This is a genomic window from Moheibacter sp., from assembly GCF_049672845.1.
Classification (GTDB): domain Bacteria; phylum Bacteroidota; class Bacteroidia; order Flavobacteriales; family Weeksellaceae; genus Moheibacter.
This window is the reverse complement of the sequence record NZ_JBATWT010000005.1, coordinates 173,014-288,356: the sequence shown is the minus strand read 5'-3', so window position 1 is coordinate 288,356 and position 115,343 is coordinate 173,014. Positions and strand designations below refer to the sequence as shown.

Below are 115,343 nucleotides of genomic sequence, written 5' to 3'. Positions count from 1 at the left end.
TGAGCGACTTTGGGTTGCTCATCGACTTTTGAAGCTTCCAATTGAACAATTGAGGCTAATGTAAAAACCTGTAAAGGCGTGAAATTCATCGCTTCGGCTTTTTGCTGTCGCTCCTCAGTCCAGACTTTTTCGAATTCATTCATCATTTTTTCCACGAATTTCTCTCCGTTCGTCGGCCAGAAATAATTATAAGTATTCGGAACAAAATACATCTTCACAGTTTCGGCGTTGAGATTCGGATCTTTTTCTTTTGCCCAACTGATGATAGCTTCCACGATTTGTGTTGAATCGGCTTCAATTTTTTTCGAAACCGAACCTGCCAGATGAAAAATAGTCGGTTCATTGCGAATCATCAGACTGACCTCTTCCTGAGTTCCCGAAATCAGACGATTCAACAATTCTTTATTGGTTTCACCCTGAATGAGTTTAAATTTTCCGGCTTTGATTTTTTCTGGAAAATCTTTGGTTTCTGCATAATTTGCAAAACTTTCAGGACTCTCAAGTTTACCTTGTAAAGAATCCAGAACTTCCCGGAAATCTGCGCCGGTTCTGACATAGAGAAAACCGTTTTCTTTCACATTGCTTTTCATCCCGTCAAAAAACGTACATCCGACAATGAAAAGTCCGGATACCAAAATCACAAAAATTCGGGTGATAAATTTCAAATTATATCTCATTTCAAACGCTTCCTTAACAATATTTATTCCACATCGATTCTTCCTTCAAAAACGAATTCAGCCGGGCCACTCAGCCATACATCTTCATATCCGCCCGATTCGTTTTTCCGAAAACGAACTTTTAATTTCCCACCCAAGGCTTCGATATTTATTTCGTTTGAAAGAATTTTTTCCGATTCGTAAGCTGCAATGGCCGCCGCGGTAATTCCGGTTCCGCAGGCAAGGGTTTCGGCTTCGACTCCACGTTCGTAGGTTCTTATTCTCAACGAATTATCTGAAATGATTTCAGCGAAATTCACATTGGAACCTTCTTCAAAATAAGGGGCACCATACCGGATTTCCCGACCTCTATTTTGCACATCCAAATCTGAAATATCGCTTAGAAATTCTATATGATGAGGCGAACCTGTATTCAAAAAAAGATGATTTGAGAATTTTTGAACCGATGAAACATTGGACATTTTCAGGTGAATGATTTCATTTTCAATAATAGCTTCGTGTTCGCCATCAACTGCCTGAAAATTGGTTTTATTTTCAATAATTCCAAGCTCCGCTGCAAAACGCACAATACAGCGTCCGCCGTTTCCACACATACTGCTGGGACGCCCGTCCGAATTAAAGTAAATCATTTTGAAATCGGAATTTTCATCGCTTTCCAATAAAATAAGTCCGTCTGCGCCAATGCCAAAACGACGGTCACAAAGTTTTTCAATCAAGGATTTTTCAGGCACAAAGTTTGCTGTTCTGTTATCAATCATCACAAAATCGTTACCTGCTCCCTGGTATTTATAAAAATGGATTATCAATGCTTGAATTTTTAACAAATTTAGGAATTTTAGAATTGAGGGATATGATAAAAATATAGGAAACTACAGATAGACTTTAAAGTATTGATAATTTTTGTTAAATCCACGTTAAACCACTTGTAGAGCCGATTTTAAAGATGGAAATTTGAATCGTTTTGAAAGAAAATGTAATTAAAAAAAGATTTAATTAAGCGTATGAAAAAATATATTGGATATCTGATGGTTGGCCTTTTTAGTGCAACTTTTTCGATAGTAGGAATGAAGTATTTTAGCAATGAAACGGATGGTAGCATTGTGACATCTGCCGCTGATCGCGATAACGGTGCTTTTTCGTTTGTGGATTACAAAGGAAATTACTCAATGATGGCACCTGATTTTGTGGAAGCTTCCCAAAAGACAGTCAATGCGGTAGTGAGTATCAATAATTTCTCTAATCAAAAACAAAACCAGCGTTACAATGATCCTTTTGAATTCTTCTTCGGATTTCCACAACAGCAAAGAGATCCCGATTTGCCAACCGGACAAGGATCGGGTGTAATTATTTCTGAAGACGGATATGTCGTAACGAATAATCACGTCATCAAAGGTTCAGACAAAATTGAAGTTGTTTTGAACAATCAAAAATCTTATGTGGCCGACTTAATCGGAACGGATCCGAATACTGATATTGCCCTTCTGAAAATTGAAGAACAAGGACTTCCGTTTATCAAATTTGTTGATTCAGATGCCATTAACGTAGGAGATTGGGTTCTGGCAGTCGGAAATCCGTTTGGTCTGAATTCAACTGTGACTGCAGGAATTGTTTCGGCAAAAGGAAGAAGTATTGATATTCTGAGAAGAAATGCAACAAGTCCGATTGAATCTTTTATTCAGACCGATGCTGCAATTAATCCAGGAAATAGTGGAGGCGCTTTGGTTAATCCAAACGGAGATTTAGTCGGAATTAATACAGCAATTTCTTCGCCAACAGGTTCTTATTCGGGATATGGATTTGCCGTTCCGTCCAATTTGGTTAAAAAAGTAGTAGAAGACATCAAGAAATATGGATTGGTGCAACGCGGATATCTGGGCGTTCAGGGAATGGACTTGAACGATGAGTATTTGGTAAGACAATACAACCGTGAAAATAAAACCGAACTGAAAAGCCAACAAGGGATTTTGGTTCAGAGCGTGACCGACAACGGTGGTGCGCAGGATGCCGGATTGAGGAAAGGCGATATCATTACGGAAATTGACGGAAAAAAAGTAACAAGTTTCAGCAAACTGACCTTTGCAGTAGGAAGTAAATATCCTGGAGATAAAGTGACTTTAAAAGTTTTGCGTGATGGAAAAGAAAGAGAATATACCGTTACACTTCGTGACCAAAAAGGAAATGCTTCTACCAGATCTTTGGCCGACCTGACAGTGAGCGAAAAACTCGGAGCAGAATTTGAACCTCTGACAGACCGACAAAAAGTTAGCTTCGGTATCGACCACGGTGTGATGGTGAAAAATATGGAGCAAACCGGAAAACTGAAAGGTATAGGAATCGGTGAAGGATTCATCATACTGAAAGTAAATGATAAAGAAGTTAGTAGCCAGAACGATATTGAAAAAATCCTTAAAAACCATAAAGGCAGAGTTTCTGTCAGCTATGTGGATCCGTATGGAAGAATCTATACGCGAGGATTTACCATGGACTAAACCGGTTTATGTTTTCATAGTTTTAGGTTCGGCACAACTCAAAAGGTTGTGCCGTTTTTTATATCTTTGATTCGATGAAAAAATTATTCGGAATTCTGTTTTTATTCCTGATCGGGTTTGGGCAGGCACAGGAAAAAGGAGGTTTGATGAGTCATTTGTTGATCAATGTAGGTTATACAAATCTCAACGGAAATTATTTCAAATTAGGACCGGAAGTTTATTTGACCCAGCCAAATGGAAATCTAATCGACCTGAGTGCAACCGCTAATATGGCTTATTTCAGTGATAAATTCGTGGTGGTACCCGAACTCGGAATCGGCTATCAGTTCAACGCCAAAAAAGTTAAAAACCGGATTGATCCTTACCGCGAATATGTCAACAGTACGTTTTATTTGGCTCGTGTAAATGTTTCGCCTTGGAATGTCACGCCCGAAATCGGGATTGCGCTGGCGGGAATTCTGGAAGCAAATATTGGATATTCCTTCCAGTTTTCCGATCACAAATACACCTCTTTTGATGGAATTAAATTTGGGCTGACAATTCATATTCCCACGATTTATTTCGTTAGTGAAGCTGGGTTGTATTAAGCTCTTACCGGATTATATTGTCTGATTTCCTCAATAATTTCTCCTTCAGAAGAATTAACAAACTCCAAAATCCTTTTGATAATTGCCACCAACTGATCTGGATAATCAACTTTTACATAATGCTCGGCATCCACCCATTCCTGGATTTTCCGTAAATTCAATTCCGAACAACTATCCACTCCTAAATTCTGCAAAGCCGTCGCATTGCACTCTTGTTCGTATTGTTTTTTAATGGGAATGACGAAAAGTTTTTTATTCAGAAACAAAGCTTCTGCCGGCAATTCAAATCCGGCGTTGCAAAGTACGCCTTCCGATTTCCCTAAAGAACGTAAAAATTCAGTCTGATCAATCGGATAAACCAAAACATTTCCTTTCACATAAATTTCTTTTGCTGATTTGGAAAAAACCCGCCAATCGACGTGGGTTTCATTTAATCTCTCGATTAAATATTCATCCGAAAAACTCGGCAAATACGTCATGTAAAAACCTTCGTTTTGGGGTTTGAGATTTCGGACTGCTTGTCGGACAATCGGTCTAAAAATCCTCGGATGATAGGACTCAAAATGAAATCCAAAGTTCTCTTTCGTTGGTGCATAATGTTTCAAAACCATTTCACCTAGAAAATCCTTTCGTTCAGGTTTGGGCGTTTCGGGAAAAAGCATCGAAGCTTGGTGGCTGATCCCTAATATATTCTGATAATTCTTCAGTTTTGCTGCCCAGGCTGAAATCGGCTCAAAATCGTTTATCACCAAATCATACTCCTCCAAAGGCACTTTTTTTACGTCCTTGATGGCTCGGAAAAAATTGTTCTGAACCGCCGTTTTCCAATAAGATAATCCGCCTCTAGCGTCGTACAAAAGCGAAATCCCATCAAAACGAAATTTCGGTTCCTGCGGCAATTCGATTTGGGATTGATGACCGCTTGTCAGCAAATCTACTTCTGCATATTTTTTCAATTCTGGTATCAATTCCTGTGCGCGGGCAATATGTCCGTTTCCGGTACACTGAAGTGCATATAAAATTTTCATCGCATTAATTTTGAGAGCAAAAACTCTGATTTCTAATTAACTACACAAATTTCTTACCTAAAACTCAATTCAAACTCGTAACCGATGAAATTAATTCTTCGAGCGTCATATCCGCCGTCTCTTCTTCCTTTCTCAAAGCGAGTTTCTCTTTGTTTTCTTCGTAAGAAAAAATTGTCCAATTTCCATTGTGATATTCCAAAGCCGTCAGATTTTCAATCCAATCACCCGAATTCATATACATACACTCGCCTTTTTTATTCTTGATTTTTCGCATTTGCGGCTGATGAATATGCCCACAAATCACATAATCAAATCCTTTTTCAATTGCCAATTCCGAAGCTGTATTTTCAAAATCCGAAATGTATTTCACCGCTTTTTTTACACTGTTTTTAATTTTTTTCGAAAGGGAATATTTCTCACGCCCCATTTTCATCAAACACCAGTTGATAACATTGTTCAAACGTATCAGCAAATCATATCCGACTCCGCCCAAACGCGCTATCCATTTGGAATGCTGAACCGAAGCATCAAAAACATCACCGTGGAAAATCCAGGCATGTTTCCCATCGAGCTGAAGGATTTCTTTATTGGTTAATTTGATTTTGCCAAGTCGTAAATCACTAAATTTCCTCAGCATTTCATCATGATTTCCTGTTATATAAATTAGCTCAGTTCCTTTGACCGCAAAATCGATGAATTTCTTCAGAATGCTCAAATGCTTTTTCGGAAAATAAGATTTCTTAAACTGCCAGATATCGATGATATCACCGTTTAGAATAAGCATTTTGGGTTGAACCGAATTCAAATATTGAAGCAATTCTTTGGCTCGGCAGCCATAAGTTCCCAGATGAACATCGGAAAGAATGATTAAATCTACCTTTCTTTTCATGAAGTGTTTCTGCAAAATAACCACACAGATTTAAACTGAACCTTACTGAAAGGTTAGGTTTGTATTATATTATTTCAATTCAATCCCATTTTATTTTTCTAATTATTAAGCTTATTTTAGCTCCATGATTTCGGCAAAGAACATTCACAAAAATTTTGGTAGTCTTGAAGTATTAAAAGGCGTTTCTCTCGATGTAAGCATGGGGGAAATAGTTTCAATTGTTGGCGCATCGGGAGCAGGAAAAACGACATTGCTTCAGATTTTGAGTAGTTTGGAAAAAAGTTCTGAACCGGAAAAATATTACACCCAAATCCTCATCAAAAAAGAAGACATTACCAAAATGTCGGATGCAAAACTTTCGCGTTTCCGAAATGAAAACATTGGATTTATTTTCCAGTTTCACCAACTTTTACCTGAATTTTCGGCCATCGAAAACGTCTGCATTCCGGGATACATCGGTAATTCAAAAAGCAGTGCGGTTCAGGCCAAAGCCAAAGAACTGTTGGAATTTCTCGGACTTGGAAATCGCCTCGAACATAAACCTTCGCAGCTTTCCGGCGGCGAACAACAACGTGTGGCAGTGGCGCGTGCACTTATCAATCAGCCTGCGGTAATTTTTGCAGACGAACCTTCCGGAAATCTCGACTCCAAAAACGCCGAAGAACTACACCAACTTTTTTTCCGTTTGCGCGACGAGTTCGGTCAGACTTTTGTAATTGTGACGCACAACGAAGAACTCGCCAACATGGCCGACCGAAAGCTCGTAATGAGCGATGGCCGTTTTGAGATGTAATTTAAATTATGCTTTATATACTCCTTAACTGGATTTATATTTTCCTGATTTGCCTGGGAATGGGCGCGATTTTGAATTCAATTTTGCGCACAAAAACCAGACTTTTCTATACACTTTTGCTCGGAATTTTTGCCGAAATGATCCTCATTCATTTCTATGCAATCGGCTTTCCTATCAATGAGTTTTTTTATGGATTTAATTTTATTTTGGCATCCTTCGGAATAATTTTTCACAAAAAAATCCTTTCCCAACAAATTAAATCGGCCATTTCTGATTGGAAAACCTGGAAAAAACCCATTCAAATTCTCGGCATTCTGCTGACGATTTTGATATTAATGCAAAGCGCAACCCAACCTTTCATTGTTGATAACGAAACTTACTACATTCAGACGCTCAAATGGTTAAACGAATTCGGACTAATTAAAGGTTTGACCAATCTTCATATTTTCTTCGGGCAGATGTCGGGCTGGCATCTTTTGCAAAGCGGATTTAATTTTGGCTTCGTTTCTAATTCTTTGAATGATGTGAACGGATTTCTGATGTTGATTTTTACCGGGTTTTCGCTCTATCACCTCAACCGATTTTTCCAAACCAGAATTACGATGGATTTGTTTTTAGGCTTAATTCCTGTGGGAAATTTATTTTTGTTTCAATTCCTGAGCGCGCCTTCGCCCGATTTGCCGGTCTTCCTGATTTCACAGCTCATTTTTTATCTATTTTATCGAAATTATGTGGAATATCAAGGCGATTTCAAAATGCTTTTCATTCTGACTTTGCTCTTAATTCTAACCAAAATCACGGTCGTTCCTTTATTGATTTTACCTTTGGTTTTAATCATCCGGCATCAACTTTTCAAATCCGAATGGAAATATGCCTTCGGAATTTCTTTGATAACCTTGAGCGGATTTCTGCTCAAAAACTACATCATTTCGGGTTATCTTTTTTATCCGACGGAAATTTTAAGTTCCTTTCTAAATCCGGATTGGAAAGCCGCTCCTGAAATGCTTCGATTGTTCTTTGAAGAACGACCCGAATATGAAATTATTCCCAATCAGCTTTCAGAAATCAACCAGGAAAACTTCTTTCAGCTTTTCAAAAACTGGTTGCTGGAACCGGGATTGCGAAGTATTTTCAACAAACTCATCATCGTCCTTTTATTGATTTTCCCGCTTTATATCCGAAAAAACAAAACCCTTTTCTGGCTATATATTTATGCCTTGGTTCAATTCGGACTTTTGTATTTCACCTCGCCACAATATCGTTTTTTTATGCCGTTGATCATTGGGATGAGTTTGTATATTTTGGCAAAATTACTTTTACATTCTCCTAAAAAAGTCATTCCGGTTTTTGCCTTTTTCAGTTTAATTGTGGTCGTTCCGCTGATTTTTTCCTTCAATGTTTCAAATCTAAAAAACAGCGAATTTATGCCCGATAAACTCGAAGCTTATCGGATTGAAAACATCATCAAACCTGCAAAAAACTCACTGCATAATTTTGAGTATGAATTAATAGAAGAAGGAAATTTAAAATACAATTCTCCCATCGGGCAGGAAGAGTTTTTCTGGATTACGGGCGATGGTGATTTGCCAACAGTAAACCGCCGAATGGTTGAATATTTTAAGAAATGGTATAAAATCCGGCCGCAAATGCGTAGCGAAAGCTTAAAAGAAGGATTTCATGCAGAAAAATTGAAAGAATGAAATTGGAAGAATTAAAGGATTTTTTAGACGAAAAAGTGATTTTATACAATCGATTAGACTTTATTGAAACGGATCCCATTCAAATTCCGCATCGTTTTCAGTCAAAGGAAGATATCGAAATCTCCGGTTTTCTTGCCGCGACTATGGCTTGGGGAAACCGTAAAATGATCATCAATAAATTAAATGATTTGATGGATCGGATGGGCAATTCGCCGTATGATTTTGTAATGAGTTATTCCGAAGGAAATTTCCCAAAAATCGAAACCTTCAAACACCGGACTTTAAATTCCATTGATTTGGATTTTTATATGAAATCACTTCGAAATCTTTATGAAAACCACGGCGGATTGGAGTCTGCCTTTCAATTTAAAAAAACCGATACCGATAGTTTTCATGCCATTGAGAATTTCCGGCAAAAATTTCTGGAAATTCCGCATCAGAAACGTTCCGAAAAACACCTTTCAAGTCCGGCCAACAACTCCGCTGCGAAACGGTTGAATATGTATCTCCGCTGGATGGTTCGCGATGATAATCAAGGAGTTGATTTCGGGATTTGGAAAAGCATTTCAAGTTCGCAATTGGTTTGTCCGCTCGATGTTCATTCGGGAAATGTCGCAAGAAAATTAGGGCTTTTAACTCGAAAGCAAAATGATTGGAAAGCCGCTTCTGAACTGCATTTAAACCTCAAAAAATTCGATCCTGATGATCCCGTCAAATACGATTTCGCACTTTTTGGACTGGGCGTTTTTGAAGGTTTTTCAAAACTTTGATTACATTTGAAACCCTATGACGATTTTCCAACTTTTCAAAAACCTTTGGCCCTATGTCAAGCCTTATCGATGGCTTGTTTTCGGCGCATTGTTTTTAACCTTGATTGGCTCCTTTACCGCTCAGGTAAACGCTTTGACGCTTCAATATACCGTCGATGAAGTAAACCGATTGGTCGAAAACGGTCAAGGTTTGAAAGCCGGAATGAATATTTTGGTGACGATTACACTGATTTTATTGGGAAAAGAAATCCTGAACGTCATCATCACATTTGGACAAAAATTTTACGGCGAAAAACTCAGGATTTATGTTTCGCGCGATTTGGCACAAGCCATTGTGGACAAAATCCTGACCTATCGGATGGCTTTTTATACAGCGAATGATAATGAGTCTGGAAAGCTTCAAACCCGTATTGACCGCGGGATTGAAAGTTTGACAAGATTGGTTCAGAATTTTTTCATCAATATTTTACCGCTTTTTGCGAACTCATTTATCGCATTGATTTTAATGTTCAACGCTAATTTTTGGGTGGGATTTGTCGGGCTGATGATCGTTCCGGTTTATATTTTCATCACCATCAAACAAGCGCGAACACTTAGCGGATGGCGAAGAAATATGCGGAACTTCCGCGAAAGCAAAAGCCAGGGAATTGTCAATATCATTCAGTCGATTACAGTCATTAAATCATTTAATCGGGAAAAAATCGAGTCCGACAAACAAAATCAAATCCAATACGATCTGACGGAAAATCAGCTAAAAACTCAAAAAACCGGATTTTTGTTCAACGGTGCCAAAACATTCATCGAACAAATCGGTGTGGTGATCATCATTATCTTGACTGCTTATTTGGTTTTGGACGGACAAATGAGCATCGGGATGATTATGTTTCACATTTTATTATTCAACAACGTAACTGCGCCCATCGGGCAACTGCACCGGATTTTTGATGAAATGAACGATGCGATGATTTATTCCGAAAGTTTCTTCGATATTCTAAATGCGGATGAGGAAACCGAGAATTCAGGAACTTATAAACCGGAAAAATTGATCGGAAAATTCGAACTAAAAAATGTGGATTTCGTTTATCCGAACGGAACTCAAGCACTTTACAACGTGAATATGGAAATTCTTCCCAATAAAATCACGGCTTTGGTGGGTCTGAGCGGTGCGGGAAAAAGTACGATTGTCAATCTCCTCGATAAATTTTACGAGCCCAGTTCGGGGGAAATTCTTTTGGATGGCATTCCTCTGAAGGATTATGATACGCAGTTTCTGCGAAATAACATCGGATTGGTGCTTCAAAAAAACCATATTTTCAGCGGAACGATTGAAGAAAACATCCGATACGGAAATCCGAATGCAACGACTGAGGAAGTTCACGAAGCTGCCAAACAGGCCTATATTTTTGATCAGGTAATGGATTTACCTCAGAAATTTGAAAGTAATGCGCTTTTACTTTCGGGCGGACAACAACAACGAATTGCAATTGCGCGGATGTTCCTAAAAAATCCACCGATTATCTTTTTGGATGAACCCACGGCAAGCCTCGATGCCATTGCGACGGAGCAAATCAAAAACAGTCTGGATGCTATCAAGAAAAACCGGACGGTTGTGATTATTTCGCACAGTATTTCGCAAATCATCGACTCCGACCGGATTTATGCGATGGAACTCGGAAAAGTCGTTGAATCAGGTTCGCACGAGGAAATTTATGAGCAACAAGGTGTTTACAAAGGCATTTTTGATGCGATGGCAAGAAGTCTGAACATTGAAAAAATCGCCAAAACTTATGACGATGATGAGGAAGAAAATTTTTAATGTATTATTTATTCTAAATTTGCCCTTATGAGGGATTTATTTTCCAATTTCAATTCCAAATATTTTGATAAATTCATCGATCTGAGCATCGGATTTCTGGAAGCGATTGCCATTTTCGTCATCGGTTTCTGGCTTTCACGCATCATCAGCAAATACGCGAATTTCGGTATGCTGAAACGCGGAATTGAAGACTCCGTACGACTTTTCCTGAAAGACATTATTCAAATCACGCTCAACATTCTGGTCATCGTGGTTGCGATTAATACGGCAGGCGTGAAAGTAACTTCTATTCTGGCATTGATTGGAGGTGCGGCTGTCGGTGTGGGATTGGGTTTGCAAGGAAGTTTTTCCAATTTGGCAAGTGGCGTGATGATCATTCTGACCAATCCTTTTCGGGTCGGCGATTTGATTAAATCCGATGAATTCGAAGGAATTGTGGAGAAAATTAATTTGTTGAATACGACCATTCGAGGTCAGAGAAATGAGCTAATTGTTTTGCCGAATTCGCCTTTGTTTAATACCAATCTTCAGAATTTCTCCGCCAAAGATGCGTATCGGATCGACATAACCGTGGGTGTTGAATATCGGTCGGACGTTCACAGACTTCGACCTTTGTTGAAAACCGCCATTTCCGAAAATAAAATGTTTCTGGACTACAGACCGATTGTAATTGAAATTGAAGAATTTACCCAAGACCGAATCAATCTGACGGTTCGTGCTTTTTCCAAACCGAGGAATTATTGGGATGCGCCGTTGATTTTACGCGGAATTTGCAAGGATGTAATGGAAGCCAACGGATTTAAAATTCCGGTGGCGCCAAGAGAAATAAAAATTATCAATTCTAATGATGAAAGAACTGAAGGGAATTAGTTACCTGGAACGAAAACCGGGAATTCAACTGGAAAAAAATCCATTGCTTTTATTGATCCACGGATACGGGAGCAACGAAGCCGATTTGTTCAGTTTTGCGGAAGATTTACCGCCGGAATTTCACGTAATCAGCGTTCGTGGAATTCACACACTCACGCCTGGAATGTACGCTTGGTACGAAATCGATTTTATAAATATGGAGAAATTCACCAATGTGCCACAGGGAATTGCGTCCCGAAATAAATTGGTGGAATTCATTGATGAAATTACAGTTCAGGAAAATTTAGACAAAGAAAATGTCTGGATTTGTGGATTTAGTCAAGGAGCGATTTTGAGTTATGCAATCGCACTGAATTTTCCCGAAAAAGTAAAAAATGTGATTTGCCTGAGTGGTTATCCCGAAATGGATTTTATTGGAGAAATTTCTCCCGAAAAAGATTATTCGCATCTGGATTTCTTTGTTTCGCACGGAACGGACGATGCGGTCATTCCGGTGGAATGGGCAAGAAAAGCCCAACCTTTTTTGGATCAGTTGGGAATTAAAAATCTGTACCGGGAATACCGAAGCGGACACGGAATTGTTCCGCAAAATTATTGGGATTTGATGGCCTGGTTGAAGAAATAAAAATTTAGAATCTTAACTTTGTGGAAATTTAATTCGGACATTCCGATTTCTACACTAAATAATAGTTTAAAAAAATGAATTTGCAGGAATATAAACCCAAAGTAGCCATTTCGGTTGGCGATATCAACGGAATCGGATGTGAAGTCATCGTAAAGGCTTTGGCCGACAAGAATATACTGGATTTTTTCACGCCCGTTATTTTTGGTTCGACCAAACATTTGAATTTCTATAAAAATCAATTGAAAGATGAGTCCATTCAGTTTTTTGGGATAAATTCTCCCGACAAAGCGGTGGAAAGAAAAATCAATGTGGTGAACTTGTGGAAAGAACCTGCACAAATGGAATTTGGAAATGCCACCGAACTTTCGGGTAGGCTTGCATTTGAATCGCTTAAAGCCGCCGCTGAATCCGTGAAAAATGGTGAATGCGATGTCTTAGTAACCGCACCGATTAATAAGAAAAACATTCAGTCCGAAGCATTTAATTTTCCTGGTCATACCGAATATTTAGGTGAAGTTTGGGGCGGAAAGCCTTTGATGTTTTTGGTAACTGAAATGCTTAAAGTGAGTTTGGTTACCCAACACATTCCGCTGAAAGACGTGGCTTCAAAAATCAGTAAAGAAAACATTACGGAAAAAGTTTTGGCTTTGCACGAATCCTTAAAAATGGATTTTGGCGTTCGCAAACCGAAAATTGCCGTTTTGGGACTCAATCCGCATTCGGGCGATAACGGACTTTTGGGACAAGAAGAACAGGAAATCATCATTCCGGCCATTCAATCGCTTTACGAAAAGGGAATGTTGGTTTTTGGTCCTTATGCGGCAGATAGCTTTTTTTCCCCCACCAATATTGAAACTTTTGATGCGGTTTTGGGAATGTATCACGACCAAGCGCTCATACCTTTCAAAACTTTGTGTTTTGAAGATGGCGTGAATTATACGGCTTCGCTTCCTTTTGTACGTACTTCGCCCGATCACGGCGTGGCTTATGACATTGCCGGCAAAGGAATCGCAGATGAAACTTCCTTCCGCGAAGCGATTTATACGGCGGTGACCATTTTTCAGAAACGCGCCGAATACAAAGAACTCACAAGCAATGTGCTGAAACACCGTGAATTGAAGCCGGAGAGAGAAAGGTGATTTTTTATTGTATGACTGTAGGATTGTATAATGTAGATGCGTAACTTTGAATAAATCAAAAAAATGAAAACTTTCAGTGTAAAAATACCGGACGATAAAACTTCCTTTTTTCTGGAATTTCTGGAATTAATTGGTGGAAGTTTTGATAAACAGGAGTTTGAATTGACCGCTGAGATGAAACAAGTCTTGGATGAACGCTTAAAAACAGATAAGAGCGAATATTTACCGGCAAGAGAATCGATTGACAAAATCAAATCCAAATATGGATTTATGAATTGAGAATATCGCCACAGGCTTTGGAGGAAATTGATCAGGCATTTGATTATTATTCCAAAATATCTGAGCAAGTAGCGTTTAATTTTCATGAAGAATTGGGAAAAAGTTCTGAATACATTAGAATTCAGTCCGCATTTTCAGATAAGATACAGGGAAATACGTGCGATTCCTTTTCCAGCTTTTCCTTATTTGGTTTTCTATTCGGTTGAAAATAAAATCGTTTCCATTCATTCCGTCTTCCACACATCTCAAAATCCGGATAAATATCCCGGTCAATAAAATTTAATCAAAACCTTCTTGTTTTTCAGCAAGATGTATTATCTTTGCCACCCGTTTGAGTTATGGAGAAGTTTAGTTATTATGACGTTTCCTTTGCAGGTTTGAGTTTAGGGCAGCATGACTTTGAATTTCAGATAGCTCAATCGTTCTTTGATTTGTTTGAATTTGATCAGGATTTTCGTGATCCCGATTTGAAACTCCAATTGATTTTGGACAAAAAGAACAATTTTCTGGAATTGTTTTTTCATTTATCGGGAAATATTGAAGTGGATTGCGACTTAACGAGCGATGCTTATAGAGAAGAAATTCATGGAAAATCGGGATTGATTGTTAAATTTGGTGATGAATTTGATGATTCCGATGATGAAGTTTGGGTGATTCCGTCTGGGGAGCATTTTATAAATGCGGCTCAATTGATTTATGAATTGGCTCTTTTGTCAATTCCGTACAAGCGAATTCATCCCGATGTGTTGACCGGAAAAAGTGATTCTGAAATGCTGGATTTAATTGAAAAGTACAGTATTCAGGAAAAAGCAGAAGATGCAAAGGATTCAAACGAAGAAATAGACCCACGTTGGGAAGCTTTGAAAAAATTAAGAAAATAAAAATAACGGATTATTAAAACATAAGTTATGGCACATCCTAAGAGACGTCAATCGACAACAAGAAGAGATAAACGCAGAACCCATTACAAAATTGAAGCGCCTCAGTTGGCTGTAGATAAAACAACCGGCGAATCACATCTTTACCACCGTGCATACTGGCTAGACGGTAAAATGTACTACAGAGGAAAAGTAGTAATGGAGAAAGTTCAGGAAGAAGAAGCAGAATAATTCGGATTCCACGACAAATAAAAAGCTGTTTCTAAAAATATTAGAAGCAGCTTTTTCAATTTTTTTATACATTTGAAGTTCACTACCCATATTTACAAATAAATTCTATACATTATGGATATTAAAGAAATACAAAATCTGATTAAATTCGTTTCCAAATCAGAGGTTGCAGAAGTTAATCTGAAATTAAAAGATTTTGAAATAAAAATCAAAAACATTGGCGGACAAACCGTTAGCTATGCACCACAGCAAGTAATTCCAGCTCAGATGCCGATGGCTCCACAAGCTGCTCCTGCTGCGCCGGTTGCTCCTGCTGCCGATAAGCCAGCTGCCGAAGAAGACAATTCAAAATATATTACCGTGAAATCTCCAATGATTGGGACATTCTACCGTGCTTCAGGCCCAGGAAAAGATCCTTTCGTTTCTGTGGGAGACAATGTTTCGCCGGGTTCCGTACTTTGTATTGTGGAAGCCATGAAATTATTCAACGAAATCGAATCAGAAGTTTCAGGTAAAATCGTGAAAATTTTGGTAGATGATGCATCTCCGATTGAATATGACCAACCTTTGTTTTTGGTTGACCCATCTTAATAAATTATGAATTCAAAATGAAGAGTTTGAAATTTCAAGTTCCGATTTACTTAATTCATAAATAATTATCAATTCATAATTTAAAAACGATGTTTAAAAAAATATTAATTGCCAACCGGGGAGAAATTGCAATGCGCGTGATCCGAACCGCAAAAGAAATGGGAATTAAAACCGTTGCGGTTTATTCAACTGCTGATCGTGACAGCCTTCATGTAAGGTTTGCAGACGAAGCTGTTTGCATCGGCCCCGCTGCCAGTTCTGAATCCTATCTGAAAATTGCAAACATCATCGCTGCAGCCGAAATCACCGATGCAGACGCAATTCATCCTGGATATGGTTTCCTTTCCGAAAACGCTAAATTTTCCAAAACCTGTAAAGACAACGGAATTAAATTTATCGGAGCATCGCCTGAACACATCGACAAAATGGGCGACAAAGCCACGGCAAAAGCTACGATGATCGAAGCAGGAGTTCCGGTTGTTCCCGGTTCAGAAGGAATTCTGAAAGACTATGCAGAAGCCAAAAAAATCGCTAAAAAAATCGGGTATCCTGTGATGATCAAAGCCACAGCAGGTGGCGGAGGTAAAGGTATGCGCGCGGTTTGGAGCGAAAAAGACTTGGAGAAACATTGGGAATCTGCCGTTCAGGAAGCAACCGCTGCTTTTGGAAACGGTGGAATGTACATGGAAAAATTGATTGAAGAACCACGTCACATCGAAATCCAAATTGCAGGTGACTCAACGGGAAAAGCTTGTCATTTGTCAGAAAGAGACTGCTCGGTTCAGCGACGTCACCAAAAACTGGTAGAAGAAACGCCTTCGCCATTTATGACACCGGAATTACGTGAAAAAATGGGTGATGCTGCGGTTCGTGCTGCAGAATTCATTGGATACGAAGGGGTCGGAACCATCGAATTCCTAGTGGACAAAAACGGTGATTTTTATTTCATGGAAATGAACACTAGAATCCAAGTTGAACACCCGATCACAGAGCAGGTTATTGATTACGACCTAATTAAAGAGCAAATTTTATTGGCAGCCGGACAACCAATTTCCGGGAAAAACTATTTCCCGAAATTACATTCGATCGAATGCCGAATCAATGCGGAAGATCCTTACAACGGTTTCCGTCCTTCGCCGGGAATTATTTCCAATATCAATATTCCGGGCGGCCACGGAGTTAGAGTAGACACGCATGTGTATGCCGGATACCAAATTCCGCCGTTTTATGATTCCATGATCGCAAAGTTGATCGTGACTTCTCAATCACGCGAAGAATCTTTGGCCAAAATGAAAAGAGCTTTGGATGAATTCTATATCGAAGGAATCAAAACTACCGTGCCTTTCCACAGACAATTGATGGATGATCCTGAATTTATCAAAGGAAATTATACGACGAAATTTATGGAGACTTTTGAATTGGATCCGAGTTATGCCGATTCGTTTTCATAATTCAAATTCTAAATGAGTATAAAGCCGGATGATCTGATCGTCCGGCTTTCTTATTTTGATTTTAACTTATTCTAAATATAAATAATTGAAATTCAGCTATTTAAAATTATTCTATCCAAGTTTAATTGTAATTTTGAATCAACCAAAATCAAAACGTCATGAAAGTAAAATTAGCACAATGTTGCGGAAACTGTGAACATTTCATCAATGGACAGATTTGCGCTATTCAGGAAATTGTAGTAAGTGAAAATCAAGTATGCGAGGCCTATACTTTCAAGCCTGTTTTGCATCGTGATGATGATTGTCTTAAATGTTCGAAATTTCAAACAATAACTTGTGCACATCCTTCGAAAGCGAGCGAAGGAATCATGTGTACGGTTTGGTTCCCAAGAATGGGACAATTATAAACTTTTTTTATTTGCAGGAAAGGGAAAATCCGAGAGGTTTTTCCCTTTTGTAGTTCTACTTACTAATCTACACAGAAAAAAACAAAAAAAGATTCCCATTTGCGGGAATCTTTTCTATTGTATCATTTCAACTTATTTTCCTTTATAAGGGCTTGCGTTGTAATATTCCATTGCTTTGGGCATGATTGCTTGAATTTGCGCAATTCTATTTCCCGGATTTGGATGCGTACTTAAAAATTCCGGAGGAGTTTGCTGCCCTGCAGAAGCTTGTTGCATTCTTTCCCAAAAAGCAGTTGCTTCCTGAGGGTTATATCCGGCCATGGCCATCAAATAAAGTCCTGCTTCATCCGCATCCAATTCCATGCTTCTTCCATATTTTAGCATTCCTAACTGGGCGCCAATCGGATACAATTGATTGAAAGTATTACGCCACTGTTCGTTGGAGATCGCCACGTTTCCTCCAACCATGATTCCTTGAGCGACCATTGCATTGGAAACTTGTTCAGCACTATGTCCGGCAAGTGCATGTGCAACTTCATGTCCCATCACTACTGCAACACCGGTTTCATTTTTACAAACAGGTAGAATTCCACTGTAAAAAGCCACTTTTCCTCCGGGCATACACCAGGCATTTAAAGCATCATTTTTGATAAGTGTAAATTCCCACTCATATCCTTGTAGCGCACTTCCTTGACCAATTTGAGAATAGAATTTTTCTGCTGCATATTTAATTCGTTGCCCTACATTGTTTATCATTTTCGCATCGGCAGAGGTTTTATCAATCTGACTTTCTTGCAATACTTGGTCATATTGTGCAAAAGCCTGTGGAAAAAGCTGTGCATTTGAAACCAGTGACAAAGATTGTCTTCCGGTCAGTGGATTGGTCGAACATGACCAAAACATTAATACCACGAAGGGTAAGGCTATAAATTTTTTCATTTTTGATAGGTTTTATTTCGTTAGATGAATTTACAATTTTTATTCCAAAACTATTTACCAAGTTTCCGTTTGATTTCATTCAGTTTCATCAAAGCTTCAACAGGTGTAAGTGTATTGATATCCAAGCCCATTAATTCTTCCCGAATGGATTCCAAAATCGGATCATCCAATTGGAAGAAACTCAACTGCATATTTTCTTCGGTAAGTTTTTTGGTTTTATCGGCTATTTTTTCATTTACTTGCGAACTTTCCAGTGTTTTTAAAACTTCATTGGCACGTTTCAAAACCCAATGCGGCATTCCCGCCATTTTGGCTACATGAATCCCGAAACTGTGTTCGCTTCCGCCCGGGACCAGTTTTCGCATAAACAAAATGGTATCATTTGCCTCTTTGACGCTGACATTGAAATTTTTAATCCGAGGGAAGGATTTGGTCATTTCATTTAATTCATGGTAATGCGTGGCGAATAATGTTTTTGGATGAATTTTCCCTTCGTGCAAAAACTCCGAAATTGCCCAGGCGATGGAAATTCCGTCATAAGTGCTGGTTCCACGCCCGATTTCGTCCAGAAGAATCAGACTTCTTTCCGATAAATTATTCAGAATGCTTGCGGTTTCATTCATTTCGACCATGAAAGTGGATTCACCCGAAGAAATATTGTCCGAAGCACCCACGCGCGTAAAGATTTTGTCGACAATCCCGATTTCGGCAGATTTCGCTGGTACAAAACTTCCGATTTGTGCCATCAACACTATCAAAGCGGTTTGTCTCAACAATGCTGATTTTCCCGACATATTCGGCCCGGTAATCATGATGATTTGTTGTTCTTTCGGAACCAATGAAACACTGTTGGCGATATAATTTTCGCCGGGTTTCAATTGTTTTTCGATGACCGGATGGCGACCGTCTTCGATCAATAAATCCAGTTTTTCCGTCATTTTCGGACGGACATAATGATTCTGAATCGCTAGTTCAGCAAAAGTAGAAAGCACATCCAATTGTGCAATCGTTCGTGCCGATTTCTGGATTTCATTCAGATCTTCCAATAAACTTTCAATTAAACTTTGGAATAAATCCGTTTCCAAAGCCAGAATCCGTTCTTCCGCACCTAAAATCTGATTTTCGTATTCCTTGAGTTCTTCCGTGATGTATCGTTCGGCATTGACCAAAGTCTGTTTACGGATCCAATCATCGGGAACCTTGTCTTTATGCGTATTTCGGACTTCTATATAATATCCGAATACATTGTTAAACGAAACTTTTATACTCGGGATTCCCGTTCGCTCGGTTTCGCGGATGCGCAATTCTTCCAGATAATCTTTTCCTTTGGTTTGTAATCCTCTCAAATGATCCAAATCCTCTGAAATTCCTTCGGCAATTACATTTCCCTTTACCAATTGATGTGGAGGTTCATCTGAAAGGGTTTGGATTAAATTCGAATAAACTTCCGTCCAATTGGTTAATTCATTTATCAAAAACTGAATGGATTTATCTTTGGCTAATTTTGCTTTGATTTCGGTAATAATTTCCAGACTTTGGGCAACCGAAAGCAATTGTTTCGGGGTAATTTTTCCGGTTGAAATCTTTCCAACCATTCGTTCCAAATCACTTAGATTTTCAATTTTTTCACGCAGAAAAATTCGCTTTTCATCATTTTTTAAAAAGAAATCTACGATTTCGTGTCGGGCTTTGATTTTGTCGGCATCTTTTAAAGCCATCACAATCCATCGGCTCAAAAGCCGTGCGCCCATTGCAGAACGGGTTTTATCCAAAATATGGAGCAATGTTACGGCTTCCGGATGAGGCGAATAAATCAGCTCCAAATTGCGGATGGTAAATGGATCCATCCAAACAAAACTGTTTTCGTCCAATCTTTGAATTTGGGTAATGTGTTGAATATCAAAATGATGTGTTTCGTCCAGATATGAAAATGCAGCACCTGCCGCAATGGTTCCCAATCGAAGTTCTTCAATTCCGAAACCTTTCAAGGATTTGACTTTGAAATGTTGGGTCAATTTATCTGTGGCATAATCGTATTGAAAAGCCCAGTCTTCTATCTGAAAAGAGCTTTTGATTTCCGGTAAATCGATTTTTTTCCGTTTCTGATAAATCAGTTCACTTGGGCGGAAGGATTGCACTAATTTGTGAAAATGTTCTTTGTTTCCTTCGGAAACCAAAAATTCGCCCGTAGAAATATCCAATAAAGCCATGCCGAATTGTCCTTCATTTTCATGAACTGCCATCAGGAAATTATTGGTTTTGGCAGAAAGAACTTCGTCGTTGAGTGCAACACCGGGTGTAACCAATTCCGTAACGCCGCGTTTGACGATGGTTTTGGTCATTTTCGGATCTTCCAATTGATCACAAATCGCTACACGCAAACCCGCCCGAACCAATTTCGGTAAATAAGTATCCAAAGAATGATGTGGAAACCCGGCGAGTTCTTTTTGCTCCGATCCGTTGTTTCGTTTGGTCAGAACGATGTCCAAAATCCGGGAAGCCTTAATGGCGTCATCTCCAAAGGTTTCATAAAAATCACCCACCCGAAACAGGAGCAAAGCATCGGGATATTTAGCTTTGATGCTATTGTACTGCTGCATTAAGGGTGTTTCTTTCTTTGCCAATTTCTTTTGATTTTAGGATTGCTAAGTTAGGGAAATTGTCTGTTTTGGCTGTAGATGTTGAAAAGTCATTTATTATTTTTAATTATCAGTTGAAGTCCCGAATTTTGCGCCATGAGAAAATTAAAGTTGGAAGAATTGGGTCGGATTTCGGTGGAGGAATTTAAGGAAGCAGATAAAATTCCGGTCGTTGTGATTCTGGATAACATCCGGAGCATGTACAACATCGGTTCAGTATTCAGAACGGCCGACGCCTTTTTGATTGAAAAAATTTATCTCTGCGGAATTACCGGAACCCCGCCACATAAGGAAATCCGTAAAACAGCTTTGGGGGCAACCGAAAGTGTGGAATGGGAGTATGTGAAAGAGATTTCGGAGTTGATAGGGAAACTGAAAAATGAAGGATTTAAGATTCTTTCCATCGAACAAACAGAAGGCAGTAAAAATCTTTCTGAATTTGAATTGAGTCCCAACGAAAAATATGCGGTCATTTTCGGAAACGAAGTGGAAGGAGTGCAGCAGGAAGTGATCAACCAAAGTGATGTCTGCATTGAAATTCCGCAAGGTGGAACCAAACATTCGCTCAATGTGAGTGTTTGTGCGGGAATTCTTTTATGGGAAATGTTTAAGAAATTATCACTTCGACAAGCTCAGTGACCTTTTCCACCAGAATTTTTCTGTTAAATTTTCTACATTTGTACGAAATGAATTCTTTCCAAAAAATCATCATTTTTCCGTTTGTTGTGTTGGTGAGGTTTTACCAATTGGCAATTTCTCCGTGGTTGGGCAGTAATTGTCGTTTTACGCCCACTTGTTCGCATTATATGTTGGGAGCATTGCGCACGCACGGATTGATAAAAGGTTTATATTTGGGAACGAAAAGAATTTTCAGATGCCATCCTTGGGGTGGAAGCGGGTATGATCCCGTACCTAAAAAAGAAAAAATATGACAAATTTATTTTTGGCGATTACCTGGAACATTGATCCGGTTTTGTTTGATTTCGGAATCATTAAAATTCATTATTACAGTCTGATGTGGATTTTGGCATTTGTAATTGGTTGGTATTTGATGAAAAAGATGATGGAAATTGATAAGATTGATATCAAACTATTGGATCCTTTGTTTTTGTATGCTTTTTTAGGTGTGATCATTGGAGCAAGATTGGGTGAACTGTTTTATAATTTCGATACCTATCAGGGAATGCCGGTTGATCAGGCGCTTATAGAGGTTTTTCTGCCCGTTCAGCGCAACCCTGAGTCTTCTGCATTTTTTGGACTTCTTCAGGGATATGAATTTTCAGGATTCAGAGGACTTGCCAGTCATGGAGCGGCTTTGGGGTTTTTGCTTTCATCATATTTATTCAACCGAAAATATTTAAAGAAGAATTTACTTTGGTTATTGGATCGTGTAGCCATTACGGTACCTTTAGGTGGGGCGGCTATTCGGGTTGGGAATTTCATCAATTCGGAAATCGTAGGAAAACCATCGGATCTGCCTTGGGCGGTAAAATTTGTTCAACAAAGTGCAGGTTATGGAGATAATTTGATTGCCAGGCATCCGGCTCAGTTGTATGAAGCGATTTGTTACGTGATTATTTTCTTTATTTTGTGGCATTTTTATCGCAAAACTGACAAGAAATACCATCAGGGATATATTTTCGGATTGTTTTTTACTTTGTTATGGAGTGTGAGGTTTTTTGTGGAATTCTTCAAAGAAAATCAAGGAGATGAATTTGTCGCTCAGTCTTTGAACATTGGGTTAAACAACGGACAAATTCTGAGCATTCCGTTTATAATTGTGGGTATAATTGTGATGTTTACTTCCAAAAATAGAATTTATAAAGATTAAAGGATTATAAAATGAAAAAATTAGTTTTTGCAATTGGTTTGTTGACTGTTATGGTTTCTTGTGATCAAAAGGGAAGTTCTGATCCGGTAGGAGAAATCACAGAAGTGGAAATTGAATTCACCAAAAACGGAGAACTAGAATTTTTGAATGAAAAGGGTGAACCCTTTCAGAAAATCAATATTGAAATTGCCGATACACCTAATAAAAGAGCAAGAGGCTTGATGGATCGTTCGCAAATGGAGGAAAAAAACGGAATGCTTTTTATTTTTGAAGATGAAGAAATCAGACCGCATACTTTTTATATGAAGAATACCAGAATTCCATTGGACATCATGTATTTCGATAAGGATTCGGTGTTGATAAACATTGCAAGAAACGCACAGCCGGGAGCAGAATCTGCAATGAGTCCGGGTGGGACTGTTGCAGCAGCAGCGGGAGATTCTAAATTTGTTGTGGAAATAAATGGGGGACTAGCTGAAGACTGGAGTATCAAAGAAGGTGTGACAAAAATTCGTTGGAATAGGACAAATTAAAAATTTTCCTTAATTTTAAATCAATCTAAAATTATAAAATATGGGAATGGTTAAAGAATTCAAAGAATTTGCTTTTAAAGGCAATGTAATTGATCTGGCAGTCGGTGTGATCATCGGAGCCGCTTTTGGGGCAATAATCAGTTCGGCAGTGGACGATGTGATTACGCCACTTATTCTGACTCCGGTTATGGAAGCTTCTGGGGTAGAAAACCTGGAATTATTGGAATGGAATGGTGTGAAGTACGGAAATTTCCTTTCCGCTATCATCAAATTTCTTATGATTGCTTTTGTTTTATTTTTCTTGATCAAAGGAGCTAATAAATTAAACAAGAAAGAAGAAGCTGCTCCGGCTGGGCCTTCCAATGAAGAAGTTCTTCTTACCGAAATTCGTGATATTTTGAAAAATAAATAATCAGATTATTTAAGAAATATAGGCCGGTTAAACCGGCCTTTTTTATGCCTTTAAGTGTCTGTTTGGGACTAAATTAGAGTTCAGAATTAGTAGTTATTGATTGTAAGATAATGCGCTGATAGATAAGTTAATTATTTAAAAGTCCCAGGGATAAAGAAAAATTTTGGATAAGCAAGGATTCAATTTATGTCAAAAAAAAAGGGATGCAAACGCATCCCTTTAGATTTTATATGAGTGTTTAATCTTTGTACTCAACTCCGTCAATTGCTTCACCATAAGGTTTGAAGACCACGCGACGATTTTCAAGATTTTTCCATGCAGGACAGTTCGTCACAGGATCACATTCTTTGTGTTTCAAATCAGACTCACCTTTTCCGATTGGAACAAGCTGACTGGAAGAAACTCCTTTGTTAACAAGGTAACGAACTACAGAAGCTGCTCTTCTTTCAGAAAGATTTTGGTTGTATTCAACTCCACCTGCCGCGTCTGTATGACCTTCTACATAAAATTTATAAGAAGGATGTGCTTGCAGTATGTCAAATGCTGCGTTCAATTTTGGATAAGAAACTTCTCTGATGACATCTTTGTCATAGTCAAACTCAATTCCCTGAAGGATATCTGAGATGCTTGAAGCAATGGTTCCTATACTCACCTCTACGATTGGTTTCGGACAGCCATTATTGGTTGGAGGACCAGGGATAGTCGGACATTCGTCGATTGAATCCGGCACACCGTCATTATCTGCATCCAAAGGACATCCAGCGCCGTCAACTTTTATGCCGGCTGGTGTATCAGGACATTTGTCATAAAGGTTACAAACACCATCATTGTCATCATCTGCACAAGGAATATTTACGGCAGGAGTAGAACTGATGGAAGTCAAAGGATCGTGCCATTGCAAAGATTCTTTATGTTTTCCGATTTTGTAATGAAGACCCAAAGAAAGAGTAATCATATTATCATCACGACCTTCTTCAATGTCTGCCAAAGACCATTTTCCTGGAATAGGGTTTCCTGATCCGTCAAATGCTTCATCACCGGTCATTACATACATAGCTCTCATCTCCAAGTCAAATCGCTGGCTGAGTTTATATCTTAAACCTGTCCCGACTTGCGCAAAAAACGAACGGTCATTAAAGCTGACATCTCCTTCTACTGGTGTGTGCCACTCGTTATAAGGTGAGCCATCACCGTAGATATTACGTGCTTTTCTTTCAGCTTTGTAAGAGATAATTCCGGCACCTGCATATATATGCCATGCCCATCTGAATGGTGAATCATTGTCAATTCTCCTAAACAGCATACTCAAATTTAAATCACCAAGTAGACTCAGACCGTAATATTCAGTTCTGCCATCCCAAGCGTTGATATAGTCTACTTGTGTACCTTCACCGTATTGACGTGTTTTTCCATATTGACCCATAAGTGCGATTCCGAAAGCGTGAGTAACTTCTTTGGTCACCTGTAGCTGAAAATCGTATCCAGGAATAAATCTTCCATCGCCCCAAGAAACCAAATCTGTATTTTGAAGTGCATTTGCACCTACAAAAGCCGAAATATACCAGTCGTTGAATTCTTTTTCATCGTTGGTAAACTTCTTGGTTTGATTTGTTTGGGAAATCGAATCATTTGTTTCTTGCGCGTTTAGTAGCGAGAAACAAATCAAAGTTAAAGAGAGTAAGCAAATTTTTCTCATAGATTGTTGTTTGGGTAGGTTAAATACTTTTACAATTTTACTAACGAGGCAAATTTAGTAAAATTATCTGTTTTAACACTAAATCATTATCTTTTTTACGAATTTTCTAGAAAAAATCTGGTGATGAGGGAGGGTTAGAATACAGCTTTCAAAACTTATCCGATTAAAAAACAGTATATCAATATCAATTATTCTGTCCTGATAATTTTGTTGGGTTGGAAGGTAAACTCTTCCCATTTTTGATTCAATCTGCTTAATGATCTTCAAGGTAGAAACCGGAGATAATTCTGAATTAACGACAATAATCTGATTTAGAAAATCATTTTCCGAGATAAACCCCTCGGGTTTGGTTTCAATGATTTTAGATTTTTCTCCGATGGCTCCAATTTCTTTTTCTATGTATATTTGAGCGGTACGGAGATTTTTTTCTCGGTCATTTAAATTGGTTCCGAGTAACAAATGAATCCTGTTTTGCGACATATGGTACAATATTAAACAAATTTAGTTTTGAAATGAAAAAATTTTTTGGAAATGTTTTTGCTGTAATTGTGGGTAATTTCCTGACCTTTACACTTATAGCCGCAACATTTGGGTTGATTATCCTTTTTTCAATGATGGGAAGTATGTTTCAGTCCAAAGGCCCTAAGAACGGTTCTGTACTGGAACTTACATTTGATGCTCCAGTCAAGGAAAGTTCTATGGATAATGAAGTAAGTATTTTTGCTCCCCCTCCTGGTTCTGATCTTTATTTCAGAGATATGATCCTTGCCATAGAAGCTGCAAAAGAGGATGATAAAATAAAAGGAATCAGTCTTAAAGTCGAAAGCTTTAATGGGGGAACTACTCAGATGACCGATATAAGAAATGCTTTGGAAGATTTCAAAGATTCAGGTAAATTTATATATGCTTATTCACATAATTCCACTCAAGGCGGTTATACAATCAATTCGGTTGCCGATTCAATTTTTCAAAACCCGCTCGGAATGGTTCTGCTTCAGGGAATGAGCGCAGAGGTGATGTTTTTTAAAAATTTCGGAGATAAATACGGAATTGATTTTCAAGTGATACGTCATGGTGCTTACAAATCTGCAGTTGAGCCTTATATGCGTGAAGATTTATCACCAGAAAACCGTGAACAGTTGTCAGTACTTTTGAATGATGTTTGGGGAAATATTTCTTCTGGTATTGCAAAGTCAAGAACCATCAGTACGGAAGAGTTCAATACAGCGGTAGATAGTCTGTTCAGTTTCGACCCGCAAAAAGCGCTGCAATATAAATTAGTGGATAAAATCCTTCACGAAGCCGAATATGAAAAAGCATTGGCAAATCGCTTAGAATTAGAAATAAAAGAAGATGAAACCATCAAAGAAGTTCTGGATAAACATACTATTTCTTTAAAAGATTATGCATCTACACTAAAACCGGAAAAGGGGAGAGACCAGATTGCGGTTTTGTATGCTTCAGGCACTATCATGCCCGGAGAATCTTATTCAGGAATCCAGTCTGAAGTTTATAAAAAAGCAATCCGGGAGCTGAAAGAAGATGACAAAGTAAAAGGAGTGGTGTTACGAATTAATTCGCCGGGCGGGAGTGCAGATGCCTCTGAAGAAATTTTATATGAACTTCGCGAATTGCGCAAGAAAAAACCGGTGATGGTTTCATTTGGTGATGTTGCGGCATCGGGTGGATATTATATTGCCATGGAAGCCGACTCGATTTTTACAAGTCCAAATACTATTACAGGTTCTATAGGTGTTCTGGGTATGATTCCTTCTGTGCAGAAGTTGGTTAATAATATTGGTATCACAACGGATTATGTCAATACCAATCAGAATTCAGATTTTCTGAAAACTCCATTCAAACCTATGAGCGAAACTGGTATAGAGACCATGACAGCGATGACAGAAAACGTTTACGAAATATTTGTCGGTCACGTTATGAAAGCCAGGGGAATGACCTTTGAACAGGTTGATTCGTTGGGAGGCGGAAGAGTTTGGTCGGGTAAACAGGCTGTTGAGCTTGGACTTGTGGATCGTATCGGAACACTGGAGGATGCCATTGAAGCGGCTGCATCAAAAGCTGAAATTGATAAATATTCAGTCGTTAGTTATCCGTTCAGAAAAGGTGGATTGGAGGAATTTCTACAGGAATATCAGACCACCCAAACAAAAGCAGTTTTGCAGGAAGAACTTGGCAAAGAATATTATCAGCTTTATCAGGATTTAAAATCCATAAAGGAGTTTAACGGTATTCAATTGCGAATGGAATTTGATATCAAGTTTAAATAGTATCTATTAAAAAAAAGTAAATGAGGCACTTTTAAAAGTGCCTCATTTTTATTTCTTAGGAATATGTAAAGATTTACATTTCGCCGGCACCTTCCATTTCAAATTCGGCGTTGTTTTCTCTTTGTTCTCTTCTTTGATCTCTTTTGGATTGATTAAATCTATATGTAAAAGTCAGGTTCACTGAACGAACGTTCCATCGATTTTGACTTTCCAGATAAAAATCTTCTCCCCATGATTCCATTTCGAATTTACGCGTATTGAATAAATCACGAACGCTCAAAGTGATGGTGGCATTATCATTAAATAAATCCTTGTTGATGGAAAGATCTGCTGAATACATCGGTTTGCGTTCACTTTGTGCTGACTTCATACCGGCACGATAATTTCCAGATAACTGGACAGAAAATTTGGCAGGTAAGGTGAAGTTATTATTCAGCCTTCCAAACCAACTGAATCCGTCACCGTCAAAGTTTGTTGTTTTAACAATTGTTTCACCTGTTGTCGGATTTATATAGGTATCCGTGTATTGCCCTTCAGTTTTATATCCGAAAAGGTTTACGTTACCCATGATGTTCCACCATCTCCATGGACGATAGGTGAAAGTTAGATCCCCTCCATAGCGGTACTCTGTCCCTACGTTGATAGGTCTTGTAACCAAAGCTCCGTTTTCATTGATAGACTGATATCTTTGAATGTTGTCTTGCGTATTTGAATAATATACGTTGGGGGTAATCATCAGTTTTCCGACTTTTGCGACATAAGATAATTCATAAGAATCAGTGTATTGAGGATTCAGGTTAGGGTTTCCCATAAATAAATTACGATTATTGGAATAAGAGGTAAACGGAATCAGATCCCATCCTCGCGGACGTCTTACCCTTCTGCTGTAACTTACTTGAAGTTGATCTTCATTTTCAAATTCATAATTCAAAAATAAACTTGGGAAGAAATCCACATAATTTTTTCGTGTTGTACTTTCGTTCAGAATGGATTTTACAGTGATATCTGAGTTTTCCATACGTAAACCAGCGAAGAACGAGAAGTTTCCAAATCCTTGTCCGAACTGTGCATAAGCAGCGTATACGTTCTGACGATAATCAGTACGGTTTGAGAATTCGGGTTTTGAGGTCCATCCTTCTGAAGACAGACTATCCACTTTGAAATCGGTCAGAGTACCTTCCATTTCTCCTCTTGCTCCCAACTCAAAACGGCCTTTTTCGCCAAATGGATACACATAATCAGCAGAAATGATGATTCGATTCTGATATTCTGAACTGAAAGAACGTTCTGTTGAATTCACCAGATTCCCGATTTCTCGTAGATCGCCGTCTTCGGTTTCAGCAGAATAAGTAGCTCTTGCGTCAATACTGAATTCATGCCCGGGAGTTAAAAATTCATGTTTATAGTTTAAACTTCCTTCTGCACTGTAATCTTTTTCTTTTTCATATTCAGTTCTGATCGAATTCGCGGTTTCAATTAAATTGGAATCAAAATCGGTATATCTTAGTTCAGAATTGTTTTCATTGTTTCCGTTTCTGAAATTTCCGGAAACCGTAAATGTATTTCTGTCATCCAGGTAGTATTCGGTTCCCAACATGATATTGTATCCGTTGTTGATACGCGTGGATTCATTGTTCATGTCCTCGTACCTTGGAATCCCATCTGAATTAAAACGTGTGGTATAAGAACTCCCTTTTCTCAGTCTCTCTGCATAACGGTAACTCAGATTTGTAAAAAGGTTCCATTTACCTGTGCGGTAATTGAGGTTGGCAGCAACACCTGCTGTTGCGGGAATACCTCCGTTAATATTTACGGAGCCATTAAATCCCTGAAGTTTTCCTTTTTTTAGGATGATGTTGATGATACCGGCGCTTCCTTCAGCTTCGTATCGTGCAGAAGGATTGGTCACCACTTCAATTCGTTCTACCACATCGGCAGGTAAATTTTGAAGTGCTGTGGCCGGATCAGAAATCCCCACAAGTGAGGAAGGTTTACCATCAATGAGAATACGTACATTTTCATTTCCTCTCAGACTGATGTTTCCATCTCCATCTACCTGCACAGAAGGAACATTTTGTAGAGCATCTGAAAGTGAGCTTCCTTTGGCAGAAAGATCCTGTGAAAGATTATAGACCTTTTTATCCAATTCCATTTTGTACATGGGATTGGTGGCAGTGATGATAGCTCCTTCAAGGGCTACTACCGAATTTTCTTCTAGCTTTAATATTCCGAGATCCTGATTTTGAGTTATTTCTATAGGCTTTTCAAATATGTTGCCCATAAAGGATTCGATATATAAAATAAAGTTTCCGGCAGGAACGTCGTCTAGGACAAAGTTTCCGTTGGCATCAGTGATATTCCCGGCGATTTCATCAAAGGTTTCGGGATCCTGAACAGAAACTGTTGCGTATTCGAGTGGTTTATTTTGTGAGTCTGTTACTTTACCTTTAAGTGTATGACTTTGTGCAAATGCGAAAATTCCAAACAATAGGAATGTGTAAGTAAGTGTTCTTTTGGCTAACATTGTGTGTTCTATTAATTTCAATAAAAATGCCTCCAATTAGAAGGCATTGATTCGTTTATAAGTAAAAAGATTACCTCACCGCTGTTTTAATGGCTGCTTTCTCTTCCTTTTCTTTTACTTTTTTGGCTTGATAAGCCTCAGCTTTTTTGCGCTGCTCAGGTGTAAGAACAGCCATAACTGCTGCATCCTGCTCTGCGTTTAATTTTTTGAAATCAGCGGGTGTTCCGGTTTGACGTATTGCCACTTTTTTCTCCTGATATTTTTGCTGAATGTCTTTGATCTCTTTTTGCTGAGCTGCTGATAAGTTTAAATCTTTGCTCCATTCATCAAAATTATTCTTCTTTTCAGTTTTTGCAACCGAATTTGTTGAACTTGATTTTTGCTGAGCATACGAGAAACTCACGAAAGCAAACATAAATGCAATTAATAAAACCTTCTTCATAATTTTTTTGTTTTTAATTATCCAATATTAAGCCAAATGAAACACGAATATAATAATTATTTGTTAAACTTTAATAAGCTTTTGCATACAAAACTTTGAATTTAGCAGGCTTGCCGGAATAGAAATCATTTTTTCCTTCCAAATCCGCCTCATCAAAGGGAATGCAGCGGATTGTTGCTTTTGTTTCAGCTTTGATTCTCTCTTCTGTTTCCGAATCGCCGTCCCAATAAGCCGAAATAAATCCGGTTTTATTCTCAAGCACATCTTTAAATTCTTCATAAGTAGTAACTTCCGTGATGTGATTGTTACGGAATTCAAAAGCTTTGTTGAATATATTTTCCTGAATTTCTTCTAACTTTTGCTCAATTGTTTCGGCAAGACCGTCAAGTTTTTCAAAGAATTTTTCAAGTGTATCTCTTCTTGCTATTTCAACCTGACCGTTTTCTAAATCGCGAGGCCCGATTGCAATTCTTAACGGAACACCTTTCAATTCATACTCATTGAATTTCCAACCCGGTTTTACATTGTCATCATCATCAAACTTAACGGAAATCCCTTTGGCTTTCAGTTCATTTACTAATTTTTCAGCTACTTCAGAAATAGCGTTTCTTTGATTTTCATCGCGATAAATCGGCACAATTACCACCTGAATCGGAGCAAGCTTTGGAGGTAAAACCAAACCGTTATCGTCTGAATGTGTCATGATCAAAGCACCGATTAAACGTGTGGAAACACCCCAGGAAGTTGCCCAAACATATTCCAGTGAGCCTTCTTTAGAAGCAAATTTCACATCAAAAGCTTTGGCAAAGTTCTGACCTAAAAAGTGTGAGGTTCCAGCTTGAAGTGCTTTGCCATCCTGCATAAGCGCTTCAATACATAAAGTTTCTTCTGCGCCTGCAAAACGTTCGTTTGGTGTTTTGGCTCCTTTGATTACCGGAATTCCCATGAATCCCTCTGCAAACTCTGCATAAACATCCAGCATTTTTTTTGTTTCTTCCCAAGCTTCGTCTTTGGTAGCATGTGCCGTATGGCCTTCTTGCCACAGGAATTCGGCAGTACGGAGAAATAATCGGGTGCGCATTTCCCATCGTACTACGTTTGCCCATTGATTGATAAGAATCGGTAAATCACGATACGATTGGATCCAGTTTTTATAAGTGCTCCAGATGATGGCTTCAGATGTAGGTCTTACCACGAGTTCTTCTTCCAATTTGGCTTCTGGATCAACCATTAGTTTTCCTTCATTGTCCGGATCGTTTTTCAACCGGTAATGAGTAACCACCGCACATTCTTTTGCAAAACCTTCTGCATTTTTTTCCTCGGCTTCAAAAAGACTTTTGGGTACAAAAAGCGGAAAATAAGCGTTTTGGTGTCCTGTTTCTTTGAACATTCTGTCCAGTTCCTGTTGCATTTTTTCCCAAATTGCATAGCCGTATGGTTTGATTACCATACATCCTCTCACTTTTGAGTTTTCTGCCATACCGGTTTGAATCACTAACTCATTGTACCACTTGGAGTAATCCTCACTTCTTGACGTAAGTTTTGCCATCTTTAAAATTTAACATTTAGCGGGTTTAACATATGTTTAATTGGCATAGTAATTGCCATTTTAATAATATTTCCTAATTTTAGGGAGAATTCCTGAAATTCAGGAAGCAAATTTAAAGAATACTAATTGGTAAAAGAGATAAAAATGAGTAAAGTTTACACATATCCTCAAAAAATCTTCAAATACTTTGGAGTGCTAGCTTTGATATTTGGAGTGGTTTCCTGTGCTTCATCTCAATCAACTGCAGCTGCAAGTGGGGAAACTGACGGTGTTTATTATAGTCCATCAAAAGACGGTCAAGTAGAATATGTAAGCGAGAGTCAAGACACAAATGCTTATGATATTCAAGTTGGAAGTCCTTATTTCGATGCAAATGGAAATGGGGCAGAAGATTTTTATTATGATGAAACCACCGCTCAATCTCAAACTTCTCAAGATGTAAACATCTATAGTGGCGGAAGTAATGTTTATGTAGCTTCTAGTGGCACCACAGATTGGGGAAGATATGATGGTTTGGACATTACCGTCAACAATTATGGTTGGAGTAATCCTTGGTGGGGTTATAATTCCTGGGGATGGGGTGGCTGGTACAGCTCCTGGAGATGGGGTTGGGGAGGCTATTGGGGAAATCCTTATTGGGGATGGAACGGATGGTACGGCTACAATCCTTATTGGGGCAACCCTTATTGGGGTGGTTACTACGGATACTATGGTTATGGCGGGTATTACGGCTATGGCGGATATTACGGCTATCATGGATATCCCGGATATTACTACAGAGGAACTTCTGTAAATCCAGGTGTTCGTCCCGGCAGTTATCTGTCGTATGGAACTCCTTATCGTAATAATTCACCATTTCGAACCAACACAAATGGCTTAAGAAATGATAGCAGATCTATTCGTGACGGTAACTCTACTGTCAGAAATAATAACGTTCGCTCAGAATCCACACCCGTAAGACCTGTTAGAAATCTAAGAGATAATAATGTGACTTCACAAAGTACGGGAAATACACCCGTTAGACCAACTCGTGGTACATCTGTGGACAATAGTGTAAGAACTGAACAGAACAATAATACAGTTAGACCTGTTCGTCAGACACCGCCTGAAAATGTAAGGCCCAACACACCGGTGAGAACGAATAATAACATCAGAACAAATACAAATTCTAATATTCGTACAAATCAAAATTCCAATATCAGAACCAACTCTAATTCAAACATTAGAGGGAATTCAAATTCCAATATTCGATCCAACTCAAATAGTACTCCTTCGAGAAGCAGTTCCAATATGAATTCTTCTCCAAGCAGAAGCTCATCGTCAGGAGGTGGAGTCAGAAGTGGTGGTAGAAGATAATCAAAGATTTTAGAGATAAATTGAGCATGAAAAAAATACTTGCAGGATTGGTGGTCGTGGCCGGGATGGTTCAGGGCCAGACAGTTCAGGACATAAATTCCATATCAGCCTATTCAAATGAAATCAATGCCGGAAGTGCACGCTACATTGGTATGGGTGGAGCAATGGGTGCTTTGGGTGGGGATATTTCTTCAGTTGAGCAAAATCCGGCTGGTTTGGCGGTTGCGATTGCTTCTGATGTCAATGTGACACTGGGGATTAATTCCTATAAAAACGAAACCAAATTTGGAAATACTTTTGAGTCTGATGATAATTCAGCTATGTTTCAAAATGTAGGCGGAACTTTTGTTTTCCATAATCCGAACAGTGCCTGGAATCGTTTTGCAATCGGAATTAAATATTCGCAACAATCACTCGATAATTGGATTCGTATGGGGCGAAATGATAATATAACCGCAACTTATATGACCAATGAAGATCCGGAAGAATATACAACCTATGTGATGGACGGATACCATGACGAAGTCGTGGGATATAAAACCAAAATGTCACTCGATTTCGGCGCGAGCTATAATGACAGAATTTATATGGGGTTGGGTTTCAATTTTCATGACACCCGATATGATAATTATGTTGTTTTTGATGAAGAGACAATCGGTGAAGCAGGAAACAGCAATGTTTATCGTTATGACCTTAACGGCACTCCATACGCTTCAACCGCTCAGGGCTTTTCGTTAAGTGCCGGTGTGATAGGAAAACTGAATGACAATGTTCGTCTGGGACTTGCGTATCACAGTCCGGTTTGGTACAGAAATATTGAAGAAACTTATTATGCCGATCTGCCTTTCGGCGAAACATATCATTACGATTTATACTATAGTCAATATGACAGGAATGCAAACGGTCGTTTGGTGGCGAGTGCGGGAGCAGTTTTCGCTAAATCTCTTGCGCTGAATGTAGACTATACATTGCATATGAATGGTTCCACCAAATTGATGCCCTCGGGTGATTTTGCTGGAACGAATACATTTTTTGATGATTACCTTAAATCGAGCAGTGAAATCCGAGCCGGACTGGAATATCGTCTGAACAATTTCAGATTCCGTGGCGGTTATAATTTCGTGCAAAGTCCTTATGATGAAATTACATTGGATGCAGATTTAGGAAACGGAAATATGGTTACCCAAAATTTCGACAAAGCATTTCGGGGAGATACCAATCGTTTCAGCATAGGAGCCGGATATGATTTTGGTGGATTTTATCTGGATGCGGCTTATCAGTTCCAGAATCAAAAATATGATTATGTTTTTGGAAACGGAGAATACGTAGATTATGACAATGGCGATGTTTATTTGGCGGCACTTCCGTTAAATGCCGGACATAATTATGTAGCAGAAGTCAAAAATAATACAGGAATGTTTTTGCTAACAGCTGGTTGGCAATTTTAAATATCCTAATTAAATAAATAAAAAGGGTGGCTTCGAAAATCTCAGTCACCCTTTTTTATGTACTAAACTTTTTAACAAGTTAAATGAATTAATTCGAATAATTGGGAGCTTCTTTCGTAATCATCACATCGTGCGGATGGCTTTCGGCAAGTCCGGCATTTGAAATCTTTACCATTTTACCATTTTTAATCAAAGACTCAATATCAGGAGTTCCACAATAGCCCATTCCGGCACGTAGTCCGCCACAAAGCTGATAAGCGACTTCTGACAAGGAACCTTTGAAAGGAACTCTTCCTTCAATTCCTTCGGGTACAAGTTTATTGGCATCGGACTGGAAATAGCGGTCTTTACTTCCGCGTTTCATTGCGGAAAGAGATCCCATTCCTTGATAAGTTTTAAATTTTCGTCCCTGATAAATCACTTCTTCGCCCGGTGCTTCTTCCGTTCCGGCAAACAGACTTCCGATCATCACACAGTTGGCGCCTGAAGCAATGGCTTTTACAATGTCACCTGAAAGTTTGATTCCACCATCGGCGATAATCGAAACATTTTTGGAATGCGCATATTCGTAAACATCATAAATCGCTGAAAGCTGAGGAACGCCCACGCCCGCGACTACTCGAGTTGTACAAATTGATCCCGGACCCACACCAACTTTCAGAACATTTGCACCGGCCTCGATTAAATCCTTTGCGGCAAGTCCGGTTACGATATTTCCTCCGACAATGTCCAGTTCCGGGAAAGCATTTCTAACTTCCTTTACTTTGTCGATTACTCCTTTCGAATGTCCGTGTGCGGAATCTAGTGCGATGATATCAACTCCTTTATCAACCAATGCCTGAACGCGATCCATGGTTTCGGCGCCCACGCCCACGCCTGCGCCTACTCGCAATCTTCCTTTCGCATCTTTACAGGCATTTGGGAATTCCGATAAATTGTCAATATCCTTGATAGTAATCAGTCCGATTAATTTTAAGTTATTGTCCACAATCGGAAGTTTTTCCACACGATTTTTCAGCAGAATGTCTTTGGCTTTGTTGAGGTCGGTATTGATGTCGGAAGTAATCAGATTTTGTTTTGTCATTACGTCTTCTACCAATTGTTCCATATCTGTCTGGTAACGGATATCGCGGTTGGTAATGATTCCTACAAGAGTTCTGTCTTCCTCAATAACCGGAAGTCCAGAAATGCGGTAATGACGCATTAGTTCTTCTGCGTCTCTCAGTTTATGGTGACGCGAAAGTGTAATAGGGTCAGAAATCATTCCGTTTTCTGAGCGTTTCACTGCATCGATTTCGTGTGCTTGTTCTGCGATGGACATATTTTTATGAACAAAAGAAAGTCCGCCTTCGCGTGCAAGAGCTATGGCAAGTTTGGATTCGGAAACGGTATCCATTGCAGCAGAAACCAAAGGAATGTTCAACTGGATTTTGTCTGTGAGACGTGTTTTCAGTGAAACCTGATTGGGAAGAATTTCTGAATAAGAAGGGACTAAAAGGACGTCATCAAAAGTGATAGCTTCCTGAATAATTTTATCGGATAAAGGCATTGCTTTTTGCCAAGCAAATTTAAACAATTTTTGCTTGAAATCTCGTTTTTTTAAATTTTAATGAAGAATTAATATTCTGAATCTTTCATCCTCAGCATACTTTTACATTTCATTAGGCGTTTAAAGAACAAAATAGTTCTTATTTTCGCATGATAAAATTGACAAAATGAATATTCCTTTCAAAAAATGGAACAATCTTCTTGGATTTGTAATGCTAGCCATTGCATCATTTGTGTATTTGATGACGATGGAGCGCAAACTCAGTTTTTGGGATTGTGGTGAGTACATCGTTTCATCGGCCAAACTTGGTGTAACCCACGCGCCTGGTGCAGCATTGTTCCAACTGATTGGTGCGGTTTGGGCAGGAATGGCATTTGGTGACGGAAGCCAATACGCAATTGTGATTAATTCTATGTCGGCAATTTGCAGTGCGTTGACCATCATGTTCTTATTCTGGACAATTACTCATTTTGTACGAAGAATGTTCTTTGTTACCAAACAAAATGAACTCATTGAAAGTCCTTACGAAACTGCTTTGTCCAAATCTCAAGCATTGATTACATTGGGAAGTGGTTTGGTTGGCTCAGCGGTTTTTATGTTTAGTGATTCATTTTGGTTCTCAGCAGCTGAAGGTGAAGTATATGCCATGGCATCTCTTTTTACTGCAGCTTTGATTTGGATGGGTTGCAAATGGGAAGAAGAGTCAGACCAGACGAGAGGAAATAAATGGTTTTTGTTGATTTCGCTTTTCATCGGATTGGCAACCGGTGTCCACTTGATGGCGATTCTTGCTTTGCCGGCGGTTTGTTATATGTATTATGCCAAAAATTATAAATTAAATATCAAGAGTTTTATAATTGCTAATATCATCACGGCACTTTTCCTGGGATTTGTTTTCAAAGTTTTGTTTGGTTCAATAATGACTTTCTTCGGTAAAACCGAAATTTATGTGGTCAATAACTTTGGTTTGCCTTTCAACTCGGGGACTGTTGTAGCCGGAATTATTCTGGCGCTGTTTTTTTATCTGGCATTTAAATACACTAAAAAATACAACTGGAAACTCGGAAATACAATTGTTTTGTCAATTGCTTTTATGCTGATTGGATTTTCCTGTTGGTTGGTAATTCCAATTCGTGCCAATGCAAATCCGCATATGAACCTGAACGACCCCGATACGGCTTTGGGAATGCTGGATTATTTTAATCGTGAGCAGTATGGCGACTGGCCTACGATTTATGGCCCGGCTTATACGGCGCATTTCGCAGATGACGGAATTGCACTTACACCCAGCGGCAATTATGAAACTTATGTGAAAGGAGAAAACTACGTCAAAGGAGACAAGAAATATATTAAGGTTTCAGACCGAAAGGATTATGTGTACAATAAAAAACACGAACAGTTCTTTCCAAAAATGTACAACAACCTTCCCGATGTAATGGAAAATTATGCAGCGATGTATGGATTTCCCGAATTCACCATCAACGCTGCTTTTTTTAATAATATGGAAGATCATCCTGAAATCAGGGCACAGAAAAGACAAATTGCAGAGACAAAATTCAACGAATTATTACAAAAAAGACATGACGGAACCTTGCGTGTTGCCGATTTGAAAAGCAATGCGGAATTGCTGGATATTCAGCCGCCAACCTTTGGGCAACAGTTTAATTTCTTTATGGATTATCAGTTGGACTATATGTTTTTCCGCTATTTTATGTGGAATTTCTCCGGAAAGCAAAATGACTGGGAAGGAAATATGGAAGTGACAAAGGGCAACTGGATCACCGGAATTCCTTTTCTCGACAACGCCAGATTGGGCGACCAGTCCAAACTTCCGGCAGTTTACAAAGAAAACAAAGGAAATAATGCATACTTTATGTTGCCGCTTATTTTGGGGCTGATTGGATTTTTTGTTCAGTTAAACCGAAATGTAACGCATTGGTGGGCAATTCTTTCACTTTTCCTTTTGACCAGTGTCGGAATTATTTTCTATACAAGTGTAAAGCCATTTGAGCCAAGAGAAAGAGATTATGCGCTGGTAAGTTCTTTCTATGCGTTTTCAATCTGGGTCGGACTTGGTGTTCAAGGTATTTATTTATTGATTAAAAAATTCAGAAAAAGAGAATTAACCCCAACCGTTTCGGTGATTGTTTCGGTGCTTTGCCTTACAATTCCTGTGTTGATGGGCTTTCAGAATTGGGATGACCACGACCGTTCCAAAAGAGAAGGTGCTTATGCTTTGGCCTATAATTACCTGAATAATTTGGACAAAAACTCGATTCTCTTTGTGTATGGCGATAATGACACCTATCCGCTTTGGGGATTGCAGGAAACCGAATTGTTTCGAGATGATGTGAAAATTGTCAATTATACACTTTTGGGTTCGCCGTGGAACATTGAACAATCATTGCGAAAAACTTATAATGCGCCGGCGCTCCCATCTAAATTGAAGTACACAGATTATCAGTTAAATACAAACGACAACATAATGGTCGTAGCCGGAAATATCAAATCTATTTTTGGTGAACTTCACAGCATCATCAAAGAAGATGCACCGCTGAGTGTGGCAGAAATCATGAGTCTTCCGCCGAATGAAATCACGCAATATCTGATTGATCCGGGATATGATCCGGCTGGAATTCAGCAGTTGTACAATTCGGTAAAACCGCTTGAAAAATATCTGGTCAAAGACAGTATGACGGCAAAAGAAGCATTTGAATTTTTGATGGACAATAAAAATCCGGCAAAAGCTGCACTGGCTGATTATTTCGGATATCCGGTTGGAGCTGTGAATTATTTACCGGTAGATAAAATCATCATTCCGGTTAATAAGGAAAATGCACTGAAATACGGAATTGTTTCACCAAAAGATGCCGATAAAATCGTGGACAATATTACCATTACACTTGGAAAAAGACAATTATACAAATCAGAATTGTTGATGATTTCTATGTTTGCCGAATACAATTGGGACAGAGCGATTTATTTCAGCGGTGGCGGTGTTTCCGATCCTGCCAATATTTTCTGGTTAAGCGATTATTTGGAAAACAATGGATTCTCTTATCGTCTGATTCCGATTTATACGCGATTTGGAGAAGGAGGGAAGCTGGGAAGAAGCAATACCGACAAAATGTATGAAAGTTTCCAAACCTTTAAATGGGCAAATTATAATCTGGACAATGCTTCCTTTTCAAATACCGATAGAAATTACACCAATACTTATCGCAACATCGCCATACGACTTGCCGATGATTTTACGGCACGTGGCGACAAAGCCAAAGCCAATGAGATATTGGACAAAGTAATGGAAATGATTCCTGACCAGCCGAGATATGATTACGGGCTAAGTACAGAAAGAATTGCGCAAGCCTATAACGCAATTGGCGAAACAAAAAAGGCACAAGCTTTGATAGACACCGCCAAGCAACGTCTGATGGAAAAAATCAGTTTTTATGAATCATTGCCTGACAATATCCGCTATACCATAGCCCGCGATTTGTCGGATGCGAGAAGTGATTATTCACTGATGGTTTACGGACGTGTTGCCGAACTCCTGAAAAAGAACGATACTGCCGGAGCGCTTCAGTTTTTCAATACTGAATTCAAACCGGTTCGTGACAAACTGATTGAATCTTATCAGCAGTTCAACAGAGACGGAAATGTAGATGTGAGAGAACAAAACAATATAGACGGACAGTTCAAATTTGTAAGCGAATTGCTTGGAATTGCAGATATGATTGATTCGACTTATGCTGAAAGAGAAACAAACGAATTGTATAATATTTTAACAAGCGAAAAATAATTCTAAAAAAACAAAACATAAAACATAAACATATGAAGAAAATGATTTTCAGTGCTGCTCTGGCACTAATCGGATTGGGATCAGTAAACGCACAGGAAGGATTGAAGGCAGGCGCACACATTGGGGTTCCGGTTGGCGATGTGACTGATTATCTTGGTGTTAATTTTGGTGCTGAAGTTTCCTATTTGTATCCGGTGATGGAAAACCTTCACGTTGGAGGAATTGCCGGGATTGATATTTTTACCGGAAAAGATGAACCCGGAACTATTTATAAAACAAAAAGTTTGACGATTTTGCCTATCGCTGCAAGCGCGCAATATGATTTTTTAGAACAATTCTTTGGTGCGGTAGATTTAGGGTATGCATTTAGTTTGAGTAAAGGTTATGATGGTGGATTCTACTTTCAGCCAAAAGCAGGATGGCAAAATGAATACTTCCAGGCATTTGTGTACATTAAAAGCTTTGGCAGTGGAATTGATGCAACAGAAGTTCCACACAGAAATTTTTCCGGAGTTACCACAATCGGTGTAGGAGGAGCTTATAAATTCTAAAAAAAATCAAACAGAAATAGAAAAGACGGATTTTAATTCCGTCTTTTTTTATCTGATTGATTTTTTAAAATAAACCATTGATTTCCGCATCTACTTTATCGTAGATAAAACTCAAATCTTCCGCATTATTGACAAAATCCAGATTGTCCACGTCGATGATCAGCAGTTTTCCTTCGTCATAGGATTTCACCCATTCTTCGTATTTGTCATTCAATCTGCTTAAATATTCAATACTGATGGAACTTTCATATTCGCGTCCGCGAAGCTGAATCTGACGAACCAGCGTGGGGATGGAAGCGCGCAGGTAAATCAATAAATCCGGTGCCTGGACAAAAGAATTCATCAGGTTGAAAACCGTAAGGTAATTTTCATAATCACGCGTCATCAGCAGTCCCATATCGTGAAGATTACTTGCAAAAATATGCGCATCTTCGTGAATCGTTCTGTCCTGAATGATGTTTTCGCCACTTTCTCTGATTTCCTTGATCTGATTAAAACGGCTGCCTAAAAAATAAATCTGAAGATTGAATGCCCATTTCTCCATATCGTTATAAAAATCATCGAGATAGGGGTTCATATCAACACTTTCAAACTGAGGTTTCCAGCGAAAGTTTTTGGCCAGTAATTGAGTCAAAGTTGTTTTTCCGGCTCCGATGTTTCCAGCGATGGCAATGTGCATTTTATAGATTTTTATGGAAATCGTAAATATAAACAACCTTACCCTTTAACACAAACAGATATCGGTTATTTATGGAAAAATAATCAAAACTTGTATTTAGTTTGATTTTTGTAGTGTCTTGTGTTTTTAAATCAAGTTTAAATAATTGATTTTCAATAGAATAGTAAATATTATTTTCTTGAAGATAAATCTGCTCAAACTCCCGGAATGGAATGACGGATTCGAGGTTGGCATATTCGTCAAACTTCAGAATTTTTTTAAATCCGATCAGGTAAATTTTATTTTGATGATAAACAAGTTCCGAATAAAATTCATCCCCGGTCTTCTCGCTCAAAATTACCGATTGCCTAAATACTTTTTTGTCCCGGTAATTCCACAAAACCAACCTCTGTAAAACGGGATCATAGCCCCACAAATAATTATTGTCCACCAAGGCTGTGAGCGTCGGTGAAAAATTGGTTTCTATCGGAAATTCTATTTCATCCTGAATTTTATTCAATTGGTTATCCAACACCAAAAGTTTGAAAAAATCAGATTTTAGCGTGATTTGTAAAACATTTTGTGTGTTCAGATTCTCCAAAACTGTATGATTGGAAAATGTTTTTCGCTGTCGGCTCTGAAATTCGATTTTGTTTAATTCATTAAAATTTCGAATGAAATAAATATTATGGAAATCATCAGTTCCGAAATCGGTAATGCTGTCACGGCTTTCAATTTTGAGAGAATCAACGATTTTAAACGTCTGGGCAAACAAACAAGAAAAACAGATTAGAAAAAATCCCGAAATTTTAAATTTCATAATCCGAATTTAGCGAAGATAATTTTCAACCAAAGCAGCCCAATATGCCGCACCGAGCGGTAAAATATCTTGGTCAAAAACATATTCCGGATGGTGAACCATTTCCGTATCGCCATTTCCAAGCATTACGTAGTTCCCTTTTTTTTGCTGAAGCATAAAGGCGAAATCCTCACTTCCCATATACGGATCCATATTGTAAACTACATTTTCCTGACCAAAAGTTTTCCGCGCTACATCGGCCGCCCAACTTGTATTTTCAGGTGTATTGACCAAAACAGCTCCCGGAATTCCCTCCCGGATTTCATACCCGCAGCCATAAGATTCTGCTTGTGTTTTGACGACTTCGCGAATGCGATTCAGGACTTTGGTTCGCAGTTCAGGATCCATATTTCGGATGTTGATACGCAGAATCGCATTGGCGGGAATTACATTTCCGGCATTTCCCGATAAGAAAGCTCCGATTGTAATTACCGAATTTTGCCATGGTGAAACATTTCGTGAAACAATCGTTTGCAAGGCCATCACAAGTGAAGAACCACAAACCACCGGGTCAATGGAAAGTTCGGGCATAGAGCCGTGACTTCCTTTTCCAGTCAGTTCGATTTCCCAATTATCCACTGCCGCCATCGTTTCGCCTTCTCTGAAATAGAATTTTCCTTTTTCCAGCCCGGGCATATTGTGCATTCCATAAACCGCATCAACCGGGAATTTCTCAAACAAACCATCTTGAATCATTGCAGGTCCGCCTTCCATGGTTTCTTCGCCGGGTTGAAAAATCATCCGTACTGTTCCGTTAAAATTATTGGTTTCGGCTAAATATTTCGCTGCTCCGAGCAACATTGTCGTATGTCCGTCGTGTCCGCAAAGATGTGCAACTCCTTCTTTTTTACTTTTATAAGATAAATCATTTACTTCCTGAATGGGAAGTGCATCGAAATCTGCCCGCAACCCGATGGATTTAGTTCCCTCACCGTTCTTTACCGAAGCCACCACACCGTATTTTCCGATTCCTTCTGCCACTTCAAACCCGAAAGATTTCATCTTTTCAGCGATAAACTGAGCGGTTTCGGCTTCTTTCATGGAAAGTTCCGGATGTTGGTGCATGTGATTCATCCATGATTTCATTTCATCATGAGAATCTTTTATCTGAGCAGTCAATGGATTTTTCATAACCCGAAGTTTATAATGAACGTCTAATTTACGAATTTAGAAGTGGAGTAAAAGCAAAATCCGTAAATAGTTTTGAGACTAAATACGGATTTTAAGTGTGACCGCGGAGGGATTCGAACCCCCAACCCTCAGAGCCGAAATCTGATATTCTATCCAGTTGAACTACGCAGCCTTATTTTTTCTTTTATAAATTCCCGACCGATTCCTGATTTAAAATATTTCTCTCTTAAAACAGCTTCGTTTCTTGTTGAAAAAGATTCGAAATATACTAATTTCCAAGGAACATAAGCTTTTGTTGATTTTGTTTTGCCTGAATTATGTTCTTCAATTCTTTTTTCTAAAAACTCACAATGACCTTTATACAGCCTCCCATCAACTCCACTTTTTATGACATAAGTATAAAACATTTATCTGATATTCTATCCAGTTGAACCCTGCCTGCCGGCAGGCAGGTACGCAGCCAATTCGGGTTGCAAAAATAGTGAAATCTTGTTTATAATCCCAAAACTTTCGTTCCTTGTTCAAATACAATATCGTCAGGGATTCCGGCTGATTTAAGTCGATCCAAATCTTTTTGAAGTTCCGGCGAAATATGACCTTTTTCTTCCGTCAGTTTTTTAACGCCTTCGTAATCACCGTCGCCTTGTAGTTTCAAAATCAATTCGGAAAGTCCGTTCATAGCGGTTTCCATTTTTGCGAAATCCACTACATAGGTTCCGTCTGCCGTTCTGTTAAATGCACCGTGTTCTTGAAAATAATTGAAACAAATCATATTGGCCGAACCATGGGCGCTTGCACCAAATCGAACTGAACGGAAAATTCCCGCCAGAAACGTTACCATATAATCTTCTTTCTGACCTTCCAGTTCACCTTTGGCCAAAAGCTGATTGACCATATACAATCCCAGAATGTCGGCTTTTCCTTCTTCCAGATGAGATTGCTGTTCTTTTAAAGCTTCGCGAACGGTTCCTTTTCCATTAATGGTATTTTTAATTCCAAGTCCATGTGCGACTTCGTGGAACATCACATTGGCAAAAAATGCATCAAATTTTATGTGTTTTCTTTGGGATTCGTCAATCAAAACATCGGAAATCGGAAGCAGAATTTTGTCGAATTTTGCGCGCATCGCATTTTTCAGTTGAAGCCTTCTAGTTCCTTTTTCCAACTGAACTCTTTCGTCATTCGGCAGATTGATGGCAATGGTTTTTCCGCCTGCATTACAATCTCCGGCATAATAAACCACATCGTATGCATTCAAATCAGAATCCGTTCCGGGAACTTCTGATTTGTATCGGGCATCCACCGGCAGATTTTTCTGTAATTCAGGAAGGAATTTTGCGAATTTTTCCAATCGTTGCGACCATTCCATATCCTTTACCAAAATATAAGCTTCGTGCGCTGCTTTGTATCCGAATAATTGATCTTCATAAGTCTCAATCGGTCCCACTACAAAATCCAGACGATTGGTTTTCATATTCATCCAAGCGATGTCACTTTCAAAATAATCATCGGTTTCCAGAGCTCTTGCACGCAATTCCAAATAAGTTTTCAGACCGGCATCTTCTGCCAACGAGGCTGCCTTACGCAATAAACCGGCTGCTTTGGAGATTTGATCGCGAAACTGAACGTGGTAGGGAATGGTATAAAGATTTCCGTTGTCGTTTCGGCGTACAAAGGAATAAAGACTTTTTCCTTCGGGAAGATTGGCTTTTTCAAATTCTTCCACCGTCATATCGAGCGGATAAAAATTTGCGCCAAGCGGCTTTGCATCAAATCCTTTCACAAAAGGTTTCATATTGTCAAGCCTGTCCCAAGGGCCATAATTGATTTCAACATAATTTTTCATCGGACCGGAAACTTTGGACAATAATTCATTTTTATCACCATAAGCTTCATACCAGAAAAGTTCATCCATGATGTCGGAGACTTCTATGAAAATGCGTAGCATTTCCTTTTCGTTATCGGTCAGATGCGACAAATCGGTTTCCAGACGTACGGTCGCATAGGATTTGAGAGAATCAGGTGTTTCGACTTCCTGATTTTTTTCTGTTTCGGGCGATGATTTCTTACAATTTGTGAAAAACAAAGAACTGAGCAGAATGCTCAACAGAACGGCTTTTTTCATGTGTATTGTGATTAATTCATTTCAAAATTACAAAATAAAAAAAGAAGTTGAATTCAAATCATCCAACTCCTTTTATTAACACACATGGGACAAAACTTGTACAATGCAAATTTGGGAAGGAAATTTGAGGAGAAGGTTAATTTAATGCTAATAATCAGAGAAGAATTAAATAAAAAAGTCCCGAATCTCTTCAGGACTTTTGGGTGGATGATGGGTCTCGAACCCACGACCTTCGGAACCACAATCCGACGCTCTAACCAACTGAGCTACAACCACCATTTTTCAATTGGACTGCAAATATATAAATTATTTCATTTCTGCCATTCAAAATTTAAAAATTATCGGCAATTTATCATACGAGTCCTTCGAAATCTTTTAATCCTAGATAGCCTTTCAGCATAAATCCTTCGCCGGCTTCCGCACCGATCAGCATACCCAAGTCTTTGGCTCTGTTTTCAATACTTTCCTGAAAATGTTTGGACGAAATCGGCGTATCGGGTTCTGGATTATTCGGGTCATGAAATTGAGTTTTATAAGCAAAACAGGCCGCGTTTTTCTTTTCGATAAAACCTGACACATCCAAAACGAAATCCGGTTTGAGCGGATACCACTGAATGAAATGAAAAATATGTTTCGGTCGCCAGGCTGGAAGTCCGGTTTCGATTTTTTTCAATCCCGAAAGAAAACATGCCGTTTCCACCACATCGGCACCTTTGCCATGATCAATGTGACGGTCTTCCAGCGCATTGCAAAGTACAATTTCAGGCTGGTATTTGCGGATGACTTCGATGAGTTTCATTTGATGTGCTTCATCGTTCACGAAAAAGCCGTCACGAAATCCTAAATTTTCACGCACTTCAACGCCTAGAATTTTTGCAGCATCGGCCGCTTCTTGTCGGCGTGTTTCTGCCGTGCCTCTTGTACCGAGTTCGCCTTGGGTCAAATCAATAATTCCGACTTTTTTTCCGGATGCGACCATTTTGGCAACGGTAGCACCGCAGCCTAATTCCACATCGTCAGGATGTGCTCCGATGGCTAATATGTCTAATTTCATGCTTTAATTTTGTTTCCAGCTTCTATCTCCCATCTTCAAATCAATTCGCTTCAATCCACTTGGTGATTTTCTTGCTGTCGGGTGTAGTGATGGAATAGAAATAATCGTGGAAAGTTCCGTCTTCATTGATTAAATATTTCTGGAAATTCCATTTTACCGATGAATTTTTCTTTCCGTTTAATTCTTTTTGCGTCAGAAATTCATAAATCGGTGCGATGCTGTCGCCCTTTACCGAAACCTTGCTCATCATCGGGAAAGTCACGCCGTAATTGATTTTACAGAACTCGGCAATTTCTTCATTGCTTCCCGGATCTTGTTGCCCGAAATCATTGGAAGGAAAACCTACGATGACAAAATTCTGGTCTTTGTATTTCTGATACAATTCTTCCAACCCTTCAAATTGTGGCGTAAATCCACATTTGGAAGCTGTATTGACAATCAATATTTTCTTTCCTTTTAAATCGGCAAAATCAAATTCATCACCGCTGATGTCTTCCACTTTATAATCATAAATGGTATTCATTTTCTTATCGTTTTGCGCTTTGCAGCTTATGAAAAAACTCAGCAAAGCAATTAGACTTAAATATTTCATTTTTCTAAAGTTTTGAAATTTCTTTTCTTTTGAAATTTCCTGTCTCTAAAATACGAAATTAATGAAAGTAAAAACATAACTATCGCTGTAACATAAATCCAGGTCGGAATCGGAATAGGATCACCGGCAGCGTAGGAGTGAAGTCCGGACAGGTAATAATTAACCCCGAAATAAGTCATAATGATCGACCAGATTGCCCACATACTCGCCATGTTGAAAGCCCATTTTCCGCGCAATCCGGGAACCAGTCTTAAATGCAGTACGATGGCATAAACAATCACCGAAATGAATGCCCAGGTTTCCTTCGGGTCCCAGCTCCAGTAACGTCCCCAACTTTCGTTGGCCCACATTCCGCCGAGGAAAGTCCCTACGGTTAGTGCAAAAAGTCCGATTGTAGTTGCCATTTCGCTGACGATGGTAATTTCCTGAATGGATTTTTTGATTTTTGGCGTGGGTTTGAAACAAAGTAAAATCAGTGAAATGACTCCGATTACAGCCGATAGTCCGAAGAATCCATAACTCGAAGTTATGATCCCTACGTGAACCATTAGCCAATAAGATTTAAGTACCGGAACCAAAGGTGTGATTTGTGGGTCAAGTAATCCGCCGCCGTGCGCAAATCCCATCATAATCATCGCTACTATCGCGCCTGCAGCCGGAATAAAGGCGTTTCGGTTACGGTATAAAATCAGTCCGGCGAGGACACCGATTGATGAAATAAACACAATTGCTTCGTATCCGTTACTCCAAGGTGCATGCCCGGACAAGTACCATCGAGCTGCCAGCCCCAGCATATGTACTATAAATGTCACAAGAAGTAACCCCAAAAAGAAAAGTGTGATTTTGTGTATGATTTTTCCAAAACGGTTTTCGGTTGAAAATACTTCGATGAAAGCCAGGAAAATAAGAATTCCTCCGAGCATACTGTAAACAATCATCAACCAAAAGAAAATATTGATTTTGTTGTAAAGTACTTCCAGATTGACTTTGGCATCGGACGGAATTACATTTTTTCCCCATTCGTGCTGATAATCGGTAATGGCCTGAAGAGAATTGTCGGCTTTGCTCCAGTCGCCTGATTGGAAGCCGGTTTTCAGGTCATTGTAATAATTGGTTATAAAATCATACGCGACTTTGTTGATTTCGACCGGACTTTCTTCGGTACTGTAAATCCATGAAGTCCAGGATTCGCCCGGGTCATTTTGGATAGGAATTATTTTGGTATAATAACCGTAAACGATATTACTGAAAACGTTGAATCGCTCTGTGATGTTAATGATTTCTTTGTCATAATTAGACTGATCTGCAGCTCGTTTGCTGAATGCAGCATTGTATTGTTTTTCGAGTTTGTACTGACCCGTATGTGGATCCACCAGCTTCATGTACGAAGTATATCCGTCGGCATCGGCTTGGGTTTCGGCCAAAAGTTCTTCCCCACCTTTGGAAGCGACTTTTATGATGTGCTCATCGGCCCAGGAAGTCGGGTCAATTTGCATGGACAGAAACCATTGGTCAGATGAAAATTCGCCGTATTTGTCTTTTTTATAAATTTTTCGAAGCAATTCCAGCGTATGAGTATTCATCGGTTTGATTCGTCCTTCGAAATCCTGAACCAATAAATGCCCGAATTTTTCTGCATGGACCGGATCGACTTGAAATTGTTTTCCCAATTGATTAGGATTTACGAATTGGGTGGAAGCCTGAACTTCTTTGTGATCTGCAGGAATTGAGTCTGCAACCTCTTGATGATTATGTGTTTGAACTGAATCTTGCGCAGTTCCCAGTCCGAATAAAAATAGAAACGGAAGAAGAATCAAGGTTTTTTTGTGAAGATCGGTTAGTTGTTTGTTCAACTTCCAGAAATGCGTTCCTTTCCAGAAAAGCGTTGCAAAAAGCCCGAAGAACAACAGAAAATACCCGACATAAGTAATATTTGTTCCCCACCAGTCAGCATTTACAGAAAGAATGGTACCGCCTTCGTCCGGGAAATAACTTGACTGGAAGAAACGATAACCGCGGTAATCCATCACATTGTTCATGTAAATATGGTGCGGCGTTTCTTCTCCTTTGTCAATCACAGTAATTTCACTTTCGTAAGAAGAAGGATTGGAAGAGCCGGGATATCGGTCGAGAATAAAATCGTCACAACGAATTGAGAACGGTGTATGGATGATTTTTGAACCAAATCCTACCGAAATTCCGAGTCCGTTGATATTTGTGTTTTTACTGAAGGAAGTAATGCCTCGTCCGCCAATGATGGTCAGGGTGTCTTTTTCTGCTCCTGAACTTAGTTCAACAATGATTGCACTTGGAAGTTCCTTGTCCATTGCATTGGTTTTATCTCCTTTGTAATACACTACTTTTCCGTTAAAGGCAGGTTGCGGAATGATCAGATTGGTATTATTGATGGTGTAAAGCGTACGATAATTCAACATTTGGGGTTTGTTGATTTCAATGGTTCCTGATTGTTCGGCAAGTAAGGCTGAATCCGTAACTACACCTACTTGTTGGCCGGTCATGGTCATATATTGTCCGTTGAAAGGCGAATTGATGATGAGTTTGCCATCCTGTTCCACAAGCTGAACCGAGCCTTCAATCGGATTATTGTAACTCACCATGGTTCCGCCGATGTTTTTGATTTCGCCTTCTCCGATGTATTCCGATTCGCGACCTTCCTGTCCCATGGTTACGATTTCAAGCATTTTCTTTCCTGAATCGGTTCTCTGAATGGAGTCTTTTGCCAGCGGAATATAGTCAATGGTTTTGAGCGTTACAGTTTTATCGCCAAAAGCATATTCCTTTTCATAAGTTCTCTTGAAAGGCCAGGGCGTATCCTTCGCATTGAAATGCGACATCATATAAGTGTTTTTATCATAGCGTAGAGCTCTTTCCTTATCGTTGATTTCGAGTTTGAAATAAGTTTTGTCAGATATGATTTCGTTGGTGGTTTCACCTTCTCTGATGGGCATTTGTCCTTCAAAACTGATATAGCGCGTAATGGCTCCACCAATGAAAATAAAGACAAAAGACAAATGAAAAATCAGGACTGGCCATTTTTCTCTTCTTAGTAATCGGTAACGTTTGATATTTCCGATGAATAAAATAATCAGCCAAAGCATAAGTATCTCGAACCACTTGGCTTCATAAATCAGCGTTTTGGCGGTTGGAGTGTCATAATCATTCTCTATGAAAGTGGCCACGGCCATTGCGATCGCGTATAAAAACAATAACACGGTCATGGTTCGGGTAGAGAAAAAAAGTTTTTCGATTTTCGTCATTTGATCATTCCTGTTTGACTTACAAAAATAGGTTAAGGATTAGGAAATTAAGCCAAAGGCAAAGTGATTTTTGTTAGAATGTCAGGCATAATTCTAATTTAAACTAATTCTAATTAAGTAGAAAAATTTTCTTTTGTTTCGCTGAATTTATTTACCTTTTCAGAGTTTTTTCAAAAACTTAATTAAACACAGTAAAAATTTATGGAATCAAATCAGATCAAAACGAATTATCCTGCGCTTTATACGCTCATTGTAGTATTTTTCTTTTGGGGCTTTATTGCTGCGGGAAACAGTATTTTCATTCCTTTTTGTAAACATTATTTTCATCTTGACCAATTTCAGTCGCAATTGGTTGACTTTGCGTTTTATACGGCTTATTACATAGGTGCATTGCTGTTGTTTATTTTCAGTTCGGTTTCAGGAAAAGATCTGGTTGGCAAATGGGGTTATAAAAAGAGTATCGTTTACGGATTGCTGTTTTCGGCACTCGGAGCAGGTGCAATGATTGTGGCTGTGGAAGTGAATACCTATGCCGGAATGCTGATGGGGTTATTCATCGTTGCGCTCGGATTTTCGCTTCAACAGACAGCTGCAAATCCGTTTGCGATTTTGTTGGGAGATCCCAAAACAGGAGCGAGTCGTGTGAATTTGGGAGGTGGAATCAATTCCTTTGGAACGACAATTGGTCCTCTGATTGTAGCTTTTGCACTTTTTGGAACCACTGCTACGGTTTCGGACGAAGATATAGCCAATTTACCGCTTAACAAAGTCGTTTACCTCTATGCCGGAGTCGGATTATTGTTCATCGCAGCAGCTGCATTGTTTTTCTTTTCGAAAAAAGTGCCTGCCGGAATTTCTGACGAACCGATAGAGAAAGCCAATAAAGCCATTCGGACTTTGGTGGTGATGACAATCTTATTGGGCGCCATGTTCGGACCGGTTTTCAGCAGTTATAAAAGTGAAGAATCTTTAAAAATTGAATCATTACAATCTGAAATAAAATCAAGTTCTGACCAAATATTGATCGCGCAATATCAGTCAGAAATTGACGAAATAAAACATCCCTTGGAACAAAAAAGAATGATGTGGCTGGGTGGCGCATTGTTGGTTGTTTTAGGCGGTCTTTCTTTTGCAGGTGTTCAGGCGAAAAGAAATTCTACCGGCTGGGGCGCGATGCAATATCCACAACTGATTTTAGGAATGATTGCGATTTTTATATATGTGGGCGTTGAGGTTGCAATTGGAAGTAATCTGGGCGATCTTTTGCAACAGCCGGAATTCGGCGGACATAGCTCATCGGACATTGCGCCTTATATTTCAATGTATTGGGGAAGTTTGATGATTGGCCGTTGGGCTGGAGCTATTTCGGCGTTTAATTTAATCGGAATGAAGAAAAACTTCTTTTTGATTTTGATGCCTTTATTGGCTTTTTCGGTTATTATCATTGTAAATGTATTGGCAGGAAAAGACATGACACCGCTTTATTACTATGTTTTCTGTGTATTTATTCAAATCATTATGTTTTTCATAAGCAAAGACCGTCCTGCGATAACTTTGATGATTTTCGGAATTTTCGGAGTCGCAGCTATGATTATTGGACTGATGACCGAAGGGACGACTGCGATTTATGCGTTTTTGGCCGGTGGGCTTGCATGCAGTATTATGTGGCCTTCCATTTTTTCACTTTCACTGATGGGGCTTGGAAAATATACGGCGCAAGGTTCGGCATTTTTGGTAATGATGATTCTGGGCGGTGGAATTATTCCTCCGATTCAAGGAAAGCTGGCCGATATCATTGGGATTCACAATTCCTATATTATTCCGGTTTTCTGTTTTATTTACCTGACTATTTTTGCGATTTTGGTAAAATCATTCCTGAAAAAGCAAGGAATTGATGTGGACAAAGTGGAAACTTCAAATGCGCATTAATTTATTTAAATCCGAATTATTTCGGTCAATAATTTGAAGGAGAAGCGTAGTTTGTAGTACGGTTTTGACTTATTTCGGATTGATTTTCGAGTTTTAATTTCTCAGGTATTTCCGGATTTTGGTTCTGCATTTGGGACAGAAATCTGTGACTTTATCCACTGTTGAAACTTTTCCGTTTGCATCAGCCATCAGGCAGCTTTCAGAATTTTTACAATGTGGAAGTCCAAGTGTATGCCCGAATTCATGGAAAACAACTTTTTTGAGGCGTTCTTGTTTATGCTCTTCCGATTTTGCATTTCTAAAAGTTCTGAACGTTGAAATCACACATGATTTTCCCGGTCTGAAAGCAAGTCCCATTATACCCCAGTCCTCGTGTTGGCCTGATGTTGTAGAAATGTCTTTATCTGTAATTCCAATTAGTTTTTCCGTTTTATAATTATCTCTTAAATAACGAATTAATTTATCAGCCCGATAACGGTTTCGCGGTTCGTAATAAGTTTCTTGAGGTAATTCTGTTTTTATAGTCTGAATAGATTCGATATGAAATTGTTCTTTCAATGAACTTTTAAGCTCGGTTAAATTTTTTTCAACTGATGGATTGAAACTAACAATAGTAAGTTCAACCGATGGTTTTGATTTTGAACAAAATTGAAATACAAGCCCTGAAATTATAATAAATGAAAATGTTAGATAATTTTTCATGGATTATTTTTAATTTTATTCAACATTAATTAAAATTAATCAAAACACACAAATTATGAAACGAAATTTGACTATTCTATCCGTTTGTTTCATGTTAGCTTTTTCGGGTCTGAGTGCACAACAATCACCCCTGGAAGGTAACGCGAGAAAATGGATAAGCGATCATGCACAAGAGCTTGGTCTGAAAGATCATCACGAGCTTGATTTGAGATTAACACGTAACGGTCATTCCGGTGAAACTTTGCGTTTTCAACAAATGATTTCGGGCGTTCCGGTTTTTCAATCAGAAGTGGTGGTGCATTTTAACAACAAAGGCGTTGTAACTTACACTTCTGAAAGTTTAGAGAAAAATGCGGCAAATATTTCTGTTATTCCGGCGATTTCGTCTGAAACAGCTATTAGCAGAGCCAAGACAGAGATGAATCTTCAAGGCGATATCTTGTTTGAAGAAAATAAATTGTTTGTATGGCAAACGGAAGATAATCAAACCAAATTGGTTTACAGAGTAGTATTAAATTCATTTGAAACACCGGGAAGTTGGGAAGCAATGGTTGACGCTGCTTCAGGAAATGTTTTAAGGGTTCAGGACATAGCTTATTATTACAAGCATGATCACGACCATGGAGATCCTCAACATGATGATACTGCAAAGTCCGTGGCCAGCACTGTGGAAGCGGGAACGGGGTATATCTTTAATCCGGATCCGCTTTCTTATACAGGTTCAACCTATGGTGGGCAATATGTAGATGGTAATGATGCGACTAATGACGCGCTTGATGAAGCTCGTCAGTTGGTTACAATTCCGGAACTTGAACTCGCTGGCGGAATGTACAAATTAAAGGGTACCTATGCCGAAATTAAAGAATTGGAATCTCCTGCTACCGGACTTTTTACACAGGCTTCCCCTGATTTTTTATTCAACCGAAATGAACAGGGATTTGAAGCGGTAAACGCTTATTGGCACATTGATAATATGCAGCGTTATGTAAATGAAACGCTGGGAATTGAATGTTTACCGATGACCAACGGCGGTGTTGTCTGGTTTGATCCGCATGGAGTAGGAGGAGCTGATAATTCCTATTATTCAAACGGACGTTTGGTTTTTGGAGAAGGGTGTGTGGATGATGCAGAAGATGCAGACGTTGTGATTCATGAACTCGGACATGGAGTTCACGACTGGGTTACCGGGGGTTCTTTGTCTCAGGTACAAGGTTTGAGTGAAGGTTCTGGTGATTATTGGGGGCAATCTTACAGCAGAAGCCTTGGGCAATGGGAGCCAAGCGATCCGCAATACCAATGGTTTTTTAACTGGGATGGCCACAATACCTGCTGGGGAGGAAGAACAACAGGCTATGGAGGAACTTATCCACCACCGGGTGGAACTCCTATTCACACTGCAGGTCAGATTTGGGCAACTTCTCTAATGAGAATCTGGGATCGAATCGGTAGAGAAAAGACAGACCGTGCATTTTTGGAAGGTTTGGCTATGACAAATGCTTCAACAAATCAACAAAATGCAGCCAGAGCGGTTAGACAAGCAGCCTTGGATATGGTAGGTCAGTTCGGATTTACATGTGATGATGTTGCCATTATTACTGAAGAATTCACTACAACAGGCTATGTTTTACTGGAATATGAATGTGAGGATGTGATGGGAGTAAATGATATCCTAAATGGAAAAATTGCGCAAATTTATCCAAATCCTGTTTCAGACAAGCTGAACATTGTGATGGATTTCAAAAAAGCAGAAACCGTTATAGTTTATGATATGACCGGTAAAAAAGTGATGGAATCACAAATTGGTTCAAATAAAAATTACATCAACGTTTCTCATCTTCCAAAAGGTGTTTATGTATTGATGATCAAAGGAACGAATTTCACACACAAATTTGTGAAAGAATAAGTTTCTTTAAAATTTAAATATAAAATCCGGTCACTAAGGTTCTCGAAGTGATCGGATTTTTTATAGCAATTAGTAACTAGTGATAGTGCGTGGTGAATAGCAATTAAATTTGGCATTCAACAACTCAAAACTCAAAACTCACTTAATAACCGTATTTGCCTTTCCATTTTTTGTTCAGGGATTGTTTGTCGGCTTGTTCGCGTGCATTTTGTCCGGGTTCATAAAAGGTAGTTCCCGATAATTCTTCCGGTAGGAATTCCTGTTCGGTAAAATTATTCTCGTAGGAATGGGCATATTTATAATCCTTGCCGTAATTCAGGTCTTTCATGAGTTGGCTAGGTGCATTTCTCAGATGAAGCGGTACGGGCAAGTTTCCGGTTTGCCGGACGACTTGCTGTGCTTTTCCGATGGCTTCGTAAGTTGCATTACTTTTTGGGGAATTTGCCAAATAAACTGCACACTGACTCAGAATAATTCTCGCTTCGGGATATCCAATTGAATTCACTGCCTGAAAAGCATTGTTGGCAATTACCAAAGCCGTTGGATTGGCGTTTCCGATGTCTTCTGAAGCCGAAATCAATAATCTTCTCGCAATGAATTTCAAATCTTCACCACCTTCCAGCATTCGGGCGAGCCAATAAACAGCGCCATTTGGGTCGGATCCGCGAATGGATTTGATAAAAGCCGAAATGATGTCATAATGCATTTCGCCGCTTTTGTCATACATCGCCAGATTCTGCTGAATGGTTTGTGTGACCGATTCATTGGTCAGTTTTATTTTCTTTTCCGAAGAACTGTTTACCACCAATTCAAGTCCGTTCAGAAGTTTCCGCGCGTCACCACCGGAAAACCGGATCAAAGCTTCGGTTTCAAGAATTTCAATATTTTTTTTATTGAGAATTTCGTCTTTTTCAACAGCTCTTTGGATTAATTCTTCCAAATCATTTCGTTCAAGAGATTTCAGAATATAAACCTGACAACGTGAAAGTAAAGCCGGAACGACTTCAAAACTCGGGTTTTCGGTTGTAGCGCCGATCAGGGTAATCCACCCTTTCTCCACTGCGCCCAATAAACTGTCTTGTTGGGATTTGTTGAAACGATGGATTTCATCAATAAAAAGGATGGGTGCTTTCTGACCTGAAAAAAGATTTTGATTTTTTGCTTTGTCAATAACTTCTCTGACTTCTTTTACGCCAGAATTGATGGCGCTTAATTCATAAAAAGTACGATCTGAAAGTTCGGAAATCATTTGGGCCAATGTTGTTTTCCCGGTTCCCGGAGGACCCCAAAAAATCATGGAAGCGATGTGTCCGGACTTTAACATGACACGAATCGGCGAGTTTTCACCGATCAGATGTTTCTGATTGATGAAATCGTCCAGTGTTTTGGGGCGTAACCGTTCTGCAAGAGGTTGCATCTAAATGATTTTTTACAAATTTAACCCAAATCAGTTTATCGGAATAATTTGCGGACAACATTTCCGATCTGAACAAAATCCCCGTGATTGCTCACGAGTCTTTTTTCAGGATAATTTTCGATTTCGCCCTGGTATGGATAAATAATCAGATAATTTTTCTCCAAAAATTTAGAATTCAAAATTCCCGGAATATAGCGCATTTGTGGAAGGTATGAATTCATCCCGCGTTTGGCAAGGAAAATAATCAAACCTTCATTTTCACCGATGTTTTTAGCAATCTCTTCTGATTCTTTCCAAGTGTTAATGACTGTAAATTTCGCTTCGATATTGACTTTTTTAATAATTTTTTTCAGCACGGCAATGGTAGGTTCCGTTGCATAAAAATGAACAATTGCACCAGTATTCCGTGCGATGTTCCAAACCCTTAAAAGTGCGTGAAAAAAGCCGGGTTCCGAATGGGAATGAGCCGGAATAATTACCACCTGGGTTTTGATCGTTGAAATGGGTTGTGAAGCATGATAAATCAAAATATTGGCCTTATCGTTTTGCAGATATCCGTTATAAAGATTATGAACAAAAGAGGAGGAAAAACCTTTTCCGGCTTTTAGCCCGATAAACAAATCCGTGATCTTCTTTTCTTTAATTACGTTGTTAATCCCGTTTATCACATCATTATCATAACGTGTTAATGGTTGAATGCTAACTTCTGCAGCAGTAGCCTGCGTTACTGAATTGTCAAGGATTTTTTCTGCATTTTTAACCGAAGATTCATTTTTTTCTTCATTAATTATGTTCAGTGCATAAACACCATCTGTATTATGTTTGGATTTGGTAATGACAGCAAGGTTAACCAAAGGTTCAACCGTTTCAGGGTAATTCAGGGCGAGAAGTATGTTTTCTTTCTCATCTGATTTTCCGGCAACGGTATCTTCATTTTCCAACTGTGCAATTTTTTCAGCACTTGAAGTGGAAGTGAAGGAAGAAAGCGTACAAGAAACGAGAATCAGTAAAATGCTTCCGTTCAGAACGTGTTCATTGAGTAAACGAATGGGTTCACCTGCCTCGGTTTCCGAAATGATAATGTTATATCCGACCATCACAGCTGCCAGCGTTGCGGCTGCGGAAGCGACACTTAATCCGAAGATTAGTTTTCCTTCGTCTTTCGTCAGACGAAATGTTTTTCGTGTTGCAACCGCTGCAATGTATTTTCCGGCAAATGATGCAAACAACATAACAGCTGCTACCATGATGGTTTCCCAACTGCTGATGAAAACTTTGAAGTCAATCAACATCCCGACACTGATAAGGAAAAAAGGAATAAATATGGCATTTCCTACAAATTCAACTCTGTTCATCAAGGTTGAGGTGTGAGGAATCAGTCGGTTGAGTGCCAAACCGGCAAGGAAAGCACCAATGATGGCTTCCACGCCAGCTACTTCGGCAAGAAGTGCAGCCAGGTAAATCATCACCAAGACGAAAATATATTGTGATATTTTATCGTCTACTTTCTTGAAAAACCATCGGGCAATAATTGGGAAAACCAATAAAACTACTAATCCGAATGCAAATATGGATACAGACATTTTGATCCAGAATTCTTTTCCCACTTCGCCTTGCGCCATTCCCACACAAGCCGCAAGTACGAGTAGGGCAAGTATATCTGTAATCATCGTTCCGCCGACGGTAATATTGACCGCACGATTTTTGGCAACGCCGAGTTTGCTGATGATAGGGTAAGCAATGAGTGTGTGTGAAGAAAATAAACTCGCAAATAGGAAACTGGTGAGTTGTGAAAATCCTAGGAGATAATATGCTCCTAAATATCCCAGCACGAGCGGAACAAGAAAAGTATAGATTCCAAAAGTCAAACTTTTCCATTTATTTTTTTTAAAATCGCCCATGTCGATTTCGAGTCCGGCGAGGAACATAATGTAAAGTAGTCCTGTTGTTCCGGTTACTACAATGCTGCTGTCACGTGCCAGGATATTGAATCCGTTTGGGCCGATTACTGCCCCGGCGATTATGAGTCCCAGTAAATGTGGAACTTTAATTTTATTCAGCAAAAGTGGGGCGAAAAGTATAATAATGAGAACCAGCAGGAATTTTAATACCGGGTCTGCAATAGGTAGACTAAGGTCGTGAATATTCAGTAAAAGCATGAATCAAATTTGGTGTGTTGGTTAATTTTTTGGATTAAGTCGACTCAGTTCCAGGTTGAAAACAGCGGTGCATTTATCATCAATTGTGATGGTTCTTTTCCCGGATATTTTATCGGAATTTATTTGGTCGAGGTTAACATTCATGACTGCTTGCCTAGTTGACAAGGAATCGGTTTTAAAAGTCAAGCGAATTCCATTTGGCGAATAGTTTGCCTGATAAGTTCTTATAATTTCGTTTTTATTGTTTAGTACACGGGCATGGAGTCCGGTTGAGTCCTGGTCAAAAACCCAAATATCTACTCTTTGATCGCCAATCACATAATCAGAGCAATTGGATTCTATACATAGCGTTTTGCTGTTCCACCTTCCAGCGATACTATCGGGCCAGATTTGGTATGCAAGTGAATCCATAGTGGATTGTATACTGTCTTTGAATTTTAAAAGTGAAAGGTATTCGGTTTCTTTTTCGGCAAAACTGTTTTCTCTCTGAATCAGTGCGCTTTCACGCAACAAAAGGTCTTCTTCTTTTGTGCAATCATTGCAGCTAATGAGAAATCCAAGGATAATGAAACTTACGGTGATAGTTTTAGTCATGAATTTTTTTGATTTCAATATACAAATTCAAAAGTACGTAAGAAGAATGAGACTTGTTAAAAAAATAAAAGCTGCCCCAAAAGGAGCAGCTTAAAATTAAATTCTATTAAATGAGATTAGTTTACATCCCAGAATAATTTAGTTGATTGTTCATCACCACCAATGGCTGAAGATGCTTGATCATAGTTATCAGGATTGATAGTTCTTTCTGAAATAGGATATGTATAACGATGAGGAGCAGGCATGTTCTCAAATCCTGAAACATGCATAGCTGGGTAATCAAGCTTACGCCATACAGACCAACCTTCAAAAGCGTTATTATACATAGCTAACCAAAACTGACGAGCGATCTTTTCTTTCCAGCTACCGGGAGCAGTTGCGTAAGCAACGTCAGGAGAAGCTAAATAAGCTGTAATATCTGCATCAGAAACACCCCAGAATTCCAATGATGCTCTTACGCCATTGGTATAGTGAGTGTCTGCGCTACCAACTCCAAAACCTCTTTCAGCAGCTTCGGCAAGTAAGAAACTTACTTCTGCGTAGTCCATAAGAGTTCCGGGGAAAGTTGGGTCGTGAAGTACTTCACCTACTTGAGAAGAATTAGCAAAAGTGTTTCCTTCTGCGCCATAAGGTCCACCAACAAACACGCCAGCACCCATATTTTCTTTGAAATAAATAGGTCTTCTTGGGTCATTAAGATCGTTCATAATGTCGATTACAGTATTGGCTCCCACAAAGTCTTGACGTCCACTCAAAACCAGATCTTCCCAAAGTGGGTTAGTGTTGGGCTGAGTAGAGAAATATGGTAAAGTAAAGTTGTCTGCATTTGATGTGAATACCCCTGCACTTACCGCTTGTGAAACAGCCGCAGATGCTGCTGCAGCATCTACATCAGCTAAACGCATTGCGATTTTCAATTTTACAGAAGCTGCAAACTTTTTCCATTGTGCAACATCACCACCATAGATGTTATCGCCCTCAAATCCATTACCTGAAGTATCCATAGCCGCAATTGAAGCAGAAATTCTACTCAATAAATCGTTGTAGATAGTGCGAGCATCGTCAAAAGCGGGCGCTGTGTTTTCCAATCCTTGAAAAGCTTCACTATACGGAATGTTTCCAAAGGTGTCAACCATTTGATGCCATACATAAACTTGAATTGCTTCAGCTATAGCTATCTGGTTATCTTTAGTAGCTTGTGAATAAGTACTGGAAGTTTCATAAGTAGCAACCTTTCTTTTCGCATCTTCTAAATCGTACAACACATTTGTGTACATTCTAGTCCAATGTTGCCCTGTAATATTACGTTCGTTAAGATTGTAATTTGACTCGTCAACATAGGTTGTCTGTGTCCAATATTGCCCCATAAATCTGGCGGCGTTTAAGTTCTGATTCGGTGTAATCATCTGGTCGAAAAGCGCTACGGTTGCAGCGTTAACCAGGAAATCTGCCGGGACATCTGAAGGTAGGGTAGGATCTTGATTTAATGATTCGTAATAATCATCTGAACAAGAAAAAATTGTCCCTAACAAACCAAATGCTATTATTAATTTTTTCATAAAATTTCTTTTTTAAAATTCGATTTTAATACTTGCACCAATTTCTCTGATTGTAGGGTATGCACCTGATTGATATCCCTGAATGTTACCTGCAGAAAGACCGGCTTCAGGGTCTGAGTACGGTACATTTTTATGAATGATCCATAAGTTTCTACCAATTGCAGATACTGTAAATTTCTTTACAAAAGTACTTTGGATTAATTTCTCAGGTAAATCATAAGATAATGTTACGTTTCTCAGTTTTACGAATGATGCATCATATACATGCGCAGCATTTGGAGTACTAGCATATCCCCAAGGGTTTGCATAATAATCAGTTCTTACGCGAACATCATTAGGCGTTCCGTCTTCTTTTACACCCGGTAAGATAATCCCACCTCCATCAGCTAATGTATTACGAACAGGATTTCCTAAATCATTTAAACCAACTGTGTTTGCATAAAGACCTGTAGCGTATCCGTACCAAGTATCAAGTGAAAATACATCACCTCCTTTTTGTACATCAATCAAGAAGCTTAATGTTAGTTCTTTGTATCGGAACATATTTCTCAAACCTCCTGTCCAGTCCGGATTAAAGTTACCGATGATTGCATCTGGGTCAGAAAGCAAATACTTACCATTTGCACCCACAACTTTATTTCCATTTTCGTCATATACATAATCGGTACCACGAAGAACACCTAGTTGCTCACCAACATATCCCCCGATTGATAAACCGCCTTGTACGTTTGCTAATTGATAGTATTCAACGTTTAATGATTCAAGTTCGTTGTCGTTTTTAGCGAAGTTAGCTACAATGTTCCATTCAAAATCATTTGAACGAATTGGGGTTAATCTTAAGCTAGCCTCAATACCTTTGTTGCGGATATCCCCTACGTTAGTCACATACAATGGGAAACCTGAAGCAGGGTCACCTGAAGTTCTTGTAATAAGGTCATATGTTTTGGTGTTGTAATAGTTCACCTCAAATGAAACTCTGTTTTTAAACATTGCCATCTCCAAACCAAATTCTACACCTTTTGTTCTTTCAGGTTTTAAATCTGGATTTCCAAAAGCTGCTGGGTTTGTAGAAGATGGGAAGTTATTAAATGGAGCGTTAATCTCGTAGCTTAAAGTAGTGTTGTAAGGATCTGTATCGTTACCTACTTCTGCATAGTTTGCACGGATTTTACCGAAGGACAACCATCCAGCATCAACTACTTCAGAGAACAAGAAACTTGCACTTGCAGAAGGGTACCAATAACGGTTATTTTCTTTTGGTAAAGCAGAGGAACGGTCAGTTCTGATCGAACCTTCAAGGAATACCATGTTATATAGACCTAAACTAGCTCTGGCATATTCACCGTCAACTTTTTTAGTATAAATAGTTTGGGCCATATCAGCTGCAGTAAGAGCGTTGATAGAGTTATTCAAACTATAAATACCCGGAATTGCCAAACCACCATTTGTTCTTGCTGCAAAAGAGTTCAATTGATTCACACGCAAGTTCCATCCCACGTTACCTTCAAGATTTATATTTTCAGACAAATCTTTATTGAAAGATAAAATCAAATCGTAGTTATTTTCACCTACATCAATAGTGTTCATAAAATATTCAGATACTTTACCAACTGTACCTTCTGCAATACGTTCTTCTCTCAACTCATTGTAGTTGTCAAAAGTAAAACGTCCCATGGCAGTTAACCAATCTGTAAGCTTGTATTCTACTGCAGCCATTCCTGTGTAACGATCTCTCTCGTCATTTTGGAAGTTCTGATAACGTGAGAAATAGTAGTTGTCTGAGTATGCCGGTCTTGTGTCATTCCAAGCATTTGCATTCCATGAAATGTTTTCTCCTGTAAGGAAATAAGCATCTTTTAGTTTCTGCATATCTGCTGCTACGTTCCACCACTGACGGAAAGACTGCATTGGGTTTAATCCGTCATATCCTGTTCCGTAACGACCAATCGCTTTATTGTTAGTATAAATAACACTTGTTGAAACACGTAATTTTTCAGTAAAATCATATGCTCCGCTAAAATCAAGTGTATTTCTTTTCAAAGAAGAATTATCTAGATTTCCTTCGTGTAATGAATTGGTAAATCCAAATCGGAAAGAACCCTGGTCATTACCACCTGAAAAAGCAGCAGAATTCACAAATGTTGTAGAAGTCTTCCAAATATAGTTAGGGTCATTTTTTGCAGCTACCCAAGGAGTTGCTTGCAAATAGGTTGGTAACTGAGGAAAGAAAGATTCCCAGTTGTAAACCAATAAATTTGGATCAAAAGCAGCTCCGTAAGAAGCATCATTATAAGTATTTACGGTAATGTCATCAATACCGTCTCCGTTGATGTCTCCCATGACAAAAGTATCATCAAAAGTTCCCATATATCCTCCTCCGTATTCTTTCTGGTATTTAGGCAATGTTTCTTTATCTGCAGTACCTACAGTGAAACTCGAATTAATTTCAACACCAATTTTGTTGCTCTTCTTACCTTTTTTGGTAGTAATCATAATAACACCTTGCGCTCCTCTTGAACCATAAAGCGCAGTTGCAGCAGCACCTTTCAGAACGTTGACAGATTCAATATCATTTGGGTTGATGTCAGAAGCAGCATTACCATAGTCATATCCACCCCTACCTGTAGTTTGATCAGCGGTATTATATGTACTATTATTCATTGGAATACCATCGATTACGACCAAAGCCTGGTTGTTTCCTGTTAAAGATTTAGTACCACGGATAACCATGTTTGTAGAACCACCCATTGTTCCGGAAGATTTAACATCTAAACCGGCAACTTCACCTGATAATGCATCCGCAAAGTTTTGAACCGGAACAGCAGATAAAGTTTCTCCGCTTACTTCTTGGGTCGCATAACCCAAAGATTTCTTTTCTCTAGTAATACCAAGCGCAGTTACTACCGCACCTTCAAGTTCAATTGCACCGCTTTGTCTCAGAGATGCATTGTACACATCACTTGCGCCTACTGTTACTGTTACTACATTCATGCCCAGTGACTCTATGGTGAGAACATCACCCTCGTTTGCCTGAATGGAATAATTACCATCTGAATCGGTGTACACTTCTTCTCCTGAAGAGGATGTTACTGTAACATCAGGAAGAGTGAAACCGTCTGCATCAGTTACAGTACCTGTAACTGTTTTTTCTTGCGCCATCAGAATTCCTCCGAAAAGGATTCCGAATAGCACAAGCAAACTTCTTAACTTTGTACTCATTTGTTAAAGAATTTAATGTTTTATAAAACAAATTTAATATAAATTTAACGAGCGAACCAAAAAAGTATTGGGTTAATTAGAGAGATATTTGAAAAAAAATTGAAATGATAAACCAATTTTTTCTTGAAAAATTAGAAGCCGGATGCGACGAAGCAGGCAGAGGTTGCCTTGCCGGCCCTGTATTTGCAGCTGCGGTAATATTGAACTATGATTTTGAAAATGAATTAATTACGGACTCTAAGCAAATTTCAGATAAAGTCCGAAGAGAACTAAGGCCTGTCATCGAATCCTCTGCCATCGCTTGGTCAGTCGCACGAGTTGATCCCGATAAGATTGATGAGATCAACATTCTAAATGCCAGTATCCTTGCTATGCATCTTGCACTTGACGGATTAAATATTTCTCCCGAACATATTGCTGTAGATGGAAACCGCTTTAAAAAATACAAAGAGATTCCACATACTTGTGTGGTAAAAGGCGATGCGAAATTCCGGAATATTGCTGCGGCATCTATTCTGGCCAAAACGTATCGGGACGAATACATGGAGCAACTTCATCAGGAAATCCCTCATTACAATTGGCATAAAAACAAAGGATATCCGACGGCAGAACACCGCAAAGGCATTGAAGTCTATGGTTCTTGCATTCACCACAGAAAGACATTTCGCTTGCTACCGACTCAGATTGAACTAAATTTGTAAACTAAATCCGGACTTCAGCCGGAACTAAAATTTCGTAATTACCGTTGTTTCGGATTACGTCCCGCACGATACTCGAACTGATGTATGATTTTCCGGAGGAAGTTAAAAGGAAAACAGTTTCGATGTGTTTCTGCGTAATCGCACGATTGGTATGCGCAATTGCTTTCTCAAACTCAAAATCCGCCGGATTCCGAAGTCCTCTCAAAATAAAGGAAGCGCCCATTTTTTTACAATAATCCACAGTCAGTCCTTCATAAACATCCACGGTTATATTGGGAAAGCGTTTCAATGATTCTTCCAGCCATTTTTTGCGTTGTTCCAGTGAAAACATATAATTTTTCTGCGCATTTTGTCCGATGGCCACTATGATTTTGTCGAAAAGAGGCGCAGCTCTTTCAATTATATCAAGATGTCCGAGTGTAATCGGGTCAAAAGATCCGGGAAAAACGGCTATTCGTTCCATAAGTTTTTTCTGTTTAGTGCGATTTGGATTTCGCTGTCAAATAAATCTTCGAGTGCCAATCCGGCAAAATGAGCTTGTTGCGGGAAAATACTGGCCGGCGAAAATCCAGGTAAAGTATTCATTTCCAAAAAATGCGGAATTCCGTTTACGATGATGAATTCAGACCTGGAAATTCCGGTCATTTGTAAACTTTCATAAGCCCGCGCAGCAATTTCTTCTACTTTTTTATAAGTTTCATCTTCAATTCTTGCCGGGGTGATTTCTTCAGAAGCGCCTTCATATTTGGCTTCGTAATCAAAAAATTCATTGTGACTGACGATTTCTGTAATTCCTACCACTTTGGTTTGGCCATTGTATCTGATAACACCGACCGAAACTTCGGTTCCGTCAAGGAATGATTCAACCAAAACTTCCGGATCTTCTCTGAAAGCCTTTTCAAGCGCCGGCCGGAATTCATTCATCGACTTAACTTTTGAAATCCCGAGGCTCGAACCGGATTGATTGGGTTTTACAAAACAAGGCAAACCTACTTTTTCAATGATTTGGTTTATGTCATAAGCTAAATCACGGTGAATATAACTCGACTTTGCGTGTGGAATTCCGTATTTTTCCAATACGGCAATACAATCTTTTTTGTTGAAAGTCAATGCGGCCTGATAAAAATTACAGCCGGTATAAGGCATCCCGATCAGCTCCCAATAAGCTTGCATATACCCGTCTTCGCCAGGCGTCCCGTGGATGATATTTACTACACAGTCAAACTGGTGTTTTTCGCCATTTCTTTCAAAACTGAAATCTTTTTTATCAATGGGGAGTTTTTCACCATCAATTTCTGCATACCATCCTTCTTTGAGAATCCGTACACGTACTTTATTGTATTTTTCAGGATTCAGACTCTGAAAAACAAGTTCGCAACTTTTCAGTGAAACGATATATTCGTCCGAATATCCGCCGGCTACAACCGCTACATTCAACATAGAATTAGAATTATAATTCAAAGATAAGAGGAAAATGGAGAAAATAAAGCCGGAACAATTTTTTCTACCGTAAAAACGTTCAGTTCAAAGACACAAAAAAAATATGTAAGTTTGTGGCTGGAATTTGTATTTGAAATCCAGTTGGTTTTTAAACAAATCTAATTTAAAATATAAGCGCGTGAAATTCTTCAAAGCATTTACCAAATGGCAATTTTGGGCAAGTATCCTCCTGATGGGAGTTGCGTGTTTCGGTTTGTACCATTTTACTTTCAAAGTCTGGTTGTCGGCTTATACCAACCACAATGAAGAAATTACAATCCCCGATTTGTCGGCGATGAACATTAATCAGGCAATGAAAACACTTGACAGTCTGGAATTAAGTTATGAAATCGACAGCGTGAAATTTGATTCAACCAAAATGCCTTTGGCAGTTCTTGATTTTTATCCGGGAAAAGGATTTAAAGTAAAAGAAGGAAGAAGAATTTTTATCAAATCCAATCCAAAAGGCTGGCGCCCAACTTCGTTACCCGATATCATCGGAAAATCCAAAAGACTTGCTTTTACACAACTTAAACTTGCCGGACTGGAAGTAGGCGATACGATTTATGAGCCGGACATCGCTAAAGATGCAGTTTTGCGTGTGATGTTTCAAGGGAAACAAATTTCAAAAGACACCGAACTTCCAAGGTTTACAAAAGTGGATCTGGTACTTGGGAAAGGACTTGAATACGGTGTGGATATGTCCAATTTAATCGGAATGACGCTCGAACAAGGACGTTCTTCTGTAATGGCCAACCGTTTTGAAGTCGGTAGGTTAAATGTAGAAGGACCGGTGAGCGATAGTTCACTTCTGAGAATTTTTTATCAGTACCCTTTGCCGGGCGATAATTACGACCAGGGACTGCCGGTTGATTTGTGGCTTTCCGAAAAAGATCCGCGTGAACTTGCTCCACGTGTAAAAGAACTGGACAGACAATACCGAAATTTTGACAATGATTCCATTGCAGCTGCCAGATATGCAGAAGATCTGAAACTTCAGGAAAGAGCATTGGAAAAGACCGATGGTAATTCGCCTGATGTGCCGGCAACACCTCCCAATAAAGAAGTGGAACAACCCGACGGAGTAGAAATAGACTAAATGCCTTTAAGCGAACAAGAAAATCCAAATCAGGAATGGTTTGAGCAACATACTTTCAAGGCCGATAAAGGCCAGGAGCCGTTGCGAGTGGATAAATTTCTTATGAATTTCATCCATGAAACAACCCGAAATAAAATTCAGCAAGCCGCAGACGATGGCCGTATTTGGGTAAACGGAAATCCGGTAAAATCCAACTATAAAGTAAAGCCGGATGATGAAGTAAAAGTTGTATTGGACGAGCCACCGCGTGTAATCGAAATTATCGCGGAAGATATCCCAATTCATGTAGTTTATGAAGATGATTCTGTAGTGGTCATCAACAAAGAAGCCGGAATGGTGGTTCATCCCGGACACGGGAATTACAAAGGAACACTGGTCAATGCTTTGAAATTTCATTTCGATAATTTACCATCGATGTCAGCCGAGCTGGAACGTCCCGGATTGGTACACAGAATCGATAAAGATACAAGCGGACTTTTGGTCATTGCGAAAACCGATCAGGCCATGCAAAGTCTGACTTCGCAGTTCAAAGCCCGAACTACAGACAGACTTTACGATGCTTTGGTCTGGGGAAGTCTGGAAGAAGAAATCGGAACAATTGAAGGGCACATTGGACGTCATTTAAAAGACCGTCTCCAAATGGCGGTTTTTGAAGATGGGAGTCAGGGAAAACCTGCACTGACACGATACAAAGTCATCGAGCAGTTTCGTTATGTGACTTTTGTGGAATGCAAACTGGAAACGGGTCGGACACATCAGATCCGTGCGCATTTTAAACATATCGGACATCCGCTTTTCAATGACGAACGCTACGGCGGAAATGCAGTTTTAAAAGGAACGACTTTTACCCGCTATAAACAATTTGTGGAGAATTGTTTTAAAATTTGTCCGCGTCAGGCATTGCACGCCAAAACACTAGGTTTTGACCATCCGGTTACCGGCGAACGAATGTTTTTCCAAGCGCCACTACCAAATGATATGGTGGAATTATTGGAAAAATGGCGTCATTATACGCAGTATTCCCGAGAAGAAACGCAAGATTAATCACATTAGAACATAAAAAAATCCGGAAATTAAGTTTTTCCGGATTTTAGAGCCTGTTTAAATTTGTATTATAAAAATGTTTATAGATTATTTTTGAGGTAGAACAAGGTAAATTTCTAAAGGATAGCAGAGCTATCGTTTAGAAATTTAACGCAGTAATAGCCAAAAAGAAGCATAAACAAATTATTAGGTAAATTTTATACAGGCTCTTAGGTTTATGCTGGATTCATACGGCTTCGGAGTTCGTTTTCGAGTGAAATTGAATTCGGAAACAAAATATTATTTTCCAGATGAATGTGTTTATGCAGATCGTTTTCAAAATCCTGAAGCATTGCAAACGTGACTCTGTACGTATTGCAAGCATCTGCCGGAGGCGTGAATTCGTCTGATTTTTCTCCGATTTTTCTGAATCTTTCGCCTTCGATGGTGTGTTCGTGTTTCATCATATTAACCGGATTTTCTACCGTTCCGAATGGTGGGAATTCAAAATTTGAACCTCGCAGTTTCATTTTTACCAGATTTCTGATAAACGGAAAAAGAATGAGTTCTTCCTTTTTCATATGTGCAGCTAGATCTTTGGCCGATTCGTCAAATAGTTCCCGTATTTCAAATAATTCAGGATGACGTTCGCCATGAACTTTACAAAGTTTCTCTAGAAATGCCTGAATGATTGGTGTTTTTTCTTCAACGTAACGATGATGCGTTTTTTCTACATAATCCGCTAGCAAATCGAGCGCCCAGGATTTGAAATCAATAGAACCGTTGTTGTCTCCGGGTAGATTTTCAATTTCTGAAAAAATTTCATCCGGATTTAAATTTTTCGCTTCGCAGGCTTCGTTGACTGTTCTTCCGCCTTTGCAGCAAAAGTCAATACCATGTTTTTTAAATATCGCAGCAGTTCTGAAATCTTCTGCAACTATTTCTCCTATGTGTTTTGATTTGATTTCCATAATTTTTATTTTTTAAGTGAAAGAATATATTTAACCATCTGACGAGCGTTTTCTTTGTTAACGCCAGGGTGCGCCGTCATTGGGATATCACCCCAAACGCCTTTCCCTCCGTCAATGATTTTATCGGCCAGATAATCAATATCGCTCTCTGTGTATTTATGGGCGACGTCTTCATAGCTCGGCCCGATGAGTTTTGAATTTGTAGTGTGGCAGGAAAGACAATCGGAAGATTCGATCAGCGCCAGACCACGTACTGCCGGATTCTCCTTTGGCTTTTCTTCGGGATTTGCTTCTTTAAATTCCTCATATTCCCTGGTCATTTGGTCATAGTCAACCACGGTTTCAAAAGGATCGGGTTCTTCTTCTTTGGATGAACAAGAAAAAGCAGAAAATAATACAAGGGCTGTAAGGATTAATTTTTTCATATCGTTAATTTTAGGATTTTAATTATATAATTGTTTTTTAATTTCTTGTGTAATTCCTTCTGTATCAACCGTTAGCCCTTCTTTTTGATAAGCCAGTACGCCTGATTCAGAAAAGACACTGATGATGTTGGAATGCGAAAAATCAATAGGGGAAATCTGTTTGTATTTCACCGAAAGGACATTGGCAAACTCTCTCGTATCGGCTTCATTTGCACGGATGAAAAGCCATTGTTCACCTAAAAATTTATTGTGGCCCAAATAGGTTTTCATGGTTTCGGGCGTGTCATGTTCAGGGTCAATCGAAACCAATACAAATCTAATTTTTTCAGGATCATATTCCCCGATGTTTCTTTCAATGTCGCGCATTTCGGCGGTCAGTCGCGGGCAGGCTGTTTTACAATTTGTATAAATCATCACCATTACCAAAGTTTTTCCTTTGAGTTCGTGGAGTTTAAATTTGTTTCCGAATTGATTTTCCCAGGTAGAATTCAACTGGAAAATTGATTGGGCATCCATTTCTTCTTTTTCACTGCAAGCAGTAAATCCGAAAAGAACAATGAATATTAGGAGTAGTTTTTTCATAATTAATTGATTAATAATCTTTGACACAACGAAATCCCAGATTGTTCACGGTGTAATTGGCTTTAAGGCTGCCTCGCATCGCAAAGCGGATAAAAGCTGCATAATTTTTCAAATCATCGGTGGTCACCGCAGCACCCGAACAGAAAAGGTTGTCATTTGTCGTTTGGTCTTTTCGCGATTCTCCGGTAATCATCACCGAATTAAAATCATCGGTCCATTCCCAAATCATTCCGTAGAGGTTGTGAATACCATAATAATTTGCATCATCTTGTCCCACTGCGTTGCGGTAATTTTTTTTGTTTTGATAAGATTTCAGGATGAAATCTGTAAATTCCGGTTTTTCAGAAGCGTCTTTTGAAGTCCGGTCTGCAATGGCGGCAAATTCCCACTCATCCACAGTCGGTAATCTCTTTCCCACACTTTCTGCATAAGCCTTTGCGGCAAACCAGGAAATATTGGTTACGGGTGCGTCGGGGCTCACGTCAGCTGGCGGCTGAAAATCACTGATCCAGTTTTGCAGATAAGAATTGTCTGCATACAGCGCCGGGATTTTACTTTTCGTCCATTGAGGATTGGCCTTCAGAAATTTTAAATATTCTGAAACAGTAACCGGTGTTTCATCCATTTGGAAAGAGGCAACTTCAACAATTCTTCCCGAATCTTTTCCGATGAATGCCGTGTAGGTTCCGCCTTCTATTTCAACCATTTTTTTCTGAATGCTGACAGGATTCAGTTGAACCGGAACCGCAGATGCATTGGTTGTTTCCCTGCTCTGGAAACAAGATGTGATAAAAATAAAAATTATAAAAATAAATGAAAAAGGTCGCATCGTTTTACTGTTTTTAATCCTCAATGAACAAAAAGTTTTATCTTAATTATTTTTGATAAATACATTAGGGTTTTCTTCTCCTGTGGCCTTGAGAATTCCCAAAGCACCTTTGTGAAAAGCTCTGAAAATCGCATGATCCACCAAAACATAGTCGCCGGGCACATCTACTTTAAATTCCAAAATCACGGCTCCACCAGCAGGAATAGAAGTTGTCTGAACACTTTCGTTGATCTGGCTTCCGCCTTCCACATAAACACGGTCAAATATCTCCCCGATTACGTGAAAAGAAGAAGTAAGATTGGGACCTCCGTTTCCAACAAAGAGTCGTACGGTTTCCCCGGCATTTACCTTGAGTTCGTTTTCTCCGAGCAAAGCGCCTGTGTTTCCGTTGAATACTACATAGTCTGGGGTTTCAGCAATTGCTTTGTCAATGTCAAATTCCTGTAGTCCTTTTTCTCCAAAACTTCCTTTTGTGTAAAAATCTCCCTGCATGATGTAAAATTCTTTATCGACTTTTGAAAGTCCGCCTTCGGGTTCAATCAAAATCAATCCGTACATACCGTTTGCAATGTGCATTCCTACGGGTGCAGTAGCACAGTGGTACACATACAAACCGGGATTCAACGCTTTGAAAGTAAAGACCGCTTCTTTACCAGGGGCTACAAATGTAGCTTCGGCTCCACCACCAGGTCCGTTGACTGCGTGAAGGTCAATGTTGTGCGGGAAATTGCTGTTTTCATTGTTTTTCAAATGAAGTTCAATTTCGTCACCGACTCTCGCACGGATGAAACTTCCCGGAACGGTTCCGTTAAACGTCCAGAAGTTGTATTCGGTGCCATTGGCAAGTTCTCCTGTTTTCTCAATAGTCTCAAGGTGGACAATTACCTTTTTGGCTTTTCGTCTTCCGACGGGTTCCGGCACGAATGGCGGCGCCACATCGGGATGGGTCTCAATAGTTCCGTCTGTTTTGATGGTTTCGGCATAAAGTTCTCCATTTTTGGATTTGTTCGGAGAATTGTCTTTGCAGGAAACAACTGCAATCATAATTGCCAGCACTGAAAGAGTGGTTGAAAGTTTCATATTGTTTGATTTTAATTTTTTGACTTTATCTGATTGAAACTGAAGAATTCCAAAAGCCAGCAAAAGCACCAACTTCAATAATTCAGCGTATATAAAATAATCATGAAGATTCGTCGGTGGAATCGGTTTCCCGGCCGAAAGTAAGTCCGCTCTCGCATCCAAAACCGGCAGCATCCAGAATTTTTGTGCCAGAACAATTATTGCAATGATTCCGAACGTTATGAATTCTGCTTTCGTATGAAGTTTTCTTCCTTTCAGAAGCATAAATGAAATCAGAATTACTAGTCCTAATTGCAGATTGGTGGAAATGCCGAACATGATTTTACCAAGTTCAAGTGCAACGGGAAGTGTAATGCCCGGGACCTGAAACTTCAGAGGGGTTTCCAGAAAGCTTACGGATATGAATATCCCGAGCCAAAAGAAAACGGCTGATAAAATGAACGGATTTTTAGTATTAATTTTCATGACTTGTTATTTAAGATAAAAATACCTTTATGTCCTTTATTGATTTAATTTTTTTTATTTCTTCAAAAATGTAAGGTTCAAATCGAGACTGTCCACAAACATTGAAACGACCGACTCTTCCAGCATATGCCTGATTTCACTTCTGATGGAACTGAATTGGTGGTGGATGGGGCAGGGGTGTTGGGAAGAGCATTCCTTGAGCCCCAGTCCGCAACCTTTAAACAATTGTTCTCCATCGATTTCCCGGACTATGTCGGCAAGTGAAATATTTCTATGCTCGTCATCCATATAAAATCCTCCGTTGGGTCCTTTGGCAGATTGTACAAATCCTTTTCTTCTCAAATCCTGAAGTATTTTTGCGATGAAATATTCAGGAGATTCAATGCCTGCCGCAATTTCCTTGATGCCCACCCGGTCTCCTTTATTGGATTGCTGTGCAATGTATATCATTGCTCGGATGGCATATTCACAGGTTTTTGACAGTAACATATCGTTTCATTTTTACACTACAAAACTATACATATTTATTTAATAAAAGATAAAAAACTCTTTTATTTTTTTATGAATAATATCAGTTTGATTTTTTCTAAAAACAGAGTATTTTGGTAAAGTAGAAATTTCGCATATATATAAATGGCAAAAAGCTTTTTTTTCGTAATTTCGCAAATCCTAAATTTTTAGGAATTAATTGATAACGACGAGATAAGTACAAAATATTGTGCTTAAAATTTGCAGAGACCAAAATGAGCAAGAATTTTAAAGAATACAAGCAATTAGATTTAGTTCAGATCGCCAATGATGTTTTGGAAGATTGGAAGCAAAACCAAATTTTCGAAAAAAGTGTATCCACACGTGAAGGTCAGGAAAATTTTGTGTTCTACGAAGGACCGCCATCCGCAAACGGACTTCCGGGCATTCACCACGTGATGGCACGTGCAATCAAAGATATTTTCTGTCGTTACCAAACCCTGAAAGGAAAACAAGTACACCGCAAAGCCGGTTGGGATACACACGGTCTTCCGGTAGAATTGGGTGTGGAAAAAGAATTGGGAATCACGAAAGAAGACATCGGAAAGAAAATTTCAATTGAAGACTATAACAAAGCCTGTCGCGAAGCGGTCATGCGCTATACCGATGTTTGGAATGACCTGACCGAAAAAATGGGCTATTGGGTGGATTTAAAAGATCCTTACATCACTTACGAACCCAAATACATGGAGTCGGTTTGGTGGTTGTTGAAGCAGATCTATGACAAAGATTTGTTGTACAAAGGCTACACGATTCAGCCGTATTCGCCCAAAGCCGGAACCGGACTTTCTTCCCACGAACTGAACATGCCGGGAACGTATCGTGATGTGACCGACACCACGATTGTAGCACAGTTTAAAGCAAAAAAAGACTCTTCCGATTTTTTGAAAGGCATAGAAGGAAATGTGTATTTCCTCGCTTGGACGACAACTCCTTGGACATTACCATCGAACACCGCTTTGACCGTCGGGCCGAAAATCGAATATGTTTTGGTCGAAACTTTTAACCAATATACATTCCGACCACAGAAAGTGATTTTAGCTAAACCTTTGTTGAATTCGGTTTTTGGTAAAAATTATTTCGAAACCAATGAAGAATCCGATTTTGAAAATTTCAAAGAAGGAGATAAGCAAATTCCATACAGAATACTTGAAACCTTCAAAGGCTCTGATTTGGTTGGAATCAAGTACGAACAATTATTGCCTTGGGCGTTGCCGTACGAAGATGCGGACAAAGCATTTCAAGTAATCGACGGCGATTTCGTGACCACCGAAGACGGTACCGGAATCGTTCATACCGCACCGACTTTTGGGGCAGATGACGCCAAAGTGGCCAAAGAACACGGCGTTCCGCCGATGTTGGTTTTGGATGAAAATCAAAATCCCGTTCCTTTGGTGGATTTACAAGGAAAATTTATAGAAGAATTGCCCGAAGGATTTGGTGGGAAATATGTAAAAAATGAATATTATAACGACGGAGAAGCACCCGAACGTTCGGTGGATGTGGAAATCGCCATTCAACTAAAGGAAGAAAACAAAGCTTTTAAAGTCGAAAAATACAAACACAGTTATCCGCATTGCTGGCGTACCGACAAACCGATTTTGTATTATCCGCTGGACTCTTGGTTTATCAAAATTACATCAGTTCGGGAGCGAATGGCGGAATTGAATAAATCCATCAATTGGAAACCGAAATCAACCGGTGAAGGCCGTTTCGGGAATTGGTTGGAAAATGCAAACGACTGGAATTTATCGCGTTCCCGATATTGGGGAATTCCTTTGCCTATCTGGCGTACTGACCCTTCGACAAGCTCAGGGCAAGTCGAAGAAATTATCATCGGTTCGGTAGAAGAATTGATGAATGAAATACAAAAATCAATTGATGCAGGATGGATGACGAAAAATCCGTTTGAAGGATTTGAAATCGGAAATATGTCCGAAGAAAATTATGCAAAAGTTGATTTGCATAAAAATATCGTAGACGAAATCATTTTGGTTTCCCCGTCCGGAAAACCGATGAAACGCGAGTCCGATCTGATTGACGTTTGGTTTGATTCGGGTGCGATGCCCTACAGCCAGTTTCACTATCCCTTCGAAAACAAAGAACTAATAGAAAAAGAAGGGGCTTTCCCCGCCGATTTTATCGCCGAAGGTGTAGATCAAACCCGCGGATGGTTTTATACTTTGCACGCCATCGGAACTTTGGTTTTTGACAGTGTAGCTTATAAAAACGTGGTTTCCAATGGATTGGTGCTCGATAAAAACGGACAAAAAATGTCCAAACGTTTGGGTAATGCCGTGGATCCGTTTGAAACATTGGCAACTTATGGCCCCGATGCCACGCGTTGGTATATGATTTCCAATGCGCAACCCTGGGAAAATTTGAAATTTGACATTGTGGGCGTCGACGAAGTTCGCCGTAAATTCTTCGGAACGCTTTATAATACCTATTCGTTCTTCGCGCTTTATGCCAATGTGGACGGATTTAATTATTCGGAAGAAGAAATTCCAGTGAGTGAAAGAGCGGAATTAGACCGTTGGATTTTGTCGGAACTGAATACATTGATCAAGAAAGTCGATGAATTCTATGCCGATTATGAACCGACCCGTGCGGCGCGCGCCATTCAAGAATTTGTGATCGATAATTTGAGTAATTGGCACGTACGTTTGAGCAGAAGACGTTTCTGGAAAGGTGAATATTCGAACGATAAAATTTCGGCTTATCAGACGCTTTATACCGTTTTGGAAAAAGTTGCGATTATGATTTCGCCAATCGCACCGTTTTTTGCCGAAAGATTGTACCATGATTTAAACAATGCTACCGGTAAAAACGAATTTGAGTCGGTGCATTTGGCTTACTTTCCGAAAGCCGATGAAAGCCTGATTGACAAAGAGCTTGAAATCAGAACGCAGTTGGCACAACAAGCGACCACGATGATTTTATCACTTCGAAAAGGAGCAGATATTAAGGTTCGTCAGCCATTGCAGAAAGTCATCATTCCGGTTTTGGACGATACGATGAAACTTCGCTTGGAGTCCGTTTCAGAATTGCTGAAACAAGAGGTAAATGTGAAAGAAATTGAACTTTTGACCAATGAAGAAGCTTCGCATTTGTTGGTGAAAAACATCAAACCAAATTTCAAAACTCTGGGTCCGAAATTCGGGAAAGATATGAAAGCGATTTCGGCGGCGACGGCGCAATTAAACAATGAAGACATCGTTAAATTGGAGTCCGAAGGGAAGATTTCTTTGGATTTGGGCGATAAAAAACTGGAATTGGAACTGGAAGATTTTGAAATTTCGACCAAAGACATTCCGGGTTGGACGGTGGCTTCCAACAATACGATGACCGTTGCGCTGGATTTGACTTTGACCGATGCGCTTCGTTCCGAAGGGGTTGCAAGAGAGTTGGTTAACCGAATTCAAAACCTCAGAAAAGAGAAGGATTTTGAACTTACGGACCGAATTAAAGTAATTGTTAAGAAAGATGAACAATTAGAAAACGCAATAATTCAAAATAAAGATTATATTTGTTCGGAGACGCTCACAGATGATTTGAAGATTCAGTCGGAAGTAGAGGGCGGTATCCAAATAGAGATAGATGATTTAGTAACCGAAATTTCGATTTCTAAAATTTAAAACTATGTCAACAACAGAAGAAAAAACAAGATATTCTGACGCAGAATTGGAAGAATTCCGTCAGATCATACAGGAAAAATTACAGAAAGCAGAGCGTGATTATGAGCTGATTAAAGAAACTTTTATGAACGGACTTGACAACGGAACGGACGATACATCGCCGACGTTTAAAGCCTTTGAAGAAGGTTCTGAAACGATGAGCAAAGAGCAGAATGCCCAGTTGGCAGCACGTCAGGAAAAATTCATTCGGGATTTGAAAAATGCATTGATCCGAATTGAAAACAAAACCTACGGAATCTGCCGTGTAACCGGAAAATTAATCAACAAAGAAAGATTGAAACTGGTTCCCCACGCGACTTTGAGCATCGAGGCCAAAAATATGCAACGCTAATCAGAGGTTTTGAAAAAAGTAGGAATCATAGTTCTGATTGTCTTACTGATTGATCAGATTTCCAAATTTTACATTAAAACCAATTTTCATCTGAACGAAGGTATTCATGTCTTTGGATGGGAATGGTTTCAGCTGAAGTTTGTAGAAAATCCCGGGATGGCTTATGGAGCTGAATTTGGCGGCCTGACCGGGAAAATGCTTTTGTCGGTTTTGCGGATTTTTCTCATTGCCGGTATCGGTTGGTACATTTGGAAGAATGTGAAGATTCACAACAATAATTATTTTAAAGTAGGGTTAGCACTCGTTTTTGCAGGCGCCATCGGCAATCTTGTGGACAGTCTTTTTTACGGAATGATTTTCGACACGGGGCTTACCTGGAATGCCGATCGTGGCGGTTGGGACGGCTATTCGGGAATTTCCGAAGCCAATTTCCAAGGGTATTCAGGATTTTTAAAAGGCTGTGTGGTGGATATGTTTTACTTTCCGCTGTTTGAATTTACCTGGCCGGATTGGGTTCCCGGAATAGGAGGAAAGCATTTTGAATTCTTTTCCTATATTTTCAATGTGGCTGATTCTTCTATTACCGTGGGCGGTGCAATTGTTCTGTTTTTCAGAAAGAGGGTATTCGGATAAAATAGTTTAATTTTGGTAGAAATTCAACTGCCGGATGCCTCATCATAAACTTAGGAAAGAAAAGAATTGTTTGAACTGCGGAACAATCGTTGAGCAAAGATTTTGTCCTAAATGCGGGCAGGAAAATTCCATCAACCGACCTTCTTTTCATTATCTTTTTTCGCATTTCGCAGAAGATTTTGTCCATTATGACAGTGGCTTCTGGAAAACCATGAAGACATTGACGCGCAAGCCGGGTAAAATTATTCGTGATTATCTGGATGGCAAACGGAAAACCTATGTTCCGCCTGTCAAACTCTACATTTTTGTGAGTTTTATTACCTTTTTTATTCCCTTTATTCTGCCTGATTTTGACCAATCAGAAAATGATTCCGGATTTATTTCAGAAACAACCAACAATGATTTTGAAGGAATAGAGGTGGCAGGGGTCAATAACATCAAAACAATTCAGCAGCTGGATTCGCTTCAGTCTGTATTGCCTGAAAATAAAAAGCTGACAGGTCTGGAATACGAGATTTATGCCCAGACTTTGAAGGCACTAGAGAGAGATGTGAACCCTGTTTTATCGGATTCTGCTGATGTGGGAAATTCGGCTTTGGGGATAGATGTGAGTGAAGATGATGGTAGGATTTTCAAAGAAAACCACAAAGGGTTCAATGTGGGGAAATATAAAAACATACAGTCCGTCGCGCAGTTTGATTCCATAGATAAATCATTGGCAAAAGAGGACAGAATGGGATGGGCTTCTAAAAAATTCTTTAAAAAACTGATTGAATTCCGGGAAAGAGAAGTGGAAAAAGGAGAAGAGGTTTCCAGCATCTTTATGGAAAAATTAAGCCATAATTTATCAAAAGTGCTCTTTATATACCTTCCGTTTTTCGCCTTTTTCCTATGGTTGTTTCACAGCAAAAAGAAGTGGCTTTATTATGACCATGGAATTTTCACGCTATATTACTTCTCATTTCTTTTGATGCTGATTACTTTCAACATTTTGATAAGTTGGATAATGACAAGTATTTCTCTTTTGGTTCCATCTTTGGCAAACATATTTACTCTGATTTCCTTGTTTGTAATTTTGTTTTCAGTTGGTTATGCGTTTTTCTACTTTTTCAGGGCACACAGCAGAGTTTATGGAGAAAACAAAGCGGTTTCAAGACTCAAAAGTTTTATGCTTTTTTGGATTAACTCGTTTTTCATTCTTCTGATTTTAATGGTATATACGCTTTTCACGTTTATGATGATTTGATATGAGTTTGAACCTTAAATCTTTATGCTCCGGTATTCTGGCAATGTTTTTTATTAATGTATTCTCACAGGATTATTCACCTATTGACACGGCCGATGAAGTTTTTCGTTCGGAATTGAAATCTAAATACGAAACGATTTTTAAGAATTTCAACATCAGGTTGAAATCGGAATATTCGGGAAAGAAAAAAAATGAACTTGTCAATGCGTTCGGTGGATTTCAGGAAGAATTTATTGAAGAAATAAATGATGGAAATTTTGTAAAAGACAGCCGTTTTCAAAAAATGCTTGATGGTATTGTGGCTGAACTGCAGGCTAAAAACCCTGAAATACCCAAAAACCTTCGGATTTTATTATCCAGATATCCAAATGTAAATGCTTACGCACTTCCAGACGGAACCTTGGTCATGAATATGGGTAGTTTTAAGTTTCTTGAAAATCAGGATCAGCTTGCTTCAATTATCTCTCATGAAATTGCACACAATGTGCTCCAACATGTTTTAAAAAGTCAGATTAAACAAATTGACGAAAATATAGCAGGGGAATATCGGTCAAAAATCAAAACCATCAAACAACGGCAATATGGCCAGTACCAACATGCCTTTGAACTCATGCAAAATCTTTTGTACGAAGAAGGAAGTATGAGGAGAACACATGAAAAAGAAGCAGATTCGCTTGGATTTAAATATTATCAGAACACTCGGTTTAAAAATGATGAGTTTGTAAACGCATTCAAACTCCTGCAACGTTACGATACTATAAAACCAACAGGTTTACACGTTGATGTTTATCGTAAATATTTTGATCTTCCTACTCAGAAATTTGATGAAACTTGGTTGGAAATGGAAGATTTTTCAAGATATGATTATTCTAAATTTGTAGAAAAAATCAATAAGGATTCGATTGCCTCACATCCTGAAGCTGTAGAAAGAATTGAGTTTCTGCAAAAGCACTTTCCTGAACTTTCATCGGTAGAGGATGCCAAGGTGGCAGGTGAGGAATTCAAAGAACTCCAAAAAATTGCGGAACTGGAAGAAGTTCCCAATATGTATTTTCTCAAACATTATGGATTGGCGATTTTTGTTACACTGCTCAAATTGGAGGAAGGCACTCATACGAAATACTACAAATATTGGCTTGGAAAGAATTTTGAAAAAATTTATGAAGCCCGAAAACAGTATCGACTCAACCGCTATCTGGATACAGTTAATCCGCAAGAGCAATCTGAAAGCTACCAGCAGTTTCTGAGTTTTATGTGGAATTTAAGTTTGGACGAACTGAAAAATATCGCCGAATTTTACGCTGAATCGGGTGTTTAGTAATTCAGTCTTTCCAGTCGAATTTGATCAAACTTACTTTTTTTATTGAATTCGCGAAGCAATATATAGCCTTCTTTGGCGGGAATTGGCTGAATGAAGAATTCATCTGATGACATAGGGATGATTTCCTGTTTGAACTCTCCGTTTATGATGGTGTTGATTCCCAAAACCCAGTTTCTGTCTCGTGTTTCATCATCTTTTTTATAATCACGGAAAAAGAAAACGACTCCAGAATTGTCTTTAATATATTGGTGAAACAAATAATCATTCTTTACAGCTTTGGTTTTGTCTTTCTCAATTACGAAATTCTCTTTGAAATTGCCGTTTCCGTCAAAATTAAACAGAACAAAATCCAGCGATTTGGTAGATGTATAATTGGAGTTTACGCCTTTGAATTTTTCGGCCAAATAGGAAAATGAGCCATCTTTCAAGATGTAAAATTTCATAGGCGATAAATAATAGCCTTTTTCTACCACACCATATTTATTGGCATTCAGATTGGAAGCAATTTCAGACCATGGGTAGTATTTATTGGAAATTTCCTTTCCGTTTTTATCCAGCGTGATGCTGTAAACACCCATATTTCTCTGCCAGTTGAAATCTTCTTTTGAATAAGGACTGTAATTTCCAACGATAAATATTTTATCACCAAAATAACGGATGTTGACGGTGTGGCTATAGGTTGAATTTTTATTTTCAAGTTCGTATTCAAACAATTTTTTACCCGTATCCATTGCCAGTCCCACCACTTTGAAACTGTCTATCCAGGTATCATTTGCAAAATGTGACAGTCCGCCGATGATCATACCATCGTTCATATTCAACACCCGGAAATCGTTCCAGTCTTTTCTTGTTCCATCCGGATTATAAACATAAGCCCACTTCAATTGTTTATCGGTTCCAAAAATTTTTAAATCTTTATCTTGATGTGCATTTTTTCGTTTTTTATTGTTTTCGGTAACAAAAAATCCGTTTAAATCTTTGTGGTTAAATGCGTAGGTAATATTGATGGATTCTGCTTTTCGATAATCTTTTTTCAATTTATCAGCCGTTACATTCAAATCCTGAAAAGTATCATTTTCATAGATGAATTCGTTTGATACTGTATTGTCATTCAGGGAAATGATTCTGTTGTAGGTCAGTAAAACCTCATATTTTCGAACAAAATATTTAGAGAAAATGATATGATCGCCCATAAATGTACAGTCGAAAAAATCAGATACTACACCATCAAAAAATTTCTCGTTATAGGTTCCGTTTGCAACTTTGTTGAGGTTTCGGTCGAGCAAAATATATTCAAACTGTTTGTTTTGCGCATCTTTTTTTCCTTGATCGAAAAAGTAAATATATCCGTAAAGATTATAATCGGAATCATAAAGTATGTCGGCATATACCATCTCGCCTTCTGCAAGGGTTTCAAGGTCACGCGTCTGAGCCGAAATAATACTTGAAATAAAAAAGACAAAGAAGACGGAAAGTAAAAATCTCATCAGATGTTAATTTTAAAACGCTGACAAATATAAGATTTAATGATTTGGATAGTAGTTACCTGCAAGATATCTTTGCCAAAAATCTGAAGATGGACGAGAAGTCACTTAAAAAAATATTTGACATTTTTTGTATAGCTGAATTCATCAGCTGTTTTTTACTTTTTTGCGTGGCAATGCCGGTAAAATATGGCATAGACCCAGAGACATGGCTGATGTTTCCCATTGGTTTGTTTCACGGAGTAGCATTTATGGGATATGTTTTGTTTGCATTTTTCGTAAAGAAAATTTACCGATGGGACGACGAAGAATTTGTTTTCATCCTGATGTTTGCATTTATTCCATTTGCAACTTGGCTTGTTCATCGCAAAATCAAAAGATTTGAACGGGAAAATCCTTCCTAAAAATTATTTCGAATTAACTTAGCAATTCAAAATTCAACATTAACAATCTAAATATCCAAAAATGCCAAGAGTTCTGACAGGAGTCCAAGCAACGGGAACCCCACATTTGGGAAATATTTTGGGAGCGATTTCGCCCGCTATTCAAATGGCAAATTCTTCCGATGATAAATCTTTTATTTTCATCGCAGACCTTCATGCTTTGACCCAAATCAAAGATCCTGAAATTCTGAAACAAAATACTTACGAAGTAGCTGCTTGCTGGCTTTCACTTGGATTGGATACAGAGAAAGCGATTTTTTACCGTCAGTCCGATGTGCCTCAGGTTTCTGAACTGATGTGGTATCTTTTGAACTATTTTCCTTTTCAGCGATTGACTTTGGCGCATTCCTTCAAAGACAAACAAGATTATCTTTCAGATGTGAATGCCGGATTGTTTACGTATCCGATTTTGATGGCGGCCGATATTTTATTGTACGATGCCGAATTGGTTCCGGTAGGAAAAGATCAATTGCAACACTTGGAAATTACCCGTGATGTAGCGGAAAGATTCAACCATCAAATGGGCGAAACCTTTGTATTGCCACAGGCAAAAATCAGCGAAGAAGTGATGATTGTTCCCGGAACGGATGGAAATAAAATGAGTAAATCCAGAAATAATTTCCTGAATATTTTCCTTCCCGAAAAAGAATTGAAAAAACAGGTAATGTCCATCCAGACCGATAGTACTCCTTTGGAAGAACCTAAAAACCCGGATACCGACAATGTTTTTGCTTTGTATAAATTGGTGGCAACGCCTGAACAAACCGAAGAAATGCGTCAGAATTACCTGAATGGCGGTTATGGTTATGGCCACGCAAAAAATGCTTTGCTGGAGGTTTTATTGGACAATTATGCGACAGCTCGTGCAAAATTCAACGAATTATTGAATGATAAATCTTCGCTCGACGCTTATTTGGACAATGGCGCCATTCGCGCATCGGTTGTGGCAGACGAAGTTTTGCGCCGTGTCAGAGGAAAATTAGGACTGAAGAATTAATGCAAATTATTACGCTTCAAAATTCTTTTTGCACTATCCGAAGCAACGATAAGACCCGCACCCATCATGATGATATCTTTGATGACCAGCCTTCCGGCACCGGAAAGGTAAGGAAATCCATGTTGTGGCGTAGGAAAATCACCGCCCAGATTCGGTACATAAACTTCAGGAGTCGTGATGAGAAAAGAGAGTGTGACGAGTGACATCCCAAAAGTGAGCAATCCGCCCCACATCCCGACTTTCGGACACCAGATGCCAAGCAGCACAAGAATTCCAATGATAACAATGACTGTTCCCAATCCGTAAGAAAATAGGTAAGTTCCGTTTTCTTTGTGCCAGTCAATGTTTTTCTTAACTGTTTTACCTTCGGGATTTTTATATTCGGCATATTCAGGAGCCTCTTTTGTGTAAAAAAATGACATCACCGGACTGTTGGCAACAAAAGGAACAATTCCGTCGGCTTCATACTGAAAGGCCTTTAATCCGCCTATCCAGACCATTACTACAAAGATGGCAATTCGGATAATATTTATAAAATTAGGTTGGTTGGCAGCTAAAATATTCAGTAAATTTTTCACTTTGAAATTTATTATGATTTGAAGATTCTCAAAAAAGAATAAGATTGAAAATAGACAACAAAGGTAGGTATTAAAATTTCGATAGGACAAAAAAAGCAAACTGCGGGATTTACAAAAATATAATTGGATCCGAATTGAATTTGTAACCACTGAAGTTAATGTTTTGCTAATCGTTTAATTGTTATAATTTATTAAAAATTAAGGAAAATCGCCTTTTGGTTTGTATCTTTGTGCATTCAAAAATTAATAGAAAAATGATAAAAGTTTCAGATACTGCGAAAGCCAAAGTTATTTCTTTGATGAACGAGGACGGAACCAATCTGGAAGAGAGTTTTGTGCGTGTTGGTGTAGAGAGCGGTGGATGTTCAGGACTTTCATATAAGCTTAGTTTTGACAAAAATCAAAAAGAAGAGGACAGAGTTTTTGAAGACAATGGGATGAAAATTTTGGTTGATAAAAAATCATTCCTCTACTTGGTGGGAACCACATTGGAATATTACGGTGGTTTGAACGGTAAAGGTTTTGTGTTTAACAATCCAAATGCACAGAGAACTTGTGGTTGCGGAGAAAGTTTTGCAGTTTAACCAAATTTGAGCAAATTGAAAATCCTGAAATACATATTTTTATTTCTTTCGGTAAGCATTTTTGCACAGAATAAATCGGGTGTAAATCGTTTGCTGGTTTTCAGTCCCGATGAGAATTCGGTGAAATTCAATGAAGTTTACACACAGAACTTTTTCTTTGGAAATTTTGGAATAAAGCCCTTGATCAATGCCATTCCGATTGACAATAAAAATGTAAAAACCATCAGGATTTCTGCTGAAACAGAAGGTAGGAAAACGCCGGATGTGATGATTCTGAATTATGACAAAGAAGGCAGGCTTACACAGTTAAAAGTTTCTGAAATGCTTTCAGGTAAAGGACTTACTGTTGATTATGTTTACAAAGACGGCTTGATTCAGGAAGAAATATTCAAAGATTCAGAAGGAAGTCGCTCCAATAAATTCCATTATGCCGAAGGAAAAATGATAATGGAAAATGTAAAAGGAATGATTGACGTTTTTCAGTTAAAGGGAAATGTTTTGTACAAAGAAACTTTCCTGAACGGAAAAATGGTTTTCAAAGACAGAATTGAAGGGAAATGCAGGATTACAAGATATCAGCAGGACGATATTGACAAGATTTGTTACAGTAATTTCAAGGGAGAATTTCCTTTTTCAATGGAGGAATTCACAACTAAAGAAAACACGAGAACCAATAAAATTACTTTGGTTCCCGAAACCAATTGGAAAATAGAAAAAAACACCAACGGAACTTACAGCATCCTGAACGGTAAAACAGAATTATACCGTTTGGAACTGGATAAAAATTCGACTGTAAAGAATTTTGAATTTTTGGGCATCAAGTCGGAATTTAAATCGCCCATAACATTTTCATTTAGTTATACTTATTATTAAAATGAGCAATACAAAATATACAGAAGACGATTTGAGACAGGATTTGTCAAGCCGAAAAGAATATGAATTTGGCTTTACAACCGATGTGGAATATGAAGAATTCCCCGTTGGTCTCAATGAAGACATCATTCGAGAAATTTCAAAACGTAAAGAAGAACCGGAATGGATGACCGAATGGCGTTTGGAAGCTTTTCGTGAATGGCAAAAAATGACCGAACCGGAATGGGCAAATGTTCATTATCAAAAACCAAGTTTTCAGGACATTACCTATTATGCCGCTCCGAAAAAGAAACCGGAATTAGGAAGTTTAGACGAAGTGGATCCGGAATTGTTGAAAACCTTCGAGAAATTGGGAATTTCCATCGACGAACAAAAACGTCTGACAGGCGTTGCTGTGGACGTCGTAATGGACTCTGTGTCCGTCGCAACAACTTTCAAAGATACTTTGAACGAATTGGGAATTATTTTCTGTTCGATTTCCGAAGCAATCAAAGAACACCCCGAATTGGTGAGAAAATACATCGGAAAAGTAGTTCCAAGAACCGATAATTTCTATGCGGCGTTGAACTCGGCAGTATTTTCAGACGGTTCATTTTGTTATATCCCAAAAGGCGTTCGCTGCCCGATGGAACTTTCGACCTATTTCCGTATCAATCAAGCCGGGACAGGTCAGTTCGAGAGAACTTTGTTAATCGCTGACGAAGGTTCCTATGTGTCTTATTTGGAAGGTTGTACCGCACCAACGCGTGATGAAAACCAATTGCACGCAGCCGTTGTAGAATTAATCGCAATGGATGACGCCGAAATTAAATATTCAACCGTTCAGAACTGGTACCCCGGAAACGAAGAAGGAAAAGGAGGTGTTTTCAACTTTGTAACCAAAAGAGGAGTTGCGGAGAAAAACGCAAAGATTTCCTGGACGCAAGTGGAAACAGGTTCGGCCGTTACCTGGAAATATCCGAGCTGTATTTTGAAAGGTGATAATTCCGTAGGAGAATTTTATTCGATTGCGGTTACCAATAATTATCAGCAAGCCGATACCGGAACCAAGATGATTCACATCGGGAAAAATACAAAATCCACGATTATTTCCAAAGGTATTTCAGCCGGGAAATCCCAGAACAGCTACCGCGGACTCGTGAAAGTAAATGCAGGAGCAGAAGGAGCAAGGAATTTCTCGCAGTGTGATTCACTTTTGATGGGGAATGAATGTGGAGCGCATACCTTCCCGTACATCGAAATCAAAAACAAAACCGCTCAATTGGAACACGAAGCAACGACTTCGAAAATCGGAGAAGATCAATTGTTTTACTGTAACCAGAGAGGAATTGATACCGAGAAAGCAATTGCTTTGATTGTAAACGGATTCAGCCGCGAAGTGTTGGATAAATTACCAATGGAATTCGCCGTAGAAGCCAAGAAACTTTTGGAGATTTCGCTGGAAGGATCCGTGGGGTAAATTAAGTAAAATACAATATTCAAATTATAAATTGCGAAGTACGCAAAACTCAAAACGAATAACGAGATGTTAAAAATAAATAATTTACATGCTCAAATTGAAGACGGAGCAGAAATTTTAAAAGGAATCAATCTGGAAATCAAACCGGGAGAAGTTCATGCGATCATGGGCCCGAACGGATCCGGGAAATCGACTTTGTCATCGGTAATTGCCGGAAAAGAAGAATACGAAGTTTCTCAGGGTGAAATCAATTTTGAAAACGAAGACCTATTGGAAATGGGACCGGACGAACGTGCCCACAAAGGAATTTTCCTTTCTTTCCAATATCCGGTGGAAATTCCGGGTGTTTCAGTAACGAATTTCATCAAAACGGCGATCAACGAAACCCGAAAAGCACAGGGATTGGAAGATATGGGCGCTTCGGAAATGTTGAAATTAATTCGTGAAAATGCCGAAAAATTAGGAATTCGTAAAGATTTCCTTTCGCGTTCACTCAACGAAGGTTTTTCGGGCGGTGAGAAAAAGCGAAACGAAATTTTCCAAATGATGATGCTCAATCCGAAACTGGCCATTCTCGACGAAACCGATTCAGGATTGGACATTGATGCACTTCGAATTGTAGCAGACGGTGTGAATGCCTTCCGCAAAGAAAACAATGCGGTACTTGTAATTACGCACTACCAAAGACTTCTGGACTATATCGTTCCGGATTTTGTTCACGTATTGAACGACGGTAAAATCATCAAAACAGGCGATAAATCTCTGGCTTTGGAGCTCGAAGAAAGAGGTTACGACTGGGTGATTGAAGAAGCAGCGATTTAATTATTTTAAAAGTTAAATTATAAAATTTAAATGAATTTAGAATTGGAAAACTGAGAAATCTAACTTCTAATTTCTAACTTCTAATTTCTTAAAAATGATAGATTTAAAAGAAAATTTGGTTTCAAGACATTTGGTTTTCAATGAGAAAAATCCAAAAAATAAATGGATAGACGACCTGCGCCATGAAGCCATTGAAATATTCGGGAAAAACGGTTTCCCAACCAAAAAAGAAGAAGAATGGAAATACACCAATCTGGCACCTTTACTGAAAGCCGATTATAAATTATTTCCGGAATCCGAAGAAATTTCCATCGGTTACCAAGATGTAAAAAAGTATTTCATCCACGATATGGACACTTACAACATCGTGTTCGTAAATGGAATTTACAGCAGTTATTTGTCTTCGACCACACATGAAGAAGCTGACATCTGTGTGCTTTCCAGCGCGATGAACAAAATGATGCACCAATCGGTCATCGAGAATTTTTACAGCAAAATTGCCCCGAAAGATGATAGTCTTGTTTCATTGAACACCGCATTTTTCAAAGACGGAGCTTATATTTATGTGCCGGACAAAGTAATTTTGTCCAAACCGATTCAGATAATTTTCTTCTCCACGGCTCAGGAATCCGAAGTTTTGTACCACCCGAGAAACCTGATTGTTTTGGGAAACAATTCCCAGGCACAAATCATCGAAAGACATCAAACCCTGAATGAAAAAGCCAATCTGACGAATTCTGTTACGGAAGTTCATGTGGGGAGAAATTCCGAACTGGATTATTATAAAATTCAAAATGATGCTGTCGAAGCTTCTTTGATTGATAATACTTACATCGAACAAGAACGTGATAGTGTGGCTTCATTTCAGACATTTTCCTTTGGTGGGAAATTGACAAGAAACAATCTCAACTTTGTTCAAAAAGGAGAAAATTCTAATTCTATTTTGAATGGAGTTACGATTATTTCAGGCAAGCAGCACGTGGATCATCATACAAAAGTTGATCATAAATTCCCACATTGTGAAAGCCATGAACTATACAAAGGAATTTTTGATGAACAATCTCATGGTGTCTTTAACGGAAAAGTTTATGTTTATCCTGAAGCACAGAAGTTAAATGCTTTCCAGCAAAATAATAATGTTTTATTGACTGATAAAGCATCAATCGATACCAAGCCTCAATTGGAAATTTTTGCCGATGATGTGAAATGTTCGCATGGATGTACCGTTGGACAATTGGATGAAACCGCATTGTTTTATATGCAACAAAGAGGAATCCCAAAACAACAAGCCAAAGCACTTTTATTGTATGCTTTTGCAGCCGAAGTTCTGGAGCATGTTCAGTTGCCACAGATAAAAAAGCGCATAACAAATCTCATTGCAATGAAACTCGACGTCAATATGGATTTCGATTTATAATACCAGAAGCCTGATGAACTCATCAGGCTTTTTTATGTTATAAAAAAGTAGATTATTACAACAAATCAGAACAATTTACATTATCCCACGCAGCAACTGCCTCTTCCCAATAAGCTGTATCTTCATAATAATCACAATTATGAATAGCATTCAACATTTCAATTGCGCGGTTCTTTAATGTCAAACAATTTGAATAATTTGGATTAGCATTAAAAGACTCAACGGCGCTTAAATAAGCATCAATATAATTGTCAACATTGCAAACAGGAGTTAGGTCTCCGTCATCAGTTTCGAAGCAGGAAAAAGTGAACAGAGAGATGCCTGCAATTAAGAATGATTTATAAAGAATTTTTTTCATGATAATAAAAGTTTGAGTCAAAATTATCATATTGACTAATTCTCTGAAATACCTACTTGTAGCGAAATTTGTTTAGGATCAAATGTAACTTAGGTCACAAATTGATTGAAATTTTAAGCTCAATTTTGTAAACTAAATTTTGATGTATGGAATGGATTTTACAACCATGGCCGTGGTACGTTTCCGGGCCATTGATCGCAATGACGATGTTTACCTTGCTTTATTTGGGCAAAAATTTCGGAATGTCTTCCAATTTGCGAACACTTTGTACAATGTGCGGAGCCGATAAAACCTGTGAGTTTTTCTGTTTCGATTGGAAAGTCCAATCCTGGAATTTATTGATGATGTCAGGCGCAATCATCGGCGGATTTCTTGGCGCACATTATTTATCCGAAAATCAACTCCCGGATTTAAATCCCAAAACAATCGAAAAACTTCATAGTCAAAACTTTTTAAGTGCCGGAGAAGCCTATGTCCCGACTGAACTTTTCGGGAATGAAGCATTTTCCGATCCCAAAGCTTTAGCGATTTTATTAATCGGTGGAATTTTGGTCGGATTTGGCGCACGTTACGCAGGTGGCTGTACTTCCGGACATTCGATTTCCGGCATCAGTAATCTCCAAATGCCTTCTCTGATTGCTACCATCGGGTTTTTCATCGGTGGGCTCATTATGATCCATCTTATTTTTCCAATTCTATTTTAAATTAATTCGAAATGAAAAAAAATAGTTTATTCCTGATTGTCGGAATTTTTTTCGGAATTTTAATGTACAAATCCGAAGCTTCTTCTTGGTTCAGAATTTATGAAATGTTCAACTTTCAGTCCATACATATGTACGGACTGATGGGTTCTGCACTTGCTGTGGGCATTATTTTGGTTCGATTTATCAAAAGAAAAAATTTAAAAGATATCCACGGTAAAGCCATTCAAATTCCCGATAAAGAAAAAAGCATCAAACGCTATTTGTTTGGTGGAATTTTCTTTGGCTTAGGTTGGGCTTTGGCAGGCGCTTGTCCCGGTCCGATGTTCGTGCTCACAGGTGCCGGTTATTTTCCTATCTTAGTCGTTATTTTGGGTGCTTTACTTGGCACTTGGTTCTATGGATTATTAAAAAATAAATTGCCACACTGATGGATTTAAAGGAATTACTGACCGAAACTTTTGGAGGAATTTTTGAAGCGGAACTGATTGAAGAACTTGCTCATGAAGTTCGATTGCAAAGTTTTCAGGAAGGTGAAGTCCTGATTGATTTTGACCAATACATTAAATCTATGCCTTTGTTAATGGCGGGTGCGATTAAAATTATGCGTGAAGATTTCGACTCCGGAGAATTATTATTGTACTTTCTCGAAAAGGGCGATACCTGCGCCATGACACTTGCTTGCTGTATGGGCGACAAAAAAAGTGAAATCCGCGCAATTGCCGAAAACGACGGACTCGTTGCGATGGTTCCCGTGATGAAAATGGAAGAATGGGTAGGGAAATACCGAAGCTGGCGGGCTTTTGTTTTTGAAAGTTACAATAGCCGTTTCAATGAATTACTTTCGGCCATCGACAACATCGCCTTCAAGCATATGGATCAAAGATTAATTGATTATTTAGAAGAAACTTCCAAAGTGAATAATTCCCAAACTATCCAGAAAACCCATCAGGAAATAGCCAACGAACTGAACAGTTCACGAGTGGTCATTTCCCGGTTGTTAAAAGCATTGGAAAACGAAGGAAGAATCAAATTGAACCGAAATAACATCGAACTTCAATCCTGAATGATTAACTCCTATTAATTCAAATTTCAATGTAACAAAAGTTACTGCAAAGCCCGGCAGTCCTGACTAATTTTGTGCTGAATTAGTAGAATTTATATGAATTTCGCATTGATAATTGGGCTGGTTTTAGCTGCCTTGGTCGGGATTTCGCTGGGATTAATTGGAAGCGGAGGTTCCATTCTTACCGTTCCGATTTTGGTTTATATCCTCGATGTAGATCCGGTTATGGCAACGGCTTATTCACTTTTCATCGTAGGCGTAACTTCATTGGTGGGTGGAGTTCAAAATGCCTTGCAAAAAAATGTTGACTTCAAAACGGTTTTGATTTTCGGAATTCCATCTATCCTTGCGGTTTATTTAACGCGCGCTTACCTCATTCCTTTCATTCCCGATGTGATTTTTTCCATAGGGAACTTTCAGTTTACCAAATCCATTTCATTGATGGTTCTTTTTGCAGTTGTGATGATTGCCGCTTCGGTTTCGATGATCAAACCTTGTATCAATTGTGACAAATACGAAAAAATCGAATTGAAATACAATTATCCATTAATTCTCCTCGAAGGAAGCATCGTTGGTGTTTTGACTGGTTTGGTGGGAGCTGGTGGAGGCTTTCTGATCATTCCGGCTTTGGTGCTTTTGGCGCGCATGCCGATGAAACTTGCCGTAGGAACTTCTTTGTTTATCATCGCTGCCAAATCTTTATTGGGATTTATCGGTGATTTACAGGGAACTGAAACCATTGATTGGACTTTGCTTTCAGGCTTTACTGCCCTTTCGGTCATTGGAATTTTCTTTGGAATTTTTCTCTCGAAAAAAATTGCCGGAACTAAATTAAAAACATTTTTTGGCTGGTTTGTGCTGATTATGGGAATTTACATTTTGATAAAAGAATTGTTTTATAGAGCTGTGTAACCAAAGTTACTGTGCAGGATGTTAGTCATTTATAAATTTGTAGTATAATTAAAAAACCGAATGAAATGAAAATTGAACAAATTTATACGGGATGTTTGGCGCAAGGTGCTTATTACATTGAGAGCAACGGCGAAGCAGCTGTTATCGACCCTTTGCGTGAGGTTCAACCTTATTTGGACAAAGCTGAAAAAGACGGAGCCAAAATCAAATATGTACTGGAAACCCACTTCCACGCAGATTTTGTAAGCGGTCATTTGGATTTAGCGAAAAAATCGGGTGCAACCATTGTCTATGGGCCAACGGCTAAACCCGGATTTGAAGCTCATATTGCTGAAGACGGTGAAATCCTCGAATTGGGAAATCTGAAGATAAAAGTCATTCATACGCCCGGACATACGATGGAAAGTACTTGCTTCCTGGTTTCTGATAAAACTGGAAAAGAACTAGGACTTTTTACCGGTGATACTTTGTTCATTGGCGATGTAGGTCGTCCCGATTTGGCACAAAAAGTTGTAGCTGAACTGACCCAGGAAAAACTTGCATCGCATTTGTATGATTCTTTGCACAATAATATTATGCCTTTGTCGGATGATCTTATTGTTTATCCGGCTCACGGTGCAGGTTCGGCTTGTGGTAAGAATATGAGCAAAGAAACCACCGATACACTCGGAAATCAGAAAAAAACAAATTATGCACTTCAGTCGATGAGTCGTGAAGAATTCATCGAAAAAGTTTTGGATGGATTGATGCCACCACCAGCTTATTTCCCTGAAAATGTGCTGATGAACATTCAAGGCTATGAAAGCATCGACAATGTTCTGGAAAAAGGTTTGCAAGCTTTGTCTCCGGAAGAATTTGAAACGGCAGCAAATGAAACCGATGCCCTCGTGCTCGACACCCGGGATGCCCAAAGTTTTGCCAAAGGATTTATTCCCAACAGCATTAACATTGGGATTGATGGTAGTTTCGCGCCTTGGGTGGGTGCAATGATCCCCGATATCAAACAAAAAATTTTGATTGTTGCTGATGAGGGAAGGGAAGAAGAAGTTGTGACAAGATTGGCGCGAGTGGGATATGATTATGCCATTGGATTTCTGAAAGGCGGATTTGAGTCCTGGAAAAATTCAGGAAAAGAAGTGGATCGTATCGAGTCGATTTCGGTGGATGAATTTGCGAAGCGAATGGAAAACGATGCCGATTTAAAAGTGCTGGATGTACGTAAGAAAAGCGAACATTTTTCTGAACATATCATTGGTTCTGAAAACACGCCTTTGGATTACATAAATGAGTATTTGGCTGAAATTCAAAAAGATGAAACCTATCACGTACATTGTGCCGGCGGTTATCGTTCGATGATTTTCATATCCATTCTCAAAGCGCGCGGTTACGAAAATCTGATCGATGTTCAGGGTGGATTTACGGCTATCAAGGAGTCAGAGAAATTCAATATTAGTGATTATGTGTGCCCGACTACGATGTTGTAGTTTCCATTTATTAATCTGAAAAGCCGGTGAAATTTTGCCGGCTTTCATTAAACAAAACAAAAATGCTATCAATATTTAAAAATTTATTCTCACCTTTTGCAGAAGCTTCGGAATTGAAACAAGCGATTAAAAATGAGGCCTATCTGGTGGATGTCCGTTCGAGTTATGAATTCTCACACGGAAGCCTGAGAGGTGCGGTGAACATTCCTTTACCTGAAATAAAAAATAAAATCAAAGAGCTGAAAGGAAAGAAAAATCTGGTGCTTTTTTGCCGAAGTGGAAACCGTAGTAATCAGGCGAAAATTTTATTGGAACAAAATGGAATTCAAAATGTGTTCAATGGCGGTTCGCTGAGCAATGTGCAACGAATTTTAGATAAAATCAATGACTAAATATTTTTGGGACGAGCGTTACAATCAGGAGGAATTCGTGTATGGAATTCAGCCCAATGAGTATCTAAAAGAAAAACTGAGCGGACGGGATACGGGAAAAATTTTGTTTGTAGCGGAAGGCGAAGGGCGAAATGCAGTTTATGCCGCCAAACTTGGCTGGGAAGTTATTGCTTTTGATCAGAGTGAAATCGGAAAAAGAAAAGCGCTGCAATGGGCAGAGAAAAATGATGTTTCGATTGATTATCGGATTTCAGATGCCGAATTTTTTCCATTGGAAGAAACTTCTTTTGATGCGATTGCTATGATTTATTCGCATTTCCCAAATGAAAAGAGAAAAGAAATTCACCGGAGAATTTCCAAAGCTTTAAAACCCGGTGGAATTTTGATTTTGGAAGGATTTAGCAAAGAACATAGCAGAAATCAAAAAGACAATCCGACGGCCGGAGGCCCAAGAAATCCCGAAATGCTTTGGGATTTGGAAGAATTGAAATCCGATTTTGAGGGATTTGATTTTCTAGAAGCAAAAATTGAGAATGTTAATCTGAACGAAGGAAATTCGCACAAAGGAAAAGCTTCGGTTGTCCGAATTTTCGCAGTAAAATCAGATTGAAAATCCGAAATTTAAGGTCTGCTTTTTGAACATTATAAAATTAAACAAACGAATATGAAATTATTAATTCAACATAAATTATTAATCGCCGGAATTTTATTGGGAGCGATTTCAGGGTTTTTGTATTGGAATTTTATTGGTTGTAATTCAGGGAGTTGTGCTATTACGTCCAATCCTTATAACAGCACGATTTACGGTTCGGTGATGGGCGGACTTGTTTTTTCGATGTTTAAAAAGGAGAAGGGAAATTCAACTTCCGAAAATTAATTTAATCTTTAAAATCAAATTCAAATGAAATTTCAAGAAATTATAAATCAAGACAAACCGGTTTTGGTCGATTTTTTTGCTACTTGGTGCGGGCCTTGTAAAATGCAGGAACCCATTCTACAGGAATTAAAACAAAAGGTAGGCGAGGCAGCGGTCATCATCAAAATCGATGTGGACAAAAATCCGGCAGTTGCAGCGAGATATCAGGTTCAGAGTGTTCCTACTTTGATGATTTTTAAAAACGGTGAAACCCAATGGCGTCAGTCAGGTGTTTTTCCGGCTGCTGAATTGGAAAAATTAATTAATACCCACAAATAGTTTTAAAATGTGGAAAGAAATCAATGAAATCACTCAAAGTAAAACCCCGACTTTGATTGAGTTTTACACATCGAACTGTTCGCTTTGTACGATGCTGGGACGAATTTTGGAAGAAGTTCAGTCGGAATTGGGTGAAGAAATACAAGTGAAACGGATCAATATTGATGAGGAAAAAGTGACGACCATTCATTTTGACTCAACTTATCAGATTATGGGCGTGCCCACGATGATGCTTTTCAAAGAGGGAAAACTGCTCTGGCGACATTCCGGTGTCTTGTTTAAAGAGGATTTAGTAAAGGAAATAAATCCTTTTCTCTCGTAAATAATTGTTTTTTATATATTGAAAGGCAGGCTTTTGACTAGAAAGTCTGCTTTTTTATTGAATTTAAATGGAATGTAACTTAGGTTACAATCTGGACTCAACTTTTGAAATAATTTTGCTCATTATGAAAAGATCTTGGAATTTTCTGGCTTTTTTGATTGTAATTTCCTGTTCCAAACCGGAAGAAACTCGGGAACTTGCTTCAGCAAAAGAATTGGGCGAGTCAATTGCAGAAACTGCTCAGAGAATTTTAATGAAAAATGTCGCAGAATCAATGGCAAAAGGTGGAGCCGAATATGCCGTAGAATTTTGCAATGAAAAAGCGATGGTTCTCACCGATTCTTTGTCCCAAAATTTTGAGGTGGAGATTTCCAGAATTTCGGATCGAAACCGAAATCCAAAGAACGCTTTGTCTGAAACGGAATTGGAATTATTCAAAGAGTTTTCAGAAAATAAATCAGTGATTGATACTTTGATTTCTACGGATGATCAATTGACTTATTACAAAAGAATTGAGCTGACTATGCCAACCTGCTTAAAATGCCACGGGAATCCCGAAACGGATATTTCGTCTAATACGCTGAAAATCATTCAGGAGAAATATCCTTATGACAAAGCAAAAGCTTATGCAATCGGAGATTTCCGTGGGTTATGGAAAATTTCGTTTTCTGATTAATTATGTGTGTTAGTTATTTATATGTCTTTCCTTTTTAGGAAGAAAAAATCCCGGTGAATTCCGGGATTTTTGTTTAGAAATATTTTCCTCTTTTACGCATATGCGGATTTTGCATGTTTTTTCCAACGTTTATGCGTTTCATTTGTTCCTGCATCATTTTGATTTGATCGGTAAACATACCCTGTGTGTCCAATTGTTTTGCTTCTTTAAGCAATATTTCGGCTTCTTGTTTTCTACCTTTTGCCATTACGGCACCGGCCAGACTCATTTTGGCCATAGCGCGGTCATGTTTGAAGCTTAGTCCATATTCCAAAGCTTTTCGCATGTATTTTTCGGCAAGATTTACATTGCTTTGAGCTTCTGTAATTCCCATCATATAATTGTAGTACCCCATTTGTTTACGTACAAGTTGTGACTCGGGACGGGTGATTTTATTCATCCATTTTTTGGCTCCTTCGATGTTTTGTTTGCGCATCTGCCAGAAAGCCAATAAGATATATTCATTTCTGAAGAAAAGTAAAATTGGAATTGCAGACAAAACAATCAAAATGGTTCCCCAGGCATATTCACGGTCGGTAAACATATAGATACCTACTGCGATCATTAAAGCTGCTATGATTAATTTGATGAATTTGTTCATATTTTATAAATAGGATTTAATTTTTTCTGCAATTTCGGTCATTTCTTCGTTGCTCAATTTCAATTTGGGTTGTGTGAAGTTGATATCGTTCATGGTATTTAATGGAACCAAATGAACATGAACATGCGGAACTTCCAACCCGACTACCGCCATGCCTACTCGCAGGCAGGGAATGGCTTTCTCGATTGCGGGTGCAATTTTATAGGTGAACTCCATCAGTCCCAGATAGGTTTCTTTGTCCAAATCAAAGATTTTATCGACTTCTTTTTTTGGAATAACCAGAATATGGCCTTTCACCAATGGGAATGCATCCAGAATTGCGATGTAGTTTTCATCTTCCGCAATTTTGAAAGATGGAATTTCATTTTGGATAATTTTTGTGAAAATACTGGCCATGGTTTAATCTAATTTGATGTCCAAAACTTCAAACTGCATTTGTGTACCGTTGGGAAGTGCAATATCGGCAATTTCTCCTACTTTTTTTCCCAAAAGTCCTTTGGCGATGGGTGTGTTGACAGAAATTTTTGCTTTCGAAAGGTCAGCTTCGGTTTCGGGAACCAAGGTATAACGCATTTCCACTCCGTTGGCGATGTTTTTAATTTTTACGGAAGAAAGAATGGAAACTTTGGAACTGTCCAATTGGGACGGGTCGATTACTCTTGCATTGGCTACCTGATCCTTTAGTTTAGAAATCCTCATTTCCAAAAGTCCTTGTGCTTCTTTTGCTGCGTCGTATTCGGCATTTTCAGACAAATCGCCTTTGTCTCTGGCTTCTGCAATTTGCTGCGTGATTTTTGGTCTTTCAATCGATTCAAGTTGATCCAGTTCGGCACGCAATTTATCGAGCCCTTCTTTCGTTACATATTGTATATTTGCCATAATCTAATCAATTTATAAAAGAATAATCCTACGGGAATCCGCAGGACTATTAGGGCAAAGATAATAATTTTTAATGGAGTTGAAGTTATGAATTTGAATATTTTAAGAGGTTTTGGGATTTTCGTCCTATTGTTTTCCTTCAGTTTTTTAATGAGCTGTGACAGTGACGACGGACAGAAAAGTTGCAATCCCGAATACATGATTTCGGCTTCTATTAATGTAAATCTTCCGCTGTACAATGAGGTTGAAACCAGAGGTTGGACTTATGTTGGAGGGGAGGGAACGGGAACCCGAGGACTCATTCTTATAAAAACAACCAGTGGTTATAAGGCTTACGACCGTAACGCTCCACATATTTGCCCAACACCCGATTCTACTTTGGAAGTGGTGGACGACATCAAACTTTACTGCCCGCAGGACGGAGCCGAATGGATAATGCTTACGGGTGAACCTATCCTGATTGCAGACCGTGCACCAAGGGTTTATTCGGCAGTGCGTAACGGAGATATCATCAATATTTATAATTAAGAATTTATGTTTGGAAATATCATGGAAATGATGGGCAAGCTACAATCTGCTCAAGAGAATTTTACGAAATTAAAAGAAAGGCTTGATAGCCAGAGTTTTGTGGAGACATCCACTGATGGAACGGTTTCAATAACTTTAACTGAACTGGCAACAATCAAGGATATTCAGATTGCATCGGGATTACTGGCCGACAAAGAACAACTGGAAGATACTTTGGTAGTAACGCTCAACAAAGCATTGGACAAAGTCAAGCAAAATGCAATCGAAGAAGCAAAGAAAACTGCTAAAGAAAGTTTGCCTTCCATTCCGGGTTTGGGTATCTGATTTAATATCAGGTAATTATTAAAGTTTTGATAAAATAATTTCATTTAGTCTACTGAATTGGTAGACTAATATTATATTTGACAAAATTTTAATTCAAAATTATGTCAACAATCAGATTAGGGGATATAGCGCCCAATTTCAAAGCTCAGACCACAGAAGGAGAAATTGATTTTTATGAATACCTGGGAGACGGCTGGGGAATTCTATTTTCGCATCCTGCCGATTATACGCCGGTTTGTACAACAGAGTTAGGAACAACAGCCAAATACAAAAGTGAATTTGACAAAAGAAATGTAAAAGTTATGGCGCTGAGTGTCGATGGTCTGGAATCTCATTTTGGGTGGATCAAAGACATCAACGAAACCCAAAACACAGAAGTGAATTTTCCAATCATTGCCGACGAAGACAAAACAATTTCTGAACTTTACGATATGATTCATCCAAATGCTTCGGCTACGGCAACGGTTCGTTCGGTTTATGTAATTGGGCCGGACAAAACCATCAAATTGATTATCACTTATCCTGCTTCGACCGGAAGAAATTTTGACGAATTGCTTCGTGTAATTGATTCATTGCAATTGACTGCCTATCATAAAGTAGCGACGCCAGCCAATTGGAACAGGGGTGAAGAAGTGGTGATTACACCTGCAGTTTCAAATGATGATGCAGAAAAATTATTCCCAAAAGGTTTTAAAGAATTGAAACCCTATTTGCGAATGACACCACAACCCGAGCTTAAATAATTATCAAATAGTGTTGTACGAAAAAGCGTCCTTATCTGGACGCTTTTTTTAATTTACCGGAACTTCTACTATATATAGAAATTTATTTTTCACTTTATGTTCGATTCTTTCAAGGATTTTCGCTCCTTTTCTTTCAAAGAAAGACATACCGTTCGGGTCTAGTACCAATGTGACTTTTTCCACATTACGTTTTTTCAGGTAATCTCTTAAATAATTATACATCACGGTTCCATAACCTTTGCGCATATAAGGCGTATCAATCCAGTACTGAGCAATTCTTGTAACGGGCTGAATTTCTTCCAATGCAAAAAAACCAACGATTTCATCTTCCAAAGTCGCTTTTATGACGGTATGAGAATTCAAAAAATCTTCAGTTATAGTGAGATTCTGGTTCCATAGTTCCATGGCTTCCTTTGAATACCCCCAATGACGTTTGGAACGCACTGCAACCGCGCTCAAATCTTCAGCATCTTCAACTGTAGCAATTTCAAATATCATATCTTCCGGTGGTAATTTCGAATAGTTCATTTTTAGATTTTCTAATGGATTTTCACAAATTTATTCTAAATTCTGAATTAAGTCAAGTACTTTAAACAAATTCAGAAGATTATTTTATTAGTCACAATAAATCGGGAGTTTAATTTCATTAAATGAAATTTTGAATGCTTTATCTTTGCAAACTCATTTTAACAAAATATCAAAATGACCAAAGAAGAAATCATCAAGAATTTTGATCCGAATCAACCGGGGCTTGCCGATGCCAGCCTGTTCGGTCTGCCTTTTTCAGCTGAACAAAGTGAAATTATCATCGTCCCGGCTCCCTGGGAAGTCACCGTGAGTTATGGCTCTGGTGCATCTGAAGGAGTAAATGCGGTCTTTGATGCTTCTTTTCAGGTCGATTTGATGCATCAGGAATTTCCGGATCTATGGAAACTCGGAATTTTTTTGGATGAAGAAATTCCTGATTGGAAATCAAAAAGTGATGCGTATAAAAAATTAGCTTCGCCAATTATTGAAGCGCTTGAAAACGGTGAGAATCCTGAAGAGCGACCTGAATTGAAATCAAATCTGGTAAAAATCAATTCAGCCGGAACCCAATTCAAAGAGGAATTGAAGCAAAGGATTTCCAACTGGTTAAATCAGGGAAAACTTGTAGGGCTTTTGGGTGGAGATCATTCCACGCCACTCGGATATTTTGAAGCGCAGGCCGAAAAACATGAAGAATTTGGGATTTTGCATTTGGATGCACACATGGATTTGAGAGATGCTTATGAAGGATTTACTTATTCGCACGCATCTATTATGTACAACGCGCTGAAGATTTCTCAGGTCAAAAAATTAGTACAGGTCGGAATCAGAGATTTTTGTGAACAGGAAGTTGAAGTTGTAAAACAAGAGAGCGGAAGGGTAAAAGTCTTTTCAGATGCGGATTTGAAGAAAGAACAATTTCAGGGATCGAATTGGGCGGAGCAATGCAAAGTCATTATTTCTGAATTGCCCGAAAAAGTTCACATCAGTTTTGACATCGACGGATTGTATCCTTGGTATTGCCCCAATACCGGAACGCCTGTTCCGGGAGGTTTTTCATTTGAGCAGGCTGCTTATCTGCTTACTCAACTCGCCGAGTCAGGAAAAAAAATCATCGGATTTGATCTGGTGGAAGTTGCGCCCGGCGAAAATGACTGGGATGGCAATGTAGGAGCGCGGATGCTTTTTCATCTTTGTGGCGTTTTGGCGAAATCTCAGGAAAAAAATACCGGTGATAGATTAATATTTTAAGGATTGAAATGTAAAATCCGATAAAGATTCTGCGTTTGTTGAGCTGTGATCTGTATGTTTTTTATCAGTTTTAAGTGGTTGATAATTAGACTTCTTGTTATTACTTTTGCGAAAGTTTAAAAGCTTAAATAAGTCAGGAATCTGAATACATAATGTTATGTTGACATATAACATGCATTAAAGATTTAGATTTGCTGACTTTTAAATGAATAAATATATCCAAACAATCAAATAATTAATAAATAATGAAAAACAAATTTTTACTATTTTTTAGTGTATTGTTTCTTGCCTTTTCCCATTTATTTGGGCAGGATACCTATACCCAAATTACTTCGTTGGCTGAACTGACGACCGGCGAATATCTCATCGTGGGAGACGGCGAATCCAATGACGGAATCATGTTAAACCAACAAAATGCTTCCGGTAACAACACGTATATTTTATTTACCGAAGTGGTAAATCCGGGAACAAGCATTGATTCGGGATATTCGGCAGATAATGTATTTACCCTGACTGTCGAATCAGGACAAATTACCATTTACCATGCTTCAGTAGGTTATGTGACCTATCGAGGTACAGGAAACCATGCCAGTTTTTTTAACGGAACACCGGAGAACAATGAAAAATGGACCTATGGAGTAGATGGCGGATTATGGACTTTGAACAACGTAAATGCTACGGACAGAATCTTACAATGGAACAATAGCTCGCCTCGTTTTGCAGCTTATACATCCAATCAGGTAAAATTAAAATTATACAAAAAAGAGGAAACACAACCTTCCGGATATACCATCACTGTAACACAACCTGCTGGTGGATCGATTTCACCGTCTGGAACGGTAGAAGTGGAAGAAGGAGGGACCATTGAATTCACTGCTACTGCAGAAGCTTGTTATACATTCAGCCATTGGATTGTGGACGGTGAAAATGCCGGAAACACCAATCCTTATGTTTTCACAAATGTGACTGCTGACCACACAATTTCAGCTGTTTTTGAAGCAGTTGCACCTGAAGCACCGACTGTAGAAGCACAAGAATTCTGTGAAGGCGCAACAGTTGCAGATCTTGTCGCAGAAGGAACTGAAATCAACTGGTACGATGCAGAAGATGCAACTACGCCATTGACAGAAGATACGGTTCTGGCTACCGGAACTTATTATGTTACGCAAACAATTGACGGATGCGAAAGTGAAAGATTTGCAGTTGAAGTAGTAGTGAACGCTACGCCGGAAGCACCGGTAGCTGAATCTCCACAGGAAGTTGCAGAAGGTGCAACCATCGTTGATTTGGTGGTGGAAGGAGAAAACCTGATTTGGTATAACGAAGAAGGAGAAGTATTGCCTGAAACAACTGTTTTGGTTAGTGGAACTACTTATTATGTAACTCAAACCATCGAAGGATGTGAAAGTGAGGCAACTCCAATTCAGGTAGTTATTAATTCAGAACCTGGAGATAATTGTTTCGAAGAAGGATTTGACAATTTAACCGAAATCCCTACAGGAACTCAATATGGACCCGGAACTTATACCAACAACGGAATTACTTGGAATTTCCACGGACAAAGCCCAATCGGAGCTAACGGAGAAGATTACACAATTGACGGACAAGGAATTCTTTTGAGAAGAGCGTCGGATTCTTTCTTGGAAGCAACGATTCCTGCAGGTGTTGGAGTTTTCACATTTGAATATAGAAAAGCTTATACAGGAGGAAGTGAAAGACAACTTGAGTTGTTGGTTGATGGAGTTCAGGTAGCAACTACTCCTGCATTTGGAGCGGGATCAGGAGACAATCCAACTGTTTATGCATTCAGCCATACATTGAATACAACAGAATCTGTTGTTATCAGAATTAAACTGACAGGTGAAACATCTTCAAACCGTCATGCAACAATTGATAACATTTCATGGACTTGTGGCGATACTGAACCTTGCGAAACACCACTTCCGACTGCAGAAGCTCAGGAGTTCTGTGAAGGCGCTACTGTTGCTGATTTGGTTGCAGAAGGAGCTGAGATCAAATGGTACGATGCAGAAGATGCGACTACGCCATTGACAGAAGATACGGTTTTGGTTGCTGGAACTTATTATGCTACACAAACAATCGACGGATGTGAAAGTGAAAAGCTTGCAGTTGAAGTGACTTTGACAACAGCTCCGATTATCATTACACAACCAACCGATCAGACACTAAGCATTGGTGAAACTGCAACATTCTCTGTGGAAGCAGAAGATGCAGCGGAATTCCAATGGTCACTAAGTGCAGACGATGGGATTACTTGGACAGAAATTGATGGAGAAACAGCCTTCACTTATACAACAGAACCTGTAACAGAAGAAATGAATGGTAATTTGTACAGAGTAACGGTAATCAATGATTGTGGAGAGCTGATTTCAGATTCTGCTACTTTAATAATTCAGGAAGAATCTTGTGAAGGTTTGGAGGATTTCGAAACAACTGATATTGCGGACGCCTATTTAGACGGACAGTTTGCCAACAACGGTATAACCTGGACTTATGGTCATTCCCGAAATGAAGGAGATTTTGCTATTGATGGAAAAGGTTTGATGCTAAGAAGAGCTTCCGATTCCTATTTGGAAACAACGCTTGATTTAGGAGTTGGCGAATTTACATTTGAATACAGAAAAGCATTTACCGGAGGAAATGACAGACAATTGGAACTGATTGTTAATGGTGAGCAAGTTGCGACCACTCCTGTTTTTGGAGCAGAAAGCGGAGAGGATCCTACGGTTCATACGTTTACACATGTTCTAAACATTGAAGGGCCGGTTACTATCCGAATTAAAAATGTTGGAGAAACTGATGTCAACAGACAAGCTGTAATCGATAATATTTCTTGGACTTGTCCGGAAGAAACTTGTGAAACACCATTGCCAACTGCTGAAGCTCAGATTTTCTGTGGAGAAGCAACCGTTGCGGATTTAGTGGCGGAAGGTGAAAATATCCAATGGTACGAAACCCAAACTTCAACTGAGCCACTTGCTCCGGAAGTTGTATTGGTGACTGGAACTTATTATGTTACCCAAACCATTGATTGTGAAAGCGAAAGATTGGCAGTAGAGGTTCTGATTAGCGAAGGACCTGTGTTTACACTTCAACCTGCAGATCAGACGGTCAATGAAGGAGAAACAGCAACTTTCACGGTTGAAGTAGAAGGAGCTTTGGAATACCAATGGTCAGTGAGCAATGACCATGGTGCAACTTGGGCCATTATAGACGGAGCAATTGAAGCTACTTATACCACCGAACCGGCAACTCCGGAAATGGATGGAAATCAATACAGAGTTGCTGCAACCAACGATTGTGGCGAAACGATTTCTGAAATGGCAGTTTTGACCTTAGTAGGTGAGCCATGTTTCGTAGAAGATTTTGAAACAACTGACATATCCGGTAGTTATGGTGATGGAAGTTTTACCAACAATGGAATTACTTGGACCTATGCGCACTCCAGAAACGAAGGAGATTTCCCAATTGACGGAAAAGGTTTGATGTTGAGAAGAGCTTTGGATTCTTATCTGGAAGCAACGATTCCTGCTGGTGCAGGCGTATTCTCATTCGAATACAGAAAAGCATTTACTGGAGGTAATGAAAGACAATTGGAATTGATTGTGAACGGTGTTCAGGTTGCCACAACGCCTGTATTTGGAGATGTGAGCGGTGAAGATCCTGCTATTTATACTTTCACTTATGTTTTGGATACGACAGAAGAAGTGGTAATCCGAATTAAAAATGTAGGAGAAACAGATGCAAACCGACAAACCGTAATTGACAATATTAACTGGACTTGTCTGGACGAACCATGTGATGTACCAGCACCGATTGCAATTGGAAACTTCGAATTCGTTGCGGGCGATACATTGGCAGATTTGGAAGATTCATTGGAATATACCGGAACATTGACTTGGTATGCAGATGAGGAATTGACCATTGTTTTACCTAACACGACTTTATTGGAAGACGGAGCAGTCTATTTTGTAACCCAAACAATTGGTGAATGTGAAAGTGAAGCGCTAATGGTTGAAACCCAGGAACTAGGAGTTGATTCTTTCGCTTTTGATTCGTTTAGTTATTATCCAAACCCTGTAAAAGATTATTTGTATTTGAGAAACAATTCAAAAATTGACAATCTTGAAATTTACAATTTGGAAGGAGCGAAACTTATGTCTCAAACCATAAATGCTGTAAAAGCTGATCTGAATCTGAAAGGATTAGATGCCGGAATTTATATTTTGAAAATTAACTCTGGTAAAGAAGTGAAAACAGTAAAAATCATTAAGAAATAATTCGAAATTTCGTGATAATGAAAAGGGTTGCCAGAGGGCAGCCCTTTTTTATTTAGCATCCCTACGTTTTGATAATGATTATATAATCTTCTACATTTTTGATGAAATCTCTTCCCATACCGGTTTTTTAACCGTTTCTGATACTTCAGAATTTTTTCTATGTTGAATGATTTTAAAGAATAAAAAAAGGACGATGAAACCACCGTCCTTTTAGTAGCGAAGGGGGGAATTGAACCCCCGACCTCAGGGTTATGAATCCTGCGCTCTAACCACCTGAGCTACCTCGCCATGGTTATTTTTACTTCTGAAATTTTATTATTTATCTGCCTTGGCAGACTGCTCGTCTCATTTTGGGACTGCAAATATAGAATCTTCTTTGAAATCATCAAAACTTATCTAAAAAAGTTTGGTGGTATAAGTGTATTTTATATATTGCAACCCAATTTAATAGAAATATGACCAGAGAAAAATTTCAATCGGAATTTGTTATAAACGCTTCACCTTCATTGCTTTACAACTACATTTCCAATCCTTCGGGATTGTCTGAATGGTTTGCAGATAACGTCAATTCCCGCGGTGAAAAATATACTTTCATCTGGGATGGTGATGAACAGTCTGCCTTTTTGGTGAAAAGCAAGCAGGATACCTACGTTCGCTTCCAATGGGAAGACGACGAAGACACCAAATATTTCTTTGAATTGAACATCGTGGAAGACGATCTGACGGGCGATGTATCGCTTATGATTACCGATTTTGCCGATTCAGACGAAATCGAAGAAGCGAAATTACTTTGGGAAAGCCAAATTGAAGATCTTAAAAAAATTCTAGGCTCTTAATTCATAAAATTCATAACCTTGAAATTCATTTTTAACGGCAATCTTTTTGACGAAGCCGATGCGCTTTTTGGTAAAATAAACCGGGCATTTCTCTATGGTGATTATATCTCTGAATTTGTAAAAGTATCAGACGGGAAACTGCTTCTCTGGGAAGAACATTATTTCAACCTGATGGCTTCTATGCGGATTTTCCGAATGAGAATTCCAATCGAATTTACGCAGGAATTTCTCGAAGAAGAAATTATGAAAGTCTGTAATGAAAATGGAATGTCAAACGCCAAAATCAAAATCAGCGTCTTCCGAAATCCGGGAAATGAAATGCTTACGAAATCCACGGTTTCCTATCTAATCGACATCGAAAAACCATTTTTGCAGTCGGAATATAGCTGGACAAATGATTCGGCTGAAATTGAAATTTTCAAAGATTATACAATTAATCCCAGCTTTTTTACACAAGTTAATTCGCATAAACCGGAAGAAATCATCGCGCAAGCTTTCATGCAGGAAAACGAATATGATGATTTGGTTTTGCTAAATCCCGACAAACGAATTGCACGAACTATCTTGGGAGTTCCTTTTTTAATTCAAGGAAATCATATCAAAACGCCAAAAATCGAAGAAGGAGGAATTCGTAGCGTAACCCGAAATCATTTGACGAAACTAATTTCCAAATCAGAAAATTTTAGTTTTGAAGAAGCCGAAATATTTCCTTTCGAATTACAAAAAACCGACGAACTCTTTATTTGTCTGGAAAGCGAAGGGATTCTTTCCGTTCACCAAAACCGGAAAAAAACGTATTCGACCGAAAAAACAAAGCAAATTTTTGAGTTGTTGAATTCCTGATCTAGCAAAGCCAGTACTTTTTATTTTCCAAATCAATCACCGAGGGACCATCAGAACAACCTCCGATTTCATCTGCATACTTATCGTTAACAGATTGTGCAATTATCCATTTTCCACTTTTATGTTTGATGAGAATTCCACTATCAATCAATTCTCCTTTTTCTAAACTTAAACCATGATAACTCCGAACAAAAATACTGTCGCCTCTTATCAGTACTTCAACTTTTGCTCCCATTGATTTTCCTTGCCATTCAGCAAAAGCCACATCGTAAATCAATCTTTCTCCAAGGATTTTTGAAGAAGAATTACAACCTAAAATGAAAGAAATAAACAAGATGAAATAAAGGGTTTTCATAAATCAATTCATACTCGGATCCGCAGGCGTATTGAGCCAGATGAGGTGTTCGCCACCTAACTTTTTCATTTGAAGTTTCCAGAGATTATTGTCCCAATCTTGGAAAATATCCAAATCATCTTCTACCACAATCCAGGCGTTGTCCTCAACTTCTGTTTGAAGCTGATTTTCACCCCAGCCACTGTAGCCTAGATAAAAACGAATTTCTTCTTCGCCGATTAAATTATTGTTGATGGCATTTTTTACATCATCATATTCACCCGACCAATACAAACCATTGCTGATGGGTTCACTGTTGCGGATCAAGTCCGGGCGTTTATGGATGTAATAAAGATTTTGGGTTTCTACCGGACCGCCTTCATAAACTGTAAAATCAGATTCCAATTCAGAAACATAAAGATTCACAGAATGATTCAGTGGTTTATTCAGAATGAAACCCACTGAACCCAATTCATTGTGATCGGTGATTAAAACCACAGACCGATTAAAAGTATAGTCGTACAATGCCGGTTGGGCAATGAGAATATTTCCTTTTGTAATCGTTTTTATTTGCACTAAGTTTGAATTAAGAAAGCAGTCTGTTTGATAAAGATAAAAAAAAAATTAAATGAAACAAGACTTAACCGATAAAAGAAAGGATTATTCACAGAATTTTATAAACTTCTCGGAACTCTCTGATAACCCTATGGATTTATTTCACGACTGGTACAATCAAGCCACGCATAGCGATTTGATTGCCGAACCTTACGCCGTGAGTTTATCAACTTTAGGCTCAGACGGTTTCCCCCGAACGCGTATCGTTTTGCTTCGTGAAGTAAATCCCGAAGGATTTATTTTTTATACCAATTATGAGAGCCAGAAAGGAAAAGCAATTAGTGAAAATCAAAAAGTCTGCATTTCTTTTTTTTGGGATAAATTGGAGCAACAAATCATCATAAAAGGTATTGCCGAAAAAGTTTCTCAGGAAAAATCAGACGATTATTTCCATAAACGGCCTGTAGAAAGTCAGATTGGTGCCATTGTTTCTGCGCAAAGTTCAGAAATCGGTTTTGACTTTGATCTTGATGAAAAAGTAAGACAATTACAGAGAGAATTTGAAGGTAAGGAAGTTCCACGACCGGAAAACTGGGGCGGATATCTGGTTAGACCTGTGGAAATCGAATTCTGGCAGGGAAGACCAAGTCGATTACATGATCGCGTTCGATACAAACTGGAAAACGGAAAATGGGTTCAATCCCGTTTGTCGCCTTGATGCCATAAAAAAAATCCTCTCAATAAGAAAGGATCTTTGAATTTTAAATCGTTTAGGATTTATTTTTTCTTTCCATCAACAGCTGCTGAAAGTTCAGAACCAGCTTTGAATTTAGCTACGGTTTTTGCAGCGATTTTGATTGTTTTTTTGGTTTGTGGGTTGATACCGTTTCTCGCGCTTCTTTTTGAAGTTGAGAAAGTTCCAAATCCTACCAAAGAAACTTTGTCACCTTTTTTCAAAGACTTGGTTACGTTTGAAGTGAATGAATCCAAAGCCTTTTTTGCAGCTGCTTTAGATATCCCGGCGTCAGCCGCCATTGCATCGATTAATTCTGATTTGTTCATAATTCTAAGATTTTTTGATTAATTCTTAGAAACAAATATAGAAGAATCCTTTATTCACGCAACTTCTGGCGTATAAAAAAATGCTTTTTTGTTGAAAAAACAGCCGATTTTGTTAATAACCACGTGGCTTGAGGCTTGTTTATCAGTTAGTTTAGCTGATTTTCCAATCGGATTTGTCCTGAAGTCCGTTGACGAAATCTTTGTCAGTCATCCTTTTTTTACCTTCTGGCTGGAGTTCTTCTACATAATAAATTCCATCTGAAAGTAGAATTTTAATCTGATTTTTTTCAAATTTAATCTGACCGGGTTTATCAGAATTCTCTTGATTATGTTCAAAATATCCTTTGTAAATTTTTACAGATTTGGATTCATTATCTTGAATGAAATTTGTCCAGGCTGCCGGATAAGGACTTAATCCACGGATCTTATTGTGAATTTTTTCAATCGGTTCCGACCAATCGATTTTACAATCTTCCTTGAAAATTTTAGGTGCCGGCTTCAACTCTCCCGGATTTTCCTGTGGTTGAGGCTGAATGGAATTATTTTCCAGTCCATTGAGTGTTTCGATGATTAATTTTTTTCCGGATTCGGCCAATTTATCATGAAGTGTCCCGGCATTGTCATCGGGAAGTATTTGAACTTTTTCTTTTAATAAAATATTTCCGGTATCGATTTTTTCGTCAATCAGAAAAGTCGTTACCCCGGTTTCGGTTTCGCCATTGATGATTGCCCAGTTAATGGGCGCTGCGCCCCGATATTGCGGAAGGAGGGAGGCATGAAGGTTAAAAGTCCCTTTCGCCGGAATTTGCCAAACTTCTTTGGGCAACATCCGGAAAGCCACCACCACAAAAGCATCGGTATCCAAAGAGTTTAGTTCTTCCAGAAATTCGGGATTTTTCAGTTTTTCGGGTTGAAGCAATTTTAAATTTTTCTCAATTGCAAGTTTGGCAACCGCAGACTGAGACAGTTTTTGTCCACGACCCGCAGGTTTATCGGGTACCGTGATGACGCCTACTACTTCATGTTTGCTGTTTAAAATTTCTTCCAGACAAATCGCCGCAAATTCGGGCGTTCCCATAAAAACAATCTTCATTATTTATCGACTTTAATTAAGGAATCGATTCCTGAGTTTTTTACTAAACCTTCATCGGCCAAATCCTGCAGGATTTCCAAAACGGATTCTCTGGGCGAATGTACAAAGTGAAGAAGGATTTCCTGAATAGTTTTGGGAGAATCTTCTAAAAATTTTAATACAGCACTTTCATCTGGAATTGCTTTTTCTCTTTTGCAGACATCACATTTCCCACATTTATTTTTGGGTTTCTCACCAAAATAACGGAGAATCAGTTTTTCGCGGCAAACTTCTGTTTGGCTTGCATAGTAAATCATATCCTGAAGTCGTTTCCATTGTTTGATTTGAAGGTTTTCAAATTCTTTCCACAAAGTATTCTTCACATAATCTGTTTCCCTCGGACGTAGGAAAATTACATTTTGAAGCTCCCTGCTTCGGTAATAAATATATCCGGCCTCACTTAATTTGGCAAGTGTTTTCCTTATTTTCTTTACCGGTTTTTCAAGTTCACGGGCGATATAAAACTCGCTGATGGATTTTTCGTCTGATAAAATTCCGGGGTGGTGCCGTACTAGGTATTCGAGAATTTGTGTGGGCAGCGATTTGGGGAAATTCAGGTTTTTGGGATTTGCAAACATCTGAACCGTGCTGTAAGTTGCGGTTTTCTGAAAAATGATGACTTCTTTGCGTTCCAAAAAATCCAGAACTTTCAGTGTTTTATTTTTATCTAATTTGAATTTTTGAACAAATTCAGAGAAATTAAATTCAAGCTTTTGTTCGGGTCGTTCATTTTCACCAATTTCAAAATAATTGTAAAACATCCGACAAATTTGTCGGTATTCATCCCGGTCAGGAAGGCTGCTTTTAAATATTTTTTCAGCTTCTTCAGCTGCATAGGGCTGAAGAAACAAAACCGCTTCTGAATCTTTTCCATCGCGCCCGGCACGACCTGCTTCCTGCACATAAGCTTCCAAACTAGACGGCAAATCGAGGTGAATGACAGTTCGCACATCCGCTTTGTCGATTCCCATCCCGAAGGCGTTGGTGGAAACCATAATTTGTTGATCGCTTTTTGTCCAATTCTCTTGTTTTTTCTTTTTTTCTTCGTTGGGAAGTCGGGCATGAAAATAATCGGCATCCAATTCTTTCTCCAAAAGGAATTGAGCTACTTCATAAGTTTGTTTTCGCGTTCTTGAAAACACAATTGAGGAACCCGGATTTTTTTTCAGTTCATACACCAAATCGTCCAGTTCATTTTGAGAGGATTGAACTTTGTAAACCAGATTTTCTCTTTTGAGCGAACGCGTAAAAACATTGTTTTCTTTCAGTTCCAATGCCGAAACGATTTCTTCACGCGTTTTGGGCGGCGCTGTTGCAGTCAGGGCAAGCATTGTCGCTTTTGGAAATATTTCTCTTATTTTATTGATTTTCAAATAAGAAGGTCGGAAGTCATGTCCCCATTCCGCAATGCAATGCGCTTCATCCACCGCAATGATTTTTACTTCTAATTCAATCAGATTCTGAATGAAACTACGGCTCAAAAGACGTTCCGGCGCCACATAAAGCAATTTTACTTTTCCCAATTGACAACGGGCAAAAACGACGGCTATTTCTTCAGTATTTAGTTGGGAAGTGATGGATTCCGCTCCGATTCCCAATTGATTCAGGCGGTTTACCTGATCCTGCATCAATGCAATCAGCGGAGAAATAACGAGCGTAATTCCTTCCGACATCACGGCCGGAATTTGATAACACAAAGATTTTCCGCCACCAGTCGGTAAGATTGCCAGCGTGTCTTTTCCTTCCAAAACAGCGTCAATGATTTCTTTTTGCGGATATTTAAAATCCGCATAACCCCAATATTTTTTAAGTATTTCTTGTGAACTCGCCACCAATCGGGTTTTTTGTAAAAGTACAAAAGGAAAATGGATTTCTGAATATTATGTTTTTGTATATTTAGGAATTCGATTCAACTAAACCCGTTTAAATGAATAAACCATTATTCCAAGAAACTCAAAGATTTACACAATGGTGGCTTTGGTTGTTACTGTTTTCAGTTTCATTGACCATTTACCGACCGATTTATATGGCGATTTCAGAAGGTCAACCTTTGGATGCCGGACAATGGGTCGGCGTGATTATTTTGGCGGTTGTTATTTTGTTTATGTTTATAATTCGACTGGATACCCGAATTGACGAAAGGGGAATTTATGTGAAGTTTTTTCCGGTTATACCGAAATTCAAATTTTATTCTTGGGAAGAAATTTCCACTGCTGTTGTGCGTAAATATTCGCCACTGATGGAATATGGCGGTTGGGGTATTCGTTTCGGACGAAATGGAAAAGCGTACAATATCAAAGGAAACAAAGGTCTGCAATTGAAATTCAAAAGTGGAAATGCTTTACTCATCGGAACGCAAAAAGCAGAGGAGTTGGAGAAAGTATTGAAAAATATAGAAATTTAAAAATGCAAAAAACCTCACAGATTTGATTTCCGCGAGGTTTTCTACTATTTCGTATCTCAACTTCCCTCTCCTTTGGAGAGGGTTAGGGAGAGGCTTAAAGATCAAATTTAATTCCCTGAGCCAAAGGTAAATTCGTTGTATAATTGATGGTGTTGGTCTGTCTTCTCATATAAACTTTCCAAGCATCCGAACCCGACTCACGTCCGCCTCCGGTTTCTTTTTCACCACCAAAAGCACCTCCGATTTCTGCCCCGGAAGTTCCGATGTTAACGTTGGCAATTCCACAGTCAGAACCTGCAGCACTTAGGAATTTTTCGGCTTCACGCAAATTATTGGTCATAATTGCAGAAGAAAGTCCTTGAACCACACCGTTTTGCAGTTCGATAGCGTTTTCTACATCCCCCGAATATTTAATCAAATACAAAACCGGTGCGAAAGTTTCGTGCTGTACGATTTCATAATGGTTTTCAACTTCTGCAATCGCAGGTTTTACATAGCAACCGCTTTCGTAACCTGAACCTTCCAAAACGCCACCTTCGACTAAAATATTTCCTCCTTGTGCTTTCACTTGTTCCAAAGCGCCAAGGTAAGCGTTAACTGCATCTTTGTCAATCAAAGGCCCTACGTGGTTATTTTCATCCAAAGGATTTCCGATTTTCAATTGGCCGTAAGCCGCAACGATGGCGTCTTTTACTTTGTCGTAAATCGATTCGTGGATGATCAATCGACGAGTCGAAGTACATCTTTGTCCTGCTGTTCCTACCGCTCCGAAAACCGCACCGATTACGGTCATTTTCACGTCGGCATCCGGCGTAACGATGATGGCGTTGTTTCCGCCTAATTCCAATAAAGAACGACCTAATCTTCCGGCAACTTCTTGCGCCACGATTTTTCCCATTCGGGTGGAACCGGTTGCAGAAAGTAAAGGAACTCTTTTGTCTTTTGACATGAATTCCCCGACTTTATAATCACCGTTGATCAAACAGGATATTCCTTCCGGTAAATCGTTTTCTTTTAAAACTTCCTGAATGATTTTCTGACAAGCTACCCCGCACAAAGGCGTTTTTTCACTTGGCTTCCAGATTACTACGTCACCACAAATCCAAGCCAGAGCTGCGTTCCAAGACCAAACGGCTACTGGGAAGTTAAATGCTGAAATGACACCTACGATGCCCAGCGGATGGTATTGTTCATACATTCTGTGTCCGGGACGTTCGGAATGCATGGTGTGTCCATAAAGCATTTTGGCTTGTCCGGTGGCAAAATCACAGATGTCGATCATTTCCTGCACTTCACCCAAACCTTCCTGATAGGATTTTCCCATTTCGTAGGAAACCAATTTCCCTAAATCGGCTTTATAATGTCTTAATTTATCTCCAAATTGACGTACGATTTCTCCTCTTTTGGGAGCGGGCGTGGTCCGCCAAATTTTGAATGCTTCTTGAGCCGAATTGATTACTTTTTCGTAATCTTCTTCTGTCGTTGCTTTTACTTTTCCAATTAATTTTCCATCAACTGGCGAATAAGATTCAAGGATTTCTCCGTTAGAAAACCAATTCGATCCGGTTGAAGTTCCTTCGTTTATTTCGTTTAAACCTAATTTTTTGAGTTCGTTTTGTATCATTTTAATTCTTGCTTTTTTGAAAGTCTTCAAAGGTAAGAATTATGCGCCAAGTAAACCGAATATGGACGCTTCAAATTGATAGAGTTAAATTCGAATGAAATAAAATTGACATATCAATTAATTCAAAAAATAAGTATATTTGGGTAAAATTTTGGTTTTGGAAAAATTAGACGATATTATTTTTTATACTTTGGACAAAAGCATTCGGACTTACCGAATGTACGCCCAAAAAAGGCTGCGTGAATTTGGCTTTGAGATTACAATCGATCAGTGGTTGGTATTAAAGGCTTTGACTGAAAATCCGGGTGTCATGCAACAAAAAATAGCCGAAAGGGTTTTTAAGGACAATGCTTCAGTGACGCGGATTATTGAATTATTGGTAAAAGCGGATTATCTGGAACGTAAAATCAATCCGGATGATCGCCGTAAATCCAATTTGAAAGTTACTTTGAAAGGAAAAAAAATTATTTCAGATGTTCAGAATGTTGTGCTGGAAAATCGTGCAAATGCCTTGAGTGGCATTAGTCAGACCGAACTGGAAACGGTTCAACGCGTTTTACTGAAAATTACAGAGAATTGTCAGGAAGAGGTTTAAACCAAATTATTTTATGATGAGAATTATTCTTTTATTAAGTCATTGTCTCGCGATGTGGATGCTTTCCTGATCAGCTTTGGGTCAAATGGAAAGTGAAAAGCGTGTTTCCCCAAGCCAGACATGCCGCCCCGGCATCGTCCAGATCAATCGTGAATTGTTCCACAGGTTCTTCCGATTTAAAAGTCGGAACCGTCACCCGAAGTGCATCTTTGGATTCGTCATATTGAGTTCCCCATTGGCTCCAAGCTTTGTTGAAAATCACAATGGTTTCCTTTTCGTCGGGAATGGTGTACAAACTGTATTTCCCAGCCGGAAGTAATTTCCCTTCAATCAAAACATCTTGGTTGACCTCAAAAACAGTGGCTTCATTGGCGCCGGTTCTCCAAACTTTACCATAAGGAACAATGTCCTTTCCAAATTCTCTTCCTTTCAGAAATGGACGGCTGTAGGTAATTTCCACGTTCAAATCTTCAATCTGTGTTTGGATGGTGTCCAACGGACTCACACGATTGTTGGATGCAGTTTGTGCATTTGCAAAGGAAAAAATGAAGAGAAAAAATACGGTAAATAAACTGGTTGTTTTCATTTTGATGAAATTAGGACTTTTACAAATTTACGAATTCCGGCATCAAATT

Annotated in this window: 112 protein-coding genes and 3 tRNA genes (1 of these 115 running past the window's edge); 64 read left to right on the top strand and 51 right to left on the bottom strand. The window is 38.9% G+C overall.

Going from position 1 to position 115,343, the window contains the following annotated elements:
- Both mltG and dapF read right to left on the bottom strand, forming a co-directional pair.
- A protein-coding gene (mltG, locus tag WBF63_RS01465) for an endolytic transglycosylase MltG (protein WP_424367906.1) crosses the window boundary here: on the bottom strand, positions 1–677 show its 5' portion. It extends 355 nt beyond the left edge of the window; 677 of the gene's 1,032 nt are visible here — the first part of the coding sequence; the start codon lies at positions 675–677; its stop codon lies off the left edge, out of view.
- Between the two features lie 23 nt (positions 678–700).
- Positions 701–1,483, bottom strand: coding sequence for a diaminopimelate epimerase (dapF, locus tag WBF63_RS01460; protein ID WP_424367905.1), 783 nt, complete (start codon positions 1,481–1,483; stop codon positions 701–703).
- Between the two features lie 195 nt (positions 1,484–1,678).
- On the opposite strand from dapF, the gene WBF63_RS01455 reads away from it, so the two are divergent.
- Positions 1,679–3,166 (top strand): S1C family serine protease, encoded by a 1,488-nt coding sequence (locus WBF63_RS01455; protein WP_424367904.1) that lies wholly within the window; start codon positions 1,679–1,681, stop codon positions 3,164–3,166.
- Positions 3,167–3,240: 74 nt separating this feature from the next.
- Positions 3,241–3,753: a hypothetical protein gene (locus WBF63_RS01450; RefSeq protein WP_424367903.1), complete on the top strand. Its 513-nt coding sequence runs from the start codon at positions 3,241–3,243 to the stop codon at positions 3,751–3,753.
- Here the strand turns inward: WBF63_RS01450 and WBF63_RS01445 are convergent.
- Together WBF63_RS01445 and WBF63_RS01440 are read right to left on the bottom strand one after the other, a co-directional pair.
- Positions 3,750–4,781, bottom strand: a complete 1,032-nt coding sequence (locus WBF63_RS01445) for a glycosyltransferase family protein (protein WP_424367902.1) — start codon at positions 4,779–4,781, stop codon at positions 3,750–3,752. The genes WBF63_RS01450 and WBF63_RS01445 overlap by 4 nt on opposite strands.
- Before the next feature lie 64 nt (positions 4,782–4,845).
- Positions 4,846–5,670 (bottom strand): UDP-2,3-diacylglucosamine diphosphatase, encoded by an 825-nt coding sequence (locus tag WBF63_RS01440; protein ID WP_424367901.1) that lies wholly within the window; start codon positions 5,668–5,670, stop codon positions 4,846–4,848.
- Positions 5,671–5,794: 124 nt separating this feature from the next.
- On the opposite strand from WBF63_RS01440, the gene WBF63_RS01435 reads away from it, so the two are divergent.
- The 14 genes from WBF63_RS01435 (at position 5,795) to WBF63_RS01370 (ending at position 17,220) form a co-directional block, all read left to right on the top strand.
- A complete protein-coding gene (locus WBF63_RS01435; RefSeq protein WP_424367900.1) occupies positions 5,795–6,463 on the top strand; it encodes an ABC transporter ATP-binding protein in 669 nt (222 codons plus the stop codon).
- Positions 6,464–6,471: 8 nt separating this feature from the next.
- On the top strand, positions 6,472–8,163 hold the full coding sequence (locus tag WBF63_RS01430) for an LIC_10190 family membrane protein (RefSeq protein ID WP_424367899.1): 1,692 nt from the start codon (positions 6,472–6,474) through the stop codon (positions 8,161–8,163).
- Positions 8,160–8,933: a TIGR02757 family protein gene (locus WBF63_RS01425; protein WP_424367898.1), complete on the top strand. Its 774-nt coding sequence runs from the start codon at positions 8,160–8,162 to the stop codon at positions 8,931–8,933. The genes WBF63_RS01430 and WBF63_RS01425 overlap by 4 nt, the downstream gene beginning before the upstream one ends.
- Positions 8,934–8,949: 16 nt before the next feature.
- Positions 8,950–10,749, top strand: coding sequence for an ABC transporter ATP-binding protein (locus WBF63_RS01420; protein ID WP_424367897.1), 1,800 nt, complete (start codon positions 8,950–8,952; stop codon positions 10,747–10,749).
- A gap of 27 nt (positions 10,750–10,776) precedes the next feature.
- Positions 10,777–11,619 carry a mechanosensitive ion channel family protein gene (locus tag WBF63_RS01415; RefSeq protein WP_424367896.1) on the top strand — a complete coding sequence of 281 codons (843 nt, stop codon included), beginning with the start codon at positions 10,777–10,779 and terminating at the stop codon, positions 11,617–11,619.
- On the top strand, positions 11,594–12,244 hold the full coding sequence (locus WBF63_RS01410; RefSeq protein WP_424367895.1) for an alpha/beta hydrolase: 651 nt from the start codon (positions 11,594–11,596) through the stop codon (positions 12,242–12,244). The genes WBF63_RS01415 and WBF63_RS01410 overlap by 26 nt, the downstream gene beginning before the upstream one ends.
- Before the next feature lie 74 nt (positions 12,245–12,318).
- Complete coding sequence (pdxA, locus tag WBF63_RS01405; protein WP_424367894.1) at positions 12,319–13,383, top strand: 4-hydroxythreonine-4-phosphate dehydrogenase PdxA; 1,065 nt, start codon at positions 12,319–12,321, stop codon at positions 13,381–13,383.
- Between the two features lie 63 nt (positions 13,384–13,446).
- Positions 13,447–13,662 (top strand): hypothetical protein, encoded by a 216-nt coding sequence (locus WBF63_RS01400; RefSeq protein WP_424367893.1) that lies wholly within the window; start codon positions 13,447–13,449, stop codon positions 13,660–13,662.
- Positions 13,663–13,746: 84 nt separating this feature from the next.
- Complete coding sequence (locus tag WBF63_RS01395) at positions 13,747–13,938, top strand: hypothetical protein (RefSeq protein ID WP_424367892.1); 192 nt, start codon at positions 13,747–13,749, stop codon at positions 13,936–13,938.
- A 62-nt stretch (positions 13,939–14,000) separates the two neighbouring features.
- On the top strand, positions 14,001–14,543 hold the full coding sequence (locus WBF63_RS01390; protein ID WP_424367891.1) for a YceD family protein: 543 nt from the start codon (positions 14,001–14,003) through the stop codon (positions 14,541–14,543).
- 27 nt (positions 14,544–14,570) lie between these two features.
- The gene (gene rpmF, locus WBF63_RS01385) at positions 14,571–14,771 is read left to right on the top strand and encodes a 50S ribosomal protein L32 (RefSeq protein ID WP_424367890.1); all 201 of its coding nucleotides are present in this window, start codon (positions 14,571–14,573) and stop codon (positions 14,769–14,771) included.
- Positions 14,772–14,885: 114 nt separating this feature from the next.
- The gene (accB, locus tag WBF63_RS01380; protein ID WP_424367889.1) at positions 14,886–15,362 is read left to right on the top strand and encodes an acetyl-CoA carboxylase biotin carboxyl carrier protein; all 477 of its coding nucleotides are present in this window, start codon (positions 14,886–14,888) and stop codon (positions 15,360–15,362) included.
- Positions 15,363–15,451: 89 nt separating this feature from the next.
- Positions 15,452–16,813, top strand: a complete 1,362-nt coding sequence (accC, locus tag WBF63_RS01375; RefSeq protein ID WP_424367888.1) for an acetyl-CoA carboxylase biotin carboxylase subunit — start codon at positions 15,452–15,454, stop codon at positions 16,811–16,813.
- A gap of 158 nt (positions 16,814–16,971) precedes the next feature.
- Positions 16,972–17,220: a hypothetical protein gene (locus WBF63_RS01370; RefSeq protein WP_424367887.1), complete on the top strand. Its 249-nt coding sequence runs from the start codon at positions 16,972–16,974 to the stop codon at positions 17,218–17,220.
- A 132-nt stretch (positions 17,221–17,352) separates the two neighbouring features.
- On the opposite strand, the gene WBF63_RS01365 is transcribed toward WBF63_RS01370, so the two are convergent.
- Together WBF63_RS01365 and mutS are read right to left on the bottom strand one after the other, a co-directional pair.
- Positions 17,353–18,159, bottom strand: a complete 807-nt coding sequence (locus WBF63_RS01365) for a M48 family metallopeptidase (RefSeq protein ID WP_424367886.1) — start codon at positions 18,157–18,159, stop codon at positions 17,353–17,355.
- 50 nt (positions 18,160–18,209) lie between these two features.
- Entirely contained in the window at positions 18,210–20,759 is a 2,550-nt protein-coding gene (gene mutS, locus WBF63_RS01360; protein ID WP_424367936.1) for a DNA mismatch repair protein MutS, read from the bottom strand.
- Positions 20,760–20,894: 135 nt separating this feature from the next.
- Between mutS and WBF63_RS01355 the strand changes: the two genes are divergently transcribed.
- The 5 genes from WBF63_RS01355 to mscL are packed head-to-tail and all read left to right on the top strand — an operon-like array spanning position 20,895 to position 23,574.
- Positions 20,895–21,437: an RNA methyltransferase gene (locus WBF63_RS01355; RefSeq protein WP_424367885.1), complete on the top strand. Its 543-nt coding sequence runs from the start codon at positions 20,895–20,897 to the stop codon at positions 21,435–21,437.
- A 47-nt stretch (positions 21,438–21,484) separates the two neighbouring features.
- Entirely contained in the window at positions 21,485–21,730 is a 246-nt protein-coding gene (gene yidD, locus WBF63_RS01350) for a membrane protein insertion efficiency factor YidD (RefSeq protein ID WP_424367884.1), read from the top strand.
- Complete coding sequence (lgt, locus tag WBF63_RS01345) at positions 21,727–22,629, top strand: prolipoprotein diacylglyceryl transferase (RefSeq protein ID WP_424367883.1); 903 nt, start codon at positions 21,727–21,729, stop codon at positions 22,627–22,629. Before yidD ends, lgt begins: the two co-directional genes overlap by 4 nt.
- An 11-nt stretch (positions 22,630–22,640) precedes the next feature.
- Positions 22,641–23,162 (top strand): DUF192 domain-containing protein, encoded by a 522-nt coding sequence (locus WBF63_RS01340; RefSeq protein WP_424367882.1) that lies wholly within the window; start codon positions 22,641–22,643, stop codon positions 23,160–23,162.
- 40 nt (positions 23,163–23,202) lie between these two features.
- Positions 23,203–23,574 carry a large conductance mechanosensitive channel protein MscL gene (gene mscL / locus WBF63_RS01335; protein WP_424367881.1) on the top strand — a complete coding sequence of 124 codons (372 nt, stop codon included), beginning with the start codon at positions 23,203–23,205 and terminating at the stop codon, positions 23,572–23,574.
- A gap of 238 nt (positions 23,575–23,812) precedes the next feature.
- On the opposite strand, the gene WBF63_RS01330 is transcribed toward mscL, so the two are convergent.
- A complete protein-coding gene (locus WBF63_RS01330; protein ID WP_424367880.1) occupies positions 23,813–25,270 on the bottom strand; it encodes an OmpA family protein in 1,458 nt (485 codons plus the stop codon).
- Between the two features lie 78 nt (positions 25,271–25,348).
- Positions 25,349–25,750, bottom strand: a complete 402-nt coding sequence (gene folK, locus WBF63_RS01325; protein ID WP_424367879.1) for a 2-amino-4-hydroxy-6-hydroxymethyldihydropteridine diphosphokinase — start codon at positions 25,748–25,750, stop codon at positions 25,349–25,351.
- A gap of 32 nt (positions 25,751–25,782) precedes the next feature.
- Between folK and sppA the strand changes: the two genes are divergently transcribed.
- Positions 25,783–27,558: a signal peptide peptidase SppA gene (gene sppA, locus WBF63_RS01320; protein WP_424367878.1), complete on the top strand. Its 1,776-nt coding sequence runs from the start codon at positions 25,783–25,785 to the stop codon at positions 27,556–27,558.
- Positions 27,559–27,631: 73 nt separating this feature from the next.
- On the opposite strand, the gene WBF63_RS01315 is transcribed toward sppA, so the two are convergent.
- The 3 genes from WBF63_RS01315 to proS all read right to left on the bottom strand — a co-directional run bounded on the left by WBF63_RS01315 (position 27,632) and on the right by proS (position 32,073).
- Entirely contained in the window at positions 27,632–30,082 is a 2,451-nt protein-coding gene (locus tag WBF63_RS01315) for a TonB-dependent receptor domain-containing protein (RefSeq protein ID WP_424367877.1), read from the bottom strand.
- Positions 30,083–30,152: 70 nt separating this feature from the next.
- Positions 30,153–30,524, bottom strand: coding sequence for a hypothetical protein (locus tag WBF63_RS01310; RefSeq protein WP_424367876.1), 372 nt, complete (start codon positions 30,522–30,524; stop codon positions 30,153–30,155).
- A 70-nt stretch (positions 30,525–30,594) separates the two neighbouring features.
- Positions 30,595–32,073: a proline--tRNA ligase gene (proS, locus tag WBF63_RS01305; protein WP_424367875.1), complete on the bottom strand. Its 1,479-nt coding sequence runs from the start codon at positions 32,071–32,073 to the stop codon at positions 30,595–30,597.
- A gap of 144 nt (positions 32,074–32,217) precedes the next feature.
- On the opposite strand from proS, the gene WBF63_RS01300 reads away from it, so the two are divergent.
- Together WBF63_RS01300 and WBF63_RS01295 are read left to right on the top strand one after the other, a co-directional pair.
- Positions 32,218–33,429 (top strand): hypothetical protein, encoded by a 1,212-nt coding sequence (locus WBF63_RS01300; protein ID WP_424367874.1) that lies wholly within the window; start codon positions 32,218–32,220, stop codon positions 33,427–33,429.
- Between the two features lie 26 nt (positions 33,430–33,455).
- Positions 33,456–34,877, top strand: a complete 1,422-nt coding sequence (locus WBF63_RS01295) for an OmpP1/FadL family transporter (protein ID WP_424367873.1) — start codon at positions 33,456–33,458, stop codon at positions 34,875–34,877.
- Between the two features lie 88 nt (positions 34,878–34,965).
- Here the strand turns inward: WBF63_RS01295 and guaB are convergent, their stop codons facing one another.
- Complete coding sequence (gene guaB, locus WBF63_RS01290; protein WP_424367872.1) at positions 34,966–36,426, bottom strand: IMP dehydrogenase; 1,461 nt, start codon at positions 36,424–36,426, stop codon at positions 34,966–34,968.
- 166 nt (positions 36,427–36,592) lie between these two features.
- On the opposite strand from guaB, the gene WBF63_RS01285 reads away from it, so the two are divergent.
- Positions 36,593–40,225, top strand: a complete 3,633-nt coding sequence (locus tag WBF63_RS01285) for a protein O-mannosyl-transferase family (protein WP_424367871.1) — start codon at positions 36,593–36,595, stop codon at positions 40,223–40,225.
- Between the two features lie 32 nt (positions 40,226–40,257).
- On the top strand, positions 40,258–40,776 hold the full coding sequence (locus WBF63_RS01280) for a hypothetical protein (RefSeq protein ID WP_424367870.1): 519 nt from the start codon (positions 40,258–40,260) through the stop codon (positions 40,774–40,776).
- 64 nt (positions 40,777–40,840) lie between these two features.
- On the opposite strand, the gene WBF63_RS01275 is transcribed toward WBF63_RS01280, so the two are convergent.
- The 10 genes from WBF63_RS01275 to ccsA form a co-directional block, all read right to left on the bottom strand.
- Positions 40,841–41,455 carry a deoxynucleoside kinase gene (locus WBF63_RS01275; RefSeq protein WP_424367869.1) on the bottom strand — a complete coding sequence of 205 codons (615 nt, stop codon included), beginning with the start codon at positions 41,453–41,455 and terminating at the stop codon, positions 40,841–40,843.
- A gap of 1 nt (position 41,456) precedes the next feature.
- Positions 41,457–42,254 carry a hypothetical protein gene (locus WBF63_RS01270; RefSeq protein WP_424367868.1) on the bottom strand — a complete coding sequence of 266 codons (798 nt, stop codon included), beginning with the start codon at positions 42,252–42,254 and terminating at the stop codon, positions 41,457–41,459.
- Positions 42,255–42,263: 9 nt separating this feature from the next.
- Positions 42,264–43,424 carry a M20 aminoacylase family protein gene (locus WBF63_RS01265; RefSeq protein WP_424367867.1) on the bottom strand — a complete coding sequence of 387 codons (1,161 nt, stop codon included), beginning with the start codon at positions 43,422–43,424 and terminating at the stop codon, positions 42,264–42,266.
- A gap of 98 nt (positions 43,425–43,522) precedes the next feature.
- Positions 43,523–43,596: transfer RNA gene (locus tag WBF63_RS01260), tRNA-Arg, on the bottom strand.
- A complete protein-coding gene (locus WBF63_RS01255; protein WP_424367866.1) occupies positions 43,574–43,831 on the bottom strand; it encodes a GIY-YIG nuclease family protein in 258 nt (85 codons plus the stop codon). The genes WBF63_RS01260 and WBF63_RS01255 overlap by 23 nt, the downstream gene beginning before the upstream one ends.
- A gap of 86 nt (positions 43,832–43,917) precedes the next feature.
- Positions 43,918–45,549, bottom strand: a complete 1,632-nt coding sequence (locus WBF63_RS01250; protein ID WP_424367865.1) for a dipeptidyl-peptidase 3 family protein — start codon at positions 45,547–45,549, stop codon at positions 43,918–43,920.
- Between the two features lie 202 nt (positions 45,550–45,751).
- Positions 45,752–45,825: transfer RNA gene (locus tag WBF63_RS01245), tRNA-His, on the bottom strand.
- Between the two features lie 76 nt (positions 45,826–45,901).
- Complete coding sequence (bshB1, locus tag WBF63_RS01240; RefSeq protein WP_424367864.1) at positions 45,902–46,603, bottom strand: bacillithiol biosynthesis deacetylase BshB1; 702 nt, start codon at positions 46,601–46,603, stop codon at positions 45,902–45,904.
- Between the two features lie 40 nt (positions 46,604–46,643).
- Entirely contained in the window at positions 46,644–47,195 is a 552-nt protein-coding gene (locus tag WBF63_RS01235) for a glutathione peroxidase (RefSeq protein ID WP_424367863.1), read from the bottom strand.
- Positions 47,192–50,473, bottom strand: a complete 3,282-nt coding sequence (gene ccsA, locus WBF63_RS01230; RefSeq protein WP_424367862.1) for a cytochrome c biogenesis protein CcsA — start codon at positions 50,471–50,473, stop codon at positions 47,192–47,194. Before ccsA ends, WBF63_RS01235 begins: the two co-directional genes overlap by 4 nt.
- 201 nt (positions 50,474–50,674) lie before the next feature.
- Here ccsA and WBF63_RS01225 point away from each other — a divergent pair, with 201 nt between their 5' ends.
- Complete coding sequence (locus tag WBF63_RS01225) at positions 50,675–52,402, top strand: MFS transporter (RefSeq protein ID WP_424367861.1); 1,728 nt, start codon at positions 50,675–50,677, stop codon at positions 52,400–52,402.
- Between the two features lie 93 nt (positions 52,403–52,495).
- On the opposite strand, the gene WBF63_RS01220 is transcribed toward WBF63_RS01225, so the two are convergent.
- Positions 52,496–52,960, bottom strand: a complete 465-nt coding sequence (locus tag WBF63_RS01220) for a matrixin family metalloprotease (protein ID WP_424367860.1) — start codon at positions 52,958–52,960, stop codon at positions 52,496–52,498.
- 199 nt (positions 52,961–53,159) lie between these two features.
- On the opposite strand from WBF63_RS01220, the gene WBF63_RS01215 reads away from it, so the two are divergent.
- Complete coding sequence (locus WBF63_RS01215; RefSeq protein WP_424367859.1) at positions 53,160–55,007, top strand: T9SS type A sorting domain-containing protein; 1,848 nt, start codon at positions 53,160–53,162, stop codon at positions 55,005–55,007.
- 142 nt (positions 55,008–55,149) lie between these two features.
- On the opposite strand, the gene WBF63_RS01210 is transcribed toward WBF63_RS01215, so the two are convergent.
- From WBF63_RS01210 to WBF63_RS01190, 5 genes are all read right to left on the bottom strand, one after another.
- Positions 55,150–56,424, bottom strand: coding sequence for a replication-associated recombination protein A (locus tag WBF63_RS01210; protein WP_424367858.1), 1,275 nt, complete (start codon positions 56,422–56,424; stop codon positions 55,150–55,152).
- A gap of 35 nt (positions 56,425–56,459) precedes the next feature.
- On the bottom strand, positions 56,460–58,583 hold the full coding sequence (locus tag WBF63_RS01205) for a cation:proton antiporter (protein ID WP_424367857.1): 2,124 nt from the start codon (positions 58,581–58,583) through the stop codon (positions 56,460–56,462).
- 21 nt (positions 58,584–58,604) lie between these two features.
- On the bottom strand, positions 58,605–59,177 hold the full coding sequence (locus WBF63_RS01200) for a hypothetical protein (RefSeq protein ID WP_424367856.1): 573 nt from the start codon (positions 59,175–59,177) through the stop codon (positions 58,605–58,607).
- A 116-nt stretch (positions 59,178–59,293) separates the two neighbouring features.
- Positions 59,294–60,736, bottom strand: a complete 1,443-nt coding sequence (locus WBF63_RS01195) for a SusD/RagB family nutrient-binding outer membrane lipoprotein (protein ID WP_424367855.1) — start codon at positions 60,734–60,736, stop codon at positions 59,294–59,296.
- Positions 60,737–60,748: 12 nt separating this feature from the next.
- On the bottom strand, positions 60,749–63,955 hold the full coding sequence (locus WBF63_RS01190) for a SusC/RagA family TonB-linked outer membrane protein (RefSeq protein WP_424367854.1): 3,207 nt from the start codon (positions 63,953–63,955) through the stop codon (positions 60,749–60,751).
- A 104-nt stretch (positions 63,956–64,059) separates the two neighbouring features.
- On the opposite strand from WBF63_RS01190, the gene WBF63_RS01185 reads away from it, so the two are divergent.
- A complete protein-coding gene (locus WBF63_RS01185) occupies positions 64,060–64,656 on the top strand; it encodes a ribonuclease HII (RefSeq protein WP_424367853.1) in 597 nt (198 codons plus the stop codon).
- Between the two features lies 1 nt (position 64,657).
- Here the strand turns inward: WBF63_RS01185 and coaD are convergent, their stop codons facing one another.
- Positions 64,658–65,119, bottom strand: coding sequence for a pantetheine-phosphate adenylyltransferase (gene coaD / locus WBF63_RS01180; RefSeq protein ID WP_424367852.1), 462 nt, complete (start codon positions 65,117–65,119; stop codon positions 64,658–64,660).
- Positions 65,107–66,096 (bottom strand): D-alanine--D-alanine ligase, encoded by a 990-nt coding sequence (locus WBF63_RS01175; RefSeq protein WP_424367851.1) that lies wholly within the window; start codon positions 66,094–66,096, stop codon positions 65,107–65,109. The genes coaD and WBF63_RS01175 overlap by 13 nt, the downstream gene beginning before the upstream one ends.
- A 178-nt stretch (positions 66,097–66,274) precedes the next feature.
- On the opposite strand from WBF63_RS01175, the gene WBF63_RS01170 reads away from it, so the two are divergent.
- Both WBF63_RS01170 and WBF63_RS01165 read left to right on the top strand, forming a co-directional pair.
- Positions 66,275–67,234 (top strand): PASTA domain-containing protein, encoded by a 960-nt coding sequence (locus WBF63_RS01170; protein WP_424367850.1) that lies wholly within the window; start codon positions 66,275–66,277, stop codon positions 67,232–67,234.
- Positions 67,235–68,278 (top strand): RluA family pseudouridine synthase, encoded by a 1,044-nt coding sequence (locus tag WBF63_RS01165; protein ID WP_424367849.1) that lies wholly within the window; start codon positions 67,235–67,237, stop codon positions 68,276–68,278.
- A 215-nt stretch (positions 68,279–68,493) separates the two neighbouring features.
- Here the strand turns inward: WBF63_RS01165 and ric are convergent, their stop codons facing one another.
- From ric to WBF63_RS01135, 6 genes are read right to left on the bottom strand one after another with little or no spacing between them, the layout of a single operon-like run.
- Positions 68,494–69,228: an iron-sulfur cluster repair di-iron protein gene (gene ric / locus WBF63_RS01160; RefSeq protein WP_424367848.1), complete on the bottom strand. Its 735-nt coding sequence runs from the start codon at positions 69,226–69,228 to the stop codon at positions 68,494–68,496.
- A gap of 5 nt (positions 69,229–69,233) precedes the next feature.
- Positions 69,234–69,653 carry a c-type cytochrome gene (locus WBF63_RS01155; protein WP_424367847.1) on the bottom strand — a complete coding sequence of 140 codons (420 nt, stop codon included), beginning with the start codon at positions 69,651–69,653 and terminating at the stop codon, positions 69,234–69,236.
- 18 nt (positions 69,654–69,671) lie between these two features.
- Complete coding sequence (locus WBF63_RS01150) at positions 69,672–70,235, bottom strand: SCO family protein (RefSeq protein ID WP_424367846.1); 564 nt, start codon at positions 70,233–70,235, stop codon at positions 69,672–69,674.
- Positions 70,236–70,245: 10 nt separating this feature from the next.
- Positions 70,246–71,088, bottom strand: a complete 843-nt coding sequence (locus WBF63_RS01145) for a formylglycine-generating enzyme family protein (protein ID WP_424367845.1) — start codon at positions 71,086–71,088, stop codon at positions 70,246–70,248.
- A gap of 18 nt (positions 71,089–71,106) precedes the next feature.
- Positions 71,107–72,609 (bottom strand): copper-containing nitrite reductase, encoded by a 1,503-nt coding sequence (gene nirK, locus WBF63_RS01140; protein ID WP_424367844.1) that lies wholly within the window; start codon positions 72,607–72,609, stop codon positions 71,107–71,109.
- A gap of 54 nt (positions 72,610–72,663) precedes the next feature.
- Positions 72,664–73,098 carry an RrF2 family transcriptional regulator gene (locus WBF63_RS01135; RefSeq protein WP_424367843.1) on the bottom strand — a complete coding sequence of 145 codons (435 nt, stop codon included), beginning with the start codon at positions 73,096–73,098 and terminating at the stop codon, positions 72,664–72,666.
- 254 nt (positions 73,099–73,352) lie between these two features.
- Here WBF63_RS01135 and ileS point away from each other — a divergent pair, with 254 nt between their 5' ends.
- The 5 genes from ileS to WBF63_RS01110 all read left to right on the top strand — a co-directional run bounded on the left by ileS (position 73,353) and on the right by WBF63_RS01110 (position 80,363).
- On the top strand, positions 73,353–76,775 hold the full coding sequence (ileS, locus tag WBF63_RS01130) for an isoleucine--tRNA ligase (RefSeq protein ID WP_424367842.1): 3,423 nt from the start codon (positions 73,353–73,355) through the stop codon (positions 76,773–76,775).
- 4 nt (positions 76,776–76,779) lie between these two features.
- Positions 76,780–77,166: a TraR/DksA family transcriptional regulator gene (locus WBF63_RS01125; RefSeq protein WP_424367841.1), complete on the top strand. Its 387-nt coding sequence runs from the start codon at positions 76,780–76,782 to the stop codon at positions 77,164–77,166.
- Positions 77,167–77,175: 9 nt separating this feature from the next.
- On the top strand, positions 77,176–77,799 hold the full coding sequence (locus WBF63_RS01120) for a lipoprotein signal peptidase (protein WP_424367840.1): 624 nt from the start codon (positions 77,176–77,178) through the stop codon (positions 77,797–77,799).
- Between the two features lie 70 nt (positions 77,800–77,869).
- Positions 77,870–79,045 carry a DUF3667 domain-containing protein gene (locus WBF63_RS01115; RefSeq protein WP_424367839.1) on the top strand — a complete coding sequence of 392 codons (1,176 nt, stop codon included), beginning with the start codon at positions 77,870–77,872 and terminating at the stop codon, positions 79,043–79,045.
- Between the two features lies 1 nt (position 79,046).
- A complete protein-coding gene (locus WBF63_RS01110; protein WP_424367838.1) occupies positions 79,047–80,363 on the top strand; it encodes a M48 family metallopeptidase in 1,317 nt (438 codons plus the stop codon).
- On the opposite strand, the gene WBF63_RS01105 is transcribed toward WBF63_RS01110, so the two are convergent.
- On the bottom strand, positions 80,360–81,853 hold the full coding sequence (locus WBF63_RS01105) for a DUF6770 family protein (RefSeq protein ID WP_424367837.1): 1,494 nt from the start codon (positions 81,851–81,853) through the stop codon (positions 80,360–80,362). The two genes, WBF63_RS01110 and WBF63_RS01105, sit on opposite strands and share 4 nt — an antisense overlap.
- Positions 81,854–81,942: 89 nt before the next feature.
- On the opposite strand from WBF63_RS01105, the gene WBF63_RS01100 reads away from it, so the two are divergent.
- The gene (locus tag WBF63_RS01100; protein WP_424367836.1) at positions 81,943–82,254 is read left to right on the top strand and encodes a DUF3817 domain-containing protein; all 312 of its coding nucleotides are present in this window, start codon (positions 81,943–81,945) and stop codon (positions 82,252–82,254) included.
- A 61-nt stretch (positions 82,255–82,315) separates the two neighbouring features.
- Entirely contained in the window at positions 82,316–83,290 is a 975-nt protein-coding gene (gene trpS / locus WBF63_RS01095; protein ID WP_424367835.1) for a tryptophan--tRNA ligase, read from the top strand.
- Here trpS and rclC read toward each other — a convergent pair.
- Positions 83,287–83,868, bottom strand: coding sequence for a reactive chlorine resistance membrane protein RclC (gene rclC, locus WBF63_RS01090; RefSeq protein WP_424367834.1), 582 nt, complete (start codon positions 83,866–83,868; stop codon positions 83,287–83,289). The two genes, trpS and rclC, sit on opposite strands and share 4 nt — an antisense overlap.
- A 254-nt stretch (positions 83,869–84,122) precedes the next feature.
- Here rclC and WBF63_RS01085 point away from each other — a divergent pair, with 254 nt between their 5' ends.
- From WBF63_RS01085 to sufD, 5 genes are all read left to right on the top strand, one after another.
- On the top strand, positions 84,123–84,452 hold the full coding sequence (locus tag WBF63_RS01085) for a HesB/IscA family protein (protein WP_424367833.1): 330 nt from the start codon (positions 84,123–84,125) through the stop codon (positions 84,450–84,452).
- A 15-nt stretch (positions 84,453–84,467) separates the two neighbouring features.
- The gene (locus tag WBF63_RS01080; protein ID WP_424367832.1) at positions 84,468–85,325 is read left to right on the top strand and encodes a hypothetical protein; all 858 of its coding nucleotides are present in this window, start codon (positions 84,468–84,470) and stop codon (positions 85,323–85,325) included.
- 1 nt (position 85,326) lies between these two features.
- Positions 85,327–86,784, top strand: coding sequence for a Fe-S cluster assembly protein SufB (gene sufB, locus WBF63_RS01075; RefSeq protein ID WP_424367831.1), 1,458 nt, complete (start codon positions 85,327–85,329; stop codon positions 86,782–86,784).
- A gap of 66 nt (positions 86,785–86,850) precedes the next feature.
- On the top strand, positions 86,851–87,606 hold the full coding sequence (sufC, locus tag WBF63_RS01070) for a Fe-S cluster assembly ATPase SufC (RefSeq protein WP_424367830.1): 756 nt from the start codon (positions 86,851–86,853) through the stop codon (positions 87,604–87,606).
- Positions 87,607–87,703: 97 nt separating this feature from the next.
- Positions 87,704–89,023: a Fe-S cluster assembly protein SufD gene (sufD, locus tag WBF63_RS01065; protein WP_424367935.1), complete on the top strand. Its 1,320-nt coding sequence runs from the start codon at positions 87,704–87,706 to the stop codon at positions 89,021–89,023.
- A gap of 55 nt (positions 89,024–89,078) precedes the next feature.
- Here the strand turns inward: sufD and WBF63_RS01060 are convergent, their stop codons facing one another.
- Positions 89,079–89,381 carry a hypothetical protein gene (locus WBF63_RS01060; protein WP_424367829.1) on the bottom strand — a complete coding sequence of 101 codons (303 nt, stop codon included), beginning with the start codon at positions 89,379–89,381 and terminating at the stop codon, positions 89,079–89,081.
- 146 nt (positions 89,382–89,527) lie between these two features.
- On the opposite strand from WBF63_RS01060, the gene WBF63_RS01055 reads away from it, so the two are divergent.
- The 11 genes from WBF63_RS01055 to WBF63_RS01005 all read left to right on the top strand — a co-directional run bounded on the left by WBF63_RS01055 (position 89,528) and on the right by WBF63_RS01005 (position 96,129).
- On the top strand, positions 89,528–90,085 hold the full coding sequence (locus WBF63_RS01055; RefSeq protein ID WP_424367828.1) for a YeeE/YedE family protein: 558 nt from the start codon (positions 89,528–89,530) through the stop codon (positions 90,083–90,085).
- Positions 90,086–90,096: 11 nt separating this feature from the next.
- Positions 90,097–90,513 (top strand): DUF6691 family protein, encoded by a 417-nt coding sequence (locus tag WBF63_RS01050; protein ID WP_424367827.1) that lies wholly within the window; start codon positions 90,097–90,099, stop codon positions 90,511–90,513.
- A complete protein-coding gene (locus WBF63_RS01045) occupies positions 90,513–91,148 on the top strand; it encodes a Crp/Fnr family transcriptional regulator (protein WP_424367826.1) in 636 nt (211 codons plus the stop codon). The genes WBF63_RS01050 and WBF63_RS01045 overlap by 1 nt, the downstream gene beginning before the upstream one ends.
- 96 nt (positions 91,149–91,244) lie before the next feature.
- Positions 91,245–92,060 (top strand): sulfite exporter TauE/SafE family protein, encoded by an 816-nt coding sequence (locus tag WBF63_RS01040; protein ID WP_424367825.1) that lies wholly within the window; start codon positions 91,245–91,247, stop codon positions 92,058–92,060.
- Positions 92,061–92,125: 65 nt separating this feature from the next.
- Entirely contained in the window at positions 92,126–93,544 is a 1,419-nt protein-coding gene (locus WBF63_RS01035; RefSeq protein ID WP_424367824.1) for an MBL fold metallo-hydrolase, read from the top strand.
- 62 nt (positions 93,545–93,606) lie between these two features.
- Complete coding sequence (locus tag WBF63_RS01030) at positions 93,607–93,936, top strand: rhodanese-like domain-containing protein (RefSeq protein WP_424367823.1); 330 nt, start codon at positions 93,607–93,609, stop codon at positions 93,934–93,936.
- On the top strand, positions 93,929–94,546 hold the full coding sequence (locus tag WBF63_RS01025) for a class I SAM-dependent methyltransferase (RefSeq protein ID WP_424367822.1): 618 nt from the start codon (positions 93,929–93,931) through the stop codon (positions 94,544–94,546). Before WBF63_RS01030 ends, WBF63_RS01025 begins: the two co-directional genes overlap by 8 nt.
- Positions 94,547–94,600: 54 nt before the next feature.
- Complete coding sequence (locus WBF63_RS01020) at positions 94,601–94,813, top strand: DUF6132 family protein (RefSeq protein ID WP_424367821.1); 213 nt, start codon at positions 94,601–94,603, stop codon at positions 94,811–94,813.
- Between the two features lie 24 nt (positions 94,814–94,837).
- Entirely contained in the window at positions 94,838–95,131 is a 294-nt protein-coding gene (gene trxA / locus WBF63_RS01015) for a thioredoxin (RefSeq protein WP_424367820.1), read from the top strand.
- 7 nt (positions 95,132–95,138) lie between these two features.
- Complete coding sequence (locus WBF63_RS01010) at positions 95,139–95,453, top strand: thioredoxin family protein (protein ID WP_424367819.1); 315 nt, start codon at positions 95,139–95,141, stop codon at positions 95,451–95,453.
- A 124-nt stretch (positions 95,454–95,577) separates the two neighbouring features.
- On the top strand, positions 95,578–96,129 hold the full coding sequence (locus WBF63_RS01005; protein ID WP_424367818.1) for a Tll0287-like domain-containing protein: 552 nt from the start codon (positions 95,578–95,580) through the stop codon (positions 96,127–96,129).
- A 73-nt stretch (positions 96,130–96,202) separates the two neighbouring features.
- Here the strand turns inward: WBF63_RS01005 and WBF63_RS01000 are convergent, their stop codons facing one another.
- The 3 genes from WBF63_RS01000 to greA are packed head-to-tail and all read right to left on the bottom strand — an operon-like array spanning position 96,203 to position 97,639.
- Positions 96,203–96,769 (bottom strand): tetratricopeptide repeat protein, encoded by a 567-nt coding sequence (locus WBF63_RS01000; RefSeq protein ID WP_424367817.1) that lies wholly within the window; start codon positions 96,767–96,769, stop codon positions 96,203–96,205.
- A gap of 3 nt (positions 96,770–96,772) precedes the next feature.
- The gene (locus WBF63_RS00995; protein ID WP_424367816.1) at positions 96,773–97,165 is read right to left on the bottom strand and encodes an HIT family protein; all 393 of its coding nucleotides are present in this window, start codon (positions 97,163–97,165) and stop codon (positions 96,773–96,775) included.
- A gap of 3 nt (positions 97,166–97,168) precedes the next feature.
- Entirely contained in the window at positions 97,169–97,639 is a 471-nt protein-coding gene (gene greA, locus WBF63_RS00990) for a transcription elongation factor GreA (protein ID WP_424367934.1), read from the bottom strand.
- Between the two features lie 159 nt (positions 97,640–97,798).
- Between greA and WBF63_RS00985 the strand changes: the two genes are divergently transcribed.
- The 3 genes from WBF63_RS00985 (at position 97,799) to WBF63_RS00975 (ending at position 99,243) form a co-directional block, all read left to right on the top strand.
- Entirely contained in the window at positions 97,799–98,176 is a 378-nt protein-coding gene (locus WBF63_RS00985; RefSeq protein WP_424367815.1) for a hypothetical protein, read from the top strand.
- A gap of 6 nt (positions 98,177–98,182) precedes the next feature.
- Positions 98,183–98,500, top strand: coding sequence for a YbaB/EbfC family nucleoid-associated protein (locus WBF63_RS00980; protein WP_424367814.1), 318 nt, complete (start codon positions 98,183–98,185; stop codon positions 98,498–98,500).
- Positions 98,501–98,601: 101 nt separating this feature from the next.
- Complete coding sequence (locus tag WBF63_RS00975; protein WP_424367813.1) at positions 98,602–99,243, top strand: peroxiredoxin; 642 nt, start codon at positions 98,602–98,604, stop codon at positions 99,241–99,243.
- 48 nt (positions 99,244–99,291) lie between these two features.
- Here the strand turns inward: WBF63_RS00975 and WBF63_RS00970 are convergent, their stop codons facing one another.
- Positions 99,292–99,771: a GNAT family N-acetyltransferase gene (locus tag WBF63_RS00970; RefSeq protein WP_424367812.1), complete on the bottom strand. Its 480-nt coding sequence runs from the start codon at positions 99,769–99,771 to the stop codon at positions 99,292–99,294.
- A 174-nt stretch (positions 99,772–99,945) separates the two neighbouring features.
- Between WBF63_RS00970 and WBF63_RS00965 the strand changes: the two genes are divergently transcribed.
- Positions 99,946–101,022 (top strand): agmatinase family protein, encoded by a 1,077-nt coding sequence (locus WBF63_RS00965; protein ID WP_424367811.1) that lies wholly within the window; start codon positions 99,946–99,948, stop codon positions 101,020–101,022.
- A 245-nt stretch (positions 101,023–101,267) separates the two neighbouring features.
- A complete protein-coding gene (locus WBF63_RS00960; protein ID WP_424367810.1) occupies positions 101,268–105,323 on the top strand; it encodes a T9SS type A sorting domain-containing protein in 4,056 nt (1,351 codons plus the stop codon).
- 214 nt (positions 105,324–105,537) lie between these two features.
- Here WBF63_RS00960 and WBF63_RS00955 read toward each other — a convergent pair.
- Positions 105,538–105,611 (bottom strand) — tRNA-Met (locus WBF63_RS00955).
- Positions 105,612–105,778: 167 nt separating this feature from the next.
- Between WBF63_RS00955 and WBF63_RS00950 the strand changes: the two genes are divergently transcribed.
- Positions 105,779–106,159: an START-like domain-containing protein gene (locus WBF63_RS00950; RefSeq protein ID WP_424367809.1), complete on the top strand. Its 381-nt coding sequence runs from the start codon at positions 105,779–105,781 to the stop codon at positions 106,157–106,159.
- A gap of 18 nt (positions 106,160–106,177) precedes the next feature.
- Positions 106,178–107,002, top strand: a complete 825-nt coding sequence (locus WBF63_RS00945; RefSeq protein WP_424367808.1) for an aminotransferase class IV — start codon at positions 106,178–106,180, stop codon at positions 107,000–107,002.
- A 1-nt stretch (position 107,003) separates the two neighbouring features.
- Here WBF63_RS00945 and WBF63_RS00940 read toward each other — a convergent pair whose 3' ends face one another.
- Both WBF63_RS00940 and WBF63_RS00935 read right to left on the bottom strand, forming a co-directional pair.
- Positions 107,004–107,357 carry a hypothetical protein gene (locus WBF63_RS00940; RefSeq protein WP_424367807.1) on the bottom strand — a complete coding sequence of 118 codons (354 nt, stop codon included), beginning with the start codon at positions 107,355–107,357 and terminating at the stop codon, positions 107,004–107,006.
- A gap of 3 nt (positions 107,358–107,360) precedes the next feature.
- A complete protein-coding gene (locus WBF63_RS00935; RefSeq protein WP_424367806.1) occupies positions 107,361–107,912 on the bottom strand; it encodes a YqgE/AlgH family protein in 552 nt (183 codons plus the stop codon).
- A gap of 52 nt (positions 107,913–107,964) precedes the next feature.
- On the opposite strand from WBF63_RS00935, the gene pdxH reads away from it, so the two are divergent.
- Positions 107,965–108,609, top strand: coding sequence for a pyridoxamine 5'-phosphate oxidase (gene pdxH, locus WBF63_RS00930; protein WP_424367805.1), 645 nt, complete (start codon positions 107,965–107,967; stop codon positions 108,607–108,609).
- Positions 108,610–108,668: 59 nt separating this feature from the next.
- On the opposite strand, the gene WBF63_RS00925 is transcribed toward pdxH, so the two are convergent.
- The 3 genes from WBF63_RS00925 to WBF63_RS00915 all read right to left on the bottom strand — a co-directional run bounded on the left by WBF63_RS00925 (position 108,669) and on the right by WBF63_RS00915 (position 111,917).
- Positions 108,669–108,953, bottom strand: coding sequence for an HU family DNA-binding protein (locus WBF63_RS00925; protein WP_424367804.1), 285 nt, complete (start codon positions 108,951–108,953; stop codon positions 108,669–108,671).
- A gap of 151 nt (positions 108,954–109,104) precedes the next feature.
- On the bottom strand, positions 109,105–110,046 hold the full coding sequence (gene fmt / locus WBF63_RS00920) for a methionyl-tRNA formyltransferase (protein ID WP_424367803.1): 942 nt from the start codon (positions 110,044–110,046) through the stop codon (positions 109,105–109,107).
- Entirely contained in the window at positions 110,046–111,917 is a 1,872-nt protein-coding gene (locus tag WBF63_RS00915) for a RecQ family ATP-dependent DNA helicase (RefSeq protein WP_424367802.1), read from the bottom strand. Before WBF63_RS00915 ends, fmt begins: the two co-directional genes overlap by 1 nt.
- A 95-nt stretch (positions 111,918–112,012) precedes the next feature.
- On the opposite strand from WBF63_RS00915, the gene WBF63_RS00910 reads away from it, so the two are divergent.
- The gene (locus WBF63_RS00910) at positions 112,013–112,489 is read left to right on the top strand and encodes a hypothetical protein (RefSeq protein WP_424367801.1); all 477 of its coding nucleotides are present in this window, start codon (positions 112,013–112,015) and stop codon (positions 112,487–112,489) included.
- Positions 112,490–112,583: 94 nt separating this feature from the next.
- Here the strand turns inward: WBF63_RS00910 and WBF63_RS00905 are convergent, their stop codons facing one another.
- The gene (locus WBF63_RS00905; RefSeq protein ID WP_424367800.1) at positions 112,584–114,113 is read right to left on the bottom strand and encodes an aldehyde dehydrogenase family protein; all 1,530 of its coding nucleotides are present in this window, start codon (positions 114,111–114,113) and stop codon (positions 112,584–112,586) included.
- 157 nt (positions 114,114–114,270) lie between these two features.
- Between WBF63_RS00905 and WBF63_RS00900 the strand changes: the two genes are divergently transcribed.
- A complete protein-coding gene (locus WBF63_RS00900; RefSeq protein WP_424367799.1) occupies positions 114,271–114,708 on the top strand; it encodes a MarR family winged helix-turn-helix transcriptional regulator in 438 nt (145 codons plus the stop codon).
- Positions 114,709–114,778: 70 nt separating this feature from the next.
- Here WBF63_RS00900 and WBF63_RS00895 read toward each other — a convergent pair whose 3' ends face one another.
- The gene (locus WBF63_RS00895; RefSeq protein WP_424367798.1) at positions 114,779–115,294 is read right to left on the bottom strand and encodes a DUF2911 domain-containing protein; all 516 of its coding nucleotides are present in this window, start codon (positions 115,292–115,294) and stop codon (positions 114,779–114,781) included.
- Positions 115,295–115,343: the final 49 nt, after the last annotated feature.

Coding starts and splice junctions, on each gene's coding strand:
- WBF63_RS01455 (WP_424367904.1), top strand. CDS start 1,679: ATGAAAAAATATATTGGATATCTGATGGTTGGCCTTTTTAGTGCAACT.
- WBF63_RS01450 (WP_424367903.1), top strand. CDS start 3,241: ATGAAAAAATTATTCGGAATTCTGTTTTTATTCCTGATCGGGTTTGGG.
- WBF63_RS01445 (WP_424367902.1), bottom strand. CDS start 4,781: ATGAAAATTTTATATGCACTTCAGTGTACCGGAAACGGACATATTGCC.
- WBF63_RS01440 (WP_424367901.1), bottom strand. CDS start 5,670: ATGAAAAGAAAGGTAGATTTAATCATTCTTTCCGATGTTCATCTGGGA.
- WBF63_RS01435 (WP_424367900.1), top strand. CDS start 5,795: ATGATTTCGGCAAAGAACATTCACAAAAATTTTGGTAGTCTTGAAGTA.
- WBF63_RS01430 (WP_424367899.1), top strand. CDS start 6,472: ATGCTTTATATACTCCTTAACTGGATTTATATTTTCCTGATTTGCCTG.
- WBF63_RS01425 (WP_424367898.1), top strand. CDS start 8,160: ATGAAATTGGAAGAATTAAAGGATTTTTTAGACGAAAAAGTGATTTTA.
- WBF63_RS01420 (WP_424367897.1), top strand. CDS start 8,950: ATGACGATTTTCCAACTTTTCAAAAACCTTTGGCCCTATGTCAAGCCT.
- WBF63_RS01415 (WP_424367896.1), top strand. CDS start 10,777: ATGAGGGATTTATTTTCCAATTTCAATTCCAAATATTTTGATAAATTC.
- WBF63_RS01410 (WP_424367895.1), top strand. CDS start 11,594: ATGATGAAAGAACTGAAGGGAATTAGTTACCTGGAACGAAAACCGGGA.
- pdxA (WP_424367894.1), top strand. CDS start 12,319: ATGAATTTGCAGGAATATAAACCCAAAGTAGCCATTTCGGTTGGCGAT.
- WBF63_RS01400 (WP_424367893.1), top strand. CDS start 13,447: ATGAAAACTTTCAGTGTAAAAATACCGGACGATAAAACTTCCTTTTTT.
- WBF63_RS01395 (WP_424367892.1), top strand. CDS start 13,747: ATGAAGAATTGGGAAAAAGTTCTGAATACATTAGAATTCAGTCCGCAT.
- WBF63_RS01390 (WP_424367891.1), top strand. CDS start 14,001: ATGGAGAAGTTTAGTTATTATGACGTTTCCTTTGCAGGTTTGAGTTTA.
- rpmF (WP_424367890.1), top strand. CDS start 14,571: ATGGCACATCCTAAGAGACGTCAATCGACAACAAGAAGAGATAAACGC.
- accB (WP_424367889.1), top strand. CDS start 14,886: ATGGATATTAAAGAAATACAAAATCTGATTAAATTCGTTTCCAAATCA.
- accC (WP_424367888.1), top strand. CDS start 15,452: ATGTTTAAAAAAATATTAATTGCCAACCGGGGAGAAATTGCAATGCGC.
- WBF63_RS01370 (WP_424367887.1), top strand. CDS start 16,972: ATGAAAGTAAAATTAGCACAATGTTGCGGAAACTGTGAACATTTCATC.
- WBF63_RS01365 (WP_424367886.1), bottom strand. CDS start 18,159: ATGAAAAAATTTATAGCCTTACCCTTCGTGGTATTAATGTTTTGGTCA.
- mutS (WP_424367936.1), bottom strand. CDS start 20,759: ATGCAGCAGTACAATAGCATCAAAGCTAAATATCCCGATGCTTTGCTC.
- WBF63_RS01355 (WP_424367885.1), top strand. CDS start 20,895: ATGAGAAAATTAAAGTTGGAAGAATTGGGTCGGATTTCGGTGGAGGAA.
- yidD (WP_424367884.1), top strand. CDS start 21,485: ATGAATTCTTTCCAAAAAATCATCATTTTTCCGTTTGTTGTGTTGGTG.
- lgt (WP_424367883.1), top strand. CDS start 21,727: ATGACAAATTTATTTTTGGCGATTACCTGGAACATTGATCCGGTTTTG.
- WBF63_RS01340 (WP_424367882.1), top strand. CDS start 22,641: ATGAAAAAATTAGTTTTTGCAATTGGTTTGTTGACTGTTATGGTTTCT.
- mscL (WP_424367881.1), top strand. CDS start 23,203: ATGGGAATGGTTAAAGAATTCAAAGAATTTGCTTTTAAAGGCAATGTA.
- WBF63_RS01330 (WP_424367880.1), bottom strand. CDS start 25,270: ATGAGAAAAATTTGCTTACTCTCTTTAACTTTGATTTGTTTCTCGCTA.
- folK (WP_424367879.1), bottom strand. CDS start 25,750: ATGTCGCAAAACAGGATTCATTTGTTACTCGGAACCAATTTAAATGAC.
- sppA (WP_424367878.1), top strand. CDS start 25,783: ATGAAAAAATTTTTTGGAAATGTTTTTGCTGTAATTGTGGGTAATTTC.
- WBF63_RS01315 (WP_424367877.1), bottom strand. CDS start 30,082: ATGTTAGCCAAAAGAACACTTACTTACACATTCCTATTGTTTGGAATT.
- WBF63_RS01310 (WP_424367876.1), bottom strand. CDS start 30,524: ATGAAGAAGGTTTTATTAATTGCATTTATGTTTGCTTTCGTGAGTTTC.
- proS (WP_424367875.1), bottom strand. CDS start 32,073: ATGGCAAAACTTACGTCAAGAAGTGAGGATTACTCCAAGTGGTACAAT.
- WBF63_RS01300 (WP_424367874.1), top strand. CDS start 32,218: ATGAGTAAAGTTTACACATATCCTCAAAAAATCTTCAAATACTTTGGA.
- WBF63_RS01295 (WP_424367873.1), top strand. CDS start 33,456: ATGAAAAAAATACTTGCAGGATTGGTGGTCGTGGCCGGGATGGTTCAG.
- guaB (WP_424367872.1), bottom strand. CDS start 36,426: ATGCCTTTATCCGATAAAATTATTCAGGAAGCTATCACTTTTGATGAC.
- WBF63_RS01285 (WP_424367871.1), top strand. CDS start 36,593: ATGAATATTCCTTTCAAAAAATGGAACAATCTTCTTGGATTTGTAATG.
- WBF63_RS01280 (WP_424367870.1), top strand. CDS start 40,258: ATGAAGAAAATGATTTTCAGTGCTGCTCTGGCACTAATCGGATTGGGA.
- WBF63_RS01275 (WP_424367869.1), bottom strand. CDS start 41,455: ATGCACATTGCCATCGCTGGAAACATCGGAGCCGGAAAAACAACTTTG.
- WBF63_RS01270 (WP_424367868.1), bottom strand. CDS start 42,254: ATGAAATTTAAAATTTCGGGATTTTTTCTAATCTGTTTTTCTTGTTTG.
- WBF63_RS01265 (WP_424367867.1), bottom strand. CDS start 43,424: ATGAAAAATCCATTGACTGCTCAGATAAAAGATTCTCATGATGAAATG.
- WBF63_RS01255 (WP_424367866.1), bottom strand. CDS start 43,831: ATGTTTTATACTTATGTCATAAAAAGTGGAGTTGATGGGAGGCTGTAT.
- WBF63_RS01250 (WP_424367865.1), bottom strand. CDS start 45,549: ATGAAAAAAGCCGTTCTGTTGAGCATTCTGCTCAGTTCTTTGTTTTTC.
- bshB1 (WP_424367864.1), bottom strand. CDS start 46,603: ATGAAATTAGACATATTAGCCATCGGAGCACATCCTGACGATGTGGAA.
- WBF63_RS01235 (WP_424367863.1), bottom strand. CDS start 47,195: ATGAAATATTTAAGTCTAATTGCTTTGCTGAGTTTTTTCATAAGCTGC.
- ccsA (WP_424367862.1), bottom strand. CDS start 50,473: ATGACGAAAATCGAAAAACTTTTTTTCTCTACCCGAACCATGACCGTG.
- WBF63_RS01225 (WP_424367861.1), top strand. CDS start 50,675: ATGGAATCAAATCAGATCAAAACGAATTATCCTGCGCTTTATACGCTC.
- WBF63_RS01215 (WP_424367859.1), top strand. CDS start 53,160: ATGAAACGAAATTTGACTATTCTATCCGTTTGTTTCATGTTAGCTTTT.
- WBF63_RS01210 (WP_424367858.1), bottom strand. CDS start 56,424: ATGCAACCTCTTGCAGAACGGTTACGCCCCAAAACACTGGACGATTTC.
- WBF63_RS01205 (WP_424367857.1), bottom strand. CDS start 58,583: ATGCTTTTACTGAATATTCACGACCTTAGTCTACCTATTGCAGACCCG.
- WBF63_RS01200 (WP_424367856.1), bottom strand. CDS start 59,177: ATGACTAAAACTATCACCGTAAGTTTCATTATCCTTGGATTTCTCATT.
- WBF63_RS01195 (WP_424367855.1), bottom strand. CDS start 60,736: ATGAAAAAATTAATAATAGCATTTGGTTTGTTAGGGACAATTTTTTCT.
- WBF63_RS01190 (WP_424367854.1), bottom strand. CDS start 63,955: ATGAGTACAAAGTTAAGAAGTTTGCTTGTGCTATTCGGAATCCTTTTC.
- WBF63_RS01185 (WP_424367853.1), top strand. CDS start 64,060: ATGATAAACCAATTTTTTCTTGAAAAATTAGAAGCCGGATGCGACGAA.
- coaD (WP_424367852.1), bottom strand. CDS start 65,119: ATGGAACGAATAGCCGTTTTTCCCGGATCTTTTGACCCGATTACACTC.
- WBF63_RS01175 (WP_424367851.1), bottom strand. CDS start 66,096: ATGTTGAATGTAGCGGTTGTAGCCGGCGGATATTCGGACGAATATATC.
- WBF63_RS01165 (WP_424367849.1), top strand. CDS start 67,235: ATGCCTTTAAGCGAACAAGAAAATCCAAATCAGGAATGGTTTGAGCAA.
- ric (WP_424367848.1), bottom strand. CDS start 69,228: ATGGAAATCAAATCAAAACACATAGGAGAAATAGTTGCAGAAGATTTC.
- WBF63_RS01155 (WP_424367847.1), bottom strand. CDS start 69,653: ATGAAAAAATTAATCCTTACAGCCCTTGTATTATTTTCTGCTTTTTCT.
- WBF63_RS01150 (WP_424367846.1), bottom strand. CDS start 70,235: ATGAAAAAACTACTCCTAATATTCATTGTTCTTTTCGGATTTACTGCT.
- nirK (WP_424367844.1), bottom strand. CDS start 72,609: ATGAAAATTAATACTAAAAATCCGTTCATTTTATCAGCCGTTTTCTTT.
- WBF63_RS01135 (WP_424367843.1), bottom strand. CDS start 73,098: ATGTTACTGTCAAAAACCTGTGAATATGCCATCCGAGCAATGATATAC.
- ileS (WP_424367842.1), top strand. CDS start 73,353: ATGAGCAAGAATTTTAAAGAATACAAGCAATTAGATTTAGTTCAGATC.
- WBF63_RS01125 (WP_424367841.1), top strand. CDS start 76,780: ATGTCAACAACAGAAGAAAAAACAAGATATTCTGACGCAGAATTGGAA.
- WBF63_RS01110 (WP_424367838.1), top strand. CDS start 79,047: ATGAGTTTGAACCTTAAATCTTTATGCTCCGGTATTCTGGCAATGTTT.
- WBF63_RS01105 (WP_424367837.1), bottom strand. CDS start 81,853: ATGAGATTTTTACTTTCCGTCTTCTTTGTCTTTTTTATTTCAAGTATT.
- WBF63_RS01100 (WP_424367836.1), top strand. CDS start 81,943: ATGGACGAGAAGTCACTTAAAAAAATATTTGACATTTTTTGTATAGCT.
- trpS (WP_424367835.1), top strand. CDS start 82,316: ATGCCAAGAGTTCTGACAGGAGTCCAAGCAACGGGAACCCCACATTTG.
- WBF63_RS01085 (WP_424367833.1), top strand. CDS start 84,123: ATGATAAAAGTTTCAGATACTGCGAAAGCCAAAGTTATTTCTTTGATG.
- sufB (WP_424367831.1), top strand. CDS start 85,327: ATGAGCAATACAAAATATACAGAAGACGATTTGAGACAGGATTTGTCA.
- sufC (WP_424367830.1), top strand. CDS start 86,851: ATGTTAAAAATAAATAATTTACATGCTCAAATTGAAGACGGAGCAGAA.
- WBF63_RS01060 (WP_424367829.1), bottom strand. CDS start 89,381: ATGAAAAAAATTCTTTATAAATCATTCTTAATTGCAGGCATCTCTCTG.
- WBF63_RS01055 (WP_424367828.1), top strand. CDS start 89,528: ATGGAATGGATTTTACAACCATGGCCGTGGTACGTTTCCGGGCCATTG.
- WBF63_RS01050 (WP_424367827.1), top strand. CDS start 90,097: ATGAAAAAAAATAGTTTATTCCTGATTGTCGGAATTTTTTTCGGAATT.
- WBF63_RS01045 (WP_424367826.1), top strand. CDS start 90,513: ATGGATTTAAAGGAATTACTGACCGAAACTTTTGGAGGAATTTTTGAA.
- WBF63_RS01040 (WP_424367825.1), top strand. CDS start 91,245: ATGAATTTCGCATTGATAATTGGGCTGGTTTTAGCTGCCTTGGTCGGG.
- WBF63_RS01035 (WP_424367824.1), top strand. CDS start 92,126: ATGAAAATTGAACAAATTTATACGGGATGTTTGGCGCAAGGTGCTTAT.
- WBF63_RS01030 (WP_424367823.1), top strand. CDS start 93,607: ATGCTATCAATATTTAAAAATTTATTCTCACCTTTTGCAGAAGCTTCG.
- WBF63_RS01025 (WP_424367822.1), top strand. CDS start 93,929: ATGACTAAATATTTTTGGGACGAGCGTTACAATCAGGAGGAATTCGTG.
- WBF63_RS01020 (WP_424367821.1), top strand. CDS start 94,601: ATGAAATTATTAATTCAACATAAATTATTAATCGCCGGAATTTTATTG.
- trxA (WP_424367820.1), top strand. CDS start 94,838: ATGAAATTTCAAGAAATTATAAATCAAGACAAACCGGTTTTGGTCGAT.
- WBF63_RS01010 (WP_424367819.1), top strand. CDS start 95,139: ATGTGGAAAGAAATCAATGAAATCACTCAAAGTAAAACCCCGACTTTG.
- WBF63_RS01005 (WP_424367818.1), top strand. CDS start 95,578: ATGAAAAGATCTTGGAATTTTCTGGCTTTTTTGATTGTAATTTCCTGT.
- WBF63_RS01000 (WP_424367817.1), bottom strand. CDS start 96,769: ATGAACAAATTCATCAAATTAATCATAGCAGCTTTAATGATCGCAGTA.
- WBF63_RS00995 (WP_424367816.1), bottom strand. CDS start 97,165: ATGGCCAGTATTTTCACAAAAATTATCCAAAATGAAATTCCATCTTTC.
- WBF63_RS00985 (WP_424367815.1), top strand. CDS start 97,799: ATGAGCTGTGACAGTGACGACGGACAGAAAAGTTGCAATCCCGAATAC.
- WBF63_RS00980 (WP_424367814.1), top strand. CDS start 98,183: ATGTTTGGAAATATCATGGAAATGATGGGCAAGCTACAATCTGCTCAA.
- WBF63_RS00975 (WP_424367813.1), top strand. CDS start 98,602: ATGTCAACAATCAGATTAGGGGATATAGCGCCCAATTTCAAAGCTCAG.
- WBF63_RS00970 (WP_424367812.1), bottom strand. CDS start 99,771: ATGAACTATTCGAAATTACCACCGGAAGATATGATATTTGAAATTGCT.
- WBF63_RS00965 (WP_424367811.1), top strand. CDS start 99,946: ATGACCAAAGAAGAAATCATCAAGAATTTTGATCCGAATCAACCGGGG.
- WBF63_RS00960 (WP_424367810.1), top strand. CDS start 101,268: ATGAAAAACAAATTTTTACTATTTTTTAGTGTATTGTTTCTTGCCTTT.
- WBF63_RS00950 (WP_424367809.1), top strand. CDS start 105,779: ATGACCAGAGAAAAATTTCAATCGGAATTTGTTATAAACGCTTCACCT.
- WBF63_RS00940 (WP_424367807.1), bottom strand. CDS start 107,357: ATGAAAACCCTTTATTTCATCTTGTTTATTTCTTTCATTTTAGGTTGT.
- pdxH (WP_424367805.1), top strand. CDS start 107,965: ATGAAACAAGACTTAACCGATAAAAGAAAGGATTATTCACAGAATTTT.
- WBF63_RS00925 (WP_424367804.1), bottom strand. CDS start 108,953: ATGAACAAATCAGAATTAATCGATGCAATGGCGGCTGACGCCGGGATA.
- fmt (WP_424367803.1), bottom strand. CDS start 110,046: ATGAAGATTGTTTTTATGGGAACGCCCGAATTTGCGGCGATTTGTCTG.
- WBF63_RS00910 (WP_424367801.1), top strand. CDS start 112,013: ATGAATAAACCATTATTCCAAGAAACTCAAAGATTTACACAATGGTGG.
- WBF63_RS00905 (WP_424367800.1), bottom strand. CDS start 114,113: ATGATACAAAACGAACTCAAAAAATTAGGTTTAAACGAAATAAACGAA.
- WBF63_RS00895 (WP_424367798.1), bottom strand. CDS start 115,294: ATGAAAACAACCAGTTTATTTACCGTATTTTTTCTCTTCATTTTTTCC.